We start from the raw sequence: 115,343 nt of genomic DNA on the forward strand, positions 1-115,343 counted from the left end.
CTATAATGCCTTATAAGTACAACATTAATCAAACACAAAAAAAATTCAAAAATAACCACTTAATTCATATTGTGGCTCAAATTATCTGGGTTTGAGTATATGATTTGCATTAGAGTTATCAGATTTCTCAATATTATACAAGTTACTCGAACGATTAATTGTTTATTGAGTTTTTGTCTAATTGCTACCTGAAACAGCACGAAACATTCGCTACAATTGTATTTGCGGGGATTTTACATCAAACAGATTAATACCGGTACATGAGTTAAAAAGAAAAAATGAATCTATGCTAAGGCATCCTATGGTAAATCCTCAAAAATGAAAAGTAATCTTGCCTCTTTTTTGATTGTTCTTATGAAGCTCTTAAAGTCTTTCAAAAATTGTTCTTGTATTAAATCCAAACAATCGCTCATGCATTCTATAGGCATATTCATCCGTCATATTGGCCAAATAATCACATACAATTCGATAAGCAGAGGTTTCATCATCAGCTTGCTTAAACAAAACTCTATTTTTGTTATCTAATAAACTACCGGGATTTGAACTAATTGCATCGAAGAGTCTAAGTACAACCGTTTGACCTCCATATTCAAAAGTACGGGCTTCTTGTGAATCAATAACATTATCATAGATGCATTGCTTTAAATAATTCAGAAGGGCATCCGCTTCAGGAGTGAGTGCCAGATTGTATTTAAGTAAATTATTTTCAAAATTTTCATTCGTTATAATAATTTGTGTCGAAGTAATAAAATAATTAACCATTTCCCCTATAGTTTGTTTTCTTGAATAAAGATCTGGAGAAAATAACGAATCTATTAACTGATTTTGTCGACCCGCTAATAAAGTATTGTTTAATAATTGTCTAAACTCAGATGTGTCTAGATGAGAGGGACTGATAAGGCGTAAATGAATGGCATCTTCAAGATCATGAACACCGTAAGCAATATCATCCGCAATATTCATTATGGAGCAATCAAAACTATGGTAGGCCGATTTTCCTGATTTTGTATTATGCGGCATTTGTGACAGTGATTGAAATAATTCTTTGTCGCTATTGGAAAAGGGCGATAGCAACCAATCAATTTCAGGCTGTTCGCAATCAAAGTAAGCTTTAGGTGGTAACCAGTCATTAATTTTGATGGTTTTATGGATGGATTCATGAACTGGAGGATTTTTGGGGGCTACAACAGAGGAGCGTTTCACTGGATATTTTAAAATACCGAGTAACGCACGCCGGGTTAAATCAAGACCGTAGGTTCCATAACTGCTTTCTACTTTAGTTAGCAATCGTAAAGTTTGTCCATTAGCTTCAAACCCTCCATAATTGCGCATCATATAATTTAGAGCGACCTCACCACCATGACCAAAAGGGGGATGGCCAATATCGTGCAGTAAACAAATAACAGAAATTAGATCATCATTAGGTAATAAACCAGAGAGTCCAATATGTTTTTCTTGGCTCATTAACAAATTGTGTACAATACTGCGTCCTATCGAATCAACTTCCAGGGAATGCGTGAGACGAGTGCGATGAAAATCTCCTTCATCAGTTCCTAAAATTTGTGTTTTTCTTTGTAGTCGCCTGAATGCTGGACAGTGAATTACTCGTGTGCGGTCTCGTTCATAAGGGTCTCGATGATCATGATTTCCTCTTTGATTTGTTTGTCCAGAGCGTCGATGTGTCCACATAATTATTGCAATATAAAATAAAAAACAATTACTGTAAGCCATAATTTGTTCGTTAACAACACAATTTCCTAAAGTTTTTCTTAAACTTGTAGATATAACAGACAAGGAGCAAAAAAAAGAATTATAAATAGGGGAATGACAATGGATAAGAAAATAAATTTAGCACTCATGGCAATCTGTGCTTTCATACTGTCTTCTTGTACTAAAGGAAGTGACTATATGGCGTATCCAGCGTATTCATATACTGATATCACAGAACCTTATGCTATTAATAGTTACAATATGGTTAATTACGACTATAGATATCAGCAAAAACAGGAAGTAAAGGTCCCTAACTCATATTATGTTGGCGAATTGCATTCGCCAACTACTTTTAAGGACAGAGATCAGAATTGGGTAAATAGTCAAAATCCAAAAGGTTATACTATTGAATTGGTAGAAGGGGATAAGGCATCTCAAGTAGCGCAAGTTCTTTACAAAGCGCCAAAAAATGATCGAATAGCTCAGGTAAAATATGATCGAGATGGTAGAACACGTTATAAAGGGGTATATGGAACCTACGGCACAGCAGAAGAAGCTCAAAAGGCATTAAACGCATTACCGCCCGAAATTAAAAGCAGTGCTTCAGTGATTAACTGGGGTAGTGTACAGCAATAGAGTAATAAGTTCCCGAAATTAGACCAATCTAACCTCGGGAACTGGTGTCATTAAGGCGTTACTACAATCTTGCCGACCTGTTCATTTGATTCCATGTATTTATGGGCATCTACTATTTGTCCCAAGGAGAAGGTTCTCGCAAATTGAGGCTCAAATAAATCATTTTGCAAATGCTCGAAAATATATTTTTCAGTTTTTGTGCGAACATTACCTTCACTGAAATTTCAAAAAGCGTATAACCCCGTAGTGAAATTTATTTTTAAAGCAGTAAAAAGAGGCAGCGGCGTGACGGGCTCTATGAATAAATTTCCATAAACAAAAAGTATCCCGCCTGGAGTAAGGGTTTCTGCAGGGCCTCAATTCCTTTGCCGGAAATTGGATCGAAAACAATATTTACTCCATTACCCTTGGTTATTTCATTGACACGAGCAGGATGATTTTCTTCGTTTGTTACAATGACATGGTCTGCTCCTAAGGAGAGTGACTCATCTTTTTTCTTAGAAATGTTCGTGTAGTGACAATGCTAACTGCTCCTTGAGTATGTGCTATTTGAATGGAAGCAAGTCCTACACTACTTCTTGGAGCGGCATTTTAAACAAAGCCATTTTTAGTGAGTTTTCTATAGTGAACTAAGACGCCGTAAGCGGCCAGGTATTGCATCCAGATAGAAGTTCCTTCAATATACGAAAGTTTCTCGGGATATTCGGCGAGCGTATGCGGGGACTACTGCAACTTCACCATACACGCCATATTTACCAAAATCAAAGCAAGGTACAGTGCTGTACGTCTTGCCAATCATTTTTTGGTCTACATCCGGGACAACAGCTTCAACTACTCCAGAGGCTTCATAGCCAATTTTTGACAGTAAATGCGGTTGCACCAAATAGGCACCAAATCTCAGCTCGATTTAATCGAATTGCGTGAACACGTAAGGGAACTTCTCATTTCCAGGTTCTGGCAATATTATTCTTCGAGTCTTAATACTTCAAGACCTCCAGTTTGATGAAATCGAACGATTTTGACCGAATTTGACATGAAATTTCCCTATATTTTTATGAAATCATGATTGACTATGTTGGTTTAGAAGCCGCACTAATTAGAATCATTAACCGAGTTATCCCTGGAGTTTTCGAGCGGTCTGCCTCAAATTGTTTCACCATAATCGCATAGTGTTGATTGATTCTCTCCAGCCAGGTAATAAATAGGTTAAAAGCAACAGCATCAAAAGTAAGCTGTATATCTCCTGAGCCAGTTTGTTGTAACTGATAGGGAAACTTTAGGGTCGGATCATTTTTTAGCTGCGTTGCCAGTGTTGTCAAAAGTTGACTGTTATCAACTATTTTCTTTTTTGTTTGCTTCACATGGCTTTGTTGTCTTATTTTTTGCATCCAATCCAGCGTAGTCGTTTTCTCTACTAACTGAGTTGTTTTTTGAGTAACTCGTTGACTCAAGGGGGTATATAAAAACAAATAGTAAACATAAAGAAAAACACAGAGTACTGTTCCAATTAACATCAACTTTTCTCTTTCATTAAGTGTGCTTAAATATACGTTCACATTAACTCCAAAGTTGCAACAACTTGTTGTTCACGAGTCGAGGCTTGAGTTTGTTTTACTTTGAGTTGCAGTTTTTTTAATTCGTTTTCCAACTCTTCCAAACTGGCAAAATCTGTACTGATTATTGTCACAGATAAAATTTTATTTTGATAGCGCAATTGCTCTAGGTCATTGCGATCATTTTTCATTACTTTGGCAAATTGATTTAATAAAAACCAAAAACGATTTTGTTCTTCTGTATTATTACTTTTTAACAGTTGTGTAATGCGAAATTTAGGACTAATAATTTGTTTTGCATCAGGAAAAAACTCATGATAAATCACTGCAATTTGTTCATCAATTTTTTGAGTTCGCTTATTTAATAAATGTAATTTGATCCCATTCACTACAAGTAAAGAAATTAGCCACAAGCAAAAGAGGGCGCCAACTAACTGATATCCTTTTTTTATTAAATCTGTTTTATTCCCATGTTGCATTTCCCCTTGGCAGAGATTCATTAACTTCGATTTAAGTATTCTTTGAGCAATCCATGTATGTGACGTTTCCTGACTTTTAGGTAACGATGGATCAATTTGGATTGCGCTGTCTGCAAAAAGCAAGGGTTGATATTGTGGATGATTTTTTAGATATATGTCTGCCAATTCTCCGGAAAGCGCTCCTTTGAAATCTGCATTGATGATTAATGCCGTTTCGCTAATACACAACTCTTGTGGTTCTAAAGCAAACCAATCTACAGTAATTGCAGAAAATTCAATGTCTTGTTGATTGAGTAGTTGCAGCAGATATCTCATCCGCTTTTTGGCTATAACAGTTACCAGGTATTGATTGTTTTGATATCGTGCTTTATCAAAAGCGAAATGAAGTTCATCTACAGATTGCGCTAATTTCTCTTCTAAAGCATAAGGAATTGCAGCCCTTGCTTTTCTTTCTGGGAGCCATGATAACTCAAGATTAAGAATACTAACATGTTCGCATGTTTCAATAATTAAGGTTTTACACTCAGTTTGTAATGATTTAATTTCGTCAAAACTACGTTGCACGGGCGGAGCAATTAAGGCTCCATCCGTATTTATTTTAAGGCACAAACATCCTGCTTCATCAAGATGTTTTACAAAAAGGAAAAGGGTATCCATTCCTACGCATAAGCTCTATGTTTTTTTATATTCATTGCAGTCCATTGTTGTTTCAATTGTTGTGCCAGCAGATAAACTACAAGCGCATATTGGGGGCTGGAATTGTAGCGGGTTATTACGAAGAAATTAGGATAAGCTATCCAATATTCATTTCCTTTAGCCGTTACAAGCTTAATCAATGCGGCGCGTGAAGGATGATTATCTGCTGCACTTACAGGCTTAATTCCATGCGCAATTAATTGTGAATAGTAATAATTTGCTCTTTTGGGATTAACCTGAATGCGTTTGTAGTGTGTACCTGTTAGCTTAGCATGCTGGGCAACCCCACCATTGGGTTTCCAACCATGATGGTAGAAATAATTAGCAATACTACCTATGGAGTCAGCGTTGTTAGACACGAGATCGCGCTTGCCTGTATTGTTAAAATCAACGGCAAAATTACGGTAACTGCTTGGCATAAATTGTGGTTGACCAATAGCGCCAGCGTAAGACCCCTTGTATTGGGTTGCTGGTACTCCATGTTCACGACAAAGAAGCAAGTATTCTTTTAATTCTTTACTGAAATAAGGCGCACGTTTAGGATAATTGAAAGCTAATGTCGCCAAGGCATCAAGAACTCGATGTTCTCCTTGCCGTTCTCCATATAAAGTTTCTACACCAAGAATCGCAATAATAATTTCTGGTGGAACACCATATTTTTTTTGTGCTTTTTCTAATGCTGTTCTGTTAGCGACCCAATAATCCAATCCACCCTTAACGCGCGCGGGGGTCAGAAACAAATCTCTGTAAACATCCCAGTTCTTCTTTTCATAAGGCTTTTCCATTGATTCGATGATATCGGGCTGAATAACAACTTGATTCATTATTGCAGTAAGCTCTCTAGCATTGAAATGATGGTCTTTGACCATACTCTTGATAAAAAGTTGCACATCCTTTCTTTTGGTAAATGCGGTATCTGAATAAGTTGAGAATGAAAGAAGCAGCAGAATTATGGCAATATACCCCAAACCTGGTATTCGTCGCATAGCCCCCTCCTAATAATATAAGCTGAAACGGTAAATTTTATAAAAAATGCGGTGTATTAGCAAATACTTTAAGGCTACGCATATTTAAGCTAGAATGCGCTATTTGCAAAAAGGTTATTTCAGTTGAGTGATTTAAAGCGAATTCGCAATTTTTCAATTATTGCCCACATTGATCATGGTAAATCAACCTTGGCGGATCGATTTATCCAAATTTGTGGTGGTTTAACTGAGCGTGAAATGAGTGCTCAAGTACTCGATTCCATGGATATAGAACGAGAGCGAGGCATTACAATTAAAGCCCAGTGTGTTTCATTAAATTACACGGCGAAAGATGGCAAAACCTATCTCTTGAATTTTATTGATACGCCAGGACATGTAGATTTCAGCTATGAGGTATCCCGCTCCCTTGCGGCTTGTGAAGGGGCGATTCTTGTTGTTGATGCAGCTCAAGGTGTGGAAGCACAAACGGTAGCGGTTTGTTACACTGCCATAGATCAATCATTATCTGTTTTGCCGGTTCTCAACAAAATTGATTTACCACAGGCAGAGCCAGAGCGTGTTATCTCAGAAATTGAAGACATTATTGGTCTTGATGCACATGATGCAATAAGAGTGAGTGCCAAAAGCGGCTTGGGTGTAGAAGACGTACTTGAAGCCTTAGTGAATCACATTCCACCACCGGAAGGTGACATCAATGAACCTTTGCAAGCATTGATTATTGATTCATGGTTTGATAGTTATCTCGGTGTGGTTTCATTAGTGCGTATTGTGAATGGCTCAATACGTAAAGGTGACAAAATGAGGGTAATGTCTACCGGCCGTTCTTATGAAGTCGATCAAGTAGGCATATTTACTCCCAAGCGTACTAAGCTGGATGTGTTAAATGCTGGCGAAGTAGGTTATTTGGTCGCTGGAATTAAAGAAATTCAGGGTGCCCCAGTGGGTGATACACTCACTCTGGAAAAAAATTCTGCAGATAAACCTCTTCCTGGGTTTCAGCGTGTAAAGCCACAAGTGTATGCAGGTTTATTTCCTATAAGTTCGGATGATTTTGAGGCATTCCGCGAAGCTTTGGCTAAATTAAGCCTCAATGATGCTTCATTGTTTTATGAACCTGAATCTTCCGAGGCGTTAGGTTTTGGTTTCCGATGCGGCTTCTTGGGCATGCTGCATATGGAAATTGTACAGGAGCGTCTGGAGAGGGAATACAATCTTGATTTAATATCTACTGCGCCTACTGTGGTTTATCAGATTTTAACCCAAAAGGGCGAGACGCTGTTGATTGATAATCCATCACTTCTTCCCCCGCTCCCACAAATTAAAGAAATGTATGAACCGATTGTCAGGGCAAATATACTGGTGCCCCAAGATTTTCTCGGCTCTATTATTAGTTTGTGTATCGAACGTCGTGGTGTTCAGGTTAACATGACTTACAGTGGTCGCCAGGTTTCTGTAACCTATGATATTCCAATGAGTGAGGTGGTTTCTGACTTTTTTGACCGCTTAAAATCTGTGAGTCGTGGTTATGCTTCACTGGATTATAATTTTTTACGTTTTCAAGAAGCCGATCTGGTTAAAATGGATATCTTGATTAATAGTGAACGTGTGGATGCGCTTTCAGTTATTGTTCATCGCTCTTCAGCACAAGGTCGGGGAAAACTAATTGCCGAAAAAATGCGTGATTTAATTCCACGGCAGATGTTTGATGTAGCAATTCAAGCGGCATTGGGCAGTCATATTATTGCCAGACAAACAGTAAAGGCTTTACGCAAAAACGTTACTGCAAAATGTTATGGTGGTGATGTGACTCGAAAACGAAAATTATTAGAAAAGCAAAAGGCAGGGAAGAAACGCATGAAACAAGTAGGGCATGTGGAAATACCTCAAGAGGCCTTTATGGCTGTTTTTCAAACAGATAAAAAGAAATAGACTCTTTGAAACTCTGAGGGAGCGAGGTGCGCAAAGCGGAGGGCCTAAGTGTGCAGTCACATAAGAGTTCGAGCACGGTTCCGACAAAGCAATTCATTCTCTCAGTAAAGTTTGAAAAGAGGTCTAAATATAAGGGTGGCATATCATGCATGTGGATGTCTCATTATAAATTAAGTTTGATTAGGATATAAATTTATGAATTTTGCTTTAATATTGGTTGTCCTATCTTTTGTCAGCGGGTTTATTTATCTTTTAGACATAATATTCTGGTCAAAAAAACGCACTGAAAATCAAAAGCCAAATCGTATTATTGAATATTCACGATCTTTTTTTCCTGTGTTTTTCATTGTCTTGATTTTACGCTCATTCCTCATCGAACCCTTCCGCATTCCTTCGGGTTCATTGGAACCGACATTGCTTGTTGGGGATTTCGTAGCGGTAAACAAATTTATTTATGGACTGAGGCTTCCTGTGTGGGAAAAAAAAGTTGTTTCAATTTCTGATCCTAAAACAGGAGAGGTTGCTGTATTTCGATGGCCCCCTGACCCGTCCTTTGATTATATAAAAAGGGTAATAGGAGTTCCTGGAGATAAAATTAGTTATCACAATAAAGTATTAACAATTAATGGAAAGGAAGCAAAGCAGACTTTTCTTGAGTACACTATTGATGAAAGCTCTGGAAAAGCTGTAGCTAAATATAAAGAAGATTTAAACGGTACAGTGCACAATATTTTCGTTCGAACGGATGTTCCTGCTGTGGATTTTGATATTGTAGTACCCGAGGGAAATTATTTCATGATGGGTGATAATCGAGATGATAGTGCAGACAGCAGATTCTGGGGGTATGTGCCTGAGTCTTATTTACGAGGTAAAGCATTTTTAGTTTGGATGAGTTGGAACGGGAAGACTGATAACGTTCGTTGGTCAAGAATAGGTAAATCGATCTCATAAATTTTTGGTATCGATATTCAGAGTAAAATACTTCGATTGGGGGGCTACTGTCAATTCGATTGATTGAGCCATAATGGTGAGTGTCCAAACACTGCATAAATGAAATATGGATGTATCGGAGCACACGAAAATCACACCATTTAGGCTAAGATAGTAGAATTGGGAATGGGTTCCAGAAAAAAGGAATAACGAATGCACAAGCAAAAGGGAATGACTTTAATAGGAATGTTGTTTACAGTAGTTGTAATTGTCATGGCGGCAACGATAGTAATGCGTGTTATTCCAGTTTATTTGCAGTATTACTCTATTACCAAGTCGATAAAAGGATTAAATGAAGTATCGCAATCTACATTGACTGGCGACCCCATGGCTGATGTTAATGTGTTAAAGAGTACTTTGGATAAACGCCTCAGTATTAATGGAGTAGAAAGTTTAAAGGAAAATCAGTTGTTGATTGAGCCCATAGGCGTTAATAAATTTAGAGTAAAATTGAAATATCAGGTGGTTAAGCCTTTAGTATACAATATAAGCTTATTATTTGATTTTAATCATACCGAAGAGGTTGTAACAGGCAGTGAAAGTTGATTTAGAAAGGTTATGCAGACGATTAAATTACCAATTTAATAACATTGCTTATCTCAAGCAGGCTTTAACGCATTGTAGTGTGGGTAGTGCAAACTATGAACGTTTCGAGTTTCTTGGAGATTCAATTTTAAGTTTTATAATTGCCAATGAACTGTTTCATCGATTTCCTTTGCAAAGTGAAGGCCAATTAAGTCGCTTGCGTTCTTTTTTGGTTCGAGGTGAGATGTTGGTTGAGTTGGCTAGAGAAATTGACCTGGGAGATTTTCTTTTTTTAGGGCAAGGAGAGCTGAAAAGTGGTGGTTTTCGTCGCGCCTCAATTCTTTCTGATGCTATGGAAGCTGTTTTTGCCGCAATTTTTCTTGATGGTGGAATAGAATCTGCAAAAAATGTCATTCTGGGATTATATCGTTCCAGACTCGAAGATTCTAATTTAAATGATTGTTTAAAGGATGCGAAAACTCAGCTGCAGGAATATTTGCAAGCTGAAAAAATGGCTCTCCCAGAGTACACCTTGACTAAGGTTGAAGGTGATGAGCACAATCAAATATTTTATATAACCTGCACGGTGATAGGAGCAAAACAAAAAACCTTTGGCCACGGTTCTAACCGTAGAAAAGCAGAACAATTAGCTGCGAAGTTGATGTTGGAACTGTTGCGTAATCCAAAGTAGTAAAAAAGAGTCCAACTTATCGCTCCTCGTGGCGGAGTTACCAATAATTCTGAGGCGTCCCCCAAACTAACTAATAGTACATCAATTACAGTTATTGCTAAAAGGGCGCTCATTTCTGCAAAGGTAGGGATCTAGAATCTCTCCGCCTCAAAGTGCGGAATACAGGCATTTTGGTTTTATTTGTGTCATTGGCTGTGTTTATCCTAATTAAAAAGAAATTCAATGGAGCTTGATATAATTAGTGATATCTGACAACTTATTCTCAATGTAATTATTAAGATGATAGGAAGTTACCATGCAAATGAAACAAAAAACAAAAAAAATATTTTTTAAGTTCGCTGCAATTTTTGTTTTCTTGTTCTCTTCTTCATCCAATGCGGCTAAATCGTTGCCTCAGGATATGCTCAATGCGATGCAACAACCACGTTATAAAAATGCACAATGGTGGATTGAAGTTAAAGATTTGACTACGCAGGAAACGATTTATCAACTAAATACCAGCCATTTATTAATGCCTGCTTCTGTAACTAAATTATTCTCTACTGCAACTGCATTGAACGTTTTAGGTAAAGAATACCGTTTTAAAACACCGGTTTATTTTATTGGACAACAAAAAAATGGTACGTTAGATGGTAACTTAATTCTCGTCGGCGTAGGCGATTTAGAATTAGGCGGTCGTGTTCATAATGACAAACTCACCTATGGCTATATCGATCATATTTATGCTAATGATTTGCCGGGTGCATCCATTACCGCTGAAAATCCCCTCAGTGGACTTATCAATCTTGCTCAGCAAATTAAAGCAAAAGGGATTAAACAAATTAATGGTAATGTATTGGTAGATAACCGTTTATTTGAAACGGAATATCTACGTAATTACACTATTTCTCCAATCATGATTAATGAGAACCTGTTTGACTTTCAAATTAAATCTACTGCTATGGGCCAAAAAGCTTCAATAAAATGGCGCCCGCAAGTCCCTGGTTATTCAATTGATAATCAGGTTATCACCGTAGGTGATGGCGGAAAAACCAAAATTGAAATCTCAGCCAATAACGATAACACCGTATTGACTCTAAGAGGGCAAATTACCTCCAATGCAGGGGAAATATTGAGAGTGTTTCCTATCATTAAACCTGCGACTTTTGCCAGAGAAGCTTTTATCGCTGCTTTAAAACAACAAGATATTGTAGTAAACCTTGATAATAAAAATAGCCAGCTCCCCAATGCGGATGTCTATAAGCAACTTACGCCTATAGCACAATATATTTCTCCGCCACTTTCTGAATATATTAAAGTCATTTTAAAATTAAGTCATAATATAGGCGCCGATTTAATACCGCTTTTATTGGCCCAACACTATAATGAAACATCATTTGCTGACGGCATGTCCCATATAGCGGCATTTTTGCTTGATACAGTGGGATTAACGAGAAACGAGTTTGTATTCGGTGATGGCGCTGGTGGAGATACAAACAGAATTCTTTCCAAGGCTGCTATTCAGTTATTAACGTATATGCACAAACTTCCTGAAGACCAATTTAAACTTTTCTATAATGCGCTACCAACACTGGGTGTTGATGGCAGTATTGCTAAAGCAGCTCAAAATATTCCTGCAGTAGGAAAAGTTCACGCGAAGACAGGCACATCATTATCTTATGACTTCGCGAACCAACGTTATTATTCCTTTTCAGAAGTACTGTCAGGATATATTGAAGCGAAAAATGGGCATTTATTTGCATTTATCATTGCAGTATCCAATACCCCTTTGGAAACGCTTGATGATGCTTTTCAAATCCAAAAAGACGTTAGCAGGGTTGCCGTTGAAATTTATAATCACTCTTGATTATTATTTATTTTTCAGCATCACTAAGAGAGATTGGCAAGCTGTAAAAATTTCATTTTCCAAACATTCAACTAGGGTGGGGTTGATGAACATAAATTGTTTATACTACTGAGCAAAGTAAAAAAATAGCACAAGCCTCTAACTGATGAAATCAGAGCAATTGTGAAGTTGATAGTGAACCTTTCAATACAGATGGTAAGAGAGCTTTATTAATAGTCCAGCCTCTCACTAGGCTCACTTCCATATTCAGGCAAGGGAGAATGCTCAACTGCTGCTTGATTTAATACACATATGGAAACTTTGACATTATCACTAAACTTATCAGGATTGACGTCTCCATTTAAATAATTTACTTTTGAAACCTCATCCCATCCCTTTACATTTTGGAGAAAATCCTCTCGATCATCTAATTCAGCAACAATCTGTCTATCTGGATCAATAAGATAAGCATTGCTGTTTTCATCTATGTAGATAATGTAGGCATGATCTAAATCATCACTTTCTAGACTAACTAACATTAGTTCACCTGGTTTTAATTCTTGAATTTTATCAAAAAAATCGATTGGGTTTTCGGTTGTTACGTCCTCATTGCCATGTTGATAATGAACACGTTCTTCTATAGGATCGTTGCCTCCTTCATGAGCCGGAATCTCTCTGGGTTCAACACCTTGAAGCAAAACGCGCGCTCCTTCTATTGCACACCACTGACAGTTTCCTTGGTTTTTAGGAACTCCATGTTCGTTTAGGGGATTAATTTTTTTAAGTTTCGCGAGCAATTCTTCTTTCATAATAGTCTCGTTTAAACAGTTGATGTTTAAATTATAGACCATTGGGGATGCTGTATAATGAGCAAAAATAAAGTTCATAAGAAAAGATATATTATGTGGCACTGGAGTGCAGAGCGCTATAAAACTGGAGCAGTGGACTAATTTATCCTCAGGTTCCTTTAAATCTAAGCTACAAATTTGAACTAATTTTCCAAGCTGCTGCTAATTTCTAGCCATTCTTCTTCAGCCTGATTTAAAGAGGCGTGTGTGGATGTGCGCTTTTGAACTAATTGACTGAGTTTATTTTGTTGCGCACTGTTTTCATAAAGAGTGGCATCGCCCAGTTGGGCATCCAGTTGAGAAATTTCACTTTGATAGTGTTCAATTAATTGTTCCAATTTTTTCAGGCGATTTTGTAACGTTTTCTTTTCTTTATAATCAGTTACCGGTGAAGCAATTGTATTTTCTTTAATTGCATCTTTAGTTTGTAGCCAGGAATAATAATCATCCAGGTCACCATCAAAAGCTTGAACTTTTTGCTGGTATACTAGAAAGAAATTATCCACGCTGGTTTTGAGCATATGACGGTCATGGGAAATCAGAATTAATGCACCTTCATAACTTTGTAATGCAAGCTCAATGGCAGATCGCATCCCAAGATCCAAATGGTTTGTTGGTTCATCAAGCAGGAGCAGATTAGGTTTAAGCCAAACAAGTTTTGCTAAAGCCAAGCGTGCCTTTTCACCACCGGAAAAGTGATTTATAGGTTGTACTGCCATATCACCAGTAAAATTAAAACCGCCCAAAAAATCACGAATCGTTTGTTCACGTACTTCTGGCGATAAAATTTGAATTGTTTCTACAGGGCTTAAATTGCAGTCTAATTGCTCTAATTGATGTTGCGCATAATATCCAATTTTCAAATGTGCTGAACGGTGAATCGCACCATTCAAAGGAGTTAAAGAACCGGTTAATGTTTTAATTAAAGTTGACTTTCCTTCACCATTAGGCCCTAGTAGGGCTACCCGGTCGCCAGGGTTGAGTGAAAGATTAATTTTTTTTAGAATCGGTTTTTCAGTTTGGTACCCTGCATCAACCATATTGCATTGAATTAATGGATTCCCTGCCCGCGGACAAAGGAAAAAATCAAAAGAAAAAGGTGAGTCAACTTGCGCTGCAGCAATAATTTCCATTCTCTCTATGGCTTTAATACGCCCTTGAGCTTGTTTTGCCTTAGTTGCTTTTGCTTTAAAACGATTTACAAAGGACATCATATGATTGATTTTGGTTTGTTGTTTTTCATACATCGATTGTTGTAATGCCAATTGTTGTGCATGTGTTTTTTCAAAAGAACTGTAATTGCCACTGTAAAGAGTTAGATTTTGTTTCTCAATATGTAAAATATGTGTAACAAAAGCATCTAGAAACTCGCGATCATGAGAAATAAGAATAATAGTGCTGGGACATTGCTTTAAAAAGCGTTCCAGCCAAAAAATTGCTTCCATATCCAAATGGTTGGTAGGCTCATCCAGTAAAAGCAAATCAGCCGGTTTCATTAAACAACGAGCCAGGCTTAAACGCATTCGCCAGCCGCCGGAAAAACTATTTACTGATGCATGTTGTTGCTCGCCTCTAAAACCAAGTCCAGCCATAATCGTAGCTGCCTGAGCTGGTTTACTGTAGCCCCCTGTATGACTTAATTCTTCATGGCATGCGAGTACTTCAGCATCATTACCCATAGTTTCTGCTTCTTGCAAGCGATGGAGTAACTTCATATAACGGTTATCACCGCCTAAGACAAAATCCAATGCTTTTTCATCGCTGTCAGGTAATTGCTGAGATAAATGACTGATCGAGAGTTGAGGATTAATTAAAAATTCACCCGAATCCGGAATTAATTTTCCTAATAAAAAATCAAATAATGTTGATTTGCCGCAACCATTATGACCGATAAGACCTATTTTTTGCTTTTCATACAGAGTGGTATTAACTTTATCCAATAAAATTTTAGTGCCACGACTAAGAGTAATTTGACGAAGAGTAAGCATGATAAATCTTTAGCTACAAATGAATTAATTTTAACATAAAAATATCTAGCTTGGTTCGGGCTCTATAGTTTTTTTCCTGGCTGATTTGTAACGAGCCTGTTTCTCGATATCAATGTAGCGATCAGTTGTTGCACTGGAACTGTGGCCAGCATCATCTCGTACATGTTCACGAGGACGAATTTTAACATCTTCAGAAATGCCAGTATGCCTTAACCAGTGGACAGTGGCTGCAGCTAAATTATCAGCTTCCTCAATATGTCCTTTTATCCTCAGTTGCTCACCAGCCAAATCAAAACAGCGCTGAATGATTCTTCGTATTGGTGCTGTGTCACTCATTGGACCGTTACCACGAATTTTTGGAATAAGGGGTGTATTATCAGCAGGAGAGGGGAGAGGGGATAACCCGAGGAAACGACGCCATCGCATTAAACTCTCTAACATTGCATCGCTTACAGCGATTTGCCTCTCTTTATTTCCTTTACTCACAGTGGTAAACCACCAGTGGCCGTTACTGTCTTTGGAAAAATCATTCATGCTCGGGATCCAGCGATCGCTTGCGGCCAGTTCAGATATGCGTAAATACATACCGAACAACATACTCAGCATGAAGCGAGTACGTTCATGTTTCAAGGGAGATTCCTCTGCAAGGGATTCTGCAGCTTCCAATACAGCTCTCCATTGAACCAAACTAAGTCTGCGTATGGGGGCATTATGTTGTCTCTTTCGAATAAATTTACTTTTTTGACGAATTAGAGCAACCGGATTAGAAACCAAATACTCTTCAGCAATTAAAAAATTAAACAAAGTACTTAAAATAGCAAATATCTCTTGAATAGCTCCTTGAGATAAATTGAATTGCTCAATCTCAGGCTTGAGTCCATTTTTTATTGCAGATTTACTTAATGTCACTACAAAAGGTTTCCACTCTTCATTAGGAATACGTTTTCCTTCCTTTTCAATAAAACGAGGTACTTTTTTTAAACTGATCCATGATTTTGGTGGATTTTGACAAAAACGAATGTATTGCTCTATATCTTCGCGCTTCAATTCGTTTATTGTAGTTTTTCTAATTAACCAGGACCATTGTAATAAGCGTTCAGTTTCTCTGCGGTAACTGTTAAATGTGCCTTGACTACCGGTATAGCTTTTCAGAAAATTTAAAGCATAATTAAAATCATTTCGAAAGCACATATCTGGCAATATGACATGTTCATGATTTTTATGTAAGTGATTCATATTGTCGAAGATAGGAAGTAGTTTAAATTTCATAATATTCATGAAGAAATCAATTATAATTCCTAATGCTAGCTCAAAAGAGATGAAGTTACGAGTAGGAGTAGGAGTATAAAGTATTTGTATGCACACTCGGCTTTGTGTTTCAAAAAATATCGATTTGTTCAAGAGAGATAAGTATCTTCTCGCATAATGCAAAATTAATGAAAATTAAATGATTTAAGATATTGACCTTGATGAAAGCACCTAGTATCATCTGCGCTCTGTCCTTGGGACGGGTTTTACGGGGTGTAGCGCAGTCTGGTAGCGCGCCTGCTTTGGGAGCAGGATGTCGGGGGTTCGAATCCCTCCACCCCGACCAAGATGCGCCCGTAGCTCATCTGGATAGAGCATCGGCCTTCTAAGCCGAGGGTAGCAGGTTCGAATCCTGCCGGGCGTGCCAGCCCAGATCTTGTTCATAAGAATTTCTGGTAGAAAGTATTATGGTGAGCGTAGCTCAGTTGGTAGAGCCCCGGGTTGTGATCCCGGTTGTCGTGGGTTCGAGTCCCATCGTTCACCCCATTTGAGAAAATATGGTTTATCGCTAAAGATTTATCTGAGTCTTTACAAGACCGAATTACTGATTGATAATCCAACCTGATTTGCGAAAGTGGCGGAATTGGTAGACGCACTGGATTTAGGTTCCAGCGGGGCGACCCGTGAGAGTTCGAGTCTCTCCTTTCGCACCATTACATTATAAATTCCAAAGAGGTGAAATTGATGCAAGTTTCTGTTGAGACCCTAAAAGGTTTGGAACGTAAGGTAACAGTTTCTGTACCTTCAGAGAAAGTTGAGGAAGAAGTGAGCTTACGTCTCAAGAATCTTGCTCGCAAAGCTAAAATTGATGGTTTTCGTCCTGGTAAAGTACCTATGCATGTTGTCGTCAGCCGCTACTCTCAAAGTGTTCGTGAAGAGGTTGCGCGCGAGATGGTTCAATCTACATTATTCGAAGCATTACAAAAAAATGAATTGATTCCTGCTGGTTATCCCCATGTAGAACCTGAGCAAATAGAGAAAGGGAAAGATTTTAAATATAGTGCAACATTTGAAGTCATGCCTGCATTTGAGATTGCTGAATTAAATCAGGCAGCAGTCGAACTAGATCGTTCAGAAGTAACTGATAAAGATGTTGAAAGCATGCTGGATAAACTTCGTGAACAAAATAAAGAATGGCATGATGTATCTCGAGCCGTCAAAAAAGGTGACAAAGTCGTTATCGATTTTGAAGGTTATCTCGGTGATAAACTTTTTGATGGTGGCAGTGCTAAAGAACATGAATTGATTCTTGGTTCTGGATCAATGATTCCTGGCTTTGAGGATGGAATTATTGGTAATAAAAAAGAGAAAGATTTTGATATTAAAGTAACTTTTCCTGAAGATTATGGCCATAAAGAATTAGCAGGTAAAGAAGCTGTTTTCAAAATTAAGATTCATAATGTCATGGAAGGAAAACTTCCTGAACTTAATGATGAGTTTGCAGCGAAGTTTAATATCAAAGAAGGTGGTGTGGACGCGCTGAAAAAAGACATTAAAGAAAATATGACTCGTGAGTTAGAGCGTCGCGTGAGCATGATGAACAGGGAAAAGATGTTTGATAAATTAATGGAAGTAAACACCATTGAATTGCCAATGGCTTTAATTGACAAAGAAATCGAACATCTGAAACATGATATGTATCATCGTCTTTTTGGGCATGAACATCACGAGAATGAACAAATCCCTGATTTCCCGCGAGAGCTTTTCGAAGAGCAGGCAAAACGACGTGTTCATCTTGGCTTACTCTTTTCCGAGTATGTTAAAAAGCATCAAATCGTCGCTGATAAAGATAAAGTGAATGCAATGATTGAACGATTTGCTAGTGCTTATGAAAATCCTGATGAGCTTCGTGCCTGGTATCAAAATAGCAAAGAACACATGGCTGAAATTGAAGCACTTGTTATGGAAGAAATGGTTGCAGATAAAATCGCTGAGGATGCAAAAGTTAAATATAAAAACAAAGATTATGATTCAGTAATGAATCCTAAACCAGCTGAAGCGACAGAGAAAAAAGGAGAGTAATTATATGTCGGGCTATTCAGAGAACATAATTCGTAATGCCAGTGGATTAGTCCCAATGGTTATTGAGCAAACCTCACGAGGTGAGCGTTCATATGATATTTACTCAAGATTATTGAAAGAACGCATCATCTTTCTTTTGGGTGAAGTTGAAGATCATATGGCTAATTTGGTGGTTGCTCAATTGTTGTTTCTTGAGTCTGAAAACCCTGAAAAGGATATTTCTCTCTATATTAATTCACCAGGAGGGGTTGTAACTGCTGGCCTGGCAATTTACGATACCATCCAGTTTATTAAACCTGATGTAAGTACCTTATGCATAGGACAAGCAGCAAGTGCTGCTGCCCTGTTACTTTGTGCTGGATCTGACGGTAAAAGATTCTGTTTGCCAAACTCACGAGTAATGATTCACCAGCCTTTAGGGGGGTATCGTGGTCAAGCAACTGATATCGAAATTCATGCGCGCGAGACCCTAGCTGTAAGAGAGCGTTTAAACACTATTATGGCAAAGCATACTAAAAAGACACCAGAGCAAATTATGCACGATACCGAGCGTGATAATTTTATGAGTGCTACACAAGCTGTTGAGTACGGCTTAGTTGATAAAGTGCTTTATGATCGAGAGTCAGTAAGTAAAGCAGAGTAATTTTTTTCTTTAAATTTAAAGAACTGAACTATAATGTATCGTAGCTTGGGTATAATGAAGCGGAATCTGGGTTTGAGGTTCTGATTAGCGGGTTTCGCTTTACTGCACCCAAGGCTAGGAATGCGATAGGGGATTCTTTTTATATTGATTCATTATTACTTCTTCGTATTTTTGCTTTATTTTTAAAAAAAATGCACTGAATAACAGTGGCATATCTTTTTCTGATTGACTAATATTTTACATATATTATCTATTTTCCGATAATCGTTGTAAGAAGGGGTTTGGTTATGAGTAAATCCGGTAACGGAAGTGGCGATAAAGTTTTGTATTGTTCTTTTTGCGGCAAGAGCCAACATGAAGTAAAAAAATTGATTGCTGGCCCTTCTGTGTTTGTATGTGATGAGTGTGTTGAACTGTGTAATGATATAATCCGTGAAGAAACCCACGAATCGCATGAAGAGACAGAGGTACGCTTACCATCACCTAAAGAAATTTCAACTTTTTTGGATGAGTACGTCATTGGACAATCACATGCAAAAAAAGTCTTGTCCGTAGCTGTATATAATCATTACAAAAGATTACAACATAAAAGTGAAGATGGAGTTGAACTAGGTAAAAGCAACATTTTGCTTATTGGTCCAACTGGAAGCGGAAAAACACTTTTAGCACAAACATTAGCTCGTATCCTCAATGTGCCATTTGCTATGGCTGATGCAACCACACTTACTGAAGCAGGATATGTAGGTGAAGATGTGGAAAATATTATTCAGAAACTTCTACAAAAGTGTGATTACGATGTAGATAAAGCTCAGCATGGTATCGTTTACATTGATGAAATTGATAAGATATCACGCAAGTCTGATAATCCTTCTATTACCCGAGATGTTTCTGGCGAAGGAGTTCAACAAGCACTTTTAAAGCTGATAGAAGGTACAATCGCGTCAGTTCCACCGCAAGGTGGCCGCAAACATCCACAGCAAGAATTCTTGCAAGTTGATACTTCAAATATTTTATTTATTTGTGGTGGAGCCTTTGCTGGATTAGAAAAAGTAGTAAGGGAGCGAAGTGATAAGTCAGGTATTGGATTTTCTGCACAATTAAAAAATAAAAAAGAAACCAATGATGAAATATCCAAGGTATTGAATCAATTGGAATCTGACGATCTGATTAAGTACGGATTAATACCAGAGTTTGTTGGACGATTACCTGTGGTTGCCACGTTACAGGAGTTGGATGAGTCAGCTCTGATTGATATTTTAACTAATCCCAAAAATGCTTTAACCAAACAATTCCAGTCTTTATTTAAAATGGAAGGAGTGGAACTCGAGTTTAGAGAAGAAGCATTAACAGCCATTGCTAAAAAAGCTCTAGAAAGAAAAATGGGTGCGCGAGGTTTACGTGCAATACTTGAAAATATTCTTTTAGACACCATGTATGAATTACCTTCTCTTGAAGGAGTAATTAAGGTTGTGGTTGATGAGAATGCTGTGAACAGCTCATCTAAACCCATTCTTATTTATGAACAGGATGGGATAAAGAGTGCAGCAGGTGGCCAAGAGTAGAATTTCTGCTCTTTATCTCTCCCACATGAGGTGTGGGGGAGATTCTTTAAGGAACTTTCTTAATTATAACGCTTTGATTTCTTGCAATAACTCTCCCTTCCTTTTAAATTATAATTTAGTAGTCACGTGAATAAAAAATAAGTTTTCCGTTTGAATAAGGGTTCATTATGTCCACTGAAATTAAAGAGACTTCGAATGAGACAGAAAATCTGTCTAACATACCTGTATTACCATTAAGAGACGTAGTGGTTTACCCTCATATGGTTATTCCTTTGTTTGTTGGGCGGGGGAAATCAATTAAAGCCTTAGAAGCGGCAATGGTTGATAGTAAACAAATCTTTCTGGTAGCACAGAAAAAATCATCGAATGATGATCCAACTGATGCTGATATTTACCAAGTAGGTACATTATCTAGCGTCCTTCAGTTACTGAAATTACCCGATGGAACTGTGAAAGTTTTAGTTGAGGGTGAAAAACGTGCTAGTGCAAAAGAATATAATCAAGCTAAAGGATATCTAGAAGCGGATCTTGAGTTAATTGAAGATGAAAATAGTGCAGTACAAGAACCGGATATTGGCATTTTGATGCGCTCATTAATGTCACAGTTTGAACAATACATTAAGCTGAATAAAAAGATTCCACCTGAAGTTTTATCGCCTCTTGCTGGCATAGAAGAGCCTGGCCGTTTAGCAGATACCATTGCTGCCCATTTAACGTTGAAAGTAGACGATAAACAAGAGTTATTGGAAACAAAAGATGTGGGAACTCGTCTTGAGCGGTTAATGTCTGCTATCGAGAATGAAATTGACCTGTTACATGTTGAAAAGCGTGTGAGAGGGCGTGTTAAGCGGCAAATGGAAAAAAGTCAGAGAGAGTATTATCTCAATGAACAAATGAAAGCAATTCAAAAGGAGTTAGGTGAGTTAGGTGAAGAAGGCAATGAAATTGAGCAACTGGAAAATTCGATTAACAAAGCCGGTATGCCTAAAGAAGCTAAAGAAAAATCGCTAGCAGAGCTTCATAAGTTGAAAATGATGTCCCCGATGTCTGCTGAAGCGACCGTGATTCGTAATTATCTTGATTGGATGCTTTCAGTACCCTGGAAAAAGAGAACTAAAATTCAATTTGATTTACTTAAAGCAGAAAAATTATTGGATAAAGAACATTATGGTCTAGAAAGAGTTAAAGAACGTATTATTGAATATCTGGCTGTTCAGCAACGTGTAAAACGCTTAAAAGGACCTATTCTTTGTCTTGTTGGACCTCCAGGGGTAGGAAAAACTTCATTAGGGCAATCTATTGCAAATGCTACAGGCCGCACGTTTATCCGTATTGCTCTGGGTGGTGTTAGAGATGAAGCGGAAATTCGCGGGCATAGAAGAACATATATCGGGTCAATGCCTGGAAAAATTATTCAGAAACTATGTAAGGCTGGTGTAAAAAATCCGCTGATTATGCTCGATGAGGTGGATAAAATGGCTATGGATTTCCGAGGAGACCCAGCCGCAGCTTTACTCGAGGTATTGGATCCCGAGCAGAACCATACGTTTAACGATCATTATCTTGAAGTAGATTATGACTTGAGTGACGTTATGTTTATAGCAACAGCAAATTCTCTGGAAATCCCCGCTCCATTATTAGATAGAATGGAAGTGATTCGACTTGCAGGGTATACCGAGGATGAGAAAGTAAGCATTGCTGAGAAATATCTTGTTCCGAAACAAGTCGTCTTGAATGGCCTGAGTAACGAAGAAATACATATTAGTGAGGGTGCGATTCGAGATGTTATCCGTCACTATACTCGTGAGGCAGGTGTACGTAATTTAGAACGCGATATTGCTAGTGTTTGTCGAAAAGTAGTCAAAGAAATTTTGTCGAATAAAAAAGTAAAAAAAATGACTGTAACCACAAGCAATGTTGAAAAATATTTGGGTGTAAAAAAATTCCGATATGGTTTGGCTGAAGAATTTGACCAAGTCGGGCAAGTTACCGGTTTAGCTTGGACAAGTGTTGGTGGTGAATTACTAACGATTGAAGCATCCATGATGGTTGGTAAAGGAAAAGTGACGCATACAGGTCAATTAGGTGAAGTCATGCAGGAATCCATTCATGCAGCGATGACAGTTGTCCGAAGTCGAGCTAAAAAATTTGGTTTGGCTGATGATTTTTACGATAAGAACGATTTTCACGTTCACGTACCTGAAGGTGCTACACCAAAGGATGGACCGAGCGCAGGGATTGGTATGTGTACTGTATTGGTTTCTGTAGTGACCCAAATTCCTGTTAAAGCGGATGTAGCGATGACGGGTGAAATCACGCTAAGGGGACAGGTGTTGCCCATAGGTGGTCTAAAAGAGAAATTATTGGCGGCTCATCGAGGCGGAATTAAGCATGTTATTATTCCTGAGGAAAATGTAAAAGACTTGGAAGAGATTCCAGATAATGTTTTACGTAAGCTAACAATACATCCTGTTAAGAGCATAGAACAGGTTTTAGAACTGGCTTTACAACGCAGTCCTTGGGTAGATAAGCCAGCAAATGTACAATCTGAGGCTTTAGTGGGTAAAAGATCAAAAAAAATTAAAAATAATGATTTACATACCCATTAATTAGAGGTATATTTCGTTTCGTAGCCCGCCACTAGCGGGCATTGCAAGGAAGTAACTACTCGACCGGTTAATTTGATGAGTTTAATTAAATTAACTTAGAAGTATGGAAGATTAACAGTATAGGGGAAGCAATGAATAAGAGCGAATTAGTTGATGCTATAGCAAGTGGTTCGGGTTTAACAAAAGCTGACGCAAGCAGAGTTCTCGAAACTTTTACTAGTACTATTACTGATGCTTTAAGAAGTGGTGATCAAGTGGTAATACCTGGTTTCGGTTCTTTTTCAACAGGCAATCGTTCAGCAAGAACAGGTAGAAACCCACAAACTGGTAAAATTATTCAAATTAAAGCGTCACGAGTAGCCAAGTTTAAGGCGGGTAAAAACCTGAAAGAAGCAGTGCAAGAAGCATAAGTTTTCAGGGTGCTTAGCTCAGCTGGGAGAGCATCGCCCTTACAAGGCGAGGGTCGTAGGTTCGATCCCTACAGCACCCACCAAGAAATGGAGTGGTAGTTCAGTTGGTCAGAATACCGGCCTGTCACGCCGGGGGTCGCGGGTTCGAGCCCCGTCCACTCCGCCAGATTAACGCGCTGAAAGGCGCGTTTTTTTTATCTGGAATGAATGTTTTCTTCAAAATTTGATTTCCTTCTTATATCTGCTTGTCTTTAAGAGAAAGATTTAGATGAAGTTATGAAAAAGTAACGTGTTCACTTCACTCTAATTTTTAGCTAATTCAGGAAAGAAAAGTTTTGCTGGATAGGTGAATGTTTTTTGTTTTGATTTTTTTCAGTCTGGGTTATAATCAGCCCTCGATAAATTATAAATGCTCTATTTATTAATAATATGGATCTCCGGACATGTTACAAAAGTTAAATGAACGTATACAGGGTGTTGTAGCTTGGTTAGTAGTTATCTTAATCGGTATTACGTTTACACTTTTCGGTGTAGATTATTATTTCCAATCACATCAAACAACAAATTCCAAGGTGGTCGTCAATGGCGCTCCGCTTACAATACAATCATTTGAAAACAATTACAGACGTGCTCGTTCAATGCAAGATATTGAGCAAATGACGGCTGCCGATGAAAAAAAATTGCAAAATAAAGTCTTAGATCAAATGATTACAAATGAAATTTTAGTGCAAGCTGCTTTTAATAATGGATTCGACGTGAGCTTGAACCAAGCAGATGCAGCAATTTTGAGTATTCCTCAATTTCAGGAGGATGGCCATTTCTCAGCTCAAAAATATCAGCAAGCATTAAATGCTGCTTTATTCACTCAATCAAGTTTTCAAAATGAAGTAAAACAAGGAATGCTACTAAACCAGCAGCGATTTGCTTTTATGGGTAGTTCTTTTGCTTTACCAGATGAAATTGATCGCTTTGTGAGCTTGTATATGCAAAGCAGGGACTACGATTACTTAACTATACCAGTAGCAAACTTTGAAGAGGGCATTCATGTTTCTCCAGAAGAAATCGCAAGTTATTATAAAACGCATAAAAAGGAATTTATGGCACCAGAAAAGGTGAGTTTAGAATATGTCTCTTTATCGATGCATGAGATTAAAAATAAGATAAAAATTTCTGATGATGATGTGAAACGCTATTATGAAGATAATCAAAATAGTTACTTAATCCCTGCAAGTTGGCAAGTAGCACATATTTTATTTGCTGTTCCGGAGAATGCGAGTCAATCTGATTTGGAAAAGATTCAGAAACAAGCAAACGATGCATACCAAATATTACAGAAAAATCCGAAACAATTTGAACATCTTGTTTCAGTGATGTCAGACGACAAGCTTTCAGTAGCAGATAAGGGTGTTCTTCCGTGGATTGACGCAGGACAAAATAACTACAATCAAATTTTATCTAATTTGACTAAACCAGGTCAAATTTCTCCTCCTGAAAGAACAAAACATGGATATGAAATTTTTAAATTAATCGAGTATAAACCTGTTTCAACAAAACCTTTTTCTGAAGTAGCTTCATCAATTAAAGAACAATTGATTGCTGAGGCAGCTCAAACAAAATATACCCAAGCTATGGAACAATTGTCTGATTTGAGCTATCAATCTCCAGACTCTCTCCAACCTGTAGCAGAAGCTTTAAATTTAAAAATTGAAAAAACTCGGCCTTTTTCAAGATCGGGTGGTACCGATAATATTACAAAAAATAAACAGGTAATAAATGCTGCATTCAGTCATGATGTCCTTGATTTGAATAATAATAGCGAACCAATACAAATTGATAATGATTCTCTCGTGGTTGTAAGAGTTAATCAACATTGGGATGAAGTAGAACAGCCTTTAGATGCTGTTCACGATCAAATTAGCAAAATTTTAGTTAAAAAAATTGCTGAAAACAAAGCAAAAGAAATGGGTAAGAATTTATTGAATCCAGTTGAGGATAAGCAACAACAAGAATTGATTAGTTCAAATAATTTATCATGGAAGTCAGTTGATAAGTCTACTCGTGACAATGATAAAGTAGATACGGATGTTAATGATATGGCATTCAATTTATTACGACCAGAAAGCCGTGATGGTCTTGCTATGCCGAATGGTGATTATGTTGTAGTAAAATTGAAGAAAATTCATGATGGGAAATTAAGTACATTAGACAGGGAGCAGCAAGATAGCTTAATTCAACAAATAGAAGCAAGCTACGGCATGATGGATTATGACTTGTATGTAAAAAGTTTAATTAATCGTGCACAAATTGTGAAGCACTAGGTTTTATAGACAAATGCGCTAACTCGGGCTGCTTTATTTATATTTTAAAAAATCAATATACTAGACGCTGAGGTAGCAGAGTTTGCCTATGTAACCCAATATATAGGAGTGTCGCTATGCCTGATTTAAGCAAGAAGTTTACTGATCTTAAATTAAAGCAATTATATGGTCATATATTAAGTCATTATCAAAATTGTATTAGCCGTGGCCTAGATGTGAATGCTACATACCAGGAAATGTTTCTCGCGGTACAATATTCTCTAGAATCACCATGGAGCCAAAGCCCTTTAGTTCAATTGGAACCAGTTGAGAAATTAAAAGCATATGCTGCATTTAATGCAGTATTTAACGCGTTGCCTTTGTATCAACGAATGCATCCTTCTCAACGAAGTGCTTTTAATCCTTCTACGCCTCAGTTTAATCCAAAGGCTAAGTATGTGATTAATCAGTATAATTATTATGGTTATCAAGATCCAACGCTTCTTGACTGGTTAATTCTGAGTTCCATAATCAACTCTCACCATCATTCATATCATCACCATCATGAAGGTGCTGGTTGCTGCTGGCCTTCTAACCATCATGACCATGATTCATCTTCAAATGATGATATGGCTAAATTATTGGCTGCCTTGCTCCTTATCCTTTTAGCTTTGATTGCCGTTGTTTTAGCTTTTATTGCTTTCTATTACATGCTTAATGAATTTGCAAATAGTGTTGAGCGTTTTTACCATGGCGAAGGATGGCTGAAGGGCGCATTAATGTTCGCTACTTCTATTGGATTTGGTGCAGGATCGACTCTTTTAACACTTAATTTCGGAGCCGCACCATTAATTGCTCTTGCTGTAGCTGCAGGGTTTAACCCTGTTGGTGTAGTGATTGCTGGAACCATGCTGCTTACTGTTATCGGTGCAGGTATTGGATGTTTTGCGATGAGTATGCTGTATGACTCTCTCAATAAGTCAGCCAATAAAGAGTCTATGGATCCATCAGATCCTGATCGTTTTAGATTAACCACCTCAGAAGAAGCTTATTTGAGAGATGAGAAAGGTATGGATCCTATGGCTGTGAGATGCGCGATGGTTGCGTTGCGTGCGGAAATGGCAAAGTTATTAGGGAATGAGAAACCAATACCTTCCTTTTTTTCTCGTCGTAGTAAAGAGAATGAAAAAGTTCAGGAGCTATTAGAAAAACTACGACACTTACGTAAAGGTGATATAAATATGGTTGAAGTAGGGGATTTGAGTTTTGATTGCAGGCTTCCTCAAAGGGTATATATTCCAACTTACTATACTCAATCTCAACCCATATATTCTGACGCTCCACCCTCATATCCTGAAACGTATACACCTTCAGCTCCTCAATATTCTTCATCATACATTTAAGGTCTGAAACCGAGTAAAGGACAATTCTTTACTCGGTCAAAATCCTAGGTTTAATGACTATTTTTGCTATCTTAGATACAAAACCTATTCGCATGAAGTAAAAGGAAGCATGCGTTTTAGTACATTATCTTTGCAAATAAAATGATGATACAAAGCTGCAAGGAAATGAATCCCTACTAAAATGAGGATTAAATAGGCGATTGTTTGATGTGTTGAAAACATAATACCGCCGAGATAGTCGTTTTTTGAGATAAGACATGGGATTATAAACCAACCAAAAAAATCAATACTTTTTCCATCCGCACAAATTAATAAATACCCAACGATTGGCATGAGCATTATAAGAATAAAAAGAGTATGGTGCACTGCTTTAGAAGTAATGTATTGCCATCTTGGTTGAGTTACTGGAGGAAATGGCTTGATATTTATTATATGCCAAATAAAAAACAAGATTCCCAGTAATAAAATAGTAAATCCCACTGATTTGTGCAGCATGATATAACGTGATGCGAGTGGTGAATCGTGGTTAATGGACCAGACAAAGTAAAATTGGGCGATAATCAAAATAAAGATTAACCAGTGCAGTAATTTTGTTACACTACCAAAACACTTTAGTGTATTCCTTATCATAGCGTTTTCTCCATTAATTCCTAAATAATGCTACTATATCAACGACTTAAATAATTTCAACATTGAATTGATTTGCCGCAGATTATTTTGATAATGAACTAAAAGTGTGCCATAAGGCAGGATGTGAAGTCTTGGCGGAGAGACAGGGATTCGAACCCTGGGAAGGTTGCCCTTCAACGGTTTTCAAGACCGCCGCATTCGACCGCTCTGCCATCTCTCCAAGCGTGAATACTATCCTAACAGCCTTGCTTTTGCAAATATTTTTTTAATATTCTGGGCAATTACAATCAGTTTTTTTTGCAATTGTTTTTATTTTTTCCATTTTTTAAAAAAAGCAGAAGAATGTTCGCAAAATGAATAGTCCTAGGTATAATGTTCCAAATTTTTGTGGCTGTTGTCGCGGATACAACAGGTATATATATTAGATAGGTGTAGTTTATGAAACGAATTCAAATGTTGTTCCTGGTCGGTCTTATCGTATCTTTATCTGCATGTAAGACATGGTGGGGCAAAGAAGATGATGATAATAACCCTTACAAAGGAATGACTGCTGAGCAACTTTATACGGATGCCCAGAAAGATTTACGTAAAAAGGAATATGCAACAGCAATTAAACATCTTGAAGCGATAGAAACGATGTATCCATTTAGTGATTATACTGAGCATTCACAGATGCAACTAATTTATTCTTATTATAAAAATGAAGACTATCCTTCAGCTGCTGCTACCGCGGAACGATTTATTCATCTTTACCCAAGAGCTAAGAATGTGGATTATGCTTATTACATGAGAGGTATGGCCAATTTCCAACAAACTCGTGGGGTCTTTGCAAAATTTTTACCTCTAGATGAATCATGGAGAGATCCTGGGACACAAAGCCAGGCTTACTCTGATTTCGGTGTTCTGATTCAAAAGTTCCCTGAGAGTAAATATAAAGCAAATGCGTTACAGCGAATGATTTATTTGCGCAATATGTTTGCTCAACATGAATTGAATGTCGCGACTTTCTATTATAAACGCAAGATGTATGTAGCTGCAATTAATAGAGCGAGTTATGTAGTTAAAAACTACCCACAAGCACCGAGCGTAAAACAAGCCTTAGTTGTTATGTATGATGCCAATATGGCTTTAGGTTTCAATCAGGCTGCAGAGGAAGCTTTAGTCGTTTATAAGGCGAATTACCATACCTCTAAAATGGAGCACATGGTATCTAACTAGTTGTCTTAGAACAACGCTTGGATGTACAAATTTATCAAGAGGGACATGCTCAGCCTTTATCTGGAAAAGCTGTATTTGGCGCAAGATGTGTCAGTCAAATACAGCTAATCGAATAACATTAGCATGAGGAGCCTGGGCAATTAGGGTAGAACTTGTAATGCCCAGGGTTTTATTGAGTTGGAACCTTTATACAACTTCCTCTACTAAATCCGATTCCTTTTCTTTTACCGCAAGTGCTGTTAAAAGATCATTAGTTAACTCGCGTAATTCTCCGGATAATAAAGTGAGTGCTGCATCGCGTTGCTGATACTCTTCATCAAGTTGTTTAATTTCGTTAAAGTCATCAAGAAGATAATCAAGACTTTTGAGTTTTTTGAATGCAAAGTCATGAGTCAGTGTAAGCTGGATTCTTTCTTTCCATATTAAAGAAATTTCTGCGGTTGCCATACCTTGCGATAATAAAGTTAAAACCTCCTCTGCTGGGAGCTCATAACCTTTACAATGTACTCGTTTTTTTTCATCATCAAGAGAAAAGAGCAGGCAATCAGATGCTAATTGAAAATGATTGGGAAGGGCATTGGGAGAATGAATCCATTCCGCGAATCGTAAAGCCAAATTTTCTGTGTGTGTTAGCGGCTCAATCGAAATACCTGCTACAGACTTGCGCAAAAGAGAGGTGAGTTGTGATGCCTGATTATTGCTGGAAGCATTAACTATGATTCTTTTGCTGGCACTATCAAGGATAGCAAGCATCTTTTTTTGGATGCAAAATGATTTAGGTAATAATTCAAATTCAATATCTTCGGCCATTTGCGCCTTTTCCGCTCGCTTCATTGGTCGCCCTTGTTGGGTCTCGAGCATTTGTACTTTTTCGGCGAGCATTTTATTGATCACGCCCCGTGGTAGTAACCGTTCTTCCTTACCCATGCAAACCAACGAACTTCCAGCAACCTCCTGAACCATTTCATCTGCAAAAGCAGGAAGCCAGCCATAAACAAATCGAGCATGGGGTGGACAAGGTTTTAGAATATTTTCCGCTAGTGATGCTGGTAAATCACTCGCTTCATCCAGCTCATATTGATAGATTAGTGCATTGTTAAACCACATAAAGGACTCCTGAGTTTACATAATATAATAGGTACCGATTGCCATAGTTCTATTGTACGGTAGTTTATAAAATTCGATATTCAAATTGGCAGAATAATTGCGTATTAGAAAGGCAAACAACTTTTCTTGCCAATAAAAAGCTAATGTTTTTTTTGATTTTGATGCGGTAATATTGGGAATTTCTACCATATATGTAGCGCGATCAACATTTAACTTAAAAGGAAAAAGATTTTTGTTAGAGGCTCGTTCCAACGCCCTGGGTATAGAAATAGTTTCCATAAAACCATAATGTAAGGTTAGAGTGAACACTTTTTCATGCAAGCATGTAATTTCATAACGTTGGCTGTAATGTATATACGGAATGTTATCTACAACGTAACTAACAATAAGTACGCGCTCAGGAACAGCCCGGCTTAATTTAAGAAAGTGAAGGAAGCTGCCCCCGCTTTTATCATAGACATCGGTGATAAAAACTGCTGTCAGATCGGTTAGTTGATTTAAACTTTTATATTCTAGCTGCTTGAGAATCTTGGAAATGTCATCTTTATTCATATAGTAATTTTCGCGTAAATATTCCAAGCCAAATTTCCAGGTATACATAATGGTCGCGATGAGGAAAGCAAAAATAACAGGAACCCAACCGCCAGTTAAAAATTTATGTAAATTTGAACCAAGAAATGCAAAATCTACGATAAGGAAGAAACCAAATATAATCATGACCTTATATTTTGACCATTTCCAAATTGATATTGCAGCATAGGCAACCATCGCATCAATTAGAAGCATGTCTGCATTTACAGCGATGCCATAAGCATGTGCGAGCCTATCTGAAGTTTGGAAGGCAATACAGAAAGTTAAGGTGCCAATAAACAAAATAAAATTAATTTGTGGTACATAGATCTGCCCGGAAAATTCTTTAGATGTTTGTACTATAGGTATACGAGGACATAAGCTGAGTAATACCGCCTGTTTTGTTAAAGAAAACGTAGCCGAAATTACAGCTTGTGAGGCAATTATCGTGGCAATAGTAGCAAGAATAATCAAGGGAATATAAAACCACTCAGGGGCAATCATATAAAAAGGATTGCTGATTGCATTTGGGTTTATGAGTAAGTTAGCCCCCTGGCCAAAATAATTTAATAACAAGCAAGGAAGAACAACTGCAAACCAGGCGGCACGAATAGGGTTTTTCCCAAAATGGCCTATATCTGCATAAAGTGCTTCACCCCCGGTGACAACAAGAAAAATACCGCCTAATAACAAATATCCTTTCAGTCCTGTATCGCGAATTAAATCGAAGGCATAATAAGGATTGATCGCGGTAAGCACAATAGGAGCATTAGCAATTTGTATGATGCCAAGAATAGCAATCGTAATGAACCAGATCAGTATAAGAGGTCCAAATAGAGTCCCTATACTTCCAGTTCCTCTTGCTTGCAACATAAAAAGGAGAACCAGAATAATAATAGCAATAGGGAGAATATAGGGCGTAAATGCATTTGAAAGAGTGCTAAGACCTTCTACAGCACTAATTACAGATATAGCCGGTGTTAGCATCCCATCCCCTAACAGTAATCCGGCTCCAAAAATTGCGATGATGTAAAATAAAGGCGTGTATTTTGTACTTTTATGCTTCATTAGAGCTAAAAGGGCGAGAATGCCTCCCTCACCATCATTATCCGCACGTAAAATTAAAATCAGGTATTTGAATGAAATAACAAGAATCAAGCACCAGAAAATAAGTGACAGTACTCCCAAAATATGTGTCTGAGTAATAGGGATATTATTTAATGTTACTTTTAAGGCATATAATGGGCTTGTACCTATATCCCCAAATACAACGCCTAATGCTCCTAAAGAGAGACCATAAGAGAACTTGTGTGTGTTTTCCATATCTATTACCAGAATGCGTTGCTAAATATAATAGCAAAAAGGGAGATAAAGAGTTTTTTCATATTTGTTATACTGTCCCTGACTTTTATTTTTTCCACCAGTTTATTGGGGTGGGAATTGCTTTCTTAGATTTATAAAATTATGAACTATTGCAGGTCTTGTGTTCTTTGTGTAGATTAGCCCATTTTTGTTCTTTGGGAAATAGAAAATGAATGCAAAAGTTATTTTGCTTGCAGCAAAACAAAATACTGTATTACGCGGCCATCCATGGATATTTCCTAAGGCTATTGCACGAACACAAGGAAAATTAGTTACAGGACATTTGATTGATATTTATAACGCAGAGGAAAAGCTTATTGGTGTAGGTGTTTATAATGAGCATTCTCTTTATAGAGTCAGAGTCTTGGCGCTTGCCAATGAGTCCATCGATATGAGCAATTTGCCTGCCCTGATGACGCATCGATTAAGTCAGGCAAAACAAGTTAGAGAATGTTTGAATCTGCCTAATGAACAAACTACTGCTTATCGATTGTTTAATAGTGAAGCAGATGGTCTTTCTGGTTTAACGATTGATCGATTTAATCAAACGTGCGTTGTTGCCAGTTCTGCTTATTGGGTTGAACTCAATCGAGAAATTATCATTCAAATATTACAAAATTTATTTCCTGAAGATCAAATTGTGTGGATGCCACAAAGTAAACCCTTGAGCCAAGATGGCTGGAAACAAATTAACGTACAAGAGAAACATTATAATACCCAAGTTTTTGAGGCAGGAGCTATTTATGAGGTAGAATTTGCCCAGGCACAGAAAACAGGATTGTTTCTTGATCAACGAGAGAATCATCAACGTATTGCCCAGTTGTCCAAAGGAAAGCGCGTATTAGATCTTTATTGTTATAGTGGTGGCTTTGCATTGCATGCTGCTAAAGCCGGAGCGTTAAAGGTGACAGCAGTGGACAGTTCTGCTCAGGCTGTGACTCAAGCTAAAAAAAATGCAGTATTAAATGGTTTGGCTCAAATTGAATTTATCGAGGCCGATGCGCGTGAATATTTATCAAAAGCAGGGAGTTATGATATCGTTGTTCTTGATCCCCCTAAATTAGTTCCATCAAAGCAACATGTTGAGCGTGCTAAAAACTATTATCGGTTTTTACATCGAGAGGTATTTAAGTACATGAAATCTGGTTCCTTATTAATGACTTGCAATTGTTCTTCAGCGCTTTCATCTCATGAATTTTGTTCTTTGGTTAGTCTTCAAGCTGGAGCAGTAGGGAAACAAGCGCGTATTTTAGGTGTATATGGCCCAGCAAGCTGTCATCCTACCTTAGCTTCTTTCCCAGAAGGAAATTATCTTACTGCGATTTTGCTAGCCGTTGTGTAGTCAGTAGTATATCCAGGGGAGGTTGGGTCAATTTGACCCAACTTACAAAGCCAAGCAATGGTTAATGATTCCATTTAGGTATGGACAGATCTATCTCTGTCTTGCAAGCATTGCAATACATCATAAAAACTAAGTTCACATGCTTTTAATAAAACAAATAAGTGAAAAACTAAGTCGGCGCATTCATTAACTAATTCTTCACGGTTGTTATTCACTGCAGCAATTACTGCTTCAATGGCTTCTTCGCCTACTTTTTGTGCGCATCGAGAGAGCCCGGATTCAAATAATTGTGCTGTATAACTGTTTTCATTTTTTGAGTCTGCACGCTCATTAATGAGTTCAATCAATTCATGTATAAAACCAAGATTTGTTTGATGTTCAGGCTGAAAGCAACTTGTGTATCCTAAATGACAAGCGGGCCCTTTAGGCAAAACCTGAATTAAAAGGCTGTCACTATCACAATCCACACTGATATGCTGTACGGACATGCTATTACCAGAACTTTCACCTTTACGCCATAAACGTTTTCGACTGCGGCTGTAAAGATTCAATTGACCTGTAGTCAATGTAGCGATCAATGCCTCTTGGTTCATATAACCTAACATTAGAACATTACCATTTTCAGCATTTTGGATGATGGCTGGTAATAAACCGTTCATTTTTTTCCAATCTAAAGAATTAATTTCCATATGAATCATAATCGTACCTCAATTTTTTGTTTTTTAAGTTCTAATTTAATTTCGTGTATCGTCAAAATTTTGTCATGAAAAATGCCAGCCGCTAAAGCTCCATCAACTCGAGACTCTAGAAACACTTGAGTAAAGTCATCAAGAGATCCGGCGCCTCCAGATGCAATTAATGGTACCTGACATAAAGGCCGTACTTGTTTTAATTGATGCAAATCATACCCTGTACGTACGCCGTCTGATTGCATACAGTTTAGTACAATTTCTCCTGCACCTCTGTCTTGTACTTCTCTGATCCATTCTCTTGTTCTGCGTCTGGAGTTAAGGATTTTTTTGTCATCCCCGGTGTATTGATAGACATAATAATCATTATCTATCCATTGACTATCGATTCCTATTACAATACATTGGCTTCCAAAATTCCGACATAGTTCGTTAATCAAGTTAGGATTTTCTAATGCCGGGCTATTAATGGATATTTTATCGGCCCCAGAGTTTAATACCGATTTTGCCTGATTAAGTGACCGAATTCCACCTGCTACAGTAAAAGGAATGTTAATTGTTTCTGCAACTTGATGGACCCACTCGGGGCAAACTGAGCGCTGTTCAGAACTTGCAGTTATATCATAAAAAACTAACTCATCTGCACCTGCTGCAGAATAATCAGCAGCAAGTTCTAGAATGTTCCCAACGACACGATGATTACGAAATTTAACGCCTTTGACTACTTGGTTATGGCGTACATCAAGACATGGAATAATTCGTTTGGTTAACATAATTTATACTCAAAATAATAATATAGGCCTACGCGAACTATGCTAACATTGCGCTTAGGTCAAAAGTACCCTGGTACAGGGTCAATCCCAAAACCGCTGCAGTAACTCCTAGGGCATCCAATCGATTAATATCCTCTGCATGACGAATGCCTCCTGAAGCTTGCCATTCAATCTGAGGAAAGCGTTCTATTGCTTCTTCATACAACTCAAAATTTGGTCCTTGCATCATTCCATCACAAACAATATCAGTACAAAGTACTTGTTTAATTCCTAATTGCAGATAATGAGACGCAACATCCCACAAGTTATTATTTGTTGTTGTTTGCCACCCATGAATAGCAGGGATGGGGATTGTATTTTTCATGCGAATATCTAAAGCCAGGATAATGTGTTGCGGTCTGATTTCCTTAATAATGAGTGCAGTCAGCTCAGGATTGGTAATGGCAATACTGCCTAAAACCAGATTGGATATTCCAGCTGAAAAACATAATAATGCTTGTTCTAAAGAGCGAATTCCCCCACCTGCTTGTACGATGATTCCTGTATTTTGCATGGCACAAATTAAAGGCAACTGTTGCATCGCTCCTGTTTGAGCGCCATCCAAATCAACAATATGCAAACGCTTTGCCCCCAATTCGGCAAAATAAGCAGCACGCTCTACTGGCGGGATATCGAATTGAGTGACGTGATCAAATTGTCCCTGTCGCAAACGTACACAACGACCTTTTTGAATGTCAATTGCAGGGATTAGGATCATACGGACCTCCATTTTTTAAATCAGTTAACGACTACAAAAATTGTTGAGTAAAGCCATTCCAGTTTCGGCAGATTTTTCCGGATGAAATTGCATACCCCAAATGTTATTTTTTTGAATTATTGCTGCGAACGATTCATTATATTCACAATTGGCTAAAGCATACTGACTTTCACCTAGTGCGTAACTATGAACGAAATAAACATAATCATGCTTCCTTAATCCTTGTTGCAAGAATGTTTCTGTACACCACTGCAATTGGTTCCAGCCCATATGAGGTACTGGATAACCTTCTTTCTGGCGTAACCGTTGAGCTCTCCCAGGAATCATCCCAAGACAACGTACATCGCCTTCTTCGCTGCTTTCAAGCAATAATTGCATGCCAAGACAAATACCCAAAAGTGGTTGTTCCAGCGAAGTAATGACATCGATCAACTCATATTGACGCAGCGCATTCATCCCATAAGCTGCAGTACCTACTCCTGGTAAAATTACATGACTTGCTTTTTCAATTTCTTTTGCCTCGTGCGTTAACTGATAATTAAAACCCAGTCTTTTTAAGGCATTAACTAAAGAGGTTAAATTGGTGCCGCTGACATCAATAATGGCAATCATAATACCCCCTTGGTCGATGGTAGAATACTGTTTGTTTTCATACAGGCTTGACCCAGCACCCGTCCTAGTGATTTGAAACAGGCTTCAATCATGTGATGATGATTTTGGCCTGTCACTTCAATGTGAATGGTTGCGCCAAGGGCTGTGGCAAATGAATTGAAGAAATGGGGAATCATTTCGGTTGCCAGGCCTCCAACAAACTCTCTAGTAAATTGACCCTTAAAATCGCAAAAACCTCTTCCACTAATATCTATAGCTATAGATGCTAAAGATTCATCCATAGGTAAAGTAAAGCTATAGCGGTTAATCCCCCTTTTGTCGCCAAGTGCCTTTTTTAGCCCTTCACCCAAAGCGATTGCGGTATCTTCAATTAAATGATGATCATCAACCTCTATATCGCCGGAGGCATATAATTCAAGATTGAATCCACCATGTTTGGCTACTTGCTCCAGCATATGGTTAAAGAATGGCAATGGAGTACTTATAGAGCTGCTCTGATCAGTATCCAAAATCAGAGTTAACTTTATGTCTGTCTCTTTTGTCTTTCTTTGGATTACTGAAGTTCGTTTTTGATTCAGTATTGTTTGGGTAATTTGCTCCCATCCATGCTCTTTGGAGACTGGCAAAAATTTGATCCCTAGATTTTCAGCAAATTGTCGGTCAGTTTCTCTATCCCCAATAACCCAAGTACATGAATTATTGAGTGCTCTCTCTTTGAGGAATTGATCCACTAATCCTGTTCTCGGTTTTCGGCACATACAATTATCTTCGGGCATGTGGGGACAAATAAAAATCTCATCAAAAAACACTCCTTGTGACGAGAAAATATCCAGGATAAATTCATGACAAATCATAAAATCATCTTCAGGAAAAGAAGAGGTACCTATACCGTTTTGATTGCTGACCATAATCAAGCGAAAGCCCTCTTGTTGCAATTGCAGTAATGCTGGAATAACACGGGGTGTGAGCTTTATTTTATCTAAAGAATCTACTTGAAAATCGAATGGTTCTTCAATTAAGGTTCCGTCACGGTCGATAAATAAGATTTTTTGCATTTTTAATATCCTGAAACATTATTTTGAAAAGACGATAAAGCGCGCAGCAAAAGTTGATTTTGTGGCTCATCACCTACTGTGATTCGTAAATGATCATGCAGCGACGAATTCGGTGAATAGCTTTTGATTACTATGCCTTGATTGGCGAGCCAAGAAACCAATTCATACGTATATTCGGTTTTAATAAGAATGAAGTTTGTTTCAGTGGGATAGACTTTTTTGATAACAGGGCATAATTGTAATTCCTTTATTAAATTTGCTCGAGACTCTTTAATTGTATTTATTGCCTGTAAAAACCACTCATTTTTTTCTAATGCACGTAGTGCTAAATCAATCACTACACTAGAAAGAGGAAAGGGCGGCATAATTTTATTCAAGGCCCGAATTACATTTTCTTGAGCGATAATGATTCCTAAACGAAGGTTGGCTAGGCCATAGGCTTTAGACAAAGTACGTAAAACAATTAAATTATCGAATTGAGAAATGAGACACGTTGCACTTTGGGTTTGAGCAAATTCAATATAAGCCTCATCAACAACGATAACAGAACGATTTTTATATTCATCGCACAGAGTTGCAATAAAGTCGAGCTCGATTAAGCTTCCTGTAGGATTATTAGGATTACACAAAAAAATGAGTTTACAGTTGTTTTTCCACGTGCTACGAATTTCGTCTAGAGAAAGTTGAAAGTTGTTTTGAGCATCTAAAGGACATTCAATAAGTTGAGCGTGTTGTAAATAGGTATAAAAAGAATACATAGAAAAAGTAGGGGGACACTGCATGCATGCATCTTGCCCAGCACTAAGAAATAAACGTGTGATTAAATCAATACCATCATCTGATCCACGAGTGAGCACAATTTGCTTTTCTTCAACTTGATAGTATTTCGCCAAGTGTTCTTGTAGTTGGTCCTGCAGATATTTTTCTGGATAAAAATTTAAACTGATATTCGTACTTAATGCGGACCAAGGAAGTTCGTTCGCATGTAATCGATGTCTCATGGGTACACTACCAACACTATAAGGTTGATTATCTAATAATTCAGGGCGTATTAAATTAAGTACTGACATTTAAAGCTCCAGTGAGTTCAACCTGATTGCCACAGCTTGTGCATGAGCATCCAATCCTTCAATTTGAGCCAGAGTAATTGCTGCAGGCCCCAAAGCTTTAATTCCTTCTTTGCTAACTGATTGAACATTAAAGTGAGTAAGAAAATCGAGCGTACCAAGGCCGCTATGATTTTTGGCAAAACCATGAGTTGGCAGAACATGGTTTGATCCAGTTATATAATCACCAAGTGTTTCAGCTGCCCAGGAACCAAGAAATACAGTACCTACAGCGTATATCTCATCAATCCAAGAGTCTGCGTCTTCGCGATTTATAATCAAATGCTCAGGAGCATAGGAGTTAATTATATGTAATTGCTCTTTTTTTTCAGCGCATACAATAATCAAGCTATTTGCTAGTGATTGCTTGATTATTTTTGTTCTTGATAGAGTATTAAATTGTGCATACAGTTGTTGGTTTACCTGTTCCGCGATTTGTAGAGAATCACAAATCAGAATGACTTGAGAGTCTGCTCCATGTTCAGCCTGTGCCAGTAAGTCAGCAGCGATAAATGCTGGATTTGCTTGATTATCAGCGATGACCATGACTTCCGAAGGCCCAGCGGGCATATCAATTGCTGCCCCATAAGGATCGGAGGCAACCTGCTTTTTTGCTTCAGTAACATAACTGTTACCTGGTCCAAAAATCTTGTCTACCTTAGTAACCGTTTCAGTTCCATAAGCCATAGCTGCAATTGCTTGTGCTCCTCCAAGTGCATAAATGGTATCGATGCCGCATAACCTTGCTGCAACTAATAAATGTTCGTTAATTGAACCCGATGCATCAGGAGGAGTACAAAATATTTTTATAGGACATCCAGCGACATAGGCGGGGATGGCTTGCATTAATAATGAAGAAATGAGAGGCGTCTTATTTCCTCCTGGTACATACAAACCAACTCGTTGAATGGGCCTATAGGTGCTGTAAATATTTACGCCATTGGCTGTATCTATATTTTTATTTTCTGGTAAAAGAGCTTGGTGATAGGTGGTAATAGTTTTGACTGCTTCAGTAATGGCAGCGAGAGAGCGTTTACTAATGGATGCATTGTCTATTTTTTGTTTAGGGATTTGCAAGCTGTTCAAACGAGCTCCATCAAATTGCTCAGTTAATGTAAGTAATGCTTGATCTCCAATAGTTCGCACCAGTTTGATAATCTCTTGGACCTTGATTTTTGCTGACGATGTTTGCGTAGGACGCGTTAGGCAAATTTCTTTTTCAGCTTGAGAGAGGGATTGCCAATTTTTAATCGATAACATCATACTACTCCAACATTTTTTCTATAGGTAAAACCAATATAGAACTGGCTCCGAGGGTTTGAATGGTTTCTAAAGTGTTCCAAAATACACGTTCGCTGGATACAACATGCACTGCTACTTTATTTATATTGCCGGGTAAAGGCAGAATTGTAGGTGACTCAGCTCCAGGCAATTTTTCTGCAATTGCATCAAGGGCTGATTTCGGAGCATGAAAAACTATATATTTTCTTTCCTGCGCTTGTTGTACTGACTGGATTCTCCGCGCAAGCATGTCAAATAGATCCTGAAACATGTATGAAAAAATCTGCGCGCTTTGGATTAATACAGCTTGACTAAACAGCACGGTATCAACTTCATATAGTTTATTGTCTTCTAAAGTTTGACCACTTGAAACAAGGTCACAAATTGCATCCGCCATACCCATTCGTGGTGCAACTTCAATTGATCCGGATAGCACAAGGCTTTCCGCGCATATTTTTTTGTCATGTAAATATTGATTTAGTAAATTAGGATAGCTCGTTGCAATTCGTTTGCCATCCAAGCTTCCTGGTCCTTCATAATCTGTAGCTTCAGGAATGGCTATGGATAAACGACAAGTGCAAGTGCCTAATGCTGCTGTTGTTTTATATAATTTTTGTGGGTTGGCAAGCGAGGCTTCCAGTAAGACATTTTCCCCAACGATTCCGCCATCACATAAGCCATCGAATACTAAAGTAGGTATGTCATCATCGCGGACGAAAAGTAAATCAATAGGAAAGTTATCAACATGAGTAAGCAAGCTATTTGGTTTAATACGAAATTTCAAGCCACATTGCTGCAAAAGCCTTAAAGATTCTTCAGATAGACGCCCTTTCTTTTGTAAGGCCAAACGTAAACGATTTTTCACGACAACTCCAATCTCTTCGCGATTAGTTCATAACCGCCTGTACCAAAACTTAAACAACGTGCTACACGAGTTATTGTGGTCACGCTGACCCCTGTTTGTTCATGAATGGTGCGATAGGGGATACCTTGCCGCAATAAAGGAACAACTTGCCAACGATCTGCCATTGCCTCGAGTTCTGCTGGGGTGCACAAATCGATAAAAAATTGCAATGCTTCGTCTTTACTCTCCAGCAAACTAATGGCGTGCATTAAATCAGGCAAAGCAGAATGTTTTACTGTTGTATGTGTTTTCATGTTAATGTATTAGTGTAATAGAACATTAATCAAATCATACTGACTCTTTTTAATGCTGTCAACAAAATGTGCGAGCAATAAAGGTTGATAAAGTAACGTACGGCACTTTATGCACGTAATCCAAAACGATACTGAAAGGCACTGCTACTATTTTTTTAAAGTAAAATCTCTGGATACCGCGCATAAAGCGCAGTAGGTAGAGGGCATTAAAGTTTACTATTTAGCAAGAGACTAGTTTTATCGCATATAGGAAAATACGTTTCTACAGTCTTTAGCGATGTCTAAAAATCTGTCATCCCTCCGTAGGCAGGGATAGCAGATTTTTTTATATATTGAAATTAACAACCATACACAGATTGGTATGCTTCGAGTTTTTTTACTTGTTCGTTTTGATTTGTACTTTTTAAGTAATCGATTAAATCAAATAAAGTGATAATTGAATATACGTCAATACCTTGCGCTTTAATTTCAGCCAATGCTGATTCGTTAGTTAATCCTCGCTCACATCGATCTAGGGCGATAATAACTCCATTCAATTGCCCTCCATTTTCCCTAATTAGAATCTGTGACTCTCTAAACGCTGTGCCTGCAGTAATAACATCGTCAATGACAATTGTTTTTCCAGTTAAGGGCGCACCAATTAATTGGCCTCCCTCGCCATGATTTTTTACTTCTTTTCGATTAAATGTAACCGTAGTTTCTTGCCCTAGTTCAGCTAAGGCAATAGCTGTAGCTGTAGCAAGAGGTAATCCTTTATAGGCTGGGCCAAATAAGTGGTCGAACTCAGCCTGATGCTCAAGTAATGTTTTGGCATAAAATTGGCCTAATTGCTTTAAAGCGTTGCCCTGATAAAATAAACCTGCATTAAAAAAATAGGGGCTGGTGCGGCCAGACTTTAAAGTAAACTCACCAAATTTTAAAACTTGGCAATCAAGTGCTAATTTTATAAAAGCTGATTTCATCTGATTCATTATGTATTTCCAATAGAAAAAAAAATTATAAAGATATCGATTTTTTTAAAAAATCCTTAACAATCAATAAAAAACTGCTATGCTAATCTATATGTAAAGAAATATTTCTTACATGAGTGTATGTTTATAATTACTCAGCGCTTTAATAGTAAAGATTTTTGTGCTGAAAATAAACATCTGTAATAGTTGGATAGTAAAGCTTAAGACAAAGGGGATAGCTAATGTCGCAAAGAGAAACGGGCCATGTAAAGTGGTTCAATGAGAAAAAAGGATTTGGATTTATCATTAATGAAAATGGTGATGATATTTTTGTTCATTATAAAGATATCCAAGGTGTTGGATTTAAAACCCTTCACGAGAATGATCCAGTATCCTTTGTGCTTGATAAAGGACCTAAAGGACTGAAAGCACAAGACGTTACAATTATTACTGAATAGTAAGGTAACGAATCAATATATTCTCAGCTATCGCTGCGTGTTAAGTTTAGCCTGGGCGAGGTTTTTCCATAACCCGGGTTACTTTTCATGCAATGGATTTTTGGTTATAGTTGCAATCTGGATTTGTTTCCGTAAGCTCTTGTTGAGCTCGAAAATCTTAAATCATAGGGATGTAACAATTAATCAATATTCTTTTTTTGTCTAAAATACCCCCAAAAGAAAAACGTATTAATACCTCTTGAATTCTTCTAAAGTACCTTCATATATCTTCTTCTTGTTTATTAATTTTTCTTTAAAAGGTGGAATATGAAGAACTTATCTATATATCAGGTAGATGCATTTGCATCTGCTCTTTTTGAAGGTAATCCTGCAGCAGTCTGTCCTTTAGAACATTGGTTAACTGATAAAGAAATGCAGCATATTGCTACTGAAAACAATTTATCTGAAACCGCTTTTTTTGTTCCTGAAGGAGATGGATTCTATATAAGATGGTTTACCCCAAATGAAGAGGTCGCTCTATGCGGTCATGCAACGCTTGCAAGTGCATATGTTATTTTTGAGAAACTAGGATTTAAGGATAAAAAATTAAAATTTAATTCTAAAAGCGGGGCGCTTATTGTTTACAAAAATGACAATGGTTTAATGATGGATTTTCCAGAGTTACCTCCTCACCCAATTGAATTACCACCTGAGCTGCAGCAGTTAAATTTAAAAAAACCTCTGAAAGCCTTAAAAAGTCAGTTTGATTTAATGTTTGTTTATGAAGATGAAGACGACGTGCGTACAGCAGATCCAGATTTAGATGCCGTAGCACGCTTGGAGTATAGAGGTCTGATATTAACTGCTCCAGGTAAAAATACTGATGTTTATTCACGGTGTTTTTATCCAGGATGTAATGTTCCAGAGGATCCAGTGACTGGTTCAGCTCATTGTGTAATTGCCCCTTACTGGTGTGAGCGATTAGGTAAATCACGTATTGATGCGATACAAGGTGGAACCCGTCGGGGGAAATTGCAATGTGAGGTAAAGGAAGGACGAGTTTTTCTTTATGGAACAAGTCATCTCTATTTAGAAGGCACAATTTACTTGCCATAAACTCTTTAGAACTTATAAAGTTTTATTAGCCTTGTGGAGCGATAATGATATTGCTCCATTTTTAATCATTAACAGTCAATTCTTTGGCGAAATATTGGGCCTATTTACATTTTTTCTGCGCTTCCGGCACTCGAAAAACAAGTCATTTTTACTTAGCTAGCGAAATGCAAACAGACCTTTGGATTCACATCATCACACACTGATTAAAATTTATTAGATGACATTAGTCACCGTTATATTTATCATGAGTGGTGTTTAAACGATCGCATTAGAAAAGGAGTATCTTATGACTATCTTTATGTTCCCCGGACAAGGATCCCAGGTAAAAGGGATGGGAATTGAATTATTTTCGCATTTCCCTGAGGAAATAAAACAAGCTGATGAGATTTTAGGATATTCCATTAAAGAATTATGCTTAGATGATCCAAAACAGCAATTGAGCAATACTGAGTATACACAACCCGCATTATACGTTGTTGAAGCCCTCTCTTTTTTGGCAAGGGCTGGTGAAGAGCCGGCACCACAATATCTCATAGGACATAGTTTAGGAGAGTATGCTGCTTTATTTGCAGCAGGTGTTTTTGATTTTGTTACCGGACTAAAGCTTGTGCAAAAGCGTGGTGAGTTGATGGCTCAAGCAAGCGGCGGGGGAATGCTGGCAGTAATTAATTTATCTGAAGAGCGAATTAAATTTTTACTGGGGGCCAATGGTTTGGACTCTGTAGATTTTGCAAATTTTAATTCGCCGAAACAAATTGTTCTTTCTGGACTCGCTGCAGATATTGCCAAAGCGAATGAGTTACTTGCCAATGAAGCCCTGATGTGCGTACCCTTAAAAGTCAGTGGCGCATTTCATTCCCGTTATATGCAAGCAGCAGCTAGTGAGTTTGCAAAATTTATGGCTCCCTTTGAATTCTCCCCGCTTAAGGCCAAAGTAATTTCCAATGTGACTGCAGAGCTTTATAGCGACAACATGATTAAGGAAAATTTAGTAAAGCAAATTTCTCATCCTGTTCGTTGGACGGAAACGATTCGTTATTTAAAAAATAAGGGGGAAACCGTTTTTATAGAAGTAGGACCAGGAAATGTGCTGACTCGCCTAGTAACGCAAATCTAATTATATCGAACAGGGAATTTTTGCATCTAGAGCGACAAATCCCCTGAGAGATGCATCTCACACTTGAAGAGCTTTTAGCCATTTTGTGCACATGTTTTGAAAAGCTCCCTCTTGACTTTGCACTTTCTTGACTATCCCGCATAAGCGCAGCAGAAATGTTTATCAATATCTAGATCTAGCGTGAAAAATCGGAATTCTTCCGGTATAAAGCACAGCAGGGAGGAATAAAAATTCTATGAGAGAATCCTCTCAGAATGGAACATGAATAAACCCCTTTTTTTAAAGAAAAAAACTTATAAGTCATTACATCCAAAAGAAAAATATCATCTACACTTAAATAGTGATTCATTTTAAAGAGGGTGCAATATGACAATTCGACTGAAACATGAGCATGGAAAGTTAGAAGAAATAGAACTTTTTAAGATACAACACCACTTGGCGCTTCCCCATCTTAATAAATATTTACAATCAAAGGGCGCAAGGCAATGTAAATCAATAAAAAAAATCAGTGTTGATCATTCCAGTTTGAATGAAAATGATTATCATGCACTACATGACATTTTTAAATTATCAACAAAAGTTAATGAAATTTCATTTTATTCAAATCATATTGATACCGATCAAGTTACCTATATATTCGAATCATTACCCACTAAAAAGCTGAATAAAATCAAATTCGTAGATAATTGGATAGGGGAAAAAATTTCTTCTGATTTTTTCTCTTTTTTACAAAAGAAAAAATTGAAGGTTTTGGATTTATCCTTAAATTGGTTGCGTGATGCCGGAGTACAGTATTTGTTGAAGGCAATAGAGGCGAATACGGAATTGAATGAGCTGGTGCTAAGCTGTAATGATTTTGGTTTAGGCGGAATGAGGGCATTGCATCATTTTGTGTTGGAGCATACAACATTAAAAGTTTTGGATATTTCCTACAATAATTTGGATGAAAAATGCGCAAAAGAAATTGCTGACATGATTACAGAATCAAAATCCTTGACTCATCTTAACCTTAGGAGTAATAAAATAGGCGATGCTGGAGCCGATCTTATTGCACAAGCATTAAAATCCAATAAAAATTTACAATACGCAGATTTATCGGATAATAGAATTTCAGAAACAGGGTTGTCTCGACTCGTACGTGAGGCAGTGGCACATGATAAACTTGCAGGATTGATTTTAAAGCATAATCATCTTCTTCCTCCAACTTTAAAATCGAATCAATCAGACTTACACGTTTTTTATTGATAGAAAGTGCAGAATTATATAACCGTTCAGTGTAGTATTCATCTTTTAGTTAATACATGAACGGTTATATTAATCCATGGAGTTTTGCTAATGGGCACTGGTGCTTTTTACCTGTTAAAAGAACGTAGATTTTTGCCTTTTTTTCTTACTCAATTTTTTGGTGCTTTCAACGATAATGCATTCAAATTAGCGATGCTCACATTGATTAGTTACCACTTAACACATGACCAAGCTCAATCTGAATTCTACCAAGCAATAGCGGGTGCTCTGTTTATAATGCCTTTTTTTCTTCTTTCAGCGACTGCTGGACAATTAGCAGATAAATACGATAAAGCATTGATGACTCGACTAATTAAAATATTAGAATTATTTTTAATGATTGTTGGTAGTTTTTCCCTATATTGGGGGAATATTTTTATGATGATGCTCACTTTGACTGGCTTAGGGGTGCACTCAACTTTTTTTGGACCAATAAAATATGCCATTTTACCAGATCATTTGCCTAAGAAAGACTTACTAGGTGCAACAGGTTTGATTGATGGAAGTACTTTTATCGCTATTTTACTGGGAACTACTATGGGTTCTTTATCCATTGGAATGAACAATCCTAGACCCTATATGGCGGTTTTCTTGACAGTGATAATTGCGGTTGCTGGTTTAACTTCAAGTCTATTTATCCCAAGAGCCCCGTCCACCTCCGAAAAGATAAAAATCGATATGCAGATTTGGCGAGTGACATATAAGATGCTGAAGCAGGTTACTGAACATTTCGGTATTTTTTTATCTATTTTGATTTTATCTTGGTTTTGGTTATTAGGAACAGTAATCCTGACAAAACTACCGGATTATACAAATTATGTTTTAGGAGCAAATAATACGGTTTTTGCATTATTTCTTGCTTTGTTTTCCGTAGGAATTGCCTGCGGTTCAGTAACCGTGAATTTTATTTTTCAAGGGCGAATTAGCTTGCCTATGGTTCCTTGGGCAATGTTTGCTGTTTCCTTCTTTACCATGGATTTATATTGGGCAACCCCTTTAATGGAGGAAGGTTCACTACTTACTTTAAATACTTTTTTTACACAGTTTACTCATTGGCGTATTGCTTTTGATTTATTCATGTTAGCTTTTAGTTCCGGTTTATTTGTTGTTCCTTTGTATACCTATTTACAAGTTGCCAGCCCCCCTCAGTCAAGAGCCAGGATTATTGCGACCAATAATGTTTATAACGCCCTGTTCATGGTTATAGGGACGATTATGGTTATTAGTTTATTACACTTTAGTGCCGCAATCCCGAAGATATTTTTTATTTTGAGTTTATTAAATGCTGTGGTTGCCTTACTGGCCAAGATCAATTTAAAAAGGGTGGTTTTGCTAGAAAAATAATAAAGTGGGATATAACCTAAGTGAAGCACAGAGGCACTGACCAGTAAACAACTTAGTGCCTTGCGTTCATCCCGAGGCCGAGGGACGTAAGATAGAGTAAGAATAGTAGAACTCTGTACCTTATCAGATTTAAGTATTTGAGTACGCTAACCAATCGCGTGGTGGAAGAAAATCGGTATAAAGTTTTGCTTCTGCACTATGTGCATCAGGTTGCCAATTGTATTCCCAGGTGACTTCAGGTGGTAAAGACATTAAAATCGATTCTGTTCTGCCATTTGATTGTAAGCCAAATAAGGTTCCACGATCATATACCAAATTGAATTCTACATAACGCCCTCTTCGATAATGTTGAAATGCTTTTTCTCTTTCGCCAAAAGGATGGGACTTGCGACGTGACACTATTGGAGAATAAGCCTCAATATAGTGATCCCCTATGCTCTGCATCAGTGCGAAACTGTGCTCGAAACTTATTTCATTATAATCGTCAAAAAATAAGCCACCAATTCCGCGAGCTTCATTTCGATGCTTAATAAAAAAATAATCATCGCACCATTGTTTGAATTTAGGGTAAATCTCCTGGCCAAAAGGTTGGCAGGCACGTAAGGCAGTTTGGTGCCAATGCCTGCAATCTTCTTCAAATCCATAATAGGGAGTTAAGTCAAATCCACCACCAAACCACCAAACTGGTTCAGCCCCATCTTTTTCTGCAAGAAAAAAGCGAACATTAGCATGCGATGTAGGAACATAGGGATTATCAGGGTGAATTACTAATGATACGCCGAGCGCATTAAAATTTCTGCCTGCTAATTCGGGGCGGTGTGCGCTTGCTGAAGCAGGAAGATGTGCTCCAGAGACATGAGAAAAATTGACACCTGCTTTTGCAAAAACTGAACCTTGCGTTAAAACACGTGTAATTCCGCCGCCACCAGAGGGACGTTTCCAAGCATCATCAATAAATCGAGCTTGGTCATCAAGCTGCTCAAGTCTCGAACAAATTTTATTTTGTAATTCTAAGAGGTAGGTTTTTACTTGTTCAATCGCGTTTTCTGGAAAAGTATGATTTTTTGACATATGGCTGAGCACCCCAATTTATAACCCGCTTATTTTCTCATTTATTTGAAATTGGCACAATGTTTGCTTTTGTTGTTGAACATACTTGAAGGGGGAAAATATGGCGTTAGATCTGAATTCATATTTTGGAATACATGCTCAAGCTTTAGTAGCTCGTGATCAAAGGGCATCGCAATTAGCGAACAACCTAGCCAATGTCAACACACCCAATTATAAAGCTCAAGATATCGATTTCAACGAATTTTTAGCAGCCAGTATGGCTGGTGGTGCACAAAAGATGGAGGTTACGTCGCCTAATCATATTAATACAAACGCCGATTTTTCTGCGAATTTGAAATATCGAGTGACGTCGCAAGTATCTTTAGACGGTAATACAGTGGATAAAGATTTGGAAACCACAGAATTTGCACGCAATTCCCTTAACTACCAAGCCAGCCTGAGCTTTCTTGATGGTAAAATCAAATCCATGATGCTTGCGCTAAAAGGAGAATAAGAATGACATTAAGTGCAATTTTTAATATTGCAGGCTCCGCATTGACCGCTGAAACAGCGCGTTTGACCACTAGCGCTGAGAATATGAGTAATGCTAATGTAGAATCAGGAAGCGCTGATGAAACATACAAAGCGAAGTATCCGATATTCAAAGCAGTACAGGAGCAGGCAAACCAATGGATAGGGGAACAAGCATCAGGAGGGGTTCAGCTTAAAGGAACTTATGAAAGTACCTTAGATCCTCGCAAGCGTTATGCACCTGATAATCCCCTGGCAGATAAAGATGGATTTGTTTATACACCGAATGTGAACTATGTTGAAGAAATGGCAAACGTAATTTCTGCTTCAAGGTCATACCAAATGGATGTTGAATTGCTTAATACAACAAAACAACTGTTGTTACGAACTTTAAAGTTGGGTGAATAAGGGAGAAAAGTGAATGTCGACAAATTCAGTTAATGGAACTAACGCATCTAACCCATCATTGAACAATCAAATCGATTCCACAACAAAAAATAGTTTGGGGCAACAGGATTTTCTTCGTTTAATGGTTGCTCAAATTCAAAATCAGGATCCAATGCAACCGCAGGTAAACGGCGAATTTTTATCGCAATTGGCACAGTTCAGTACTAATGATGGAGTAGCCAAAATGCAAGAGTCGTTACAACAAATGGCAACATCTCTGCAATCAAATCAGGCTTTACAAGCTTCGGCTTTAGTAGGGCGTAAGGTTTTAGTCAACAGCCAGACTCTTCAACTAAGTACCGAGGGTGATGCAAAGGCAGCAGTTGATATTCCACCAGGTCTAAGTAATTTAAGTGCCTCAATTTATTCAGAATCTGGTGAACTAATAAAAACGATTCCTTTAGGCCAGCCTGCTCCCGGATTTTTTCAATTTGGTTGGGATGGTACCGGCGGTGACAATAATCGGATGAAAGAGGGTAAATATAAAATTGAAGTGCATGCTGTATATGGAGGGAAAGAAGTATCATTAAAAACAATGACCTCTGCCAATGTTGATAGTGTAAGTCTCGGCCAAAATGGAGAAGGCTTAAAATTGAATGTAGCAGGGATTGGTCCAATATCATTGGATCAGGTAAGACAAATATCAGTTTAAAAGCAGGAGGCTAAAATGATTTTTGACGCAGCGTTAAGTGGACTTCAGGCAGCAACTAGTAATTTGGATGTTATAGGTAATAATATTGCAAACTCTTCAACTGTAGGTTTTAAGGGCTCTCGGGCTAACTTTGGTGATATTTATGCTTTTGGTGGTTACGGCAGCTTTGGTGCAGGCAGTACTTCTATAGGTAGTGGGGTGATGCTGACCCAAGTTCAGCAATCGTTCGCATCTGGAAATTTATCCAGTAGTACAAATAGCCTGGATCTTGCAGTGAATGGTTCTGGTTTTTTTATTTTAAACAATCCAGGCGGAGGGGCGGTATACACACGCGCAGGTCAGTTTAATTTGGATAACCAAAATTATATTACTAATGCCAACGGGCAATTTCTTACTGGACTCCTTTCTGATGGCAATGGAAATATTACAGGAACCTCTGGAAAATTACAGATAAATACAGAGAATATAAGTCCGCAGGCAAGTACCACTGTGACGACTGGCGTCAATTTAAATTCACAAAGTACTCCTCCTGCCATTGACTGGACTGGTGGAGCCGCGCCACTTAGTAGCTCATATAATAATCCAACATCATTAACTATTTATGATAGCTTAGGAAATTCGCATGTGCTTAGCATGTATTTTATCAAAGCAGACTCTGCTGCAGCAGCCGGTCAACCTAATGCGTCAACTCCTCCAGGTACAGAGAATCAATGGTATGTAGCTTTTCAAATTGATAACCAAAATGTTCCAGCCAATGTGGGAACAGATAATACAACAAATCTGTTCGAAGTGAATTTTAATTCAGATGGATCCTTTGTCGGGGTTGCTAGTCCAGGAGGTACCGCAATAGGTAATAATCTCATTCCGCTGTCACTTAATTTGAATAATGGTGCCAATCCTTTAAGTTTGAATATTGATTTATCGAACAGTACGCAGTTTGGTAGTCCTTTTGGTGTTCAATCTACTTCCTCAGATGGTTATACAACAGGAAGCCTGGCTAGCCTGAGTATTGATGATACCGGGCTTATTTTGGGAATTTATACCAATGGCCAGTCTATGGCTATGGGACAAATTCAATTAGCTAATTTTGCTGATCCTACAGGCCTACAAAATATGGGAAATGTTTGTTGGGCTGAAACTTCCGCGTCAGGACAGCCTTTAATTGGTACTGCTGCCTCAGGAGGTTTTGGTGCCGTTAAATCAGGTATGTTGGAGCAATCTAATGTTGATTTAACAAGTGAATTAGTTGATTTGATTAGTGCGCAACGTGACTTTCAAGCCAATGCCCAGTCAATTCGTGCTGGCGATACAATCACACAAACTATTATTAATATGCGTTAGGAGGTAACTCATGGATCCTATCTTGTATAATGCTGCAGGTGGAGGGCGTATCGGTTTTAAACGCCAGGAGATAATCGCCAATAATTTGGCGAATGTGAGTACTCCAGGCTTTAAAGCGGATATGTATCAGGCACAAACTATGTATGCAAATACAGATGGATCCGGCAAAGGGCCATCCTTTTCGATACAAAACCCGAGCGCAGTTGATTTGAGTCCTGGTGAGATTATGACAACAGGGCGCAATCTCGATCTGGCAATTGAGGGTAATGGATGGTTTGCAGTAAGTAACAGTCAAGGCAAAGAGGCTTATACTAAAGCTGGGAACTTACATTTGGATATTAATGGCTTATTAACAACCGGTTCCGGGCATCCGGTTTTAGGTAATGGCGGCCCAATTTCGATCCCTCCAGCCCAATCTGTCAACATAGGAATTGATGGTACAATTACGGTTGTTCCATTGGGAGGCGATCCTAAAAGCGCGGCCATAGTGGACAGAATTAAGTTAGTCACACTCGATAAAAATAATGTTGTCAAAAATTCAGAAGGTTTATTCCAATTGAATAATGGCGGTACTCCGACTGCTGCTGATGGGAGTGTTAAGGTTAGAAGCGGGGCTATCGAAGGATCTAATGTGAATGCTATTGATCAGATGGTTGAAATGATCACCTCTGGGCGTGAATATGATGCGCATATGAAGCTGATATCCACAGTCGAAGACAATTTCCAAAAACTGGCACAAGTATTGCAAGAATGATAATTAATTTATAGTGCTATCCCCTAAGTTCTAGACAGGCGCAAGTATCAAGGGGCGAAGGAGTGTACTCAAGTGCATGACTGAGCCCAACAAGCTTACAACGATGTATAGAAATTAGTTGGTGTAGCTCCAGTTGAAGAATAAGAATAATTGCGGAGGGATCTCCATGGAACCAGCATTATGGGTAAGTAAATCAGGCTTGGAAGCACAAGAAAAAAATATCGCTACGATTGCTAATAATTTGGCAAACGTTAATACGACTGGATTTAAAAAAGATAGAGCAATATTTCAGGATTTGCTTTATCAGAATTCAAGCCAGGCTGGGGCCCAATCTTCAGAGAACTCTTTAATTCCCACGGGAATAAATTCAGGTGCAGGGGTCCATTTAGCTGCTACGGAAAAAATATTTGAGCAGGGAAGTGTACAAAATACACGGAATCCTTATGATTTAATGATCCAGGGACAAGGATTTTTTACGATTTTAATGCCAGATGGTACCCAGGCTTATACGCGTGACGGTACTTTTACAGTGGATAATACAGGCCAACTTGTTGATATTAACGGGTATCCGTTGCAACCTGCAATAAATATCCCTACTCAAACTTTAGGAGTAACAATTAGTACAGAGGGAGTAGTGAGTGCTACTGTGGTTGGAAGCAATACCCCAACTGTACTCGGAACTATTCAACTCGCTAATTTCACGAACCCGACAGGGCTTCAACCTATAGGGCAAAACCTTTTTATAGAAACTGCTTCGAGTGGTGCTGCAACACTGAATAATCCGGGAAATTCGGGGGTTGGTACTTTGTTGCAAGGCTCTTTAGAAGCTTCGAACGTGAATGTGGTTGAAGAATTAGTCAATATGATTCAAGCACAAAGAAGCTACGAAATTACCGCAAAGGGCATCCAGACAGTGGATAACATGTTGCAATACTTGAATCAAACTGTTTAAGAAGATTTCATTAATGAAATTATTTAATTTACTTGTTGTAAGCTTAGTTGTCATGCTTATAAGTGGCTGCGAACTTTTTAATCCTCCCCAGCGTGGAAAGGAGCCTGACTATGCACCTACCTATCCTACAACCCCTGATCCAAAGGAGTTGAGGAAAGAGTCTGGAGCTATTTATAGTGCTGAAACAGCATTGCCTCTTTTTGAAACACCAAGGGCTAGGCATCCTGGCGATATAATTACTGTATTTTTAGTTGAAAGCACCAATGCATCTAAAAATGCAACACTGCAACAGATGAAGACAGATACAAACGTAGTCAAAAACAAACTCTTTTTGGGACGTCCAATATCCTTAAATGGTTACAGTATGGATTTTGATTTGAACAATCAGCGACAGTTCAACGGTTCTGCTCAGGCAGTACAAAATAATAAGTTAGCGGGAAGTATTTCAGTTACTGTGGCTCAAGTGTTGGCAAATGGCAACATGGTAGTTCAGGGAGAAAAATGGGTTAAAATCAACCAGGGTGAGGAGTATGTACGTTTATCCGGTATTATTCGACCTCAAGATGTTCGGGCTGATAACTCCATTACCTCAGATCGTCTGGCTAATGCTCGTATTGCGTATGGCGGTACTGGACAAGTGAATAACACGAATGCCCAGGGATGGCTGGCGCGAATTATGTGGGGACCATTATTCCCAACGTAAACTAACCGGTAATCCAAATAACGTTAATATGATTTGAAATGGGTATCTAACTGACTAGTGTTTCGCTTTATCGTAAGAAAGGGATTTTTATTTATAAGAATGCTTAATTAAGGAATTGTAATGCGGCGATTGCTGATAATTACATGGATGTTTGCTATAAACTTGATATCAAATCATGTTTATGCTGAACGCATTAAAGACATTGCTACTTTGGCTGGTGTTCGCACAAACCAGTTGGTTGGTTATGGTTTGGTGGTTGGTTTAAATGGTACTGGAGATAAAAACGGAACTCGATATACCGAAGACACCTTTGCAAATATGCTCACACAATTAGGTGTTAACATACTACCAGGGACCAAGCTAAATTCAAAAAATATGGCTGCGGTTATGGTGACAGCAAGTTTGTCTTCTTTTATGAAAAAAGGCCAGGCCCTGGACGTCAATATTTCGTCGATTGGCGACTCAAAAAGTTTGTTAGGTGGCACCTTGTTAATGACTCCATTAAAAGGAGCTGACGGGCGAGTTTATGCAATAGCGCAGGGAAATGTGATTGTATCTGGTGTAAGTGCTGCAGGAAGTGATGGCACAAGTGTTACGGTAAATGTTCCTAGTGGAGGGCGGATTCCAAACGGTGCAACCATTGAGGCAGATATACCTAATCCTTTTTATTTTACAAAAGATTTGACTTTTAATTTACATACTCCTGATTTTACAACAGCCAAGCGCATGAGTGATGCCATTAATGAAATGATGGGGCCAGGAACTGCCAGAGCATTGGATGCCGCTTCAGTGGTTGTTACTGCCCCTAAGAAAATGGCCCAGCGCGTGGATTATGTTTCAGTTTTGGAAAACATAGAATTTAAACCCGCCGAGGCAATAGCTAAGATTATTATTAACGCACGTACTGGAACAGTAGTTATTTCCTCGAATGTCATGGTTAAATCTGCTGCAGTTTCGCATGGTAATTTAGTAGTTAGTGTGACTGAGACCCCAGTGATAAGCCAACCTAATGCTTTTGCAAATGGACGAACTGTTTCTACACAGCAGTCGCAAGTATCGATTGACCAAAAAAATAACCATGCATTTGTCTTGCCGCGTGGTGTGACATTAAAAGATATTGTTCGAGGGATTAATGCTGTTGGTGCAACTCCAGCTGATGTGATTGCTATCCTTGAGGCATTACAACAGGCGGGTGCATTAAATGCGACACTAATTGTAATATAGATATGTATTTGGATTAAAAATGTAAAGTATCATCGATTAAGATAAAAGGATTATTATGACTGTACATGGAATTGTAACCAGTGATTTTAATGCATTAAATGAACTAAAAGTTCAGGCTCAAAATAATGCAAAAGAAGCGCTGCCTGATGCAGCAAAGCAATTTGAAGGAATATTCTTACAATCTATGTTGAAAAGTATGCGTATGGGGCAACACTTTCTTGATGAATCCAGCCCTTTTAGAGGTAAAGATCGGGAAACATTTCAGGATATGTTAGATGCTCAATATGCGAGTACTATTGCAAATTCCAAAAGTATTGGTTTGGCTGACATGCTTGCAAAACAAATGGAGCGTAATCTACCTACTGCGGCTCAACCAGATGATAGTACACCTGCTCAGGATAAGATTCTTCCTTCTGGGCCTGCTATTTCAGTCACAACAGCAAAACAGGATATACCAGCAGCTACCACAATTGATGAGTTCGTCAAATCAATTTGGCCTCAGGCTAAGCAAGCTGCGTCACTCATTGGTTTGGATCCTAAAATTTTAATGGCGCAGGCTGCATTGGAAACAGGATGGGGAAAATTTGTCACTAAGGATATTGATGGGTCCAGCAGCAATAATTTGTTTAATATCAAGTCGAATAGTAGTAGCGAATTTAACGCAGTAAATGTAAAGACAACAGAATATATTGCCGATACTCCAATTAAAGTAAATGCATCTTTCAGAAAATATTCATCAATTGAACATAGCTTTAATGATTATATTTCTTTAATTAAAGGCAGTGAACGATATCAAAACGCTTTAGCCAGTACCGCAAATGCAGAGCTTTATGTCAATGAGTTACATAAGGCCGGATATGCCACTGATCCTGAGTATGGTACAAAAATTTTATCAATTTATCATGGTGACGAATTAAACCAGGCTATTCAACGATGTGAGCAATTAGATCAGGTTTGATGGCTATTTCAATTCAATATTAGGTTAGGGATGGGAGTGAGTAACTATGTCAATACTAAGTATTGCCTATTCGGGAATGAATGCTTTTCAAAACGCATTGAGTGTTACTGGAAATAATATTGCAAATATCAAAACTCGAGGTTATTCAAGACAAAGTATTCAATTTACTGCAACTCCATCACGTAAGTTTGCAGGCTCTTTTATTGGTACAGGAGTAGCAGTAAATAACGTTTCCCGTAATGTGGATCAATTTGCTAATGCTCAAGTGAGAAGTACCCAAAGCATTAAATTTCAATACGACACCTTTTACCAGCAAGCCCTACAAATTAATAAATTACTTTCCCAGGATGGCAGCAGTCTTTCTTCATCTTTGCAATCATTTTTTGATTCGTTAGGCCAATTAAATAATGCACCAGATAGCGTTGCGTCGCGAAATGTTGTGATGAGTCAAAGTCAATTATTAGCAAGTCAATTTTTATTCTTACAGCAAAATCTCGATCAATATCAAGAAAACTCCACGGCACAGATAAAGGAAATAGCAAATAAAATTAATCAATTAACATCAGACCTTGCTGCTGTGAACGGACAAATAATGAACTCTGCTAATTCACCTGAGTTATTGGATCAGCGGGATGAGTTGCTCAAGCAACTGTCCGAATACTCCGATTTAACTATTGTGGAACAAGATAATGGGATGGTAAATGTTGGTATTGGTAGCGGCCAAATGCTGGTGATTGGAGCAACGCAACGCGCTATGACTGTCAGCTATGATCAATTAGCAGCACAAGGGACTCATATTTCATTGGATACAGGTGCAGGAAAAACAGATATTACAAATCAAATAGTAAGCGGGACATTAGGTGGTTTATTGGATTATGAAAGAAATATTTTATCTAAAACCAGCCAAATAATAGGCCAAATGGCGATTGGTTTAGCACAGACATTCAATGCTCAAAATCGCTTGGGTATGGATTTGAACAACCAGTTAGGACAGAACATTTTTACCGATTATAACAGCCAGGCTTTACAATTGAATCGCTCGATTGAGGCTGCAACTAATACAGGGTCTGGAGTATTGTCTGTGAATATTTCTGATATTTCACAAACCAAAATAACGGATTACCAACTAGTAGTTACCAATGCAGGAGCAAATCAGGTAACACTAATTCGCGACTCTGACGGCTCTGCGGTAACTTTAAATTGGAGTAGCAATCCACCAGCTCCTCCTGCAGGACAAATTGTAGTTGATGGGATGACTATTACTGTAGATAACATAGCTAATTTGGCAAATAACGATTCTTTTACAATTATGCCTACGCGCGGGGCTGCTTCAAATTTTGCCTTATTGATGAGTGATCCGCGCCAATTGGCGCTTGCATCACCGGTTCAAACCAGTGCTTCCCTAAACAACACAGGGCAAGGAAAAATTGATCTTGGAGCTGTTTTAAATACCACTGAGGTCACAAAACAATATACTATTGATTTTATTTCCCCAACTCAATTTAATTTGATTAACATGACTGATGGTATTACAACTGGCCCAATTGCTTTTGTTCCTAATACAAACAATGTGATTCAAATTCCAGATAATATCAATCCGTCTTATTCTATTACTCTATCTGGCGCCCCAAATACAGGCGATCAGTTTACAGCCCAATACAACCAAGGGGGGTATGGTGATAACCGCAATGGGTTGTTTCTAGCTGGAATTCAACAACAAGATATTTTTTCTGGCGGTACAGAAACGCTTTTTGACGTTTATTCTGATTTACTTTCTGATTCAGGCAGCCTAACAAACGAGGCTAAAAATCGCAGTGATGCATTTCAGGTTTTGTATAAGCAATCTGTGGATTATCAGGAAAGTATTAGTGGGGTTAATCTGGATGAGGAAGCGGAAAATTTGCTGCAATTCAAGCAAGCATATGAAGCTGCAGGAAAGCTCATGGAAATAGCCAATCAAATGATGGAAATTCTTTTTCAAATAATGAGGTGATAAATGCGTATTTCAACAAATCAAATTTATCAGAACAGTTTGAATAGTTTATTACTCAAGCAAGAACGAGTTGCAAAGTTGCAAGAGCAACTAAGCGAAAATTTTTTAAAGGTACGTTATTCATCTGATGATCCTATTGCTTTCGCTCAGATAGAACTTATGAACCAGCGTATAAGCACTACAGATCTTCTGCAAAAAAATCGTGAAAGTACTGAGAGCGCGCTCAGCATGGAAGAATCCATTTTAAATGATTGCACAACCAGTTTACAGCGTTTGCGGGAAATTCAGGTTAAGGCGGGTAATGCAACATTATCTGAACAGGATCGCAAGGCATTAGCGATCGAGGCAAATATTATTTTGAATGAGTTGCTTGATTTTGCCAATACGAAAGATATTAATGGTGATTATATGTTTAGTGGTGCGCAAACCTCTACCGTTCCTTTTTCAATTAATTCGTTAGGGCAATATGTATACAATGGAGACAGTACACAGCGTTTTCAGCTTGTTGCCAGTAGTTTACAAATGGCTGTCAATGATCCAGGTGATGCTCTTTTTATGCGTATACCTAATGGAAATGGCAGTTTTACTATCCAACAAACAGGCACCCCTAATACTGGAACTGCGTCATTAAACACGGGTTCGGTAACCACTCCATCAGCCTATGTGCCTGATGATTACACTATGAGTTTTGCATTGAACTCACAGGGACAATTAGTCGTCATGGTTAGTGGGGTAGTGAGCGGGAACGTAATTCCTCCTACAGGCTTACCTGATGATGCCCCTTTATACGAAGAGGGGATGAGTGTTAGTTTTAATGGTATGGAAATGAAAGTCTCAGGAATGCCAAATCCTGGTGATGCCTTTTTAATTTCCCCCTCTCAAAATGAGTCGGTTTTTGCAACGATTCAGAATATGATTAATAATTTGAATCAACCCTATTCAAGTGCTGCGGAAAAGGCGGCGGCAACAACTATAAATAATCAAATATTGGCACAAATAGATAGTGCTTTAACTACTATTTTGGATGCTCGGGCCAACTTGGGAGCTCGCCTAAATCAGTTAGAACACGCGGAAACAGCAAACACTGATTTAATTGAACAAAGCAAAATTATTTTAAAGAGGCTACAAGAAGTTGACCCATTAGCCGCTGCAACTGAATTCAAGCAGGAACTCTATAATTTAGAGGTTGCACAGCAAAGTTTTGTCCTGATTCAGGGATTATCTGTTTTCAATTTCATTTAATTTTTAGAGGTGTGTTAAGTAATTCATTCCCCTAAGTGCCATGTACAGGTCATGACACTTGGGCAGGGTAAACGGATCTGATTTTTTGTTGAACCTATAAAACAAGAATAAATATGTGTTAGTTATTCAGGGGGCGATTTTTCCATCCAAAATTGAGCTATATCAATTCGTCTTGCTATCCAAATATCCTGATACTGAGTTATATAATCTAGAAACTGTTTTAAGATAAGGCAACGATCGGGCTTTCCACTCAAACGCGGGTGCAAACCTATAGTCATTATTGCGAGGTGTTTTTCTTGATAAAGATAATGAAACGTATTCAGTAATTGTTCATAAAATGCTTTGGTGTCGGTAAAACCTGGTGTAGTCGTAAATCTAAAATCATTGCAGTCAAGAGAGTAAGGGATTATTAAATGGTTCTCACTATAATAAGGCAATTCATCTGCATAGCTGTCTGAATCATAGAGAAAGCCTCCGATTTCAAGCAACAATTCTCGAGTGTTCTCACTGCGTCGGCCTGTGTACCATCCTCTGGGTTTATATCCAATGAGTTTTTCCAGAGTTTCAATACATAAAAGAATATGTTTTTTCTCAACTCTCCGTGGAATGTTGGTGTAATTTATCCAACGCCATCCATGTCCCGCAACCTCATGGCTTTGGTGTGTCAGATAATCGGCAAGTAAAGGATTCAATATCAATGCTTGTCCGGAAACAAAAAAAGTAAGTGGTATTTTATAATGGTCAAATAAACGTAGCAGCCGCCATATACCTACACGGCTCCCATACTCATAAAACGATTCTATACTCAGATTTCGTTTTCCTTTGGCTTTGGGTATAAAAGGAAAGTCTGTACCGCAGGTTTCTGCCTGTGAATCACCATTAATAGGGCTTAATTCTGCTCCTTCTTCATAGTTAATCACAAAACTAATGGCAATTTTTGCTTTATTAGGCCAAAAAAATTTTTTTTCTTCTGAGCCATAACCCACTAAGTCACGCATGTTTATCCTAGTTCAAAGGTGGTAATACCATAAATGCCTGTAATAGATAGTTTAGGTTCTCCTTTTAAATACATTCGTGCTGTTGCAAATACTTTAGACATTTTATATTTGTTTACTAGATTAACTGCTAATGGGTTATTCTCAGGAATATCTAAGTAAACTGTTTCGCCTTGAGCATATTCGACCAATTGCTCAAACAGTTTTTCAGCAATGGAAGGGGTATCTGCGAATAGGGGGCCTATTTTATATCCTGCGAAACATTTTCTGATTACCCCGTAGCCTTTTAATTGTTTTTCCTGTACATAACCAAGAGCCAAAGCAGTATTTTGTTTTATCCATTCAGAGAGAAATTTTGGCCTTGGTGCAGGAAAATAGTGGCGATCATATTGAGTTAATTGTTCAAAAGGAATAGCTTTTAATTCAACTAAATTAGGATCAGGCTTTAGAGTCAATCGAGTACGTTCTAGAGCATAGCGCGCGTTACTGTGTGCAAATTGATAACCAATATGAGCGTAGTTATCGACCATATCAAGTACCCCATCAATTCCTGCGTTGCGATCACCAACATACAACAGACGGGCACGTGTTAATTGCATCCCATAGCCTTGGGCTCGATATTTTTTATCTACTATATAAAATCCACAAAAAGCAAAATCTTGGTCATAAACTACTGCTGAACCGACAGCGATAATTTGGCCATTTAATTTGCCAGCGAAGAAGCCTTGTGGATCAGTATGATAAAAGCATTCTGCATCATTTAATCCTGGATTCCAACCTTCCTTTCGTGCCCACTCTACAGCAATTGAAACCTCATCTTGTGTCATATGTTCGATATGGTATTGGGACATGATATTCACTTTTTAGAGGTGTATACATAAATTAAATATTAAAGTAGTAACTAAAGCAAATACGCACTATGTAGCGAAATTCCGAAGAAGTCTATTTATGGGGATAGTCAGAATCATTTCATGATTTTGATTTTCGCTTTATCAGCTAATTAAAAGGATACTAAATGATACAAATTACTGTATTATAATCCTATTTATTTTTAAAATGTAAGGAAGCATTTATGAGTTTCAAAATTAGGAATACCTTAGGCCCCTTATTTCTTATCTTTTCATGTCCCATTTTTGTAATGTTGATGTGGTATACCAATACTCAACTTCAAGGCTCCTTGTCTGCTCTGTGGGATTTAATGAACCAAAACGGTTTTTTGCAAACAATAATTACAGTATGGAAGCCTTATTTTTGGGGATCTTCCAGTGCTTGGAAAATTATTTTGATTTTTACTGTATTTGAGCTGGCTTTAATGCGTATTCTGCCAGGAAAACTATTTAATGGACCTATCACTCCTAAAGGGAATGTCCCGGTTTATAAAGATAACGGTGTTTTTGCATTTATTGTCACGATGTCATCATTTTGTGTTGCATCGTTTGGTTTGAATCTATTCTCAGCTTCTATTCTTTATGACAATCTTGGGGCTCTTTTTGGAGCATTGAATTTGTTGAGTCTTATCTTCTGCATATTTTTGTATCTCAAAGGGCGTTTTTTTCCTTCGACGACCGATTCGGGAATAACCAAGAATATATTATTTGATTACTACTGGGGAACAGAACTCTACCCTCAAGTTCTGGGATGGAGTATTAAAAAATTTATTACATGCCGCTTTGGTATGATGAGCTGGGGACTATTTCTTATTTCTTATTGTGCAAAACAAGCAGAATTAGGCGGTTTATCCAACTCAATGTTCATTTCCGTTTTCTTGCAATTTGTCTATTTGAGTAAATTTTATATGTGGGAAAAGGGTTATTTACGCTCCCTGGATATTATGCATGATCGTGCTGGTTTTTATATTTGCTGGGGCTGCATGGTATGGGTTCCTTGTGTTTATACTTCGCCAAGTATGTATCTTGTGCTTCATCCGCTTCACTTATCTTTTGAATGGGCAACCCTTATTTTAGGCTTAGGCTTTGCGAGCATCATTATTAATTATCTTGCTGATAAACAAAGACTTGTAGCACGAGCGACTCAAGGTGAATGTAAAATCTGGGGTAAAAAACCTGTCACAGTATTGGCTCGTTATGAGACTACGGAAGGAAATAAAAAACAAACCATATTGCTTGCTTCTGGATGGTGGGGAATCGCCAGGCATTTCCACTATATTCCAGAGCTTGCAGGCACATTTTTTTGGTCTGTTCCTGCTTTATTTGATAATTTTGCACCGTATTTTTACCTTTGCTTTTTGACAGTCTTGTTATTTGACAGAGCATTTCGTGACGATAAGCGATGTTCTGCCAAGTATGGCCATGATTGGAAAAAATACTGTGAACTGGTTCCTTATAAAATTGTTCCTCTTGTAGTTTGATATGAATTAACCTTCATTTTGCAAATCCATGCATCTTGGGTGAACGTAGAGCGAGCACCCAGGTATTCCTCGAGCAAGAGTTGGAGATATCCTCTCCTTTGCTTAAGTGAAATACATAAGCTGAGGAAGCGCAGTGGGTGGGAAAAGTAACATTAAAAATTAGGAATTGATATATAACAGGCAAGCAAAATACCCCAGAGATGAATATAGTCTCCCACTAATATATTTTTAAGATACCATTTTGGTAAGTTATTTCGAATGTCTGCTTGTAAGTGTTTAATTATAGGAACAAATGCGACAAGAAAAAAAACCATAAGCACATGATAGAGAAATATCAGCTCTTGGGCATTACTGTATAGGTAGGTTTTATATCGCATTTGCCAAGGTGTAATATAGATAATGACGAATGAAAAGAAAAATACTTTGATAGCACTGTTTAAATCAGTCATAAAAGGAAGTTTTTTTCGATTTGACACAATTTCCTGCTCTAAAACTCCGAGCGCATTAAATGAGACCGATTCAATCAAGGCGCTAATTAAAAAAAATACACAATAAATATAAATGCTGGTGGTTGTTAAGTAGGACATGTACAAGTTCGTATTCGAGGCGTCTAAACGTCAAAAAATGTATATAATTTTATCATATCACCTATTGGGTGTCGAGCCAAATCCTTTACAACTTGTCCATAAGGTAATCTTTATAATGGTTTTAGTTCAAAATTTATCCATAAAAATCGAAAAAAGAAAGTTTATGTGAGTAAGACTGTTTTTTAGACAAATACGTCTAATTTTTTAAATATCCAAATATCTGTGGATATTTATTTCAATTTTATGTCAAATCAATGTCGATTGGCTATAAGAAAGCCATTACCGCACTTACCTATTTTTCTTTTAAAAACACGATATCTAATTTGAGTTATACACATTTTCTGTGGATAAGTCTGTTTATAGTCTGTCAAACCCTTGTATACTTTTGAAATTAACATGATGGTGCATTTTATTCGATGCGCTTTTTTGGTGTTTTAATAAGGACACAACAAGTATACCCTAAAGTGAGGAGTAGTACTGCCATCCATTATAGTGAAGAAGTTTCTTCTCCAATCCAATAGGCGAATATTTGTAAATACTTAGGTAGCATTTTTATTATTTATAAGCTTCCAACACTTGTAGAAAAGAGACAAGAAAAAACAACATAATTTAAGTCTTCCCCTGTACAGGTAAATAAAACTCCCGTTGGTTCATTTGAATATTCTGATATTAGGGTTTTATGTATTAATTTCATCCCGCCAGAAGAATGGCAGGTACTAGATAAAGTGCTAAAAACATTACTTATAGTTTTTATCTGCCCAGAACTCTCATAAGCCTGCTCGCATTGAGGTGCTTGCCCACTTGGTGGGGAAAGTGGTTTTTCAGCATAAGCACTTTGATAAATTAATGAAGTGGACAGCAGTAATCCATGAAGAGTTTTCATAAGAATAGTCCCTTAATATTAATTTCTTCTTATTATAGGTTTGAATTTTAAAAAATGAGAAATATGACTTTTCGGAATTGAATTGAGATGGATATAGAAATATACAAGAAAACGCTCGTATTTCACTATGAAATACGAGCAATATTTATTACATCATCTGGCTGCCAAGATAAATACTTGCAGCAGCAACTCCTGTTGTTACTACTACTTTCGTGAAGAAACTACACCATGAAGTAGAGGTTTGTTCTTTCTTTTTTTCGTGATTTTTTAACACATGTGGATTTTCAGCAGATTTACTTCCTAACTTACCACTAAGGAAAGGACAGGCATCCATCGCGTCTAGTTCACTACTTGATTTTTCCCCCTTGGATTTTGTTTGCAATAGTGGTGCAAGAGAAGTTGTACCGGAAAGTTTGATATATAGCATAGGAGCCAGTTTTTGGATAACTAAACTTAATCCTCCATTAATTCCCCTTGAACTTGCTTTGATGCCCGAAGTGCCTTCAAGTTGCTGTAGTGTTTCACCTGTATTAAATAAAGTCTTTAGAGCAGGGACTCCATCCGAATTTATATCCAGAGCTTCATTATTCTCTATGCTCTCTAATTGGCGGACTATCTCAATGAGATGGTTCGTACCCAGTTTTTCTCTGATTTGGGCAACAATTTCTTCGCAGTAAGCAAACTGCAATCCTAAAATTGGTCCGCTTTCATTAGTGGGTAAATGTGAGGCTTCTTTCCTCAACTTTAAAAACAGCTCGTCATCATTTAATATCGCTTTGAGTGCTCGTGCATTAGGATGTTCTTCACCATAATGAACCACATCTCGCAGTAATTGCTCTATGATCATTTGCTCTGAAACAAGAACTGCAATGGATAATAATGCAGCTGCATTTTTAGGGTTTGTTAAATCAGGTTCGGCCAATTGCCCATTAATTCGAACATCAATTAATCCTGTATCTGTTGAAATGTGCGTATCTTCATTCAAATAGAGAGCAGGACTATCATCTCTTTTCTGCAAATCAAAAGCATAGATGATGGCTTTAAGTGTATTTTGATTTACTATATAGGAGTTAGTCAAATGCTTTAATAAGGGGTGTCTTGCACTTTGTGCTAAGGTTTCCTTTAAAGGCTGAACCATTTCAAATGTAAGATTCAACATTAATAGATCTTCTACGATATCTTTATCTTTTGCATTGCTTTGCATTTGTTTATATACGTTTTTTATGACAGAAGAATCCATTAATTGTGAAGGATCAAAGCCATATTCCTCTTCTAAAATTTCAAGAAGAATATCCATTGCATTGAATGAGCGATTTTGTGTGTGCAGAATATGTTCGTTACCTTTCATTAAACCAAGCATTAATAATTTTCCTTGGTCCTCCGGTAAGCGACGAAACCCACTTTTAGAAATTCGTATTACTCGCATTATATCTTCTGCGTGCTCTGGCTTGACTAATTTTTTATTACTTTCTTTAATAATCCAACCCATAGGGGAAGGCTGAGTGGTTACATTAACTACAAAACCATTATCTTGATATGTTTGAGTATGTTCAGGGTCAAGATCGATTTTGTTATTTGATGGGATGGCGGATGTTTCTATTAACACCCCTGATCGTGTTTTAACAATTTTTTTGTCATCTTCGGTAATAATATCGTAATCGCCGTTCTCTAATTCTTTGGTAATCAGTTGGTAGTGCTGTGAATCTATTCCTTTGGGGTGACAAAGATATAAAAATCCTTGTTTTGATAGTTTACTACTGAGACTGATCCCTGTTTGCCAGACTGAAAAATGAATGGTATCCCAAATTGATTCGCCACCACGAAGATTTTCTGTATTGGGATATTTAAGTGCTTGGTTACGTTCGTTTAATATTTTTCCTTTCCCAATGCTATAATGGCTGGATTTTTCTAATAATTTTGTATCTTGTGACACTGTTGACCCTCCCTTGGAAAGACCAAATACATCAGGCTGGTTTTTTCCTTCGGCAGCATGTTCAACGGAATTTTCTTCATAGTTATCTTCACATACTGGCTCAATCAAAGCAGAAAACTGGGCTAAACTTAATTGGAATCGAATAGCTAAGGCACCCATTTCAGAAAAATTTTTTCGCAATGCTTCCATACCATGAACGGAGCCATCCTCGTCTTTAAATTTTACTCCCGTATATTTTAGAGTGAACCCTTTTATTGAGTCTTGCTTCTGAAACATTGGACACCTGAGTCTAATTTGATCTAAAAGGTTGTCGATTATACATATCGATTATTAACGAATTATTAAATATTTATTAGGAAAATATTTTTCTATTTGTATTCCTTTAATCAAAAAATCAAGAGATTTTGAATTTATTTAAGTGATGATAAAAAGGGCTAAGAAGGGAGAGCTGTTTTTACTCCATCTTTTTGGGAGCAGGCGATTAGATTTGGAATTCTCCTGATTGGGTTACGTCTGAAGAATTCAGTGGGGAGAGTGATTCTGTATCGGATGGTTCTGATGTTATTGCTACATCATTTGCTGCTGGATGTTGAAGTTCTTCGGGTTTTGAATTAAGGAGGGGACGCATAGCTACTGAGTAACTGCAATGGTCATACTCGTATAATGCTTCTTCTAGTATTATTTCTTCATGCTCTTTTGTACGTTCCCGCATGATTTTCTCGTCTTTCCTAGTCGCCCTGAGTTCCATTACCCACTTAACTGCGCCAAAAATCGCCAGCCCAATACCAAATCCTAATAAAATAGTAGAAACAGTAGCTACGATAGGCGGTGCTACTACGGCGCTTAGAAGAATTGGAAGAATCATTAAAGCGATTAATGATAAGGTCACCCCAGCCCCTCCCAAGGCAAGATTAGTAAAGGATTTAGCTATGGCTTCATTGGCCAAGAGATCATTGCGTTTTAACTCATGTAATGGTTCTGTTATGCTTTCAATATCCTTATCGATTTGGGCAATTTGCTGTTGAAGTTTGCCTACTAGAGTGATCAAAGATGAGTTACTGTCTTGGTATTTTGTATCTATCAATTCAGTGTTTTTCGCTAAATAAGATACCAGATCTTTTCGGTCCTGGTATAACTTTGAGAGTTTGATTACGGGAGGGTCATCAGCGGGCAATTCTGACAACCCTATTTTACTGCGAATCTTATTGATAAACCGCAAAAAAATGCTATCCGTTGAAGGTGCTACATATGGTTTTTTATTGCGAATAATATTGATAAATGCCAGCTCTTCTTTAAGTGACTCATTGGTCGATTTTTCAAGTAGATGTTCTAGTTCTAAAGCGCGGAATTCCAATCGTTCGCGATACTTATCATTCTCTAAGGCATAAGGTTTACTCAAATCTTTTAAATGAGAAAATTCCTTTGTTTCTTCGTCTAATAATTTAGCAAACTCTTTTTTTCCTTTGTAAGCTGTCCGCGTATTATGTTTATTAAAAAGTGAGCCTATAAATGATATTGCTTCTAAAGCAGTAGCTGTACAAGCTATAGCTAATCCAATTTTTGCCGCAATTATCCCTCCCATAACAAAGGCAGTGATGCCTAGAGCAGTTAGGGATAAAAGCAAAAATGTAGCAAAAACCTTACTCCCTATCGAACTGTTCTTATCCGTTAATGTTTTTACTGCATTGGGGAAAACTGCAAGCATTTGAAATACAAATCCAAAAACAGGGAGCTCTTTACTGGCTGAAAAAATAGCAGCTATCAGACCCCAAAACTTTTGCACACCTTCGAGGAGGCGCTGTGATAAGGTTGCCTTTTTATTGACAATTTCAATATATGACTTCTGTTCCTTCTTCCTTTGGTTTATTCTTTTTTTTAAATCATCCATTTCCTCTGACAGAATGACATGTTTTTTCCGAGGATACGTCATAGTTGCCTTTTTAAAATGGTATATATTTAAGTATAGTGCTGTACTTATTATGTTTACATTAAGTACAATTAGTAATTTATTATCCTCTTTGTACTTATTAAAATCAATAGGTGTTAAAAGTTACACAACTTGAGGCTTTGATGATAAAAATAAAGAATGTGCTCATAGTGTTCCTTTTCGGGTTCCATGCGTCACTTTATGCATCTACCGCTCAGCAATCATGGCTTGATAATAAAATTCGATCATTTATAAAAGGCAAACCTGTAAAAGCAATGGTTTATGGCCTATGGATTAATGGAAAACCAATTAGTGTTCAGGCTATTGGAAGCTCTATGACATCTGTGCCCGCAACAAAAGATATGTCTTTTCGTATAGGTGGAGTCACTGAGACCCTATTAACAACTGCTTTGATGCTATTAGTAGAGAAAAAAGAGTTAACTCTTGAAGATAAAGTGGCACGCTGGTATCCCAACTTGCCTAATGCAGATCAGGTTGATTTAAAAATGCTTGCTAATGGTACTAGTGGTTATCCTGATTATGTTTATAACGAAGACTTCATTAAAGCAGTAATTGACCAACCATTTAAGCAGTGGTCCGATAAAGAATTAATCGATTATGCATTTTTGAAAGAACCTTTATTTAAGCCAGGTACCAGTCAACACTATTCCCATACTGACTATGTTATATTAGGAAGCATTCTAGCTCAGGCAAGCAATCAGCCACTTAATCTCTTATTGCATTCATTAATTTTCAAGAAATTGAAAATGGAAAAGACCCGGTTTGAGCGTACGGCAACAATACCCTGTCCTGCGTTGCATTCATTCAGTCAAGACAGGGGAGTTTATGAAGATGCAACTTTTTGGGATCCTTCCTGGACTGCAAGCTCGGGTGCCACGACTTCGACCATTGAAGATTTAGGAACATGGGCGAATGCTTGGATGAATGGTAATTTACTAACAGACAAATCGACGGAGCAATTAAGGGCTACAGATACTGTAGGAAAAGGGAAAAATACAAGTGAACTATTTTTTGCAATGGGATTTGGCGTAGCCAATCATTGGCTCATGCAAAATCCAAGATTTGGTGGGTATAGCGGGGTTTTTGCTGTTTTACCGGAAAAGGAAATTGTGTTTATTGCATTTAATACCTTAAAGCCCACAACCAAAGAAACCAGTAATTTAAGCGTAGACTTATGGAAGGAACTCGTATCTCTTTTAGCACCGGATTATCCTGTCCCTGATTTCAATTAGGAATTTATCCGTTATAACAAGAATGTGCTCCTCAAATAATTGATGTATGAGCTATGCTAATTAAAAAACCTTATCAATTATGAGATATCGTATGAGTTATTACACGCCTTCAGGATTATTGCCTTTCATCCAGGAACTGAGGCAATTAAATATTCAAAAACATGAGAATGATGACAATATAGAAAAGGTTTCTTTAATTTTAAAAAACTGGGTTAAAAAAACAGATTGGCTTGAGGATCATTATTTTACGGTGGACCCAGTGAACGGCTTTAGTTCCTGGTTAATTTTTGAAGAGCCAGATCATTCCTTGGGAGTTAATTTAGTTGCTTGGGAGCCTGGACGAGAAATAACGCCGCACGACCATAAAACATGGGGAGTAGTTGGTTGTGTTGTTGGTGTGGAAAAAAATTTCTTTTGGATTCGTGAGGATGATGGCTCTCGACCTGGATATGCGCATATCAAAAAACAAAATAAACCCATTACCTGTTTTCCGGGGGATATAATCGCTTTTAATCCCGATGACATTCATAGCGTAGTTAATGTATCTGATTCAGTAGCAATTTCATTGCATGTGTATGGTAAAAATTTAAATTATACCAATCGTTTTAAATATAACCCTCTGACGAACACTACTGAGCCTTTTATAATTTGTTTCGATTAACATCTATTCAGTTCCTCTTATAAGGACATAAGAAACTCCATACTTCCATTAATTTTTTCGAGCCAATGCAGTTAGCTATGAGTCGGTTAAAGGTAAAAGTAGCAATGATTGCTGGAGGGGAGTGGTTTTAGATGAACAATTGCTGAGTATTCGTCTTTGTTTTTTGCAAAATAAGGGGAAAAAGGTGTGGGTATAACTATCTACATTATAAAAGCAGGGGAAAACCTTATGTTGCTTCGCCAAAAAAAGTCTATACTTTATTCATAATGTCTAAAATATGATATTCGCGACACAAGGAGGTGTTTATGACTATAAAAGGAAACGCTAAAAAAGCACAAGAAACAAGACATCATTAAAATGATGTCTATAATCTATTTGTTCATTTCTGTTCTCTAAAAATCTTATCTAAACAAGGAGAAAATCATGAAAGGAATAATGAAAATTATCGTTTTAAGCAGTATGTTTGTGATATCAAGCCATGTAATGGCTGATAACGCTGCCTCTACTCCAGAAAGTACTACTACAACTCAGCCAGTAGCTTCAAGTACCGATCCAGCAGCAAGTACGCATTCTGGCATGTGGATATGTACTACCAATGCGAGTAGTCCGACTTCTGGCTCACCTGATGAGCAGGCTGATCAGGCAATGGCTAAAAATGCGGCTAGTGGAAATACTGCATTTGATTTTGCCTTAAAAAATTGCCGTGACTGCACGAAAATCACCTGTGAGTTGCAAACAAAACCTGCAGAATAATAGGGGAGTCTCACTCAGAGAATCCAGTGCTTTTTAGCACTGGATTTACTTATATTACAGGTGACTATTATGCTGTGGAGTAAATCAAAATATTCGGATGCAATAAAAAATTTGGGTTTGATTGATAGAGCCACAAAGAAAATAAAATGATTAAGATGAGAGTTATCTTAGCTGTTCGATAAGTGACTGGATTTGTTGAATAATTAATTCGGGTTGTTCCTTTTGTATATAATGCCCACTATTTTTTACATCGATACGTTTTGCTTTGGGGGCAAATGTGTCGGCTAGCAGATTATTGGCACAGTTAATACCATGTATTATGGAATTAGCCATATCTTGGGTGACATAACTTGGCCAAAAACCCATTTTGATCACTTCGCTTGCCTTTGGAATCTTACCTGCTGTGAGTATAATAGCAGGCATATTTAATTTATGTTGGCTATAAGCATTTAATTGTTCGAAACTTTCTTCAAAGTTAATAATTTCTCCATTTTTATAATTGGAGCTTAGTGATTTTGAGCTGTTGTTTATACCAAAGTAAAATACTTCAATTTCTTTTTCGTTCCATACTTCAAGTAGTTTTTCATTGGTTACATCAATAAGGAGCATTCCACTTACATCATTAGGATATTTCAATGCGTAGAGTCTTGCAGCCAAACCTCCTGCAGAATGTGCGACAATAATAAAGGGTTTATGAATTTTTGCAGCGTTAACTAGTTGATGTAAATCATCCACCTGATCTGACGCTGTAACTGGCTGTTGTACAGGATCACTACGACTTTTTAAAAAACGTTCGCTCCCAATTATTGTGATTGTTCCTGGACGATCATAATCGCAGACTTTTGTAAATTTACTGACTTCAGAAAATACAGTTAACTTATTTCCTGGTAAGGGGGTTTCCCAAGCCGTATCACCCCGGTCAGGATAACCCGCAATGAATAAAACGGTCGGTGAGCCTGAGCCTTCACAATGCATAAATATTTTTCTTTCTTTCCCGATTGTAATCGAGTTGCTTTTACCCAGCGCAGCATAGTTAGGTGTCATTACGGCATATGCAAGAAGGCTCCAATAAATCCACTTTCCTCTTCTCATAGTTTTAATCTTCTAACATCGGATACCTATTTAAAGTATATCTGACGTTTTAGCAGTCGGCTGATAAATTAGAATAACACCATGAAAGTCATAATTTTTATTTTCGTATCCGTATTCACCCAAGCATGTAGGAAATTGTTACTTTATCTTATTTTCAATTCGTTTATCAGGAATAAACCAGACGATTGAGACATATATAAAGTATTTGAGCAATCCATCTGTAAACATAAGCAAGAGGAATAGAGAAATCCAAAGTAACAGATTTAGATTGGCCTAAAGTACCTTACCTGAGCTGCTCTCTGCAGCGGTAAATAAAGGGGATGGTTATTTCAATAAATACCTATAAAGATAAAGCTTAATAGATAGCTAATTGGGTAAAAGGGACAAGGTTGGCGTAGGTGTCGATATGGGAATTTTAATCTCTATTACCATAATTGTGATAATGATTGCGAGCACAGCATCGCTGAAAGCTTCTAACCGTGTCGGTTTTATTTTTTCTTTCTAATTAACCCCTTAAATCCATTTTTCTATTACAAATATTAGTTTAGTTGATGATGAATCAATTGGAATAAGTAATGCCACTTGAATGGAAATAAATTTAATAAAAACAATAAGTTGGTCTCTTCATGAATGTGTTTAATTCTTTCTATTTTGGGAATCAACTTTTTCTCACTATTTTTTTAGAGAGATTTTGTATTTGGACCTATTGACGCTGACTTAAAAATATGCAAAATTTATATTTTATTTTCACATTATTGTAAAAAATGTATCTTTGTTAAGGTAATTTATTATGGGTTCACGATCAAAACATGCCAAAATTTCATTATTTAGCGCAACAGCACTATCCGCTACTGCTATGGTAGGTTCTGGATGGCTCTTCAGTGCTCAACTGAACGCTAAAATTGCAGGAAATTACTCATTTCTTTCATGGGTTCTGGCAGCATTATTGGTAATGGCTGTGGGGCTATGCCTCGCGCAAGTTGCATCAATCTACCCAGTGCGTGGGGCAACTGCTCGATCCAGTGCTTTGTCACACAATAGCATTTTTGGTATGCCTTTTGCCTTTGCTAATTGGTTTGGGTTAATGGTAACGATTGGTACCGAAGCTCAAGCGACCACACAATATTTAGCTGCTGCAATTAAAAGTGATGTTTTAATCGCCGACAATGTTCTGACGGTTTATGGTAAATTATTTGCATTGAGTATCTTGGTCATTTATTTATTTATTAATTATTTCGGTATTAAGTTATTAGCCAAAATTAATAATACAGTGACAGTAATAAAAATTCTAAGCCCGATTTTTACGATTGTTATTTTTTTGATTATGCGTTTTGACACCAGCAATTTTACCTTGGATACAAACTCTCAATACGGAGTTGGTTCGGCAATTACTGCAATCATTTCTGCAGGGCTAATCTATTCTTACAATGGATTTCAATTAGCAGTTGCCTTCGCCAGCGAGATTGAAAATCCAAAACGAAATATTCCTCTATCAATCATTCTTTCAATAATCATTGTGATGTTGGTGTACATGTTATTGCAGTTATCCTTTATGGGATCTGTGCCTCATAGTATGTTAGCAAGTGGTTGGAGTAGTCTTAATTTTCATTCTCCTTTAATTAATTTAGCAATGCTGCTTGGAGTAAATTTCTTAGCAATGATCTTGATTGCTGATAGTATCGTTAGTCCATCAGGTACTGGATATTCTTATTTAGGTGGTGCTTCACGAATGTTCTACGCCATGGCTAAAGAGGGGCAAATGCCTAAAAAAACCATAGGTAAATTACATCCTGAATATAATTTGTGTCGCCGCTCCTTGCTTATTAACTTTACGCTTACTGCAATATTTCTCTGGAACTCCGATAGCTGGGCCTCATTAATGGTGATTGTGACTGGATATCATTTAATTGGATATATGGCAGCTCCGATTAGTATGGGCGCGATTAAGCCAAGTACCAAATTATTTGGGCTAATAGTGTTTTGTATCCTTGGGGTTATGATGAGTACATTACCTGCCAACGATTTTCTAAAGATGAATTTATCCATTTCAATTTTGATGGTAATTTATGGATCAATACAAATAGCACGTGGAATGAAAGTCAAAACATTATTAGTATTATCAACGCCTTTTCTAACTTATTTGTGGTTAATTTATTTTTATCAAAATATGTATTATATCATGCTCGTGTCAGCTCTTTTTTATGTATTAATTACACATAAAGAATACGTCAGATTATGTAAAGAAACTCAATTCATTGCTGATGATGCGGCTGAAATTGCAGTAAATGTCAATCAAGCTCAGCGAGCATAATATGTGTTATGTCCGTATTAACATAGTGTAATACGGACGTATAGGCTAGCATTTTTCAGCTACTACAAAGTACTTATGCCAATGTTTCATAGAGTAACCTAATGCATCTGTTTCATCACTTTCCTCCTCCTCAAGCAATCCGAGCTTAAATTGAAGAAATAACTGATGTAATTCCTTGTCACCTAAAAAGGTCATATCGGGCCTTTTATTTTTATTCCAGTCATCATTTATTCCAAAAAAGGTTCCGACAAATAGTGCGCCCTGGGGTAGTGTTTTTAAAATCAATTTCCAAAATTTAAAAAAAGCTCTGGTTTTAAAAAGGGGAGGCTATAACTTGCGTTAATGAGCTGGGCAATTGGAAGAGAGGTTAAAGACTCAAATGAAATCACTTCTGTCTTTAGTTTGTTTTTTAATGATGGGGGGCAGGAGGATAATAAAATTGATATTGCTTCAGCTTGGGAATCAATCGCTAGAACAAACCAGTCATGTTTTAAAAGCTCACGAGAGTCCGCACCGGAACCGCACCCAAGATCAATCGCAAATTTGGGAAAGTTAAATTTATTCCTAGAGTGAAACAATTCAATTGCTTTCGTTAAAGTTTTTCTAGGAATAGTCTTCTGCTGTGTAATTTTATAATAATTCCCCCAATTTTTATTTTCCATATTATGTTTCCATAGCTAGTTACTAATTGGTAACTAATTGACTAATTAATATTGCTTTTATACTCTCGATGATGGATTTGGAACCAAAATGGAGAGTAATTATGAAAGAAAAAATTATCAAAAAAATTGTTCGCGAAAAAGCATTAAAAAAAAGTAAGGGATGGTGTGGGCCTGGTACCTGCATTGGATAATGAAATTGCATGCATCATATTGAACATGAATATGATGCATTGAACCTAACTTATCGAGTCTCAGTTTATGTACTGTCCTAATCTTAACAAATTAATACATTATAAAAATAACAAAATTATTTATCGATACAATAAGGATTATCCTAATGCAACAATGCATGCAGAGGAGGCTTTAAGAGAGTTAATGAAATATATCTGGCTCTGTTTAAAGCACAAGTCAGAAAAGAAAAAAAATCCAGAAAATGAATTACTCAACTTTTCTTGTACTATCCACCCAGAAATGTGTGATATTGATAATATGTGGCATACATTTCTTTTATTCACGAAAGATTATCATGAATTTTGTAATAATTATCTCGGAGGGGGGTTCTTTCATCATGAGCCAATTTTAGCTATGAATGATAATCATTTCGATGAAACCTATGAGCACGAACTAACCTTATATTTATCTTATATATATGATAATTTGGGTGAGGATACCTTGATAAAATGGTTTGGACAATTATAAATTACGTGTTTCTACAAATTGACTTTCAGCATGCATTATCCTATCCATATTTTTCTCGGTCCATGTTGTTAGCGAATTAAGAATACTGCCTAATTCTTTCCCTAAGGCAGTTAGTGAATACTCAACTTTCATTGGTAATATTGGAAACGAGTACCTTGCTATAAAGCCGAAACGTTCTAATTTCATTAATGTTTGAGTGAGCATTTTGGGAGAAATTCCCCCAATTTCACGTTTTAGCTCCCCGAAGCGAAACTTTTTATCGAACAATATATTAATGATTAAAATTGACCATTTATCGCCAATTTTTTCTAACACCTTATGTGATGGGCATTGCTCATTATAAACAGAGAATTTATTTTTAGACATAAAGGTAACGTCCATTAATAGAGAGAAGAGCAAGCATAACGTATTTAAAAATAAATGAGAAAAAATGAGTTTATACCTGCTGTACATGTAATAATACCAGTTTTTTGAATTTTTAAAGTAAAACAGAACCAACCGGTTTTATGAGTCTAAGGGGTAAAGCTCTCCCCCCATTTTGCATTTGAGGACTCGAAGGGGTCGCATTTCCCAAACCGGGCTGGTTATAAAAAATCCATCTTTCCCACCCTGCTTCACTGTACTTAAATTGAAGCTTTCCGCCTTTTTTTGTTCCAATAACAGATTAACAACTTGCGTGAGTCGAGAAACCATTTTATGAATATCAGTAAATTGGGTATACCCATAATGGGCAGTAACACGAATATTGTTAGGAGGTCGTACATCGATTTCGAATTGTCCTAACTCACTTGATTGTTTTAAAATAGTTTCTATTTGCCTGACATCGCTAATTTCTTTAACCCGAAAAACCAGCATAGCGCCTCGTCGCTTAGGATCGTCAGGAGTAATCCATTCAATTTTATCACCCAAAAACTGTTGCAAGAGCGCATGCATAAAACGGGTGAGGCATTCTGATTTGGCAATTAATTTATCCCAACCAATCTGGCCCATTGTCTTCGCATAGACTTTTACTGGAGCAAGGGCAATGGGGGAGGGATTGCTGCATCGGAATGCCCAAGCCCCTTTTTGCATCATAATTTGAGCATCAAAACCGTCGATTAATCCAAATACTTTTTCTGAAGCAGCTGCTTTCCACCCTTGTATTGGTGGGTATTTTTCCAAATTTGTATTCTTATTAACATAAATGCCAAAGCCACTGCCAGCCGAACCACAAATATGTTTGTAGCCACAGCCCACAGCATACGTGACGGGTAACTCTTGCAGATTTAAAGTCCTGTTACCTACCGTATGTGCTAAATCGAGGCCAACGATAATCTGATGTTTCGCGATTACATCCTTTAATTCGGTTAAGATACGATTTATGTCAAGACGTTGTCCTGTGCTAAATACCAGATCAGATAAATGGAGAATCTGGATTTTCTCTGCATGCATTTTGATGAATGCAATAATTTCCACTTCGTTATAGAGTCCCTTTTCATCAGGAAGAATTTTTAGGGTAAGGGATGTAGGATTGGGGGTGTGCTTATAGTCGGTAAAAACACCAAAACTCTTAGCGGTATGAATCCCTCTTTTTAAGATGGATTCGATAACTGCTTGATCTGAAAAAAACTCTTTTCCTAAATGACATATTTGTATTTTTCCTGATTGCCAATCCGTTAAGGTCGGCCGGTAAAAGCTATCAATCAATCGACCCAGATTAGAAGATAAACCTTCTTGAGTATAGAGAAACTCACATGACTCCGAAAAACCGATCATTGCCTGCATTGCTTTAATTGCATCTTCCTCTATATCGCAATCAAACCAGTTACCCCTTTGTTCGCGCGTTTCTGAAAAATGCCCTTCATGTAGCTGGGTTGCTTGTAACTTATGAATACGATCAATTTCTTGTAAAACGGGTTTGAATACAGGTCCTAAGGAATGGCCAGCAAAAGGGGTTAAACTACCATATTCGAATAAATTATGTAATTTTAAAGGGTCAATAGAATCCAAATAAGCAGCATCCTTTAGGGAAAAGATATCTAACATCTCAGAAATTAAGCCAATAAATTCATCCGGGTTAGATATCATGGCTTCTCTTAGTTCTTTCATAAGTTCCTTCTAAATAAAATAGATTTATAAGCGCTCATATTAAGCTTTTCTTTTTTGTGATTCTATGGCCCGTGTTAAAAATAGACTCCCATTCAATAGCTGATTTGCTATTATCTGAATAAGTGTTTTATGGTGATTAAAAATGATTCCTTTGTTTCGATGCTCGCGTTTTTCTGATTTGGTATTTTTAATTCCTAATGTTTTTTGGTATTTAAAAAATAAGAATGTTATTAAATATAACCTATCTACCATGATGTATTGGAGAGGACTTTCTTTAAGCTATTCAAATCTTTTAGAACTCTCAGAGGAGAGGGGGGGAACTTGCTGATTTTGATTTATATATCGTTGCTGATTATTACTGTAAAAACCAGCTGGAGAAATTAACTCCTAAGAAACCAGTTGTTAAAAATCAATTGACTATGAAAAAATAGAGTACAAGATAAAGAAAAAATGGGTCTTTATATTAGTTGATTCTAAAGAAATTGTTTATGACTTTTTCTTTTTAGAAACTCAAATCGTAACTCATCGTAAAATTCGTACTTATCGTCGAAGATATCCTCAGTAAATGCGTCTATAGTTGTGCTATATATTAACAATAAGCTTATTAAATTACGGTATCAATATGCCATCACTTCCACAAGAGGTATTGATAGAAAAAGCAAGCAAATGGCAAGGACGTTTTAGGGGGGATACCGCAAGTTTTAACAAGGAGGTTACCAACGAAGGGGTTTGCCTAGGGTTAGGAGTTTGGCGTTTGTATTGCACATTAACAGGAAAATATAAGGAATATGAAAAGATATTAAAGCTCATTTATGATTCTGATCCTTTTGCAGAAAATATTAGTCCTGAAGTTCATCAGGCATATGAGACCTTTATTCAAAATACTTTGTGGCTACATCGAACTCTACATATTGAAGCAGGAACGCAACAGGATCGTATGGAAGGGGCTTTGGAAGCTTTATTTGAGCGGGATGGAGAACCGTTTCCTCTAACTTATCATCAGCAATTTGCAGGTATTATTACCGTTGAAGAGCTCAAAGATACTCTTGTAACCTATCTAGCACTCGATTCAAGCAAACAGCAAGGAGTTGGGTTTACTCTAAGTTGTAATAAACATTCTATATCGATAACGCGTGTTGGTAACCAAATTGAAGTGATTGATCCTGCTTATGGGGAGTCCTGGATTATTGAAATACCCCAAAAAGAAACAGCAGAAGAGAATATAATGGCACTTAAGTTGGCAGTAAGTAAAATGTTTGACGAAGCAATTTACAGTGCTTTGCATTTTGATGAAGCAAAGTTTCAAGGAACATACACAGGTATACGCATGCACGTGTACTCGCGATTACGTGATCCCAATCCTGAAGTATTGCCAACTATTTATCCATCTGCTAGTGAATTAGTAATTTCTATCTATGAAAAAAGAAAAGAAACACTGGCTCAGCAGGATAATTTTACAAAACTTGATGCATTAGCCTATGCAGTGCAAAACGGTGATGCAGAATTAGTCAAATATCTCGAGCGAACGCTTGGAGTGGTGAAACTTGAAGCGTGTAAAAAACAAGCATTTAAAAGCGCTGTATCCTATGGTCAACTTGAATTCGTAAGTCGTTATTATAAAAAAGAATATGTAGATCAAAACGTACTGGTTAATGCATTCTCCAACGGCGACAAGCAGGTAATTAATTTTCTTCTTGAAAAAGGACACCGTTTTGAGAAAAAGGCATATGACTATGCACTTGCTCATGCTGCGCGTTTAGATCAAGGTTATACTTTTAATCTGCTTTTAGAATACTACGATAAATTTCACAAAGATCAGTCTGATTTAGTTAATCCTTCGGAATTAATTTATTCCGGTACATTATATAAAACCCCTACGCCTTTATTAAATATTGCTGCGCAAAATAATAGTGTTGAGGTGATACGCATGTTATTAGCCAGAAAGGTTAATTTATCATTAACCGATGAGTCCGGACGAAACTGCTTGCATTACATTACTCTTCATCAATCAGAACTTTTTGTTGACATTGCATCGAGAAATCCTGCTTTGCTACTCACTGGGGATAAACAAGGCGAGCGCCCTATCCATCGATTGTATCAAGCGGGAGGAGGGAAGTTAAGCGAAAAAATTTATCCCATACTCATAAAAGAGGGACAATGGTATGAAGCATATATCTTAGCGCTAAAAAATAATAATCAAAGTATGATTAAGCGGTGTCAAGAAAACATCACTTTTGCCACAATGCTTCAGCATGAAGGGGGGGGGCCAAAAAATCGATTTGTTGAGCTTTGTGAGGCAGCCAGATTTGATGATGGACGAACTGTTCCGTTTATTCAGGCATTAGCGGGTATCAATTATACGGAGCAAACTCAAGGCACACTCCATAGCATCTATTTACTGGCACTTAAACATGGTAATGTAGACATTATAAATGCTGTGTTGCAAGTTGTTGCACTTGATCCCAATCTACTATTTAAAACAGGTTCTCTGGTTGCCTTATCTCCATGGAACGTGCTGACTCAACAACCTGAATTGTTTGAGCTCATTGTAAAAAAAATCGATATTAAAAAGTTAGCTCAAGACCAATTAATCGAATACTACTTACTTGCTTTACATCATAAAAAAATCGCTTTGTGTAAAGAAATTAGCGCACAAATTCTCGATAAAAATACTCTATTACTCAAAAGCCCGCGAAGCCAAATAGATCCCTTCATTTCTTTTGAGAAGGATGAAGCTTCGTTTACCCAGTTAATCAGCTCAATTTCTTTAGATGATTTAAAACCTCCAGCTTTAAACCAAATGTATGTATTAGGATTAGTACATAACAACCAAGATGTGTATGGTAAGTGTATTAAAAAATTAAAAGAAGACCCGAGTTTTGTTAATCGTACTGATGATCTTGAACTGTGTTATCAAAGAAATAATAATGCCTTATTTAAAGAGTTATTTGCACTAAAAAAGGTTAGTGAAGACTGGGGCAAAAAATTATTTATCAAAGCACTGTATGAAAGGAATTATGAGGTAGCAGCATCTATTTTGGAAAAATGTCCTCAATTTGTAAATACGCAAATCGATAATATTAATGGAGTACCTCAATTTCCTTTGTGGGTGGCAATTCATCAAGGAAATGCGGAACGATGTCAGTTTTTATTGGCTCATAATGCAAATCCCTACGAAAAAAGGCTCAGTTGCACGTTAATGCAAGAGGGGCAAAGACGTGATCCATTAAAAAAACTCTTCAATTCCTATGATACAAATATTAAGATCATGCAGAGTAAATTTTCAGATGTTTTTGAACAACTAAAAGGCAATAAATGGAAGCTCACAAAAAAATATGGACTTTTTGGTGATTATACTGATGTGCTTGTTGTAAAAGCAGGAGATAAATCGGTAAACTTTCCCAAGCAACTAAAAGAAATTTTGGATATTATATTCAAGACAAATAATGAAACCAGCATACCGATATTGAAAGCGCAAATCTATAAGTTAACCGAAAGTATCGATTTGCTTCCAGACAAGGTATTGCCTCAGCCCTTAAAACTAAAACTTTTAGAAACATTAAATTCTTCCAAACAAAAATTTGCAGCGATTGAACCCTTACCATTTGCCCCTGATCCTTTTCTTCTGGCAGCTCCCATTTCTGCTCAAAAAGAACCTCTATTGCAGATAAAGATGGGATGACCTACCGCATTGACCAAGGTAATGGAAAGATACTGTTAATTAATTTTAGAAGGGAATGATCATTCATAACAGGAATGAAACAACTTATGATCCGCCTAATTGTTCAGAATTCAATTGAATTTTAAGCAATCGTAAAAAATCAATGAGATCTTTCTTTGGAAGACCTCATTGATTTCTTATAAAGTGAATTTATACTGGAGTATTCTACTTATAATAGACTTTTTCCAGTTATGGGTTGAGTATAAACTCCGCTTTTATATTCTTGCCAGTTATCGGCGGGTTTGATGTCACATTTTTTAGACACCATGTGCCATCCCGGTTCATATTTACATGCTGCATGGATTGGTCCAACGGCTGCAATCATGAAGGTTGCGAGTATTAATCCAGCTGCTGATTTGATCTTCATTTAGATCTCCTTATAACAATGTTACAACGCTGTGACTTAAAATACATCAATATGATTATATATTGCACATTAAGGATGTGCAAATTTATTTGAAGTAATTGATTGAAAAATAAGTAAATTTAAATTTTTAATATCATTAGAGTTTTACATCAGAAAACTAAATCCATTGTTCTGTTTTTAGGTTATCTAAATGGCTTTAACTATAAAGTCAGACGAGTAACTGACTTAATCGGTAATCAGGTCCTTGGAGGGCAAAATACTTTTATCTTTAAATGACATAGAGGCTCCATGCTATATACTCCAATTTCTGTACTGAAGTATCCAATATGGAATCATTGGGATCTATTTATATGATTTGATATTTACTTAAAAATTTAATAAGCCTACATTCCGTAATCCAACACCTTTAACATCTGTAACCTGCTGCAAGCAATGCTTTTTTTCCTTTGCATCGAACCAAAATGAATATTTTGTTCTAGCCATCTTTTCCTTCAAATTAATGAAATTCACTCCTATGCTCAGCAATATTTATTAAAATGGCAATTATCAGGAGCCTGAAATTAACAAAGCAACCACGATTCTTAATAAAACCTTAATATTTATTGTATAAAATATATGCGATAAGTACAGTATTACATCTTTCCTATTAATGTCACTAAGGATGCCCGCGTGAATAAAATTTTAACTTTATCTTTTTTTATGATCATTGGACTATTCTGTTCCCATGCAAATGCAAAAACACTTAAACTTAGTCCCAATGAGTCGAAGATGCTCGCAAATAATTCGCTATGGACGCTAAATGCTACATGCGTTGTTCAAAGTACAAATCAAAATAAGAGTAAAATTAAAATTAATGTAGTCAAGAACAGCGGTACAGTAAATGGAAAAAAACTATCTACTGGCCAAGGAACTCTAATTAACGTTAAAAATAACAGCAGTGTATCTGTGAGTGCAGAATCAGGAACTCAAATTAATCTTATTAATCTGGGATCAGATGAGTTGAAGGCTGTTTGTTCTACTTAAGTGGATATTATTTGCCTATTCCTATAAAAATTTCTTAGTTAATAAGAAATTGATTTTTAGGTTTGTATCTGTTTCTACAGAGAATAGCGTGGGATCCCTCCTCCAATTATCGATTGCTGCTCACTAAAGAGGGCTGAAATTCTTGCCCTCAAAGGGGTCCTTTGCGAAATTTATAATGAAGCAGGGACTTGACTATTTGATGTTATATAACCATGTTATGAACTATATTTAAAAGAAGTAGTATTTATCTAGGATTTCAATCATGAGCAGAGAAAAACTCCACCAAGAAATTGCTGAGATTTTACAAAAAAAAATGCAAGAGAAAGGGATTAAATGTGAGTGGATTGCTGATGCCAATGGGATTGTCGGTAGAGTAGATGAAGAAGCTTATAAAGCAAAAGAACAAATATTGAAAGGAATATTTGGACGTAATGTTGCTCGTAATCTATCACATAATTTAGAGGAACCCGTTTTTTATAAAGTAGATTATCAGAGTCCTGCTAAACTTATCGAGTTATTAAATACTTTAGGCGAAACTGATAAGGCAATAGAATATCAGAAAGCTATAGACCAAGAAAATAATGAAATTGCCGCCAAATTAAATCAGTTGATGAAGGAAGAGCATGTTCAATGGACAGCGAGTATTGATAGGGTTTTTTGTACTCATATTCAAAAGATAGATGACGATGCGTACCGTACAATTGGACGAGATGCAGGAGAAGATGCGTTTAGAGATAATCTTAAATTTTATGGGGTTACTGTCAGTCCAAAGATTAGTACTGCACTGGGAATAGAGGGAAGAGCTGATAAACACTTGGGCCTCGTTAAAGTTGAAGCGAGTTTTTCGTGGGGAGAAGCGCTTCAAGAATTAAATACGCAGGTGGATAAAGCATTAGTTTCAGGAGTTACTAGACACAAGACTTCAATTACTACAAATAAAGTCGAAACTGTAGATACAACCTCTCAGTTCAAGGACAGATTGGGGGGGATTAAGCAAGAGCAAGTAAATTATAGCGAAATTTGTGATAAAATAGCGAAATTTTGCGCTCAATATCCCAATGTTGATGGATTAAAGGAAATGCAGAAATTAGGAATTAGAAGGGCGGCACACTCCACAGGTGAAATAGCATCTAAGGCATTAAATAAAGCAATCGAATTGGCTGAGTGGAAAAAGTCAGATTCTGATTTTACTAAAGGATTTCATCATAAGATGCGTGGTAGAGTACCTGAGGTTGAAGAGTTTTACCAACAACTTGCAAAACTTAACCCAGAAGATCCTTCTAGTGTAGAACAATTTAAGAGCTTCGTAGATAGAGAGCTAGATATAAAGCATGAGCAATCTGGAAATTATAGGTATTCGTAATTCATTGCCTGATAGACAACAGCCCGTCATATAACTGAATCGGTATGATCTTGAATCATTTAAGCGATCCTAAACCAAGTGGATTTTGGCCATTTGGGACTCAAAATAAGCCAAAAACAATAACTCCAAAAATTAAAAGATACATTGATTTCTTTTCAGTCTTTATGCTAAGGTGATGCAATGAACAAATATCGTTCTCTGATCCTAATGTTACTAACGAGTGCGCTTTTTCTCGCGCCACTCAAGATGCCAACGTGCTCAAAACAAAGTACGAATGCACCTGCTGCTCTTTCTTTTGTGCTAACTCCTTGCTCTGTGCAGCAAGCGATGAACAGCAGCTGTTTTTCAGTTTCTTATTGGCTTCAAGATGAATTCCATTTAAAAGCACAATGGATAGTTCAATGTCTCATTGGTTTGCTCGGTTTTTTACTTATTCTCTTAAAATATAACTCTCCTTTGGATGAAATTTATCGTCCTCCTATTTGATTTCTTTTTTATTTAAATTCAAAAATAATTTATTAAGAGGAATCAAAATGAAAAAACTAATTTTGTCATTATTAATGACATTTATCTCATTTTCTGTTTTTGCATCGGGCCTTAACAGTGGTAATCCTGTCGATGCAATGATGTTCATTCAAAATCATAGTCCGATTTTTTATCTGACCGCTTTCTTTGGCCTCGGTGTTTTATTGGCATTTACCCCCTGTGTTTTACCTATGGTACCAATCCTATCCAGTATCATCACAGGGCAAGGTGCCAATACAGGACGCCATGCATTTAAATTATCTTTAGGCTATGTAATGGGTATGGCAGTTACATATGCGGTAGCAGGTATGTTGGCTGCATGGTTTGGTTCAACAGTACAAACCTTAATGCAACGGCCGGTAATTATTGGTAGTTTCAGTATTTTATTTACCATCATGGCCTTATGGTTGCTGGGGATTTTTGAATTACGATTGCCAGTTTTGACACGGTTTGCTCCCCAAAAATCACGTCAGCATGGCATTGTATCTGCAACTTTGATGGGATCTTTATCTACCTTGGTCGTATCTCCCTGTGTCACAGCACCTTTGATTGGTATTCTAACGTATATTGCTCAGAGCAAACATGTGGCTCAAGGAGGTCTACTGCTTTTTGTTTTGGCTTTAGGAATGGGTTTGCCTTTATTGATTGTAGGGGCGGGGTACGGTCGTTTTTTACCGAATTCTGGACCTTGGATGATTCGCATCAAACAAGTCTTTGCTATTATGATGTTTGCAATGGCAGTTTGGTTATTAAGTCGTGTTGTGCCACCATTTTGGATTAATTTGCTGTGGATTGCAGTCTTACTTATAGCTGCATGGGTTTTCGGTGCATTTCGTCAGGAACATCGCCTGGGTGGACGATTGCTTCAAGGTGTGGCTCTTCTTTCCATGATGGGATCAGGGGCATTAGCCTATTACGCATTTTCGCCCGCTTCGGTTGTTCAGTCAGCGAAACATAATCCATTCCTAATGGTACATACTCTTGAAGAAGTTAACGCTAAATTAGCTGAAGCAAGGGCAAGCAATCAGCGTGTTTTTATTGAATTTTTTGCTGGTTGGTGTAGTGATTGTCAGGCTATGGATAAACACGTTTTCAACCAGGACGCAGTTATCGATGCCATGCAGGGTTCAGTAAATCTTCGGGTTGATATCAGTGAAAAAACAGATGCAGTAGCCAAGATTCGTCAAGCGTTCCATATTTATGGTATCCCTACGATGCTATTTTATGATAGTCAAGGAAAGCAGCTTACTAATCTAAGCTCTGTTGGACAGATATCTAAGGATAAAACCTTGCAATTATTAGCGGAATTCAGCAAATAGCAGATAAACTCTTTACATGCCGCGCTTTATGCGCGGTATCCAGAAAATCCTTAGGTTGGTACTATTACTCAATGAAATGAACGACAGTTTTTTTACAGGATTATTCTTTAAGAAGAGTTTTCCAAGACGATGAATTATCTACTTCGACTATATAGCACTGGGAATGATTTCATTTTGCATTCCTGATAGTTCATAAGGAATATAAAAAAGATTATTTACCTTATTGGAGCATGCTACTGTAACATAGAGATAAACAAGGTAATGCACGGTATATTAGGGGCTGCTTACAATTTAAATGGGAAACGACCACATAAACCCAAGCAAATGTGAATTGATATTTGTTCAACTGCTCATATAGAAGCGCATCAACCCAAAATGTAAACACCTCTTTTCGTTAGGGCTGTTTGTAACTGATATGTTGTTGCTCAGGTGAATTGTAATAAGCGTCGCCTAATTAAAAATAATGCGGATATTTTTTTCATGGGCAGCAAACTAATTTGTTAAGCTATTCTTTCCGATTTTAGCCTGTTCATTTCAGATTCTTTGTCCATGAGTGTCTTTTTCAAGAGTGACAAATCGTTAGCCATTTTTTTTAGTTTATTTTTACCAATAAATTTGCAAATGATCGAGGTAGTTGTCGCCACAAAAACCGTATAAGCTGTGACCATGATTTCTAACTCAAACATAAAGTTCTCCAATTTTGTTTATATTCCTGGATAACGTAACTTAGAGGTTATAAATTTTTATTATTGTACCCCTTATGTACCTTAAAAACAGGAGTGAATCAAAGCGTAGACTTCTGTGATTTCTTAATGGAATTAATAAAATCAGGATTAACATGCAGTCAATCAGCTTGTGTATTAATTTTTTGAAATCAGCTCCAGCTCTTAGCTTTGGTTCAATCCATAAGCTTAGTGCTTCATTCGCTTAATATATTAAATGGATCGTTATATTACTGCGCAATTTCAATATTTCAAAGATTATGAATACAGTTCCAAGGATGAGGCTTAGGGGTTAAACAAAACTATTTGGGCAACGACTGCGAAAGTAAATGCTTTTGCTTTGCAGCGTATATTGAATTTTTAAATTCTTCCAGATCATTCTTTATAAAAATTATCTGCCAATTATTGCAAATGAGAATCATTATCGTTTATATTGTTAATGATAATGATTCTCATTTTTATTGACCTGTATGATTTAGGTACAGGTCAGAAAGTTGTCTCTATGAATAATAACTTAAGCTATAAGACAATAAAGAGGGTGGTGGGTATGATTTTATCGAGTTCTCAAGTTAATGAGCTAAGCGCTCAATTACGTTCATTATTATTGGATACTGATTTTCCTGTTTCATCGAAACAAATGGAGCGTTTTCTTTTTGCCTCGTATCAGCAGTGTTTTAATCGGTTAAAAAGGGCAGCCTTTTCAGAGGGGTTAATTGATAAAAAAGTAACGAGTCAATCTATTGCTACTTATCTAGATCTCTTGAAGATTTATTCAAAAAATCGAAAAATTCACTTTAAAAACTGGCACTCATTAAGTGAGGAATTAAATGAAAGTATAGCGAATCAAGCTTTAGCTCTAGCATATCAATATCAATGGCATAAAAAAATTAGGCAACAGGCAAAAGGTTACTCGGATTTATGGTCATGGTTAATCGAGCAATTTGATCAACAGCAAGTACTGAATTTCTTAGAACAATGGGGTTGTATGGGACATCCCTCTCATCCTAATTTTCGTGCTAAAATAGGCTTTAACCGTAGAGAGGTTCTCCAATATTCTCCTGAATTCAATTCAGAAGTTACTATTTGCTGGGCTGCAATTCATCATTCTCTTGCATTTACCTCAACGTCAAAGTCTGTTTTTCATTGGTTATTTAGTAATCACTTTCCCAAGGAATATACTTTGTGGAGTGAATCGCTGCGATTCAAAAAGTTAAAAACGGAAGATTATTATCCATTACCGATTCATCCTTGGCAGTGGGCTAATAAATTGCAAGCACTCACAAAACCTTTATTTGATGGGCACCAATTTATCGTTAATCCAGTATATCAACAAACAAAACCCTCGATGTCATTTCGTACGATGATGCCACTCGCAAAACATGGTCCGCATCTTAAATTGGCTGTAGGCGTACATACTACCTCATCTTTGCGTACGGTTTCTCCAGCATCAGTAAGTAATTCTTCCTCATTGTCACAATGGCTCAATGAATTACTTGCGCAAAATCAATATTATAGAGGGCAATTATTTTTAGCACGTGATTTAGCAGGTATCAATACACTACATCCCTCCATCCCTGATAATGAAAAGAAACATTTGGCACTCATAGTTCGTGAAAATCCTTTACAATGGATAAGATTAAACCAAAAGCTTGTTCCTGTGGCGTCTCTCTTTAAACGGTCACCCATTAGTCAACGATCCTTATTGAGCGAACTCATTGAACTCAGCCAAAGTAATCCAGTAAGTTACTTTACTGATTATTGCCGCTGCGTTTTGACAAGTCAGTTGCACCTATTATTATGTTACGGGATTGCATTGGAAGCCCATCAACAAAATACGTTAATTATTTTCCAGGCAAATCGTCCTTCAGGGGTTGTAATACGAGATCTAGGAGGTATAAAAATTTGCAGCCATCCACTGTATGAGAAAGTAATTAAACCCTCACTTCATCCAGATTCAACCATAACCTGTACTGGGCTAAGTGAACTGAGCGATAAATTTATACATGGTAATTTGCTGAGTAATCTAGCTTATGGGATTGATTGTTTGAGTGTCGATTATAAGCTATCTAAACCTATTCTTTGGCAAAAGGTAAGGCAAATTCTCGATCACATTTTAGAAGAACTCAGAACTGAAACTGTACCCCAAATTCATCATTGGCACCGTAAGAAATTGCTTGTTGAACCATGGCAACAAAAATGTTTGCTGGCTATGCGATTACATGAAAATCAAAACCAAGATTTATTTTCCATAATTAGAAATCCATTAAGCAGAAATTATGCCTAAATCTCTTCAGCCGCTCATCTTAATAAGTCAATTTTTTATGATCTTGGCTTTAGAAATGACGAATCCTTTTTTGTCTTTGCTTATTGTGTCCCAAAGTGATGCATCACTCCAGGATGCGGTATTTTATAGCATGCTTAGTTTCGTACTGCCTATGCTTGCCAACATCATTATGGCACCATTTTGGGGAATTGCGGCTGATCGTTACGGTTATAAATCTATGTTAATGCGGGCAGCATGGGCATTGGTATTTACTCAACTCACTATGATGTTTGCTCATTCTCTCGTGTGGATTTTAATCATTCGTGTTTTTCAGGGGGCTTTCGCAGGCTTTATTGTATCCATGCAAACTTATTCATTAAGCCTTTGTGCATGGCATCATAAAAGTCGTCAGCTAGCGCGATTACAGTCTGCAAAAGCAATTGCTACTACTTTGGCTGGTTTCACAGGGGGAATAATCTTAGCGGTTACTAATTACCAAGGATTGTATGGGGTAGCTACGGTTATTTGCTTATCTATAACGCTTATTATGCAATATTACCTGCCGGTCGCACAAAAAAAGTCGAATAAAAATCTGGATCAAAAGCCCAATAGATTGCGTGTTGATTCGAAGCCTATTTACTTTCTATGCTTTTTGATTACCCTGACTCAAATCATTAAGTTTTTACCTGATCCGGGATTGTCTTTATTCATCAACGATTCTTTTTCTCAAAATTTAATGCTTATCGGCCTGCTTTATTCCCTCCCTGCGGCTGGCATGTTAATGAGTTCTGAATGGTGTGGGCGTCAGTTTGATCAATGTCGATCCGACATTTCTTTAGTACATCGCTATTTAGTACGTTACAGTGTGTTCGGTTTAATTCTTATGCTATGTCAAGCAAGCACAAGCAATCTCTTTCTCTTTGCCTGTTTCCGCATCTTATGGGGAATAGTTTTAGCCGCTTTATTACCTGCATTATGTACGCTTTTAAGTGATCGTTTTTCTTTACCTGGTTATGCACTTGGTTTAGCAAATTCTTTTGCCAAATTGGGAAATCTCATTGGTCTCTTACTCGGAGGAGTGCTGATGAATTGGCTATCTTATTCAGCATTGTTTGTGATTCTTGCAAGTTTCTATGGTCTATTTGCTCTTTTTGTGGCGGGGTTTCAGGGATTCTTTATCAAACCAGTACCCCAGATTTCCAACACGTATTCTGATAGAACATCATGACCAATAAAGCTCTTCTACTCATATTATTTACCTGGTTTTTGGGGAATTTGGATATTCATTTCATTACTCCAGCCCTGCCTAAATTAGCTTATTTTTTTTCAGTAAAACCGAATACAGCTCAATTAACCATTAGTCTTTTTTTACTAGGAAAGGCATTGAGTATGATCTTGTGGGGAATTCTTTCTGAACGTTATGGCAGAAAGCCTATATTTATTTTGGGCTTGATATTGTATCTAATCTCTAATTTTCTAGCTGCATGGAGCCCTTCTATTGAGGCGTTATTATTTTGTCGTTTTTTTCAGGGCGTGGCCGTAGGAGCTACATTGCTTATGGGTAGGGCAATGATTAATGACACTCATGATGAACAATATGCAACCCAATACTTTGCTTGGTTTTTTACTCTTGGAGGTCTTTTTATATGTTTTTTACCTTTTTTGGGCGGCTTAATAAATAGCCAGTGGAATTGGCAGATTGCATCAATAATCATGGCATTGTATGCGCTGTTTCTATTTCCTTTGAGTGTAGGGATACAGGAAACAAAACCAAAACATTCGTTGAGTTTCAGTTTTAAAGAAATAATAACTACAGTTTTTCGACATCCTGTTTTTGTTGGTTATTTATTGATTTCTGCATTAATGATGGCTGGTGAATCTGCTTTTAACACTTCTGCATCATTTATTTTGATTAAAGGTGCTCAATGGACTTCTACCCAGTATGGCCTTGCTAAAACAGTTATGGCAGTAATGCATTTATTAGGAACGGCATGTTGCGGTGTATTAGTTAAATATTGTTCAAGTAGACAACTCACCTCGTTTGGCGTTTATTTCTTTGCCTTTTCTGTAGTCCTAATGTGGCTGTTTAGTCTATTTTTTGACTCGATTTATCTTACTTTTATTATCCCGATGGTGGTCTATTATTTCGGTACTGGATTTATTGTGGCGAGTGCAACCTCTGCAGTTGTACGTCCTTTTCCGAAACAAATGTCTTTGGCTTTAGCTTTAACCCTATTTTGCCAATTTAACTGTTCCGCTTTATTTAGCTTTATTACAAGCGTCATTGGTATTAAAGAAGTAAGTTCTTTTATGTGTTTACTGTGCTTGATTGGTTTTTTCAGTTTAATTAGCTTAAGTCGACTTAAGCTGAATGAAAAAACACTATCAAAACACAGTGTTATTATACAATAAAAATTATTGCTCTTAGCTTCCTGGAGAGATCACCATTCCTTCAGTGGTATGTCTTAAGAGAGGTTCTTCATCTATTAAAAGCATTTGTAATTTATCAATCTGTTTCAACTTATCTTGCAAGTGATTGGCTGAGTTTGAAAATAGAAAGGAAATAGGGGCTTTATCTACAGCAATTTTACTGAGTTCAACATCGAGCTTTTGACGTACTATTTCGAGTACTCCATGAAGGTGCACTACCATCTCTTTTTTATCAAGAAAAGAAGAGTAATCAATGGATGGAGTTATCTCAAAAAAACCCTGCTCTCTGACCCAGGTACAATGATCACAAACTGCTTTTAAAAGCAGTTTCTTTTCTTCTAAAGGTAATTCAATATGTTTTGTTAATTTTAATAAATACTTTGCATCAGTAAGTAATGCTTGCAAAACCGCTTGATTTTGCTCCCAGGCTTCTTTTTTGGCAGGGGACGGTGAATGTTCATAATTTCTGCAAATCTTTCTCAGGTCGCCTAAAATACGTTCGTCATTAAAAGGTTTTTTATTATTCAACCCTCCAATGACCCAAAATAAAAGAAAACGATATACTTGACTTCCCTCAAGAGCGTCTAATTGGAGCACTTTTTGATGTACGCGAGGCGTGTTCAAATTTAAAAGTATCTCTTGATATTGACTGGTTTCTGCCTGGCCTGAAGAGAACAGATAGAGGTGACGCATGCATGTTGAAAGCTCGATTGGATTAATTCTTCGTCGAAACAATTCAAGTGGACACTGTTCGCCTTTTGGCTTTTGGTAGTCAATAAGATGCAACAGTCTTAATAAGTTAAAATCGATAAGCATATATTTATTCTCTATTTTTATTGATACTAATAATTAAAATACGGAAATGACAAAAAATGATAATCATGATTTTTTATATTACAGATAGTTACCTATAAAAATCAACAATCTGGACTATCAGGAATAGGGGGGAAGGGACATTAATATGAAGTGAGATTTTCTCATCATCCATGATGATTAACTGCATTTGTCTTAATTGAAAGATATAATTAATTGTTTATCAATCTTGTTCGATACTTTTAGAATTACTCTCAATTAGCGTACTGCTCCAATTTGTCTTTTTTCTAATAACAAGCCCTGAAGCATACAAAACAACCCCAGTAAGGATAAGCGATAATGTCCGAATAATTGTTGGACTTGATGAGGCATCATAAAGTAGCGCTTTTCCTGCAGCAAAAAACAAAACAATAAGCACTGATTTTGCAATAAGTACATCATTGCGCAGTGTTGAAACGCGCAGGATGATAAGAACATACGTAAGCCAGGAAGCAGATACAGCCAAGGTACTGTATTCAGTAGCCAGTTGATAAAGACTCATGATCGCAAGAAGATGCGCTGCGGCCAGTAAAGCATAATAATATTCTTCTCTATAAGATAACTCCTGGCGATTTTGTATTATTAAATACCAAATGCTGGCAAAAGAAGCCCCAGCCACTACAGGCCAAGACAATCCACTGCCAGTCACTAAGTGGCCTAATATACTTAGATATTCAATACCTAAAATAGCAAAGACCGCCACAAATGGGATTAAAAATGGGATGCTCCATTGAATTAATTTAATTTTTTCATGGAAGGAGGCGTAAGCAAAAACAATCACTGCAAAAAGCCATGGCCTTAAACTTAGAGGTAAAAGACCAAGATAAATGGAATGGAAACAAACAAGTGTTACGAAGGTGAGCAGTACGTTAAGGCTATTAAAACGACGATCAGGAAACCATCTTTTAGCTGAGTAATAGAGTCCAACTAAAAGGGCTGCTGATGCTAAGGAAACACATGAAGCTAGGGTATGATCAATACGACTGAGATAATAATACTCCATTGCATAGAAAATTAATAATACTGGAAACAGGCTCCATGACTCTTTCTCAGTGAGCTGTTTTTTGGTCAATTGTGTAAAAAATAGAGTGCCAATTGAGAAAATTAGAAAATTAATAGCAAGAACAGTAGCGATTAACACATCTTGATTCAACTCTAGTCCTACTATTGCAGTTATTGATATTGCTAAGTAAGCTGAAATCATTGTTAATGTTCGCGACTCCACCCAAATAGCAAGTGTTGCAAAATTCAAAGAACAAATAGTGAAATAATACAAAGAAAAAATAGCATTATTTTCAACACCTGCAACAATAGGGGCTAAATATGCCCCTAATGCAGCCACAATCGCATAAATATCGTGTTTAAACCGTAAATAGAACCAAATCGAAACTCCTGAAATAATGGTCGATATGGCAATGACTGTTTGAAATGAAATCAGTAAATAATATTGATATGCGGCATAACAGGTAAAATAAAGTACTATTGCTCCAGCAGCTGGTAAAAAGCAGGCATATATTCTATCTGAGTTGGAAATTGCAATTCCTGCAGTAAATAAAGCCATTCCAAATAATGTCGCTACACCAAGTTGTTTTTCATGAGTTAACCATCCAGACTCAATTGATAATTTGACAATGAAGCATGCTGCCAGAATAAAGCAAACTGAGGCAACAAATCCTAACCAATTACCTGACATAGGCTTGGATATTGATTTATCAGTATTTTTTTTGTTTGTAATTGATTTAGATTGTTCTTGCACTGCCGGTGATACGATGCCATTAATTTTTTCAACTAGAGACATTCGTACTTCTAATGCGTGTACGCTTTTTTCAATATCAATCGATTTCAAGAAAGTGCCCTATATATCAAAATATGGATAATTTTACACCATCTTGCCCATTTATTGCGAGAGTTCTTTCAAAATAATTGTAAAATTTTTCATTTCAAAGGAGATTGAGCACCACAAAATGAAGCCTGGGTGCTGCAACTAAATCGTTGACACATCGCTGAGAAACCTGTCCAGTCCTATTCCTATATAGCGATTTTGTCCATGAGACGTGGCCAGGAATATGGGATAAGTAACAGGCATACATTAGAGGTGTCGTAATATTCCTTTTCAAGGAACCTCAATTTAATTAGTAAGTATATGCCGGAACCTCGGAGTGTAGGAAAATTGAACATGATTGTTCCCTAAGCTGGCTCCCTCAGACCCAGATTGATATGTAATGCGATAATTAACCCGTTATTATTTAAGCTGGTCTTCAAGCCAAAATTTTAATAATGCAGTTACTGCTTGGGGTTGCTCAACATGTGACATATGTCCACAATCTTCAATAATTGCTAATTTTGCTGAAGGAATGTCAGATTTCATTGATTGCTGTGTCTCCAACGTAAAAGCACTATCTTGCCTGCCATAAATAATTAATGTTGGACATTCTATTTTATAAAGTTGCAATGTTGTTGGTTGACTGTTTAACATTGCTTTGGTTTGATTCAAGAATCCTTGCCGGGGAAACTTTGCTTGTCCTTCAATAAGAGTGCTCATTAAAATTCTGTCCTTGCTGCGAGAGGGAAGAACACTGGCTGCATTGACTTCACTGAGTAAATGCTCAAGACGGTCATTTTCAATTTCATGCTGCCACTGTTCAAAATATTGGCGTTTCTCTTGATCTAAATCACCTGTCCAGCTACCCATAATAATCAAATGAGAGACTCTATGAGGTGCTTTTATTGCAGCGAGTTGTGCTACCCATCCTCCCAAAGAATGCCCACAGATACTAAATTTTTCTGGTGCATCTTTAAGAAGTTGTTCTGTCATTTTTTCTATGGTTTCAGCGTCCGGAAAATATTTGACACTAATATCGGCGATATCAGCAAGGTGCTCGCTTTGATGTTTCCATAACAGCTCTGTTCCACCCCACCCTGGAACGATAATAAGATTGTGTTTCATGGTTACTCCTTAGGTAAAACAATTTCATGACAGGCATAACCGCCATCAACTCTTAGTGTTGAGCCCGTCATATAACTTGATGCATTTGATGCAAGCAGTAATATAGCTCCAGCTAACTCTTGAGGATCTGCCGCCCGTTGTACTGGAATTGCTTTACGCCATTTTTCCCCTTCAGGACCTTCCAGAATTTGTCTTACCATTTCAGTGGACATCCAACCTGGTGCAAGACAATTGACGCGAATCTGGTACCCCAATAATTCGGCAGCCATGTTACGAGTTAAATGTTCAACACCAGCTTTTGAAGTGCCATAATGGACACGATTAAGCTGAGCGTGATCCCCACATGCCGAAGAAATATTAACAATGTTGCCTTTTATTTTATTTTTCACCATATGTCTGGCAACCTCTGTTGACATCAGCCATGTTCCTTTCAGATTTGTATTGAGTACTTTGTCCCAATCATCTTCTTCGATTTCGAATAAAGGTTTATCAGCTCCTAATATACCTGCACAGTTCACTAATATATCTATAGTTCCATAAGTTGTTTCAATTTCAGCGATGGTTTTTAAAATTTGCGCTTTGTTGGTTACGTCGCAAACCAAGGCTAAACATGATTTTCCCTGGTGTTCCATATCCTTTGCCAGCAAATTAATTGCTGACTTATTCGTATCGATCATGACTATCTTAGCACCCACTTGAGATAGAATATCAATAATAACTCGTGCTAAACCACCAGCAGCTCCTGTAACTATAGCTATTTTTTTGTCTAATGCGTACAGATTTCCAATGTCCATATTTGCTCCTCCCTAGAAACCCAGTGATAAGATCATTACTGCAATATCTTTTTTAGGGAACTCATTATTGTATATTTTGAGGTAGATTATAGAAGAAAAGGTGTTTTTAAAAAACAAATTAAGATATTCCTATAATTTTCCACCCGTTAGTAGGAGTAAAAGTAGGTTGTGTTGTAAACACATAGATCCCCCCCTTGGGATCAATTGCAAATAAAGGAGAACTTCCTATATTGAGGTACTGTTCGTATGAAAACTGCCCTGTTATTGCAGTGGTTTTAATTTTGCATCCTAGATTCAATAAATTTTCTATGCATTGATAAGTCACATTTTTTTTGAAAATATTTCTACCACTGTGTTTAAAACTAAATTTTTCTTCCCTTTGTCCCTCTTGAGGAAGGACTGTTTGAATGGCAAAAATTTCCCGTTCTGGAAAAAAATAGCGGTAATGTTTCGCTGCAAGAATATTTAACTGCAAATAAGGCGTAAGAATTAACAGGTGTTTGATTTTGAGTAAATCAAGTTTGTTTTCAACATGTTGAGAAATTGGATTTCCCCAAATTGTTGTCAAACCTTTCATTTTGGCGTCACTAAGAGCTGAGCGATCTTCATCGACAAGACATACGTAAAAATTGTTTTCTTGTAATTGTTTTGCGATTGCTCGAGCGACTCTATTTGCGCCAATGATCAGAAAACCTTGAGGCTCAGGTTCTGCAACCTTTAATTTTAGAGCGATTTTCTTCGCTGTAAGACTTTGTAAGGTAATGGTGCCAATGATCATAAAAAATGTTAAAGGAACCAGCATTGATGCTTCAGAAAAACCTAAGCTGCCTAATCGCATGGCAAATAAAGCAGATATAGCTGCAGCAATAATACCTCGAGGTGCAATCCAGGCAATCATATGACGCTCAGGCATAGTTAATGAAGAGCCTAAAGTGGAAAAATAAACATTTAGAGGTCGAATTATAAATTGTATTACTAAAAACAATAAAAGTGCGGGATACCCTAAGGCAATAAATGAGGGTAAATCAATTCGTGCAGCTAAGATGATAAATAAGAGAGATAAAAGGACTAAACTCAAATTTTCCTTGAAATTCAGGATATCGTCTAACTGAATACCTTTAATATTAGCTAATGTCAGCCCCATCACAGTCACAGCAAATAAACCGGATTCGGAAAGATAGTTAGAGAGTGCAAAAATAATGCTAATAGTGCTTAACACAGCAAAGTTTTGTAGGTATTGGGGAATCCAGTATTTTTTTAATGCGACTCCTATAACCAGAGCGCCTATAATACCTAAGAAGATGCCACTTAAAATTATTTTTCCAAAAATAATGGCACCAGAGATAAAACCATCGGACAATGTATTTGAAATAATAAATTCGAAGACTAAAACTGCTAAAATAGCACCTATAGGATCAATTAAAATTCCTTCCCATCGTAAAACGTTAGCAACATTTGCATTCGGTCGCAAAATTCTCAGCATGGGTGCAATTACTGTGGGGCCAGTGACTACCATGAGTGAAGCAAAGAGGAATGAAATATCCCATGAGAATTTAATTAAAAGATGGGTTGCAACAGCCACGCATAAAAATGTAATGAGTGCCCCTACACTAATTAGATTACGGATTACACCGCCTATACCCCTGATTTTAGAAAACTTTAAAGTTATACTGCCTTCAAACAGGATGACGGCGACTGAAAAAGAGACAAAAGGAGAAAGTATTCCACTTAATTGGTCATCAGGTTTAAGCCAATGCATTATTGGACCGAAAAAAATTCCGCTAAGAAGTAAAAAAATTATTGCAGGTAATTTTAAGTGTGAAGCAACCCATTGGCATATAAAGCCTGTGAGCAAAATTAAAGAGAATATAAGAAGAATTTGTTCGGACATGATTTTCTATCCCTGCCTCATTTTGCATGACTAAATTGTCGACAAAAATTAACTACTTACTCTTCTATTATTAATTATACTACTAATGGGAAATAACTAGGGTTTACATTATGTATTATTGAAAATCAGTGCTCTGCAGAGAGTTTAATGTTGAATTATCGAACAAAAAGAAGAAAACTCGCCAATAATTATGTTGGGCATTAGTTGGACAAAAATGTGATACACTATTATATGAAGAACTCTAAAACTGAGTTTTGAGGAAAAATGCTGAGGAATGACTGTGAAGTTACAAGTTAAAGAAATATTTTACCTTTTATCTGCTATGAAAGATGTTGCTACAGCTCAGGGCAAACAGTCATTAACAACCTTACAACAATATTCTCTAAAGGCTGTATACGCTCATGTTTTTGGACACAAAGATGAATTGCAATTCACACAGCTCCCAGAATCTCCGCTTTTGAGTTTTACCCAGGTCTTTCCTAATGCAATAAAGGCAGAATACCTATTGCGTTTTCTCGTAGTCACCGCATTGATGGATAGAACAATTGACGGCGAGAAAATTAAAACTGTTTTTGAGTATGCTAAGGCAGCCAATATTAATCCGCATTATCTGAACCAGTTAAAGAAAACTTTAGAAGGAGATTTTCAGTGGCTTATTAAAGATATTATGCGCAGAAATATTGAAAGCTTTGATATTTTTCCAGATCTTGAAGATGAAAAAGATATTGATAATTGGCTTTTTCCTTATCGTGGCGACAAAAAAAATCTACAACTTGCACAACGTTATGAAAGCCTTCGCCATTTACCTAAAGAAAGTTTTGGGTACCATATTTGGATGCAATTTAAAAAGAATAATTACAAATTTCCAGGAGAAGAGGAAGGTGCCAATTATCAATTTATAATGCCCCATGACTCCCTTCATGTCCTAAGTGAATACGATACAAGCCCATACGGTGAACTCTTGGTTTCTGTATTTACCTCAACAACCCTTGGGAAAAATTCAATTGAGGGTCATGTTATTCCCGTTATTTATTCGTTTTATTTAGGCATTAAAATCAATGAACTTGCAGGCTCCGCCCAGGTGGTGATTGATCCCTATGAGTTCTGGGATGCTTGGTATCGAGGTTCGCAAATGCAAATTAATTTATATTCTAAGGGATGGAATATTTGGGATGTTGCTGAAACACCTCTTACTACATTAAGGGAGCTTTATCATGTTTTACCTAAAGCCAAAGCAGTCAAAAGTTAAATATATTAGAAGCTTATGAATTGAGAAGGAAATAAAGTTATTTAGCATATAATATCGCTCATAAATTGGTCCGATTTCCATAAGCTTATGCCTAGTCTCAACTCCATATACAGGAAGATTATCTGAGTCTGTCAAGCCTGATTGCACCAAAACAGATGCTTGGTTCCCATAAATAATGTTCACTAGCAATTTTCTGCTCTTGAAAGGCGACTATTGCTACTAGAGCAATTTCAACACGTTTTCCTGAGGGCTCAATGCCTTTAGGAGCCAATCGATGCGAAATGAATGGGCTTATAAACAATCTGATTCGTTCCTATAGCCCTTGATACAACATTTTATCATTCATAATTCATATTGTGTTATAATTCACCCAATTGTTTTGTGTAAAGGCAAATAAGAGTTTGTTATGAGAAAAATTTGTAATTTAAAGCAGTCCTCAAAAACCAAATTAGGGGCTTGTTATGGATATAGCTTCTTTTGGGCTAAAGGAAAATTAACTCTTCCTAAGAGTAATGGGGTGATGAGAAAAGAGCTTCCACTAACTGAAGCGATTGAATGTGCTCAATGGTGTCAATTTATACCTTCCAAAAAGAGTGAGTGGATTGCCAATGTTTATATGGATTGGAGCAAGTATGAAATAATAAAAGATATGCAGGAAATGCTGGTAAATAATGGCGATGCTGTAATCTTGAAATATTTTGGACTAGTTGCTGGTCATGCTCTTTCAATAAAAAAAATTGATGAGGGTATCTATCAATACTTCGATTGTAATGATGGTATTTATGAGTTTAATGATGAAGAATTTCCTGAAATCATGAAGAAAATTTCATTCGGTACATATGGTAAATTCTTTTATGGATTTGGATTGGAGAAAGTCTCAGCTGATGCGGATTATGAACCAAGCATTATAAAAAATCTCTTCGCAGAAGCCTTTCTTTTTTGCGCAAAAATTCTTACTTCGCCGATCGGAGCATGGCGATTGGCATTTACCCTTTATGAGTTTTTGGAGGGGCAATGCGATAAATTAATTAAAGGATTATCAGATTTTATCTCGACCAAGCAAGACAACTACAATAAAGAAACCTTTGCACCATAGTATAAGAGAATCCTCAATTCTTTTTGTCATGTACTCAGTAATAAATCTTTGGGCATACTCTTTATCTTTATTAAATGCCTCATTAATAAAGTTTGAAATTAGGGCATCGTATAAAAAGATATGATTAATGCTGGGTTACTTATCCTGTTGTCCGCAACGATGGGAGAAATGGGCAGGCACGGAATTTATGTCAAAAAAAGTTGATGACTTGTTGTGCTCGTTTTGATGTCAGCAAGCAGGGGGGGGTTATAAAATGCCTTGTAAAATGTTTTACCACAGCTTGCCAATAAAATTGCAAAGGCTCATGATAACGATTTTGGTGAACAGGAAGAAGTTGTTGTTGCTGGAAACAGCAAGTCCAATTTTTGGTGTTCGCTCAATAAATGATTTGAAGTTAACATCCAATGTACCCTCTCCGTATTCAGTATAGAGCTAAATTAGGAGAGGGAATTATAAAACTCTTATTCTTTTGAGAGGGTAAATAAGCTTCGTGGTGATGGATCTTCAATACCTATCCCGGATTTATACCTGTTGAATAAAGTAGATCTATTGCCACTTACCACATGGATTTTTTTCTGGACATCTTCCATCGGTGATTCGATATCTTTATTCATCGAGAAACAGGCTCCTGCATAATGCATGACTGAATCATCACTGCTGACTTTAGGGGGAATTCCCACAAGGGCTTCATTTCCTGGAAAAGACAATGAATCACCACAAATGTGTGTGGCAACATGTTCTTCTGGTTGTGCTGCTAAGGGGGCGCCAAGGCAGGTATTAATTTCAATAGTTCTTCCATGCACATTGATTGTTTCTGTTTTAGCTGTATGACCTATTAATATAGCATACTCGCGATCATCGGGATTACTGAATTGATCAAGCGTGGAAGGAAAATTTATAAGGTTAATTTTTTTAATTTGCGGCAAATCAAGTGTTGCCAACGTTTCTTCCAGTGCCTCATGAAAAATACGTTCCATTGGATATAATAACTCCTGAATTGCGAATGCACCTAAACTCATTCCTTTAATCGTAAGCATTCCCTCTTTGCTTAAACTGAGGTCAGCAAGCAGTAATAACTGATGGAGATTTTGCTTTAAACGGTTTTTATAAGCATCGGGATAAAAAACACCTTTGCCGAATACAGGATTATCAAAGGTAATTGTTTTGGCCCGGTGATTATTCGATAGCGCATTGTCTTCACCATAAATAGAAGAAAGAACAGAGGCGAATCCAGGTTGTTGCACTGCTAAAGCTTGGCGCCCCCTAAAATGCATTGCTTCACTGTTTGAACTCTCAAAACGGACACAAGCTAATACATCATATTGCAGGCTCAAACAATTACGGAACTCTGGTGCTGCAATATAACTTACAGAAACAGGGTAGGGGTGGGCATTATCCCATTCATCAAACAGATTTCCTCCTTGTAAATTAAGCCCATGAAGTATAGGTGAGAATTCTGTTCGTTTTCCATTTGATAGAGGTAAAAAATATGCACGAGGTACAATCAAGGGACTGACCGTAGCTTCTTCCAAGGATAAGTACTCTTTATAGAGTAAATCATCCTCAGCCGTACCAATTGTTTCCAACATCTTACGGGATGAACTGTATTTTTCTTTTTTTCGTTGATATGCCTCAGCAAACTCAGCAGTGTGATCACGAGGAACTACTAATCGACCATCAGAATAGATTGCTTTAAATTTTTTAGCAACTAAGCGATGTAAAAATCGACCATAATCCATCTCTTTATACAAATTACCAAGAGGAGTATTTTCTTTCTGTTTCGCTAAAAAAAATTGTTTTAGGACTGTATTATGATTTTCAAGGATATAAAACTTATTTGATTCATGAAGCTGTTGAATCAATTCTAATTCTTCGCCTTCAATATGCATGGCTTTTAGTTCCTTTCTTGTTAAGGAGTTTTGCATAATTGGAGCGAAAGGATGTTGAATCGGTGAAAAAGGGAATAGCCTTTGTATCGATTTGGGAATCGCTTTTGTCATTGTGAGATTTTTTGACATTTTATTCCTTAGCGATATAACCCTTCCTAATTTAGTGAACATAAATCTTATCCCTCTATTGCATGAAAACCAGTTTTGGGAATTACTTTAACACAGTGGCTTTTTTATGTAAAAAAGCCTTGTGAAGACAAGGCTTTTAGCAACAATTAGAGTGATTAAATCAAAGCAAGTTTTTGATTTTCTTCCTGTTTAACAACACATTGCTCTAAACCAGTTTGGCAAATCAGATCTTTATTTTTTCTAATTACCGATTCAGTTAAATAATTCAACGCACAAGGAACCTCACCATTTTTTATCTTATCCAAAGTTAATGATGGATCCTTTTCAAATAATGGGGCAAGAAAGATTAATGCCTCAATATTCGAGATATTTATCGTAAGCACCCCACCACTTTTAGCGGGCAATTCAATAGTAAAACCCTCTTCATGAGCTGTAATACAACTATAAGTTTTAGGAGCTACTTCACTTGCTATATTAACCCATAAATCTCGTTCACAAGGGGGAAAATTCACTAATGCAGCCTGTTCTTTCAATATGCTTTTATACTTCTTATATAGCTCAGCTGCTTTGGCATCTTTCAGATCTTTGGGATCCTGACTATCTAGGACGTAGGTAACAAAATCGTCGAAAGCAATTACTTTATCAATTTCTAATTGTTGATATTTTTTCATTATCTCTACTGGGATAATGCTGAGTGCCGGTATCGATGATTCAGGTGTATCAAAACGTTTCGCTTGTCTTAAATCATCAAGCTGAATAACACCGGGTTCTTTTTGGCTGATAACAATACAATGATTTATAGGCGCAGGAAGAAGAGGAACTATAGTTTCGCTTTGATACGAAAATATAGAAGTACCACGCTCTTCCCCATCAAAAGGGTCATCATATTCCACATCCCATGCTATTTTGCTGCAGAACTTTTTTGTTATGCTGATTAATGAAATTTTTTCGAATTTTGATTTTTTCGCTGCATCAAGTCCAAAGCCAAGAGCTACACTGGGACAATAGGTAAATGAGTGAGCTGCTTTTGTGTTTCCTTTAAATAGGGAATAACCCTGGACATGCGACTCGATAATTTCCTTTTTCTCAGAAGGACTCAAATCGTCCAAACATGTATATCCTTTAGCTTTCAGAAAACGAGCAAGTAAAGGACGCATTGCCTTTATTCCTAAGCCAGGGCGATCTAAACAACCAAGAAAATGCTCAACGGAGATCCCTCTATATATTGTAGGTTCAGTTACCTCAACCAATTTGATATTATGTTTCTGCTTAAATAGTTGTAAAGCGGTGACATTGTGTGAGTCATAAGCGTTTCCAATAATTTTAACAACATTTTTTAGACCACCGCGACGGGCGAAAAGGGAAACAGTTTCACATAAACCATATATCTTATTATACATCTTAAATACCTCTTGAGTAAAAATTTGCAATCCTTTTCTAGATATCCAAATAATTCTCAATCGCACGCTCAAACATTTGTGCAGTCAGTATATTAAATAAACATTAAGGAAAAATTAAATTAATTTATTAATATATAAATAAATTTTGCGTATCATTTAATTTTGATTCCCATTTTTTCCGAATAAACTATTAATTATCTTTAGCATAGGGTTGCGTTAATTAGGGTAATGCGCTATGCACGTAGCCCCGCTGGATAGCAAAAAAAGCCTTGAACAGACCCAAGGCTTTTAGAAGTTAGAATGACTTAAGATTTATTTAACTTAGGGTAAGTATTCGACTTTGCTCTTCATCAACACATCGCTCTAAACCAGTTTCACAAATTAAATCCTTATTGTTTCTGATTACCGACTCAGTTAAATAATTCAAAGCGCAAGGAACTTCACCATTTTTTATCGTATCTAATGTTAATGATGGATCCTTTTCAAATAATGGAGCAAGGCAGATCGTCGCCTCAATATCAGAGACATTTATTACAAATATCCCCCCACTTTTTGCGGGCAATTCAATAATAAATCCATCTTCATGAGCCGTAATACAACTATAAGTTTTAGGAGCTACTTCACTTGCTATATTAATCCATAAATCTCGCTCAAAAAGCGGTAAACACACTAATACAGCTTGTTCTTTTGAGATACTTCTGTACTGTTCATATAAATCAGCTGCTTTTAAAGCTTTTATATCCTTGGGATCTTTACTTTTGAGGACGTATGAAACAAAGTCATCATAAGCAATTACTTTATCAATTTCTAAGCGCTGATATTTTTTCATCGTTTCTTCAGGGATAATACTGAAATCCACTATCGATGATTCAGGGGCATCAAAACGTTTTGCTTGCCTTAACTCATCAAGATGAATCATATTGGATGCTTTTTGATTGACAACAACACAATGATTCAGGGTAAGTAGAAAAGGAACCATCGTCTCGTATTGATATGAATATGGAGAAGTACCATATTGTACACCGTCCAAAGCTTCATCATATTCCACATCCCATTTGTTATAGACATTGCATGCGGCACCGACGAGTGAAATGCCTGGGAAATTTGATTTTTTTGCTGCATCAAGTCCATAACCAAGAGCTACACTAGGACAATAGCTAAATGAATGAGCTACTTTTGTATTTCCCTTAATCAAGGAGTATCCTTTAACATGTGCGTCAGTAATCTCCTTTTTCTCGGAAGCACTGAAATCTTCCATGCAGGTATATCCTTTAGCTTTCATAAGGCGGGCAAAGCCAGGACGCATTGTGGTTGCCCCTAATCCAGGATAACCAAAAGAGCCAAGAAAATGCTCAACTGAGGTTCCCCTAAATATGATTGGAACAGTTGCTTCAACCAATTTGATACTATGTCTTTGCTTGAATTGTTCCAAAGCGGCAATATTGTGTGAGTCCCAAGCAGTTCCAGTAATTCGCACACTACCTATAGCCCTACGACTAGCATATGAAAACCCAAATCTTTCTAACAAACTCTGCATCTTAAAAAACCTCTTCAAAAATTAGCAATTCTTTCTTGATCCTCCATTTATGTTCAAATAACATGCATCTAATCAAGAAAATTGTTCATTCAGTTTATTAAATAAACATTAAAGAAAAATTAAAATACGCCATAAAATTTTTAATAGGATGTATAAATAAATTTATAGGTAGACCTAAAGACGCTTATCAATATGTTATTGATTGTCTTTAGAATGGGGAAAGCAACTGTGTTGTTTATCTCGATCTAAAAAAAAAGCCTTGAAAAAGATTCACGGCTTTTGGCATAGATTGGAATGACTTAAGTTATTTAGCTTAAGTTAACCATTCGCTGTTGCTCCTCTTCAATACATTGTTCCAAACCAGTTCGGCAAACTAGCTCCTTATTTTTTCTAATTACTGACTCAGTTAAATAATTCAAAGCACAAGGAACGGCACCATTTTTCACTTGCTCTAAAGTTAGGAAGGGATCCGCTTCAAATAATGGAGAAAGGCAAAGTATTGCTTCAATATTAGAGATATTTACAATAGATACGCCGCCACTTTTTGTAGGCAACTCGATAGTAAATCCATCTGTATGAGCAGAAATACAGCTGTAAGATTTAGGAGCTACTTCGCTGGCTATGTTAACCCATAGATCTCTTGAACAAAAAGATGCATCGATTAATGCAACTTGTTCATTTTGGATGCTTTTATACTTTTCATATAATTCAATCGCTTTTTGATCCGCTTGATTATTGTTTTCGGATACATAAGTGACAAAATCATCATATGCAATTACTTTATCAATTTCTAATTGCTCATATTTCTTTATTTTTTCCGCTGGGATAATACTTAGATCGAGTATCGATTGCTCTGAGACATCAAAGCGTTTTGCTTGTCTTAAGTCATCCAGGTGAATAAAACCTGATTTTTTTTGGTTGAGAACGATACAATGATTTATAGGCAAAAGAAGATGAGGAACCACGGTCTCGTTTTGATACGAAAAGCAAGATGTACCAAATTCTTCACCATCCAAAGCTATATCATATTCAACATCCCATGCTGTTTTGCTGCAGATTTTTCTTGCCACACTGATTATTGACATTTCTGGAAAATTAGAATTTTTTGCAGCATCAATTCCAAAGCAAAGTGCTACGCTTGGGGAATAGGTAAATGAATGAACTACTTTTGTATTGCCCTTAGTCAGAGAGTAACCATTAACATGCGAATCAATAATCTCTTTTTTCTCGGCAGAACTCAAATCATCCAAACATGTATATCCTTTAGATTTTAGATAACGAGCAAAGCTAGGACGCATTGTAGTTATTCCTAGACCTGAGCGATCTAAAGACCCAAGATAATGCTCAACTGATACACCTCTATATATTGTCGGTTCGGATACCTCCATAAATTTAAAATTATGTTTCAACTTAAATTTTTGTAAATCTGCAACAGTATAAGAGTCATATCCTACAACACGAACCCCATTTTGAACGGTGCGACGAGCAAATAAGGAAAGCCCCTTTTCAAATAAACCATACATCTTAAAAACCCTCTTGAATAAAAATTTGCAATCCTTTTTCGAATCTCCAGTCATGTTCAAATTAAATACAAGATTTGAACCATTTAGTGTGGTTAGTTTATAAAATGGGTATTAATGAAAAATTAAAGTGAGGCAGGAAATTTTTTTGAAGGTTATAAATAAATTTATAGGTAATGCTTAGTACTCGCTGATTAACTTGTAGAATAAGACTAATAGTTGGGGAAGGAGCCATGGAAGGTACTGATAAAAGTGATAACATCAATTACTTTACATAGCTGTTTATAAAGTGGTTCAAGGAATTTGATATGCCCAGCTTTATGATATCGTTCGGGATATTGGAATACATGGACTCATTTATAAGCACCGCAATAAACAGAACCTATCTTCATTTTGTGGACAATTTTCTCAATTGTTTCCCATTCTCCTGTAACATATGCCTTTTCCGGCGTTTTAATTCCTTTGGACATTTCTTGTTCAATCATAAACTTTAAATGCCCTCATCTTCTTTTTTTGAAAAGTATAGAATATATACTTAAAAATTTAAGCTATTGATTGTACTGTTGTCCTGAGAATCTTTCCCTATAAAGTATGCCTGCTGCTAATTCTTCATAAAGGCTGATAACACTTATTAACTGTTCTAATTTGCTGATGGTTAGTCTATAGTCTTGTTGGTTGATTTCAATCCTACTGTATAACAAGTCATTGTGGCTAATAAGGCCTTTGCGATAAAGTTCCTGTTGTAATTGATATTTTTTCTTTAATGATGCCAAAGAGAGGGCGTCTTCATGGTATTTCGCCATAAACTTTTGATTGGCAGCGATACCATTTGCAATCAAACGCAATGCATTTTGGAGGATATTATTATATTCTGCCAGACTCCTATTAAAAACAGCTTTACTGGTCATTATTTGTCCAAATAAAGCAGGTGACAAGTTAAATGTTGCATAAATATCGCCATAAGATGCTGAATGCTTTGGATTATTAAATGTGCCATTTAAACTTGCTCGTCCCCAAAAATAATCTAGGGTTACAGCTGGAAATAATTGTGCTTCTGCAATGTTGATTCCGCTACATGCCGCAAGAAGAGACGTTACAGCAACCATTACATCCGGGCGACGGAGAATAACTTGAGTATTAATTTTCTTTAGTGGTATTGCCTTACTTGGTATGTTAATAAATGATTCATTTGATTTTATTTCTCCTGGCGGCTTATTAATTAAATAACGTAGTGCATTTTCGCTTGCGATGATATTGTTTTGTACTTGTTTTTGCTGCCCAAGAATGCTTTGTAATTGGCTTGTTAAAGTTAACAATTGTAGATTATTTGCTAGTCCCTGTTTTTTTGCTATTTCTAAAGCTGCTAAAAGTTCTTTATATTCTTGCTCAATTTGCTTTAGTAGCGATAATTGGTGACTCCATGCAAGGAGAGAAAAATAGCTACTTATTACTTCGCCAATAACAGTCAAGCGAACGCCAAGATAATATGCTTTGGAACGTTCCAGGATAAATTCTGCTTTTTTTTGCTGAAAATAAAGCGCAACAAAATTTTGGTAATAACTGGGAAGAACTCCATAAAATACCCCAGGATTTCCTAAAGCAGGATTTTGGGCGAACCCCATTAAAAGATTCAAGCCAGGAAGCCAATTTAAACGAATCGTTTGTAACTCAGCCTGTGCAACACGAATAGATTGCTTTGCTATCATGACATTATTATTGTAAAGAAGGGCTTGCTCTACAAACTGATTGAGAAGAGGGTCTCTAAAATCTTCCCACCAAGCTTGATAAGGAAGTCTATTTAATGCATCATTGCTGGAGTCTTTCAGATATTTAGGAATATAAATTGACGTGGGTCGTGAATTTTTTGCGCTTGGCATGCATGCTACTAGCGCACTTGTCATGACTAAAACAATTAGCGTTGTCAGGCTGCGCAATTAAAAGGATCCGTAAAAATAACATGACTAATATTGAAAAATGGTAACACAAAAGATTCGAAAGTTAAAACCTTATACAGTTTTGATTTTCCTGGCCATATTCGCAGTTTTATATTATTTTTTCTCTTTTTTAATTCCATTTACTAATAATGCTTTTGTGGTTGCTAATGTTCGCCCTGTAGCGGCCATTGTCAGTGGCTATATTACTGATCTATATGTTAAAAATGAACAATCTGTTCATAAAGGGCAGCCTTTATTTACTGTTTTCCAAGAACCTTATCAGCTCACTTATAATAAGCTAGTTGAAGAGGTGCATACTGCAAAAGCAGATCTTCAAAGCTTACAATATCAGCTACAAAAAGAGAAACAATTACTGATACAATACACGCAAGAATACAACAGAATTCACTTAAATTTTATTCGTAATAAAGCAGTTTTAAAATCAGGAGCAATTTCTGAAATTAATGTCAAAGATTTACAATATGGGGATATTGGTAGTTTAGCCAAAGTGAACATGCAAAAACAGCAAATTAACCTGGTTGAAAAAAATATTCAGAGCCTTCAGCACAAAATTAAAGCGTTGATTTATAAAACGCGTTATGCCAAAGTTAATTTAGAACAAACAACTGTTTATGCCCAAAGTAATGGCCGCATTCAAAATATGTTCTTATCTTTGGGAACACCCATAGAAATTAATAAACCCATATTTTCTTTTGTTGATACTGAGAGTCTTTACATTCAGGCCAATTTTACTGAGCTCGATTTGCGTATGGTAAGAACTGGCAATAAAGTCTACATTATTCCTCGAATGTACTTTGGCACCAAACTATACCATGGAACAGTGATATCTGGCGCTTGGGCTGCTAATCGACAAATTACCAACGCCAAGACTCAGCTACAAACTGTAACCAATGATACCAATAACTGGGTGCTTTTGCCTCAGCGTTTTCCTGTACAGATTAAAATTACTGACTATGACCCCCAACATTATCCTCTGCCCATTGGAGCGACGTGTTATGTCATTATCCAGGTATAATTTCCCCATAGAAATGACACGCCAGAAAACAATAATGGCTGCACGTATGGTCATTGGTACCATCATTAGTTTTATCATTACAACATATTTTACTCTTGTTGAGCCAACTTGGGTTTATATTTCTTTATTCATTATTTTGTTTGAACAACATACTATTGGCGCTTCATTGACTCGTTGTTCCATGCGTGCGTTCGCGACGATTACTAGTGCGTTATATAGTCTTATTATTATTTTTCTTTTTCATAATAATTATCTTATGAATCTTATTGGATTTGTGATTGGGATTTTTTTATATACCTATTTATTTTTAGGAACCAAAAAAAGTTACATTGGAATCTTGGGTTGCGTAACACTGGCAATTTGCCTCATTAATTATAATAATTTTTCATATGTGTTTATACGTCCTGCCAATGTGATTATTGGTATATTAATAGGCTTCTTCACTCTACGATTTTTTTTCCCAAGCCGAGCCACAAAAATGCTCATTTTAGAAATGCAGGAATTTCTAACCGAATATGCAACTTTATCTATGTACCTTGCAAACATAGAGGATTCAACAACAGAATTGCCCGACAGGCTAACTCAGTGTGAAACGAATATTTTAGCGCTTATCCCTCATTTTCAAACACTAATTAGTGAGGCGCAGGTTGAAATCGGCAAGGATTCTGGATTTACCCATGTTGCGGCTGATATTTTACAATCTTTCCGCCATATTTTTCGTTACTATGCCTCAATAATTGCTTTGATCCTTTACCGGGGAGTGACACTCAATGAAAAGGATAGGGAGCACTTTATATTTTTAAGTAACGCGATGACGCAGTTAAAAGACAATCTTTCTTACTTAAAGCATCCGTGCAATTTTGTTGCGGTTCCTGAAGTAATGCCTAAAAAGGATGAAACTCTATTATCTTTAATGCTTAGTTTACTTGTTGCAGAGTGGAGCTCCCTGGAAATTAAGATCAATAAATTAATACGAATGGCTAAAGTAGTTAAGTTAGAGTAAGGATGGCATTTGAAGCAATCACTATGTCAATACCATCACAATTTTATACCAAGTACCTAGGTAGATATACATTGCACTATTATTTGATGGTTCTTCTTTTTACTATGCATCATCTCTAGCTCTGAATCTTAACTAGAGAGAATTGAGAAAAATTTAATTAAACTTGTATGTATAGAACCGTCGATTTCTTCTTTATCCTCGATAGTTTCAGGTTCACACTGCTTTTGTTAACGCTCTTTAACCAATTTAAAATTTCTTTCACATTGTTGTACATTTTATTCTTTTGTATGTCCCATTACCCAGTCAGTAATTTTTTGTAATTTTATGCCAATAGTAAGTAGTCTTCCTGGAGGATTCGCAGCTTTTTCGAACATAATTCCTTGTACCTAAGCAGAGTGTTTAGTACCGTGTTTCTCAAGAGTCTTCAAGATAGAATAATCAGTATGTTTTGCTGTATCCACACTTAATTTTATTGACTTATACAGATACTCCTGAGTCTTTGGTGATACTTCTCGTGCAATTGTATCAGCAAAAAGATTAACTAGATGTGGTTGGTTCGTATTCTGAAAATTGGTTAAGAAAATTGTCTTTTTAAACTCATAGCAATAGCTCCTCTTTTGCCTTTTGCCAAAATCCAACCTCTAAGACCTAATCATTCAGTTCAATTTATTCCTGGTATAGGATTTAAATGAACAATATTTTATTAAACCAGTATTTTAAACTAATGAAACGCATTAAATGAAAAATTAAAACACATTTTTTGACGTTCACAAAAACGGTGGTTTTTCTGGACTGTATAACCATTCGTTCCTGTCAATGAAAAGATTGGAGGTATTTACATAAATCCTTTATTTTCTGGCGTCCCGGAGAGGATTTGAACCTCCGACCTGCCCCTTAGGAGGGGGCTGCGCTATCCAGCTGTGCCACCGGGACTTAAATTGACGTCGTAAGTCTACCGTTATCATGGGAAAATAACAACTTCCATTCTAGTAAATACGAGGTTTTCATTCTTCAGTTCTTATGAAGAATGAGCTAATTATAAGCATCTTGCAACTTCATTGTGGTATACTTTGCTGACCTTTTTATTTTGAGTAGTGTGATGAACGCGTCGGATTTAAAATATCCATTTCATTCAGCGTGGAACTTTTTGTGGCAGGTCATTAAGCCTTATCGGTGGTGGTATGTCTTGATGCTTCAGGCACCCGTGTTCACTGCGTTTTATATTTTTGCCAATAATTATTCATTTAAGCTATTGGTTGATGCGTTTTCCAGTGAAACAATCACTTCATATCATCAGCTAGTATTTCCTATTGCGTTATTTATCATTGCACAAATAGTATTGGATGTTGTTTGGAGAATTAGTGATTTCGCAGAGTGGAAGGCAGAGCCCTATGCGCGGCAAAGATTATTGTCTTCTGCTTACAATTATGTACAACATCATTCATATAGCTATTTTCAAAATACACCTAGTGGGACGGTGATTAGTAAGTTAAAAGGTCTTTTGGATGGTTATGACAGTGTTTTTGCTAATATCCACCATATTGTAGGGAAACATTTTTGTGTGGTTGTTGTTTCTGTTTTTGTTTTGTTGATTGTCAATTTCACTGTGTTTTTTTTTATGCTTGCCTGGTGCGTACTTGTTATGGCAATTATGTTACCGATGGCAGTTAAACTGAATCAGCTCTCTAATAATATGGCAGAGAGCAAACATCAAGTGATAGGCAGTTTCTCGGATAATATTACCAATATTTTTTCTTTGTTTTATTTTGCTAAAAGACGGTCGGAACATCATCGTGTTAATGAACTTATGTCTGATGATTTTGTGCCACGTCAAATTGAGCTTTATCGGTATGATTTTAAATTTAATATAATCGGTTCAGTATTGTACTGGTTTATGTTGATTGCCGTTTTTATATTTATGATTTATCTGCGTACTCATGGAAAGATTTCTACTGGAGATTTTCTCTTTGTTATGCTGACAGCTATTACTATTTCTTTTGACTTATGGACGCTCATGAGTAGTCTTTGCACTTTTTTAAAAGAAATGGGGGATTTCAAATCATCATTCAGTATTTTATCGCTGCCTCATGAGGAGGTAGATAAACCCAATGCACAAGAATATCAGATTACCAATGGAAAAATTGAATTTCAGCAGCTCTCTTTTTCTTATAGTGCAGGCACTGCTGTATTGAAAAATCTTAATTTGCTTATTAAACCTGGCGAGAAAATTGGTTTGGTTGGGCATTCGGGAGCAGGTAAATCGACATTGGTTTCTTTACTGTTAAAAAATTTCAGACCTACTGTAGGGCAAATTTTAATTGACGATAAGCCCATTTTAGAGATTACCTCGGATTCTTTACGCCAACAAATAGCTCTTATTCCCCAAGATATTATGCTTTTCCATCGCTCTATTGGGGAGAATATTGGTTATGCAAAAGAAAATGCAACACTGGAGGAGATTAAACGTGCAGCCGCGATGGCGAATATAGATGAGTTTATTGAATCACTGCCTGAAAAGTATAATACACTGGTTGGCGAGCGTGGCGTGAAACTTTCAGGGGGGCAGCGTCAACGCATCGCGATTGCACGAGCATTTTTAAAAAATGCATCAATTGTTATTCTTGATGAGGCAACTTCAAGTCTTGATACGCTCTCTGAGCACGAAATACAACAGTCGATTAATGCAATGTTAGAAGAAAACAATGCGACGGTTATCGCAATCGCTCATCGACTGTCAACCATCCGGCACATGGATCGAATTGTAGTAATGGAAGGTGGGATGATTATTGAAGAAGGTACTTTTAATGATCTAGTAAACAATGAACAAAGTTATTTTAAAATGCTTTGGAACAGTCAAGTTAATGGGATGGTTTTATAAAATGAAAAAATGGGTTGTTTTTTTTATTGCCATGCTTTCAGCAAATACGATTGCTTGGGCAAATAATAATAATTGTTTTATTGCTAAAGAGAACGGTGCGATGTTAAAGCAAGAAGGGCGATGTACCGAACGTCATTCGCCCTGTTCGACTTTTAAAATTGCAATCAGTTTGATGGGGTTTGATAAGGGGATACTAACTGATAAAAATCATCCTGAATGGCCTTTCAAAGAGGGATATAACGATTGGTTGGACATTTGGAAACAACCACATAATCCAACCACCTGGATACAACACAGTTGTGTTTGGTACAGTCAACTGATTACACAAAGATTAGGAATGGAGCAATTTAAGCATTATATTCAAGTTCTTAATTATGGAAATGAGGATGTTTCCGGCGACAACGGTATGAATAACGGATTAACTCGTGCCTGGCTTTCAAGCTCATTGCAGATTTCACCTCAAGAACAGGTGGAGTTTTTATCGAAACTGACTCAAAACAAACTGCCTGTCAGCCATTTTTCCATGCAAACGACCCATGATCTTCTATTTGTTGAGGAATTGTCAGGTGAGTGGAAATTGTATGGAAAAACAGGATCGGGTAATCCATTCAAAGCAGATGGATCTCGTAATATGGACAAGCAACTTGGATGGTTTGTAGGCTGGGTAGAGAAGGGTCCACGTACCATATTGTTTGCTCAATATATTGAAGAGGATGCCACGCCTGATTATTCAACGGGTAAACATGCAAGAGACATTGCGAAACAGAAGCTAATACAATTGACTCAGTCGAATTAGATTAAAAAAGATCTTGAGAACTTTTGTATTGATGATAACCTGGGTGCGTGATCGGAGCCCAGGTTATCATATTATTCAGCATGGTTTTTTGAGATTACTCTGGATAACAGTAGATCTCGCTACCCCCACCGACACCGCCATGGAATATCAGTGCATCGACGCCAGCAATATCTCTTTTCTCTTTTAAACAACGGTAGCCAGGATAAGTATAATAAAAGTCACCAGTAGGTACTGGTCCTTCAACAGTAGTATAAGTATGAGCACCTGTATCCACAGTAATAGGGACACTTTTCCAAGATTTGGTTTCTGTTACGATCACGCTATCAGCTAAGACTGCCGTAGAGACTGTCAGGAGTAAAGCCGTGAGTAGTGTTCTTTTCATTTGCGAATCCTCCTTGTTCAATTTTCCATAATGTCTTTATTCTTGTTCCAAGATAAAGATACTTGATAAATATAGCACAATAAAATTGAAAAAATATTAATCACATTGTTGTGAATTTATAGAAAGAATAAGCATGTATCATTAAAAATTTTTGGGTATTTAGTTTTCCCCCAAAATGGGGGAGCAGTGGCTTGATTAAAAGTGGCCATGTCGATGATTGCTGCCGTGCTCATGTATATGACTGCTATGAGCATGTACTGTTTCGTAGGAGGTTGGATGTCCATGATAGTGATCATTATTTACGTATACTGTGCTGCCATTATCATAATGTTCGTGATAATAGGGAGCAGGGGTATAAACGGGAGAGTAAAAGCCATAGGTGCTAGGGCTGGCTGTAGTCCTTACAGTAGTATTTGTATTATTATTGCAAGCAAATAAAAAAGGTAATACAAAAACAAGTCCGATAGCAAAGAGTCCAATTGGAAGCATCGGTGTAAAAATAAGAGCCGATGCAAGCAGAGCTTTTGTTGCTACTGCAGCTGCAGATTTTAGCGTTACAGCAGCAATGACTCCTGCCGTGACTACCGCAGCAGCAGTAAGTGCTGCCATACATCTGAGTAAAAAAGTATAATTGGTATCATCTTCCTGCTTTTTCTTGGCCATACGTCACCTCCTGTGTGTTGTGCCAGATTAATAAATTTTTATTGAAATGTATTTATCAATAATCGAAATTGAATTTCGACTGCTTTAAGATTCTACTATAAGGAAGAAAAATGTCATCTTTATTTTTTACTTGTTGAAAAATTTATGCTTTTGGGGAAGGTGATTGTTTGAAAATATAGCAAAAGACAATTGATGAAATCATTTTCAATAAATACTTCCCTCACCTTCTATGTCCCGCGTGAAGCCGCGGAACGTAGACAGAATAACGAAAAAGTGGCGCTCCCTTAGTTTAAGACCTCTTGATCGAGCTTAGTTCCAAAATAGTGCTGGGCCTGAGTCGACGAGTTGTTATTCATCTTCCCAGCTCAGAGTACCACCAGCTTGGTATTCAATGACACGAGTTTCAAAGAAGTTTTTCTCTTTTTTCAAGTCCATCATTTCACTCATCCACGGGAATGGGTTCTCAGCACCAGGATACTGCTCAGACAAGCCGATTTGGTTTAAACGACGGTTAGCTATGAAGTGCAGGTATTCTTC

General features: G+C 37.1%; 102 protein-coding genes and 8 tRNA genes (1 of these 110 running past the window's edge). 57 read left to right on the forward strand and 53 right to left on the reverse strand.

Translation table 11 applies throughout. From position 1 onward, the window contains the following. Positions 1–363: 363 nt before the first annotated feature. Positions 364–1,689, reverse strand: a complete 1,326-nt coding sequence (locus Lpar_RS11695; RefSeq protein WP_058519253.1) for an anti-phage deoxyguanosine triphosphatase — start codon at positions 1,687–1,689, stop codon at positions 364–366. 141 nt (positions 1,690–1,830) lie between these two features. On the opposite strand from Lpar_RS11695, the gene Lpar_RS11700 reads away from it, so the two are divergent. Continuing rightward, positions 1,831–2,346 carry an SPOR domain-containing protein gene (locus Lpar_RS11700; RefSeq protein ID WP_058518102.1) on the forward strand — a complete coding sequence of 172 codons (516 nt, stop codon included), beginning with the start codon at positions 1,831–1,833 and terminating at the stop codon, positions 2,344–2,346. Positions 2,347–2,396: 50 nt separating this feature from the next. On the opposite strand, the gene Lpar_RS19390 is transcribed toward Lpar_RS11700, so the two are convergent. The 5 genes from Lpar_RS19390 to mltB all read right to left on the reverse strand — a co-directional run bounded on the left by Lpar_RS19390 (position 2,397) and on the right by mltB (position 6,060). Then, complete coding sequence (locus tag Lpar_RS19390) at positions 2,397–2,516, reverse strand: zinc-binding dehydrogenase (RefSeq protein WP_237759403.1); 120 nt, start codon at positions 2,514–2,516, stop codon at positions 2,397–2,399. A 506-nt stretch (positions 2,517–3,022) separates the two neighbouring features. Next, a complete protein-coding gene (locus tag Lpar_RS19395) occupies positions 3,023–3,226 on the reverse strand; it encodes a hypothetical protein (RefSeq protein ID WP_237759404.1) in 204 nt (67 codons plus the stop codon). 190 nt (positions 3,227–3,416) lie between these two features. Then, positions 3,417–3,902: a GspM family type II secretion system protein LspM gene (lspM, locus tag Lpar_RS11710; RefSeq protein WP_115341243.1), complete on the reverse strand. Its 486-nt coding sequence runs from the start codon at positions 3,900–3,902 to the stop codon at positions 3,417–3,419. Further along, positions 3,899–5,035, reverse strand: a complete 1,137-nt coding sequence (gspL, locus tag Lpar_RS11715) for a type II secretion system protein GspL (protein ID WP_058518103.1) — start codon at positions 5,033–5,035, stop codon at positions 3,899–3,901. Before gspL ends, lspM begins: the two co-directional genes overlap by 4 nt. A 2-nt stretch (positions 5,036–5,037) precedes the next feature. Continuing rightward, on the reverse strand, positions 5,038–6,060 hold the full coding sequence (gene mltB / locus Lpar_RS11720; RefSeq protein WP_058518104.1) for a lytic murein transglycosylase B: 1,023 nt from the start codon (positions 6,058–6,060) through the stop codon (positions 5,038–5,040). A 123-nt stretch (positions 6,061–6,183) separates the two neighbouring features. On the opposite strand from mltB, the gene lepA reads away from it, so the two are divergent. The 5 genes from lepA to dacB all read left to right on the forward strand — a co-directional run bounded on the left by lepA (position 6,184) and on the right by dacB (position 12,041). Beyond that, positions 6,184–7,989, forward strand: a complete 1,806-nt coding sequence (gene lepA, locus Lpar_RS11725) for a translation elongation factor 4 (RefSeq protein WP_058518105.1) — start codon at positions 6,184–6,186, stop codon at positions 7,987–7,989. A 195-nt stretch (positions 7,990–8,184) separates the two neighbouring features. After that, positions 8,185–8,940 (forward strand): signal peptidase I, encoded by a 756-nt coding sequence (gene lepB, locus Lpar_RS11730; protein WP_058518106.1) that lies wholly within the window; start codon positions 8,185–8,187, stop codon positions 8,938–8,940. A gap of 192 nt (positions 8,941–9,132) precedes the next feature. Beyond that, on the forward strand, positions 9,133–9,525 hold the full coding sequence (locus Lpar_RS11735) for a DUF4845 domain-containing protein (protein ID WP_058518107.1): 393 nt from the start codon (positions 9,133–9,135) through the stop codon (positions 9,523–9,525). Continuing rightward, complete coding sequence (gene rnc, locus Lpar_RS11740; RefSeq protein WP_058518108.1) at positions 9,515–10,195, forward strand: ribonuclease III; 681 nt, start codon at positions 9,515–9,517, stop codon at positions 10,193–10,195. The genes Lpar_RS11735 and rnc overlap by 11 nt, the downstream gene beginning before the upstream one ends. A 295-nt stretch (positions 10,196–10,490) precedes the next feature. Next, positions 10,491–12,041 carry a D-alanyl-D-alanine carboxypeptidase/D-alanyl-D-alanine endopeptidase gene (gene dacB, locus Lpar_RS11745; protein ID WP_058518109.1) on the forward strand — a complete coding sequence of 517 codons (1,551 nt, stop codon included), beginning with the start codon at positions 10,491–10,493 and terminating at the stop codon, positions 12,039–12,041. A 209-nt stretch (positions 12,042–12,250) separates the two neighbouring features. Here dacB and Lpar_RS11750 read toward each other — a convergent pair whose 3' ends face one another. The 3 genes from Lpar_RS11750 to Lpar_RS11760 form a co-directional block, all read right to left on the reverse strand. Next, positions 12,251–12,829: a hypothetical protein gene (locus Lpar_RS11750; RefSeq protein ID WP_058518110.1), complete on the reverse strand. Its 579-nt coding sequence runs from the start codon at positions 12,827–12,829 to the stop codon at positions 12,251–12,253. A gap of 182 nt (positions 12,830–13,011) precedes the next feature. After that, positions 13,012–14,856, reverse strand: coding sequence for an ABC-F family ATP-binding cassette domain-containing protein (locus Lpar_RS11755; RefSeq protein WP_058518111.1), 1,845 nt, complete (start codon positions 14,854–14,856; stop codon positions 13,012–13,014). A 45-nt stretch (positions 14,857–14,901) separates the two neighbouring features. Next, the gene (locus tag Lpar_RS11760; RefSeq protein ID WP_058519255.1) at positions 14,902–16,125 is read right to left on the reverse strand and encodes a tyrosine-type recombinase/integrase; all 1,224 of its coding nucleotides are present in this window, start codon (positions 16,123–16,125) and stop codon (positions 14,902–14,904) included. A gap of 248 nt (positions 16,126–16,373) precedes the next feature. Here Lpar_RS11760 and Lpar_RS11765 point away from each other — a divergent pair. The 13 genes from Lpar_RS11765 to Lpar_RS11825 all read left to right on the forward strand — a co-directional run bounded on the left by Lpar_RS11765 (position 16,374) and on the right by Lpar_RS11825 (position 27,110). Then, positions 16,374–16,450: transfer RNA gene (locus Lpar_RS11765), tRNA-Pro, on the forward strand. 4 nt (positions 16,451–16,454) lie between these two features. Beyond that, a tRNA-Arg gene (locus Lpar_RS11770) sits at positions 16,455–16,531 on the forward strand. Positions 16,532–16,574: 43 nt separating this feature from the next. After that, positions 16,575–16,650: transfer RNA gene (locus Lpar_RS11775), tRNA-His, on the forward strand. Between the two features lie 82 nt (positions 16,651–16,732). After that, positions 16,733–16,817: transfer RNA gene (locus tag Lpar_RS11780), tRNA-Leu, on the forward strand. A 31-nt stretch (positions 16,818–16,848) separates the two neighbouring features. Continuing rightward, positions 16,849–18,186, forward strand: coding sequence for a trigger factor (tig, locus tag Lpar_RS11785; protein WP_058518112.1), 1,338 nt, complete (start codon positions 16,849–16,851; stop codon positions 18,184–18,186). 4 nt (positions 18,187–18,190) lie between these two features. Further along, positions 18,191–18,829 carry an ATP-dependent Clp endopeptidase proteolytic subunit ClpP gene (gene clpP, locus Lpar_RS11790; protein WP_058518113.1) on the forward strand — a complete coding sequence of 213 codons (639 nt, stop codon included), beginning with the start codon at positions 18,191–18,193 and terminating at the stop codon, positions 18,827–18,829. 287 nt (positions 18,830–19,116) lie between these two features. Beyond that, the gene (gene clpX / locus Lpar_RS11795; protein ID WP_058518114.1) at positions 19,117–20,391 is read left to right on the forward strand and encodes an ATP-dependent Clp protease ATP-binding subunit ClpX; all 1,275 of its coding nucleotides are present in this window, start codon (positions 19,117–19,119) and stop codon (positions 20,389–20,391) included. A 167-nt stretch (positions 20,392–20,558) separates the two neighbouring features. After that, the gene (lon, locus tag Lpar_RS11800; RefSeq protein ID WP_058518115.1) at positions 20,559–23,000 is read left to right on the forward strand and encodes an endopeptidase La; all 2,442 of its coding nucleotides are present in this window, start codon (positions 20,559–20,561) and stop codon (positions 22,998–23,000) included. Positions 23,001–23,131: 131 nt separating this feature from the next. After that, positions 23,132–23,410: an HU family DNA-binding protein gene (locus Lpar_RS11805; protein WP_010653977.1), complete on the forward strand. Its 279-nt coding sequence runs from the start codon at positions 23,132–23,134 to the stop codon at positions 23,408–23,410. A gap of 7 nt (positions 23,411–23,417) precedes the next feature. Further along, positions 23,418–23,493 (forward strand) — tRNA-Val (locus Lpar_RS11810). 6 nt (positions 23,494–23,499) lie between these two features. Beyond that, positions 23,500–23,576, forward strand: a tRNA-Asp gene (locus Lpar_RS11815). A 277-nt stretch (positions 23,577–23,853) separates the two neighbouring features. Then, the gene (locus tag Lpar_RS11820) at positions 23,854–25,728 is read left to right on the forward strand and encodes a SurA N-terminal domain-containing protein (RefSeq protein ID WP_058518116.1); all 1,875 of its coding nucleotides are present in this window, start codon (positions 23,854–23,856) and stop codon (positions 25,726–25,728) included. A gap of 116 nt (positions 25,729–25,844) precedes the next feature. Next, a complete protein-coding gene (locus Lpar_RS11825; RefSeq protein ID WP_058518117.1) occupies positions 25,845–27,110 on the forward strand; it encodes a hypothetical protein in 1,266 nt (421 codons plus the stop codon). An 84-nt stretch (positions 27,111–27,194) separates the two neighbouring features. On the opposite strand, the gene Lpar_RS11830 is transcribed toward Lpar_RS11825, so the two are convergent. Beyond that, complete coding sequence (locus Lpar_RS11830; protein WP_058518118.1) at positions 27,195–27,740, reverse strand: cytochrome b; 546 nt, start codon at positions 27,738–27,740, stop codon at positions 27,195–27,197. 132 nt (positions 27,741–27,872) lie between these two features. After that, a tRNA-Ser gene (locus tag Lpar_RS11835) sits at positions 27,873–27,960 on the reverse strand. A 218-nt stretch (positions 27,961–28,178) separates the two neighbouring features. Between Lpar_RS11835 and Lpar_RS11840 the strand changes: the two genes are divergently transcribed. Beyond that, positions 28,179–28,958, forward strand: a complete 780-nt coding sequence (locus Lpar_RS11840; RefSeq protein ID WP_058518119.1) for an outer membrane protein assembly factor BamD — start codon at positions 28,179–28,181, stop codon at positions 28,956–28,958. Between the two features lie 186 nt (positions 28,959–29,144). On the opposite strand, the gene Lpar_RS11845 is transcribed toward Lpar_RS11840, so the two are convergent. Further along, positions 29,145–30,065, reverse strand: a complete 921-nt coding sequence (locus Lpar_RS11845) for a recombination-associated protein RdgC (protein WP_058518120.1) — start codon at positions 30,063–30,065, stop codon at positions 29,145–29,147. 15 nt (positions 30,066–30,080) lie between these two features. Further along, entirely contained in the window at positions 30,081–31,958 is a 1,878-nt protein-coding gene (locus Lpar_RS11850) for a potassium transporter Kup (RefSeq protein ID WP_058518121.1), read from the reverse strand. A gap of 208 nt (positions 31,959–32,166) precedes the next feature. On the opposite strand from Lpar_RS11850, the gene Lpar_RS11855 reads away from it, so the two are divergent. Further along, entirely contained in the window at positions 32,167–33,339 is a 1,173-nt protein-coding gene (locus Lpar_RS11855; RefSeq protein ID WP_058518122.1) for a class I SAM-dependent rRNA methyltransferase, read from the forward strand. Positions 33,340–33,413: 74 nt separating this feature from the next. Here Lpar_RS11855 and hisIE read toward each other — a convergent pair whose 3' ends face one another. From hisIE to pyrE, 10 genes are all read right to left on the reverse strand, one after another. Then, complete coding sequence (hisIE, locus tag Lpar_RS11860) at positions 33,414–34,037, reverse strand: bifunctional phosphoribosyl-AMP cyclohydrolase/phosphoribosyl-ATP diphosphatase HisIE (protein ID WP_058518123.1); 624 nt, start codon at positions 34,035–34,037, stop codon at positions 33,414–33,416. Continuing rightward, positions 34,034–34,801, reverse strand: coding sequence for an imidazole glycerol phosphate synthase subunit HisF (gene hisF, locus Lpar_RS11865; protein ID WP_058518124.1), 768 nt, complete (start codon positions 34,799–34,801; stop codon positions 34,034–34,036). The genes hisIE and hisF overlap by 4 nt, the downstream gene beginning before the upstream one ends. Positions 34,802–34,838: 37 nt before the next feature. Continuing rightward, entirely contained in the window at positions 34,839–35,558 is a 720-nt protein-coding gene (locus Lpar_RS11870; RefSeq protein WP_058518125.1) for a 1-(5-phosphoribosyl)-5-[(5-phosphoribosylamino)methylideneamino] imidazole-4-carboxamide isomerase, read from the reverse strand. Positions 35,559–35,582: 24 nt separating this feature from the next. Next, complete coding sequence (gene hisH / locus Lpar_RS11875; RefSeq protein ID WP_058518126.1) at positions 35,583–36,170, reverse strand: imidazole glycerol phosphate synthase subunit HisH; 588 nt, start codon at positions 36,168–36,170, stop codon at positions 35,583–35,585. Next, a complete protein-coding gene (hisB, locus tag Lpar_RS11880) occupies positions 36,167–37,225 on the reverse strand; it encodes a bifunctional histidinol-phosphatase/imidazoleglycerol-phosphate dehydratase HisB (RefSeq protein WP_058518127.1) in 1,059 nt (352 codons plus the stop codon). Before hisB ends, hisH begins: the two co-directional genes overlap by 4 nt. Positions 37,226–37,227: 2 nt before the next feature. Continuing rightward, positions 37,228–38,295, reverse strand: a complete 1,068-nt coding sequence (hisC, locus tag Lpar_RS11885) for a histidinol-phosphate transaminase (protein ID WP_058518128.1) — start codon at positions 38,293–38,295, stop codon at positions 37,228–37,230. Beyond that, positions 38,296–39,591 (reverse strand): histidinol dehydrogenase, encoded by a 1,296-nt coding sequence (gene hisD, locus Lpar_RS11890; protein ID WP_058519256.1) that lies wholly within the window; start codon positions 39,589–39,591, stop codon positions 38,296–38,298. Between the two features lie 4 nt (positions 39,592–39,595). Beyond that, the gene (hisG, locus tag Lpar_RS11895; RefSeq protein ID WP_058518129.1) at positions 39,596–40,477 is read right to left on the reverse strand and encodes an ATP phosphoribosyltransferase; all 882 of its coding nucleotides are present in this window, start codon (positions 40,475–40,477) and stop codon (positions 39,596–39,598) included. Beyond that, positions 40,474–40,770 carry a YerC/YecD family TrpR-related protein gene (locus Lpar_RS11900; protein ID WP_058518130.1) on the reverse strand — a complete coding sequence of 99 codons (297 nt, stop codon included), beginning with the start codon at positions 40,768–40,770 and terminating at the stop codon, positions 40,474–40,476. The genes hisG and Lpar_RS11900 overlap by 4 nt, the downstream gene beginning before the upstream one ends. 338 nt (positions 40,771–41,108) lie before the next feature. Beyond that, complete coding sequence (gene pyrE, locus Lpar_RS11905; protein ID WP_058518131.1) at positions 41,109–41,741, reverse strand: orotate phosphoribosyltransferase; 633 nt, start codon at positions 41,739–41,741, stop codon at positions 41,109–41,111. Between the two features lie 221 nt (positions 41,742–41,962). On the opposite strand from pyrE, the gene Lpar_RS11910 reads away from it, so the two are divergent. From Lpar_RS11910 to Lpar_RS11930, 5 genes are all read left to right on the forward strand, one after another. Further along, positions 41,963–42,178: a cold-shock protein gene (locus Lpar_RS11910; protein ID WP_003631957.1), complete on the forward strand. Its 216-nt coding sequence runs from the start codon at positions 41,963–41,965 to the stop codon at positions 42,176–42,178. A 306-nt stretch (positions 42,179–42,484) separates the two neighbouring features. Beyond that, positions 42,485–43,273 carry a PhzF family phenazine biosynthesis protein gene (locus Lpar_RS11915; protein WP_058518132.1) on the forward strand — a complete coding sequence of 263 codons (789 nt, stop codon included), beginning with the start codon at positions 42,485–42,487 and terminating at the stop codon, positions 43,271–43,273. Between the two features lie 286 nt (positions 43,274–43,559). Next, positions 43,560–44,390 carry an ACP S-malonyltransferase gene (fabD, locus tag Lpar_RS11920; RefSeq protein ID WP_058518133.1) on the forward strand — a complete coding sequence of 277 codons (831 nt, stop codon included), beginning with the start codon at positions 43,560–43,562 and terminating at the stop codon, positions 44,388–44,390. Between the two features lie 366 nt (positions 44,391–44,756). Continuing rightward, positions 44,757–45,635, forward strand: coding sequence for a leucine-rich repeat domain-containing protein (locus Lpar_RS11925; RefSeq protein WP_058518134.1), 879 nt, complete (start codon positions 44,757–44,759; stop codon positions 45,633–45,635). A 90-nt stretch (positions 45,636–45,725) separates the two neighbouring features. Continuing rightward, positions 45,726–47,018, forward strand: coding sequence for an MFS transporter (locus Lpar_RS11930; RefSeq protein ID WP_058518135.1), 1,293 nt, complete (start codon positions 45,726–45,728; stop codon positions 47,016–47,018). A gap of 129 nt (positions 47,019–47,147) precedes the next feature. Here Lpar_RS11930 and hemF read toward each other — a convergent pair whose 3' ends face one another. After that, a complete protein-coding gene (hemF, locus tag Lpar_RS11935; protein WP_058518136.1) occupies positions 47,148–48,089 on the reverse strand; it encodes an oxygen-dependent coproporphyrinogen oxidase in 942 nt (313 codons plus the stop codon). A gap of 100 nt (positions 48,090–48,189) precedes the next feature. Here hemF and flgB point away from each other — a divergent pair, with 100 nt between their 5' ends. The 11 genes from flgB (at position 48,190) to flgL (ending at position 58,865) form a co-directional block, all read left to right on the forward strand. Further along, positions 48,190–48,582: a flagellar basal body rod protein FlgB gene (gene flgB / locus Lpar_RS11940; protein ID WP_058518137.1), complete on the forward strand. Its 393-nt coding sequence runs from the start codon at positions 48,190–48,192 to the stop codon at positions 48,580–48,582. A gap of 2 nt (positions 48,583–48,584) precedes the next feature. After that, the gene (gene flgC, locus Lpar_RS11945) at positions 48,585–49,007 is read left to right on the forward strand and encodes a flagellar basal body rod protein FlgC (RefSeq protein WP_058518138.1); all 423 of its coding nucleotides are present in this window, start codon (positions 48,585–48,587) and stop codon (positions 49,005–49,007) included. A 13-nt stretch (positions 49,008–49,020) separates the two neighbouring features. Beyond that, positions 49,021–49,698, forward strand: coding sequence for a flagellar hook assembly protein FlgD (locus tag Lpar_RS11950; RefSeq protein WP_058518139.1), 678 nt, complete (start codon positions 49,021–49,023; stop codon positions 49,696–49,698). Positions 49,699–49,713: 15 nt separating this feature from the next. After that, a complete protein-coding gene (gene flgE / locus Lpar_RS11955; RefSeq protein ID WP_058518140.1) occupies positions 49,714–51,039 on the forward strand; it encodes a flagellar hook protein FlgE in 1,326 nt (441 codons plus the stop codon). Between the two features lie 10 nt (positions 51,040–51,049). Next, positions 51,050–51,793: a flagellar basal-body rod protein FlgF gene (gene flgF, locus Lpar_RS11960; protein WP_058518141.1), complete on the forward strand. Its 744-nt coding sequence runs from the start codon at positions 51,050–51,052 to the stop codon at positions 51,791–51,793. A gap of 166 nt (positions 51,794–51,959) precedes the next feature. Further along, positions 51,960–52,745 carry a flagellar basal-body rod protein FlgG gene (flgG, locus tag Lpar_RS11965; RefSeq protein WP_058518142.1) on the forward strand — a complete coding sequence of 262 codons (786 nt, stop codon included), beginning with the start codon at positions 51,960–51,962 and terminating at the stop codon, positions 52,743–52,745. Between the two features lie 13 nt (positions 52,746–52,758). Beyond that, positions 52,759–53,448: a flagellar basal body L-ring protein FlgH gene (locus Lpar_RS11970; RefSeq protein ID WP_058518143.1), complete on the forward strand. Its 690-nt coding sequence runs from the start codon at positions 52,759–52,761 to the stop codon at positions 53,446–53,448. Positions 53,449–53,568: 120 nt separating this feature from the next. Then, entirely contained in the window at positions 53,569–54,672 is a 1,104-nt protein-coding gene (locus tag Lpar_RS11975; RefSeq protein WP_058518144.1) for a flagellar basal body P-ring protein FlgI, read from the forward strand. 55 nt (positions 54,673–54,727) lie between these two features. Beyond that, a complete protein-coding gene (gene flgJ / locus Lpar_RS11980) occupies positions 54,728–55,630 on the forward strand; it encodes a flagellar assembly peptidoglycan hydrolase FlgJ (protein ID WP_058518145.1) in 903 nt (300 codons plus the stop codon). 46 nt (positions 55,631–55,676) lie between these two features. After that, positions 55,677–57,623: a flagellar hook-associated protein FlgK gene (flgK, locus tag Lpar_RS11985; protein WP_058518146.1), complete on the forward strand. Its 1,947-nt coding sequence runs from the start codon at positions 55,677–55,679 to the stop codon at positions 57,621–57,623. Between the two features lie 3 nt (positions 57,624–57,626). Next, positions 57,627–58,865 carry a flagellar hook-associated protein FlgL gene (gene flgL, locus Lpar_RS11990; RefSeq protein ID WP_058518147.1) on the forward strand — a complete coding sequence of 413 codons (1,239 nt, stop codon included), beginning with the start codon at positions 57,627–57,629 and terminating at the stop codon, positions 58,863–58,865. A 122-nt stretch (positions 58,866–58,987) separates the two neighbouring features. On the opposite strand, the gene Lpar_RS11995 is transcribed toward flgL, so the two are convergent. Then, positions 58,988–59,863, reverse strand: a complete 876-nt coding sequence (locus tag Lpar_RS11995; RefSeq protein WP_058518148.1) for a polysaccharide deacetylase family protein — start codon at positions 59,861–59,863, stop codon at positions 58,988–58,990. 2 nt (positions 59,864–59,865) lie between these two features. Then, complete coding sequence (locus tag Lpar_RS12000; RefSeq protein WP_058518149.1) at positions 59,866–60,711, reverse strand: GNAT family N-acetyltransferase; 846 nt, start codon at positions 60,709–60,711, stop codon at positions 59,866–59,868. 221 nt (positions 60,712–60,932) lie between these two features. On the opposite strand from Lpar_RS12000, the gene Lpar_RS12005 reads away from it, so the two are divergent. Continuing rightward, entirely contained in the window at positions 60,933–62,228 is a 1,296-nt protein-coding gene (locus Lpar_RS12005; RefSeq protein WP_058518150.1) for a phosphatidylethanolamine N-methyltransferase family domain-containing protein, read from the forward strand. A gap of 152 nt (positions 62,229–62,380) precedes the next feature. Here the strand turns inward: Lpar_RS12005 and Lpar_RS12010 are convergent, their stop codons facing one another. The 4 genes from Lpar_RS12010 to Lpar_RS12025 form a co-directional block, all read right to left on the reverse strand. Continuing rightward, positions 62,381–62,815, reverse strand: a complete 435-nt coding sequence (locus Lpar_RS12010) for a hypothetical protein (RefSeq protein WP_058518151.1) — start codon at positions 62,813–62,815, stop codon at positions 62,381–62,383. A 559-nt stretch (positions 62,816–63,374) separates the two neighbouring features. Continuing rightward, positions 63,375–63,698 (reverse strand): hypothetical protein, encoded by a 324-nt coding sequence (locus tag Lpar_RS12015; RefSeq protein ID WP_058518152.1) that lies wholly within the window; start codon positions 63,696–63,698, stop codon positions 63,375–63,377. A 148-nt stretch (positions 63,699–63,846) separates the two neighbouring features. After that, positions 63,847–65,907, reverse strand: a complete 2,061-nt coding sequence (ceg17, locus tag Lpar_RS12020; RefSeq protein WP_058518153.1) for a Dot/Icm T4SS effector Ceg17 — start codon at positions 65,905–65,907, stop codon at positions 63,847–63,849. Positions 65,908–66,112: 205 nt separating this feature from the next. Continuing rightward, entirely contained in the window at positions 66,113–67,561 is a 1,449-nt protein-coding gene (locus Lpar_RS12025) for a T4SS effector SidA family protein (RefSeq protein WP_058518154.1), read from the reverse strand. Positions 67,562–67,701: 140 nt separating this feature from the next. Here Lpar_RS12025 and Lpar_RS12030 point away from each other — a divergent pair, with 140 nt between their 5' ends. The 3 genes from Lpar_RS12030 to Lpar_RS12040 all read left to right on the forward strand — a co-directional run bounded on the left by Lpar_RS12030 (position 67,702) and on the right by Lpar_RS12040 (position 70,225). Next, a complete protein-coding gene (locus tag Lpar_RS12030) occupies positions 67,702–68,811 on the forward strand; it encodes a serine hydrolase domain-containing protein (RefSeq protein WP_058518155.1) in 1,110 nt (369 codons plus the stop codon). 91 nt (positions 68,812–68,902) lie between these two features. Further along, complete coding sequence (locus Lpar_RS12035) at positions 68,903–69,472, forward strand: cysteine dioxygenase family protein (protein ID WP_058518156.1); 570 nt, start codon at positions 68,903–68,905, stop codon at positions 69,470–69,472. A gap of 423 nt (positions 69,473–69,895) precedes the next feature. Continuing rightward, complete coding sequence (locus Lpar_RS12040; protein WP_058518157.1) at positions 69,896–70,225, forward strand: hypothetical protein; 330 nt, start codon at positions 69,896–69,898, stop codon at positions 70,223–70,225. Positions 70,226–70,387: 162 nt separating this feature from the next. Here the strand turns inward: Lpar_RS12040 and Lpar_RS12045 are convergent, their stop codons facing one another. Both Lpar_RS12045 and Lpar_RS19400 read right to left on the reverse strand, forming a co-directional pair. Next, a complete protein-coding gene (locus Lpar_RS12045; protein WP_115341242.1) occupies positions 70,388–71,317 on the reverse strand; it encodes an alpha/beta fold hydrolase in 930 nt (309 codons plus the stop codon). Between the two features lie 366 nt (positions 71,318–71,683). Continuing rightward, positions 71,684–71,809 carry a TMEM175 family protein gene (locus tag Lpar_RS19400; protein WP_272947105.1) on the reverse strand — a complete coding sequence of 42 codons (126 nt, stop codon included), beginning with the start codon at positions 71,807–71,809 and terminating at the stop codon, positions 71,684–71,686. A 298-nt stretch (positions 71,810–72,107) separates the two neighbouring features. Here Lpar_RS19400 and Lpar_RS12050 point away from each other — a divergent pair, with 298 nt between their 5' ends. Further along, positions 72,108–73,628: an APC family permease gene (locus Lpar_RS12050; protein WP_058518159.1), complete on the forward strand. Its 1,521-nt coding sequence runs from the start codon at positions 72,108–72,110 to the stop codon at positions 73,626–73,628. Between the two features lie 45 nt (positions 73,629–73,673). Here Lpar_RS12050 and Lpar_RS19405 read toward each other — a convergent pair whose 3' ends face one another. Both Lpar_RS19405 and Lpar_RS19410 read right to left on the reverse strand, forming a co-directional pair. Then, positions 73,674–73,823, reverse strand: coding sequence for a hypothetical protein (locus Lpar_RS19405; RefSeq protein ID WP_237759406.1), 150 nt, complete (start codon positions 73,821–73,823; stop codon positions 73,674–73,676). A gap of 86 nt (positions 73,824–73,909) precedes the next feature. After that, on the reverse strand, positions 73,910–74,290 hold the full coding sequence (locus Lpar_RS19410; protein ID WP_237759407.1) for a class I SAM-dependent methyltransferase: 381 nt from the start codon (positions 74,288–74,290) through the stop codon (positions 73,910–73,912). 258 nt (positions 74,291–74,548) lie between these two features. Between Lpar_RS19410 and Lpar_RS12060 the strand changes: the two genes are divergently transcribed. Then, positions 74,549–74,989: a glycine-rich domain-containing protein gene (locus Lpar_RS12060; protein ID WP_058518160.1), complete on the forward strand. Its 441-nt coding sequence runs from the start codon at positions 74,549–74,551 to the stop codon at positions 74,987–74,989. Here the strand turns inward: Lpar_RS12060 and Lpar_RS12065 are convergent. Then, a complete protein-coding gene (locus tag Lpar_RS12065) occupies positions 74,984–75,355 on the reverse strand; it encodes a winged helix-turn-helix transcriptional regulator (protein ID WP_058518161.1) in 372 nt (123 codons plus the stop codon). The genes Lpar_RS12060 and Lpar_RS12065 overlap by 6 nt on opposite strands. A gap of 138 nt (positions 75,356–75,493) precedes the next feature. Further along, a complete protein-coding gene (locus Lpar_RS12070; RefSeq protein WP_058518162.1) occupies positions 75,494–77,077 on the reverse strand; it encodes an aminotransferase class V-fold PLP-dependent enzyme in 1,584 nt (527 codons plus the stop codon). A gap of 622 nt (positions 77,078–77,699) precedes the next feature. On the opposite strand from Lpar_RS12070, the gene Lpar_RS12080 reads away from it, so the two are divergent. Then, positions 77,700–80,759 (forward strand): transient-receptor-potential channel family protein, encoded by a 3,060-nt coding sequence (locus tag Lpar_RS12080; protein WP_058518164.1) that lies wholly within the window; start codon positions 77,700–77,702, stop codon positions 80,757–80,759. A 208-nt stretch (positions 80,760–80,967) separates the two neighbouring features. Here Lpar_RS12080 and Lpar_RS12085 read toward each other — a convergent pair whose 3' ends face one another. Continuing rightward, positions 80,968–81,165 (reverse strand): hypothetical protein, encoded by a 198-nt coding sequence (locus Lpar_RS12085; protein ID WP_058518165.1) that lies wholly within the window; start codon positions 81,163–81,165, stop codon positions 80,968–80,970. Between the two features lie 669 nt (positions 81,166–81,834). On the opposite strand from Lpar_RS12085, the gene Lpar_RS12090 reads away from it, so the two are divergent. The 4 genes from Lpar_RS12090 (at position 81,835) to dsbD (ending at position 85,395) form a co-directional block, all read left to right on the forward strand. Next, positions 81,835–82,188: a hypothetical protein gene (locus Lpar_RS12090; protein ID WP_058518166.1), complete on the forward strand. Its 354-nt coding sequence runs from the start codon at positions 81,835–81,837 to the stop codon at positions 82,186–82,188. A gap of 262 nt (positions 82,189–82,450) precedes the next feature. Continuing rightward, positions 82,451–83,551: a hypothetical protein gene (locus Lpar_RS12095; protein WP_058518167.1), complete on the forward strand. Its 1,101-nt coding sequence runs from the start codon at positions 82,451–82,453 to the stop codon at positions 83,549–83,551. A 180-nt stretch (positions 83,552–83,731) separates the two neighbouring features. Then, positions 83,732–84,037 carry a hypothetical protein gene (locus Lpar_RS12100; protein WP_058518168.1) on the forward strand — a complete coding sequence of 102 codons (306 nt, stop codon included), beginning with the start codon at positions 83,732–83,734 and terminating at the stop codon, positions 84,035–84,037. Positions 84,038–84,084: 47 nt separating this feature from the next. Further along, positions 84,085–85,395, forward strand: a complete 1,311-nt coding sequence (gene dsbD / locus Lpar_RS12105; RefSeq protein ID WP_058518169.1) for a protein-disulfide reductase DsbD — start codon at positions 84,085–84,087, stop codon at positions 85,393–85,395. A 500-nt stretch (positions 85,396–85,895) separates the two neighbouring features. On the opposite strand, the gene Lpar_RS12110 is transcribed toward dsbD, so the two are convergent. Further along, positions 85,896–86,081 (reverse strand): hypothetical protein, encoded by a 186-nt coding sequence (locus tag Lpar_RS12110; RefSeq protein ID WP_058518170.1) that lies wholly within the window; start codon positions 86,079–86,081, stop codon positions 85,896–85,898. A 583-nt stretch (positions 86,082–86,664) separates the two neighbouring features. On the opposite strand from Lpar_RS12110, the gene Lpar_RS12115 reads away from it, so the two are divergent. From Lpar_RS12115 to Lpar_RS12125, 3 genes are read left to right on the forward strand one after another with little or no spacing between them, the layout of a single operon-like run. Continuing rightward, on the forward strand, positions 86,665–88,401 hold the full coding sequence (locus Lpar_RS12115) for an IucA/IucC family protein (RefSeq protein WP_058519257.1): 1,737 nt from the start codon (positions 86,665–86,667) through the stop codon (positions 88,399–88,401). Beyond that, complete coding sequence (locus Lpar_RS12120; RefSeq protein WP_058518171.1) at positions 88,394–89,608, forward strand: MFS transporter; 1,215 nt, start codon at positions 88,394–88,396, stop codon at positions 89,606–89,608. Before Lpar_RS12115 ends, Lpar_RS12120 begins: the two co-directional genes overlap by 8 nt. Next, entirely contained in the window at positions 89,605–90,792 is a 1,188-nt protein-coding gene (locus tag Lpar_RS12125) for an MFS transporter (protein ID WP_058518172.1), read from the forward strand. Before Lpar_RS12120 ends, Lpar_RS12125 begins: the two co-directional genes overlap by 4 nt. Positions 90,793–90,804: 12 nt before the next feature. Here Lpar_RS12125 and Lpar_RS12130 read toward each other — a convergent pair whose 3' ends face one another. The 5 genes from Lpar_RS12130 to Lpar_RS12150 form a co-directional block, all read right to left on the reverse strand. Next, positions 90,805–91,626 carry a hypothetical protein gene (locus Lpar_RS12130; RefSeq protein WP_058518173.1) on the reverse strand — a complete coding sequence of 274 codons (822 nt, stop codon included), beginning with the start codon at positions 91,624–91,626 and terminating at the stop codon, positions 90,805–90,807. A 220-nt stretch (positions 91,627–91,846) separates the two neighbouring features. Beyond that, on the reverse strand, positions 91,847–93,508 hold the full coding sequence (locus Lpar_RS12135; protein ID WP_058518174.1) for a DUF2339 domain-containing protein: 1,662 nt from the start codon (positions 93,506–93,508) through the stop codon (positions 91,847–91,849). A gap of 396 nt (positions 93,509–93,904) precedes the next feature. Further along, positions 93,905–94,609: an alpha/beta fold hydrolase gene (locus Lpar_RS12140; RefSeq protein WP_058518175.1), complete on the reverse strand. Its 705-nt coding sequence runs from the start codon at positions 94,607–94,609 to the stop codon at positions 93,905–93,907. A 2-nt stretch (positions 94,610–94,611) separates the two neighbouring features. Then, positions 94,612–95,403, reverse strand: coding sequence for an SDR family NAD(P)-dependent oxidoreductase (locus Lpar_RS12145; protein ID WP_058518176.1), 792 nt, complete (start codon positions 95,401–95,403; stop codon positions 94,612–94,614). A 118-nt stretch (positions 95,404–95,521) separates the two neighbouring features. Continuing rightward, a complete protein-coding gene (locus Lpar_RS12150; protein WP_058518177.1) occupies positions 95,522–97,294 on the reverse strand; it encodes a cation:proton antiporter in 1,773 nt (590 codons plus the stop codon). A 280-nt stretch (positions 97,295–97,574) separates the two neighbouring features. Between Lpar_RS12150 and Lpar_RS12155 the strand changes: the two genes are divergently transcribed. Together Lpar_RS12155 and Lpar_RS12165 are read left to right on the forward strand one after the other, a co-directional pair. After that, positions 97,575–98,543: a hypothetical protein gene (locus Lpar_RS12155; RefSeq protein WP_058518178.1), complete on the forward strand. Its 969-nt coding sequence runs from the start codon at positions 97,575–97,577 to the stop codon at positions 98,541–98,543. A gap of 406 nt (positions 98,544–98,949) precedes the next feature. Further along, positions 98,950–99,639: a hypothetical protein gene (locus Lpar_RS12165; RefSeq protein WP_058518180.1), complete on the forward strand. Its 690-nt coding sequence runs from the start codon at positions 98,950–98,952 to the stop codon at positions 99,637–99,639. Between the two features lie 461 nt (positions 99,640–100,100). Here Lpar_RS12165 and Lpar_RS12170 read toward each other — a convergent pair whose 3' ends face one another. The 6 genes from Lpar_RS12170 to Lpar_RS12190 form a co-directional block, all read right to left on the reverse strand. Beyond that, positions 100,101–101,657, reverse strand: a complete 1,557-nt coding sequence (locus Lpar_RS12170) for a hypothetical protein (RefSeq protein ID WP_058518181.1) — start codon at positions 101,655–101,657, stop codon at positions 100,101–100,103. A gap of 155 nt (positions 101,658–101,812) precedes the next feature. Continuing rightward, positions 101,813–103,057 (reverse strand): hypothetical protein, encoded by a 1,245-nt coding sequence (locus Lpar_RS12175; RefSeq protein WP_058518182.1) that lies wholly within the window; start codon positions 103,055–103,057, stop codon positions 101,813–101,815. 316 nt (positions 103,058–103,373) lie between these two features. Further along, the gene (locus tag Lpar_RS12180) at positions 103,374–104,594 is read right to left on the reverse strand and encodes a hypothetical protein (RefSeq protein WP_058518183.1); all 1,221 of its coding nucleotides are present in this window, start codon (positions 104,592–104,594) and stop codon (positions 103,374–103,376) included. Positions 104,595–104,902: 308 nt separating this feature from the next. Next, positions 104,903–106,117: a hypothetical protein gene (locus Lpar_RS12185; RefSeq protein WP_058518184.1), complete on the reverse strand. Its 1,215-nt coding sequence runs from the start codon at positions 106,115–106,117 to the stop codon at positions 104,903–104,905. A 350-nt stretch (positions 106,118–106,467) separates the two neighbouring features. Further along, positions 106,468–106,599: a hypothetical protein gene (locus tag Lpar_RS19560; RefSeq protein WP_272947095.1), complete on the reverse strand. Its 132-nt coding sequence runs from the start codon at positions 106,597–106,599 to the stop codon at positions 106,468–106,470. Between the two features lie 63 nt (positions 106,600–106,662). Further along, a complete protein-coding gene (locus Lpar_RS12190) occupies positions 106,663–107,991 on the reverse strand; it encodes a TolC family protein (protein WP_058519258.1) in 1,329 nt (442 codons plus the stop codon). 97 nt (positions 107,992–108,088) lie between these two features. On the opposite strand from Lpar_RS12190, the gene Lpar_RS12195 reads away from it, so the two are divergent. Together Lpar_RS12195 and Lpar_RS12200 are read left to right on the forward strand one after the other, a co-directional pair. Further along, positions 108,089–109,084, forward strand: coding sequence for an HlyD family secretion protein (locus Lpar_RS12195; RefSeq protein WP_058518185.1), 996 nt, complete (start codon positions 108,089–108,091; stop codon positions 109,082–109,084). Then, entirely contained in the window at positions 109,065–110,087 is a 1,023-nt protein-coding gene (locus Lpar_RS12200) for an FUSC family protein (RefSeq protein ID WP_172465768.1), read from the forward strand. The genes Lpar_RS12195 and Lpar_RS12200 overlap by 20 nt, the downstream gene beginning before the upstream one ends. An 856-nt stretch (positions 110,088–110,943) precedes the next feature. Here Lpar_RS12200 and Lpar_RS12210 read toward each other — a convergent pair. Further along, a tRNA-Arg gene (locus tag Lpar_RS12210) sits at positions 110,944–111,020 on the reverse strand. A gap of 166 nt (positions 111,021–111,186) precedes the next feature. On the opposite strand from Lpar_RS12210, the gene Lpar_RS12215 reads away from it, so the two are divergent. Then, on the forward strand, positions 111,187–112,965 hold the full coding sequence (locus Lpar_RS12215; RefSeq protein ID WP_058518187.1) for an ABC transporter ATP-binding protein: 1,779 nt from the start codon (positions 111,187–111,189) through the stop codon (positions 112,963–112,965). Position 112,966: 1 nt separating this feature from the next. Beyond that, complete coding sequence (gene blaOXA, locus Lpar_RS12220) at positions 112,967–113,761, forward strand: class D beta-lactamase (protein WP_058519260.1); 795 nt, start codon at positions 112,967–112,969, stop codon at positions 113,759–113,761. A 94-nt stretch (positions 113,762–113,855) separates the two neighbouring features. Here the strand turns inward: blaOXA and Lpar_RS12225 are convergent, their stop codons facing one another. The 3 genes from Lpar_RS12225 to Lpar_RS12235 all read right to left on the reverse strand — a co-directional run. Beyond that, on the reverse strand, positions 113,856–114,164 hold the full coding sequence (locus Lpar_RS12225; protein WP_237759408.1) for a hypothetical protein: 309 nt from the start codon (positions 114,162–114,164) through the stop codon (positions 113,856–113,858). A gap of 174 nt (positions 114,165–114,338) precedes the next feature. Then, on the reverse strand, positions 114,339–114,806 hold the full coding sequence (locus Lpar_RS12230) for a hypothetical protein (RefSeq protein ID WP_058518189.1): 468 nt from the start codon (positions 114,804–114,806) through the stop codon (positions 114,339–114,341). A 348-nt stretch (positions 114,807–115,154) separates the two neighbouring features. Continuing rightward, positions 115,155–115,343, reverse strand: the end of a protein-coding gene (locus Lpar_RS12235) for a ribonucleotide-diphosphate reductase subunit beta (protein ID WP_058518190.1). Its footprint extends 909 nt past the window's final position; the window shows 189 of its 1,098 coding nt (coding positions 910–1,098); its start codon lies beyond the right edge, outside the window — the gene reads right to left on this strand; the stop codon is at positions 115,155–115,157.

Source organism: Legionella parisiensis (assembly GCF_001467945.1).
GTDB classification, from domain to species: Bacteria; Pseudomonadota; Gammaproteobacteria; order Legionellales; family Legionellaceae; genus Legionella; species Legionella parisiensis.

What these genes read in the sequence shown, in the direction of transcription:
- Lpar_RS11695 (WP_058519253.1), bottom strand. Translation starts at nt 1,689, where the DNA reads ATGTGGACACATCGACGCTCTGGACAAACAAATCAAAGAGGAAATCAT.
- Lpar_RS11700 (WP_058518102.1), top strand. Translation starts at nt 1,831, where the DNA reads ATGGATAAGAAAATAAATTTAGCACTCATGGCAATCTGTGCTTTCATA.
- gspL (WP_058518103.1), bottom strand. Translation starts at nt 5,035, where the DNA reads ATGGATACCCTTTTCCTTTTTGTAAAACATCTTGATGAAGCAGGATGT.
- mltB (WP_058518104.1), bottom strand. Translation starts at nt 6,060, where the DNA reads ATGCGACGAATACCAGGTTTGGGGTATATTGCCATAATTCTGCTGCTT.
- lepB (WP_058518106.1), top strand. Translation starts at nt 8,185, where the DNA reads ATGAATTTTGCTTTAATATTGGTTGTCCTATCTTTTGTCAGCGGGTTT.
- Lpar_RS11735 (WP_058518107.1), top strand. Translation starts at nt 9,133, where the DNA reads ATGCACAAGCAAAAGGGAATGACTTTAATAGGAATGTTGTTTACAGTA.
- dacB (WP_058518109.1), top strand. Translation starts at nt 10,491, where the DNA reads ATGCAAATGAAACAAAAAACAAAAAAAATATTTTTTAAGTTCGCTGCA.
- Lpar_RS11750 (WP_058518110.1), bottom strand. Translation starts at nt 12,829, where the DNA reads ATGAAAGAAGAATTGCTCGCGAAACTTAAAAAAATTAATCCCCTAAAC.
- Lpar_RS11755 (WP_058518111.1), bottom strand. Translation starts at nt 14,856, where the DNA reads ATGCTTACTCTTCGTCAAATTACTCTTAGTCGTGGCACTAAAATTTTA.
- Lpar_RS11760 (WP_058519255.1), bottom strand. Translation starts at nt 16,125, where the DNA reads ATGAAATTTAAACTACTTCCTATCTTCGACAATATGAATCACTTACAT.
- tig (WP_058518112.1), top strand. Translation starts at nt 16,849, where the DNA reads ATGCAAGTTTCTGTTGAGACCCTAAAAGGTTTGGAACGTAAGGTAACA.
- clpP (WP_058518113.1), top strand. Translation starts at nt 18,191, where the DNA reads ATGTCGGGCTATTCAGAGAACATAATTCGTAATGCCAGTGGATTAGTC.
- clpX (WP_058518114.1), top strand. Translation starts at nt 19,117, where the DNA reads ATGAGTAAATCCGGTAACGGAAGTGGCGATAAAGTTTTGTATTGTTCT.
- lon (WP_058518115.1), top strand. Translation starts at nt 20,559, where the DNA reads ATGTCCACTGAAATTAAAGAGACTTCGAATGAGACAGAAAATCTGTCT.
- Lpar_RS11805 (WP_010653977.1), top strand. Translation starts at nt 23,132, where the DNA reads ATGAATAAGAGCGAATTAGTTGATGCTATAGCAAGTGGTTCGGGTTTA.
- Lpar_RS11820 (WP_058518116.1), top strand. Translation starts at nt 23,854, where the DNA reads ATGTTACAAAAGTTAAATGAACGTATACAGGGTGTTGTAGCTTGGTTA.
- Lpar_RS11825 (WP_058518117.1), top strand. Translation starts at nt 25,845, where the DNA reads ATGCCTGATTTAAGCAAGAAGTTTACTGATCTTAAATTAAAGCAATTA.
- Lpar_RS11830 (WP_058518118.1), bottom strand. Translation starts at nt 27,740, where the DNA reads ATGATAAGGAATACACTAAAGTGTTTTGGTAGTGTAACAAAATTACTG.
- Lpar_RS11840 (WP_058518119.1), top strand. Translation starts at nt 28,179, where the DNA reads ATGAAACGAATTCAAATGTTGTTCCTGGTCGGTCTTATCGTATCTTTA.
- Lpar_RS11845 (WP_058518120.1), bottom strand. Translation starts at nt 30,065, where the DNA reads ATGTGGTTTAACAATGCACTAATCTATCAATATGAGCTGGATGAAGCG.
- Lpar_RS11850 (WP_058518121.1), bottom strand. Translation starts at nt 31,958, where the DNA reads ATGGAAAACACACACAAGTTCTCTTATGGTCTCTCTTTAGGAGCATTA.
- Lpar_RS11855 (WP_058518122.1), top strand. Translation starts at nt 32,167, where the DNA reads ATGAATGCAAAAGTTATTTTGCTTGCAGCAAAACAAAATACTGTATTA.
- hisIE (WP_058518123.1), bottom strand. Translation starts at nt 34,037, where the DNA reads ATGATTCATATGGAAATTAATTCTTTAGATTGGAAAAAAATGAACGGT.
- hisF (WP_058518124.1), bottom strand. Translation starts at nt 34,801, where the DNA reads ATGTTAACCAAACGAATTATTCCATGTCTTGATGTACGCCATAACCAA.
- Lpar_RS11870 (WP_058518125.1), bottom strand. Translation starts at nt 35,558, where the DNA reads ATGATCCTAATCCCTGCAATTGACATTCAAAAAGGTCGTTGTGTACGT.
- hisH (WP_058518126.1), bottom strand. Translation starts at nt 36,170, where the DNA reads ATGATTGCCATTATTGATGTCAGCGGCACCAATTTAACCTCTTTAGTT.
- hisB (WP_058518127.1), bottom strand. Translation starts at nt 37,225, where the DNA reads ATGCAAAAAATCTTATTTATCGACCGTGACGGAACCTTAATTGAAGAA.
- hisC (WP_058518128.1), bottom strand. Translation starts at nt 38,295, where the DNA reads ATGTCAGTACTTAATTTAATACGCCCTGAATTATTAGATAATCAACCT.
- hisD (WP_058519256.1), bottom strand. Translation starts at nt 39,591, where the DNA reads ATGTTATCGATTAAAAATTGGCAATCCCTCTCTCAAGCTGAAAAAGAA.
- Lpar_RS11900 (WP_058518130.1), bottom strand. Translation starts at nt 40,770, where the DNA reads ATGAAAACACATACAACAGTAAAACATTCTGCTTTGCCTGATTTAATG.
- pyrE (WP_058518131.1), bottom strand. Translation starts at nt 41,741, where the DNA reads ATGAATCAGATGAAATCAGCTTTTATAAAATTAGCACTTGATTGCCAA.
- Lpar_RS11910 (WP_003631957.1), top strand. Translation starts at nt 41,963, where the DNA reads ATGTCGCAAAGAGAAACGGGCCATGTAAAGTGGTTCAATGAGAAAAAA.
- Lpar_RS11915 (WP_058518132.1), top strand. Translation starts at nt 42,485, where the DNA reads ATGAAGAACTTATCTATATATCAGGTAGATGCATTTGCATCTGCTCTT.
- fabD (WP_058518133.1), top strand. Translation starts at nt 43,560, where the DNA reads ATGACTATCTTTATGTTCCCCGGACAAGGATCCCAGGTAAAAGGGATG.
- Lpar_RS11925 (WP_058518134.1), top strand. Translation starts at nt 44,757, where the DNA reads ATGACAATTCGACTGAAACATGAGCATGGAAAGTTAGAAGAAATAGAA.
- Lpar_RS11930 (WP_058518135.1), top strand. Translation starts at nt 45,726, where the DNA reads ATGGGCACTGGTGCTTTTTACCTGTTAAAAGAACGTAGATTTTTGCCT.
- hemF (WP_058518136.1), bottom strand. Translation starts at nt 48,089, where the DNA reads ATGTCAAAAAATCATACTTTTCCAGAAAACGCGATTGAACAAGTAAAA.
- flgB (WP_058518137.1), top strand. Translation starts at nt 48,190, where the DNA reads ATGGCGTTAGATCTGAATTCATATTTTGGAATACATGCTCAAGCTTTA.
- flgC (WP_058518138.1), top strand. Translation starts at nt 48,585, where the DNA reads ATGACATTAAGTGCAATTTTTAATATTGCAGGCTCCGCATTGACCGCT.
- Lpar_RS11950 (WP_058518139.1), top strand. Translation starts at nt 49,021, where the DNA reads ATGTCGACAAATTCAGTTAATGGAACTAACGCATCTAACCCATCATTG.
- flgE (WP_058518140.1), top strand. Translation starts at nt 49,714, where the DNA reads ATGATTTTTGACGCAGCGTTAAGTGGACTTCAGGCAGCAACTAGTAAT.
- flgF (WP_058518141.1), top strand. Translation starts at nt 51,050, where the DNA reads ATGGATCCTATCTTGTATAATGCTGCAGGTGGAGGGCGTATCGGTTTT.
- flgG (WP_058518142.1), top strand. Translation starts at nt 51,960, where the DNA reads ATGGAACCAGCATTATGGGTAAGTAAATCAGGCTTGGAAGCACAAGAA.
- Lpar_RS11970 (WP_058518143.1), top strand. Translation starts at nt 52,759, where the DNA reads ATGAAATTATTTAATTTACTTGTTGTAAGCTTAGTTGTCATGCTTATA.
- Lpar_RS11975 (WP_058518144.1), top strand. Translation starts at nt 53,569, where the DNA reads ATGCGGCGATTGCTGATAATTACATGGATGTTTGCTATAAACTTGATA.
- flgJ (WP_058518145.1), top strand. Translation starts at nt 54,728, where the DNA reads ATGACTGTACATGGAATTGTAACCAGTGATTTTAATGCATTAAATGAA.
- flgK (WP_058518146.1), top strand. Translation starts at nt 55,677, where the DNA reads ATGTCAATACTAAGTATTGCCTATTCGGGAATGAATGCTTTTCAAAAC.
- flgL (WP_058518147.1), top strand. Translation starts at nt 57,627, where the DNA reads ATGCGTATTTCAACAAATCAAATTTATCAGAACAGTTTGAATAGTTTA.
- Lpar_RS11995 (WP_058518148.1), bottom strand. Translation starts at nt 59,863, where the DNA reads ATGCGTGACTTAGTGGGTTATGGCTCAGAAGAAAAAAAATTTTTTTGG.
- Lpar_RS12000 (WP_058518149.1), bottom strand. Translation starts at nt 60,711, where the DNA reads ATGTCCCAATACCATATCGAACATATGACACAAGATGAGGTTTCAATT.
- Lpar_RS12005 (WP_058518150.1), top strand. Translation starts at nt 60,933, where the DNA reads ATGAGTTTCAAAATTAGGAATACCTTAGGCCCCTTATTTCTTATCTTT.
- Lpar_RS12010 (WP_058518151.1), bottom strand. Translation starts at nt 62,815, where the DNA reads ATGTCCTACTTAACAACCACCAGCATTTATATTTATTGTGTATTTTTT.
- Lpar_RS12015 (WP_058518152.1), bottom strand. Translation starts at nt 63,698, where the DNA reads ATGAAAACTCTTCATGGATTACTGCTGTCCACTTCATTAATTTATCAA.
- ceg17 (WP_058518153.1), bottom strand. Translation starts at nt 65,907, where the DNA reads ATGTTTCAGAAGCAAGACTCAATAAAAGGGTTCACTCTAAAATATACG.
- Lpar_RS12025 (WP_058518154.1), bottom strand. Translation starts at nt 67,561, where the DNA reads ATGACGTATCCTCGGAAAAAACATGTCATTCTGTCAGAGGAAATGGAT.
- Lpar_RS12030 (WP_058518155.1), top strand. Translation starts at nt 67,702, where the DNA reads ATGATAAAAATAAAGAATGTGCTCATAGTGTTCCTTTTCGGGTTCCAT.
- Lpar_RS12035 (WP_058518156.1), top strand. Translation starts at nt 68,903, where the DNA reads ATGAGTTATTACACGCCTTCAGGATTATTGCCTTTCATCCAGGAACTG.
- Lpar_RS12040 (WP_058518157.1), top strand. Translation starts at nt 69,896, where the DNA reads ATGAAAGGAATAATGAAAATTATCGTTTTAAGCAGTATGTTTGTGATA.
- Lpar_RS12045 (WP_115341242.1), bottom strand. Translation starts at nt 71,317, where the DNA reads ATGAGAAGAGGAAAGTGGATTTATTGGAGCCTTCTTGCATATGCCGTA.
- Lpar_RS12050 (WP_058518159.1), top strand. Translation starts at nt 72,108, where the DNA reads ATGGGTTCACGATCAAAACATGCCAAAATTTCATTATTTAGCGCAACA.
- Lpar_RS19405 (WP_237759406.1), bottom strand. Translation starts at nt 73,823, where the DNA reads ATGACCTTTTTAGGTGACAAGGAATTACATCAGTTATTTCTTCAATTT.
- Lpar_RS19410 (WP_237759407.1), bottom strand. Translation starts at nt 74,290, where the DNA reads ATGGAAAATAAAAATTGGGGGAATTATTATAAAATTACACAGCAGAAG.
- Lpar_RS12060 (WP_058518160.1), top strand. Translation starts at nt 74,549, where the DNA reads ATGTACTGTCCTAATCTTAACAAATTAATACATTATAAAAATAACAAA.
- Lpar_RS12065 (WP_058518161.1), bottom strand. Translation starts at nt 75,355, where the DNA reads ATGTCTAAAAATAAATTCTCTGTTTATAATGAGCAATGCCCATCACAT.
- Lpar_RS12070 (WP_058518162.1), bottom strand. Translation starts at nt 77,077, where the DNA reads ATGAAAGAACTAAGAGAAGCCATGATATCTAACCCGGATGAATTTATT.
- Lpar_RS12080 (WP_058518164.1), top strand. Translation starts at nt 77,700, where the DNA reads ATGCCATCACTTCCACAAGAGGTATTGATAGAAAAAGCAAGCAAATGG.
- Lpar_RS12085 (WP_058518165.1), bottom strand. Translation starts at nt 81,165, where the DNA reads ATGAAGATCAAATCAGCAGCTGGATTAATACTCGCAACCTTCATGATT.
- Lpar_RS12095 (WP_058518167.1), top strand. Translation starts at nt 82,451, where the DNA reads ATGAGCAGAGAAAAACTCCACCAAGAAATTGCTGAGATTTTACAAAAA.
- Lpar_RS12100 (WP_058518168.1), top strand. Translation starts at nt 83,732, where the DNA reads ATGAACAAATATCGTTCTCTGATCCTAATGTTACTAACGAGTGCGCTT.
- dsbD (WP_058518169.1), top strand. Translation starts at nt 84,085, where the DNA reads ATGAAAAAACTAATTTTGTCATTATTAATGACATTTATCTCATTTTCT.
- Lpar_RS12110 (WP_058518170.1), bottom strand. Translation starts at nt 86,081, where the DNA reads ATGTTTGAGTTAGAAATCATGGTCACAGCTTATACGGTTTTTGTGGCG.
- Lpar_RS12115 (WP_058519257.1), top strand. Translation starts at nt 86,665, where the DNA reads ATGATTTTATCGAGTTCTCAAGTTAATGAGCTAAGCGCTCAATTACGT.
- Lpar_RS12120 (WP_058518171.1), top strand. Translation starts at nt 88,394, where the DNA reads ATGCCTAAATCTCTTCAGCCGCTCATCTTAATAAGTCAATTTTTTATG.
- Lpar_RS12125 (WP_058518172.1), top strand. Translation starts at nt 89,605, where the DNA reads ATGACCAATAAAGCTCTTCTACTCATATTATTTACCTGGTTTTTGGGG.
- Lpar_RS12130 (WP_058518173.1), bottom strand. Translation starts at nt 91,626, where the DNA reads ATGCTTATCGATTTTAACTTATTAAGACTGTTGCATCTTATTGACTAC.
- Lpar_RS12140 (WP_058518175.1), bottom strand. Translation starts at nt 94,609, where the DNA reads ATGAAACACAATCTTATTATCGTTCCAGGGTGGGGTGGAACAGAGCTG.
- Lpar_RS12145 (WP_058518176.1), bottom strand. Translation starts at nt 95,403, where the DNA reads ATGGACATTGGAAATCTGTACGCATTAGACAAAAAAATAGCTATAGTT.
- Lpar_RS12150 (WP_058518177.1), bottom strand. Translation starts at nt 97,294, where the DNA reads ATGTCCGAACAAATTCTTCTTATATTCTCTTTAATTTTGCTCACAGGC.
- Lpar_RS12165 (WP_058518180.1), top strand. Translation starts at nt 98,950, where the DNA reads ATGAGAAAAATTTGTAATTTAAAGCAGTCCTCAAAAACCAAATTAGGG.
- Lpar_RS12170 (WP_058518181.1), bottom strand. Translation starts at nt 101,657, where the DNA reads ATGTCAAAAAATCTCACAATGACAAAAGCGATTCCCAAATCGATACAA.
- Lpar_RS12175 (WP_058518182.1), bottom strand. Translation starts at nt 103,057, where the DNA reads ATGTATAATAAGATATATGGTTTATGTGAAACTGTTTCCCTTTTCGCC.
- Lpar_RS12180 (WP_058518183.1), bottom strand. Translation starts at nt 104,594, where the DNA reads ATGCAGAGTTTGTTAGAAAGATTTGGGTTTTCATATGCTAGTCGTAGG.
- Lpar_RS12185 (WP_058518184.1), bottom strand. Translation starts at nt 106,117, where the DNA reads ATGTATGGTTTATTTGAAAAGGGGCTTTCCTTATTTGCTCGTCGCACC.
- Lpar_RS19560 (WP_272947095.1), bottom strand. Translation starts at nt 106,599, where the DNA reads ATGATTGAACAAGAAATGTCCAAAGGAATTAAAACGCCGGAAAAGGCA.
- Lpar_RS12190 (WP_058519258.1), bottom strand. Translation starts at nt 107,991, where the DNA reads ATGCCAAGCGCAAAAAATTCACGACCCACGTCAATTTATATTCCTAAA.
- Lpar_RS12195 (WP_058518185.1), top strand. Translation starts at nt 108,089, where the DNA reads ATGGTAACACAAAAGATTCGAAAGTTAAAACCTTATACAGTTTTGATT.
- Lpar_RS12200 (WP_172465768.1), top strand. Translation starts at nt 109,065, where the DNA reads ATGTCATTATCCAGGTATAATTTCCCCATAGAAATGACACGCCAGAAA.
- Lpar_RS12215 (WP_058518187.1), top strand. Translation starts at nt 111,187, where the DNA reads ATGAACGCGTCGGATTTAAAATATCCATTTCATTCAGCGTGGAACTTT.
- blaOXA (WP_058519260.1), top strand. Translation starts at nt 112,967, where the DNA reads ATGAAAAAATGGGTTGTTTTTTTTATTGCCATGCTTTCAGCAAATACG.
- Lpar_RS12230 (WP_058518189.1), bottom strand. Translation starts at nt 114,806, where the DNA reads ATGGCCAAGAAAAAGCAGGAAGATGATACCAATTATACTTTTTTACTC.